General features: G+C 65.8%; 109 protein-coding genes and 4 tRNA genes (2 of these 113 only partly in view). 49 read left to right on the top strand and 64 right to left on the bottom strand.

Features of this window, described 5'->3' with window-relative positions:
• The 5 genes from plsX to EGY25_RS15910 all read left to right on the top strand — a co-directional run.
• Positions 1 to 434: the 3' portion of a phosphate acyltransferase PlsX gene (plsX, locus tag EGY25_RS15930; protein WP_135195980.1), read on the top strand. Its footprint begins 643 nt before the window's first position; 434 of the gene's 1,077 nt are visible here — the last part of the coding sequence; its start codon lies beyond the left edge, outside the window; it ends in the stop codon at positions 432 to 434.
• Positions 431 to 1,408, top strand: a complete 978-nt coding sequence (locus EGY25_RS15925) for a beta-ketoacyl-ACP synthase III (protein ID WP_135195979.1) — start codon at positions 431 to 433, stop codon at positions 1,406 to 1,408. The genes plsX and EGY25_RS15925 overlap by 4 nt, the downstream gene beginning before the upstream one ends.
• A gap of 89 nt (positions 1,409 to 1,497) precedes the next feature.
• On the top strand, positions 1,498 to 1,806 hold the full coding sequence (locus tag EGY25_RS15920; RefSeq protein ID WP_135196090.1) for an integration host factor subunit alpha: 309 nt from the start codon (positions 1,498 to 1,500) through the stop codon (positions 1,804 to 1,806).
• A gap of 5 nt (positions 1,807 to 1,811) precedes the next feature.
• Positions 1,812 to 2,219 (top strand): MerR family transcriptional regulator, encoded by a 408-nt coding sequence (locus EGY25_RS15915; protein ID WP_135195978.1) that lies wholly within the window; start codon positions 1,812 to 1,814, stop codon positions 2,217 to 2,219.
• A 59-nt stretch (positions 2,220 to 2,278) separates the two neighbouring features.
• Positions 2,279 to 2,355, top strand: a tRNA-Pro gene (locus EGY25_RS15910).
• 76 nt (positions 2,356 to 2,431) lie between these two features.
• On the opposite strand, the gene EGY25_RS15905 is transcribed toward EGY25_RS15910, so the two are convergent.
• Together EGY25_RS15905 and EGY25_RS15900 are read right to left on the bottom strand one after the other, a co-directional pair.
• On the bottom strand, positions 2,432 to 2,626 hold the full coding sequence (locus EGY25_RS15905; protein WP_135195977.1) for a DUF2842 domain-containing protein: 195 nt from the start codon (positions 2,624 to 2,626) through the stop codon (positions 2,432 to 2,434).
• On the bottom strand, positions 2,626 to 2,877 hold the full coding sequence (locus tag EGY25_RS15900) for a transglycosylase (protein ID WP_135195976.1): 252 nt from the start codon (positions 2,875 to 2,877) through the stop codon (positions 2,626 to 2,628). The genes EGY25_RS15905 and EGY25_RS15900 overlap by 1 nt, the downstream gene beginning before the upstream one ends.
• Before the next feature lie 135 nt (positions 2,878 to 3,012).
• Here EGY25_RS15900 and EGY25_RS15895 point away from each other — a divergent pair, with 135 nt between their 5' ends.
• Complete coding sequence (locus EGY25_RS15895) at positions 3,013 to 4,113, top strand: COX15/CtaA family protein (RefSeq protein ID WP_135195975.1); 1,101 nt, start codon at positions 3,013 to 3,015, stop codon at positions 4,111 to 4,113.
• Here EGY25_RS15895 and EGY25_RS15890 read toward each other — a convergent pair.
• Positions 4,082 to 5,467 (bottom strand): alkaline phosphatase PhoX, encoded by a 1,386-nt coding sequence (locus EGY25_RS15890; RefSeq protein ID WP_135195974.1) that lies wholly within the window; start codon positions 5,465 to 5,467, stop codon positions 4,082 to 4,084. The genes EGY25_RS15895 and EGY25_RS15890 overlap by 32 nt on opposite strands.
• A 267-nt stretch (positions 5,468 to 5,734) precedes the next feature.
• Here EGY25_RS15890 and rplM point away from each other — a divergent pair, with 267 nt between their 5' ends.
• From rplM to msrB, 4 genes are all read left to right on the top strand, one after another.
• Positions 5,735 to 6,208, top strand: coding sequence for a 50S ribosomal protein L13 (rplM, locus tag EGY25_RS15885; RefSeq protein ID WP_135196089.1), 474 nt, complete (start codon positions 5,735 to 5,737; stop codon positions 6,206 to 6,208).
• A 2-nt stretch (positions 6,209 to 6,210) separates the two neighbouring features.
• Entirely contained in the window at positions 6,211 to 6,705 is a 495-nt protein-coding gene (gene rpsI / locus EGY25_RS15880) for a 30S ribosomal protein S9 (protein WP_135195973.1), read from the top strand.
• 101 nt (positions 6,706 to 6,806) lie between these two features.
• A complete protein-coding gene (gene argC, locus EGY25_RS15875; RefSeq protein WP_135195972.1) occupies positions 6,807 to 7,742 on the top strand; it encodes an N-acetyl-gamma-glutamyl-phosphate reductase in 936 nt (311 codons plus the stop codon).
• Between the two features lie 40 nt (positions 7,743 to 7,782).
• Entirely contained in the window at positions 7,783 to 8,286 is a 504-nt protein-coding gene (gene msrB / locus EGY25_RS15870) for a peptide-methionine (R)-S-oxide reductase MsrB (protein WP_135195971.1), read from the top strand.
• Here msrB and EGY25_RS15865 read toward each other — a convergent pair.
• Positions 8,283 to 8,660 (bottom strand): hypothetical protein, encoded by a 378-nt coding sequence (locus EGY25_RS15865; RefSeq protein WP_135195970.1) that lies wholly within the window; start codon positions 8,658 to 8,660, stop codon positions 8,283 to 8,285. The two genes, msrB and EGY25_RS15865, sit on opposite strands and share 4 nt — an antisense overlap.
• Positions 8,657 to 10,597 (bottom strand): class I poly(R)-hydroxyalkanoic acid synthase, encoded by a 1,941-nt coding sequence (phaC, locus tag EGY25_RS15860; protein WP_135195969.1) that lies wholly within the window; start codon positions 10,595 to 10,597, stop codon positions 8,657 to 8,659. The genes EGY25_RS15865 and phaC overlap by 4 nt, the downstream gene beginning before the upstream one ends.
• Positions 10,598 to 10,681: 84 nt before the next feature.
• On the opposite strand from phaC, the gene EGY25_RS15855 reads away from it, so the two are divergent.
• The 9 genes from EGY25_RS15855 (at position 10,682) to EGY25_RS15815 (ending at position 15,982) form a co-directional block, all read left to right on the top strand.
• Positions 10,682 to 11,131, top strand: coding sequence for a hypothetical protein (locus EGY25_RS15855; RefSeq protein ID WP_135195968.1), 450 nt, complete (start codon positions 10,682 to 10,684; stop codon positions 11,129 to 11,131).
• Between the two features lie 39 nt (positions 11,132 to 11,170).
• Positions 11,171 to 12,982: a single-stranded-DNA-specific exonuclease RecJ gene (recJ, locus tag EGY25_RS15850; protein WP_135195967.1), complete on the top strand. Its 1,812-nt coding sequence runs from the start codon at positions 11,171 to 11,173 to the stop codon at positions 12,980 to 12,982.
• 77 nt (positions 12,983 to 13,059) lie between these two features.
• Positions 13,060 to 13,134, top strand: a tRNA-Glu gene (locus EGY25_RS15845).
• A gap of 221 nt (positions 13,135 to 13,355) precedes the next feature.
• The gene (locus EGY25_RS15840) at positions 13,356 to 13,895 is read left to right on the top strand and encodes a cold-shock protein (protein ID WP_167762595.1); all 540 of its coding nucleotides are present in this window, start codon (positions 13,356 to 13,358) and stop codon (positions 13,893 to 13,895) included.
• A 21-nt stretch (positions 13,896 to 13,916) separates the two neighbouring features.
• Positions 13,917 to 14,396 (top strand): DUF192 domain-containing protein, encoded by a 480-nt coding sequence (locus EGY25_RS15835; protein ID WP_167762594.1) that lies wholly within the window; start codon positions 13,917 to 13,919, stop codon positions 14,394 to 14,396.
• 45 nt (positions 14,397 to 14,441) lie between these two features.
• Positions 14,442 to 14,518 (top strand) — tRNA-Pro (locus tag EGY25_RS15830).
• Between the two features lie 77 nt (positions 14,519 to 14,595).
• Positions 14,596 to 14,901 carry an ETC complex I subunit gene (locus EGY25_RS15825; protein WP_135195966.1) on the top strand — a complete coding sequence of 102 codons (306 nt, stop codon included), beginning with the start codon at positions 14,596 to 14,598 and terminating at the stop codon, positions 14,899 to 14,901.
• 19 nt (positions 14,902 to 14,920) lie between these two features.
• Positions 14,921 to 14,997: transfer RNA gene (locus EGY25_RS15820), tRNA-Arg, on the top strand.
• Between the two features lie 28 nt (positions 14,998 to 15,025).
• The gene (locus EGY25_RS15815) at positions 15,026 to 15,982 is read left to right on the top strand and encodes a rhodanese-related sulfurtransferase (protein ID WP_135195965.1); all 957 of its coding nucleotides are present in this window, start codon (positions 15,026 to 15,028) and stop codon (positions 15,980 to 15,982) included.
• 7 nt (positions 15,983 to 15,989) lie between these two features.
• Here EGY25_RS15815 and EGY25_RS15810 read toward each other — a convergent pair whose 3' ends face one another.
• From EGY25_RS15810 to EGY25_RS15800, 3 genes are read right to left on the bottom strand one after another with little or no spacing between them, the layout of a single operon-like run.
• Positions 15,990 to 16,793 carry a DUF1295 domain-containing protein gene (locus EGY25_RS15810; protein ID WP_432417384.1) on the bottom strand — a complete coding sequence of 268 codons (804 nt, stop codon included), beginning with the start codon at positions 16,791 to 16,793 and terminating at the stop codon, positions 15,990 to 15,992.
• On the bottom strand, positions 16,790 to 17,428 hold the full coding sequence (locus EGY25_RS15805) for a ChrR family anti-sigma-E factor (protein WP_135195964.1): 639 nt from the start codon (positions 17,426 to 17,428) through the stop codon (positions 16,790 to 16,792). Before EGY25_RS15805 ends, EGY25_RS15810 begins: the two co-directional genes overlap by 4 nt.
• Complete coding sequence (locus tag EGY25_RS15800) at positions 17,425 to 18,003, bottom strand: sigma-70 family RNA polymerase sigma factor (RefSeq protein ID WP_135195963.1); 579 nt, start codon at positions 18,001 to 18,003, stop codon at positions 17,425 to 17,427. Before EGY25_RS15800 ends, EGY25_RS15805 begins: the two co-directional genes overlap by 4 nt.
• Before the next feature lie 165 nt (positions 18,004 to 18,168).
• Here EGY25_RS15800 and EGY25_RS15795 point away from each other — a divergent pair, with 165 nt between their 5' ends.
• Together EGY25_RS15795 and EGY25_RS15790 are read left to right on the top strand one after the other, a co-directional pair.
• Positions 18,169 to 19,506, top strand: a complete 1,338-nt coding sequence (locus tag EGY25_RS15795; protein ID WP_135195962.1) for an NAD(P)/FAD-dependent oxidoreductase — start codon at positions 18,169 to 18,171, stop codon at positions 19,504 to 19,506.
• On the top strand, positions 19,503 to 20,303 hold the full coding sequence (locus EGY25_RS15790) for a DUF1365 domain-containing protein (protein ID WP_135195961.1): 801 nt from the start codon (positions 19,503 to 19,505) through the stop codon (positions 20,301 to 20,303). The genes EGY25_RS15795 and EGY25_RS15790 overlap by 4 nt, the downstream gene beginning before the upstream one ends.
• 399 nt (positions 20,304 to 20,702) lie before the next feature.
• Here EGY25_RS15790 and EGY25_RS15785 read toward each other — a convergent pair whose 3' ends face one another.
• A complete protein-coding gene (locus EGY25_RS15785) occupies positions 20,703 to 22,499 on the bottom strand; it encodes a hypothetical protein (protein WP_135195960.1) in 1,797 nt (598 codons plus the stop codon).
• 629 nt (positions 22,500 to 23,128) lie between these two features.
• Here EGY25_RS15785 and EGY25_RS15780 point away from each other — a divergent pair.
• Positions 23,129 to 23,800: a TIGR02391 family protein gene (locus EGY25_RS15780; RefSeq protein WP_209308109.1), complete on the top strand. Its 672-nt coding sequence runs from the start codon at positions 23,129 to 23,131 to the stop codon at positions 23,798 to 23,800.
• A gap of 264 nt (positions 23,801 to 24,064) precedes the next feature.
• Here EGY25_RS15780 and EGY25_RS15775 read toward each other — a convergent pair whose 3' ends face one another.
• Positions 24,065 to 24,889, bottom strand: coding sequence for an NAD(P)H-hydrate dehydratase (locus EGY25_RS15775; protein ID WP_135196085.1), 825 nt, complete (start codon positions 24,887 to 24,889; stop codon positions 24,065 to 24,067).
• A 114-nt stretch (positions 24,890 to 25,003) separates the two neighbouring features.
• Here EGY25_RS15775 and EGY25_RS15770 point away from each other — a divergent pair, with 114 nt between their 5' ends.
• Positions 25,004 to 25,342, top strand: a complete 339-nt coding sequence (locus EGY25_RS15770; protein ID WP_008261682.1) for a P-II family nitrogen regulator — start codon at positions 25,004 to 25,006, stop codon at positions 25,340 to 25,342.
• An 84-nt stretch (positions 25,343 to 25,426) separates the two neighbouring features.
• Positions 25,427 to 26,833, top strand: coding sequence for a type I glutamate--ammonia ligase (glnA, locus tag EGY25_RS15765; RefSeq protein WP_135195958.1), 1,407 nt, complete (start codon positions 25,427 to 25,429; stop codon positions 26,831 to 26,833).
• Here the strand turns inward: glnA and EGY25_RS15760 are convergent.
• From EGY25_RS15760 to EGY25_RS15745, 4 genes are all read right to left on the bottom strand, one after another.
• The gene (locus EGY25_RS15760; protein WP_135195957.1) at positions 26,739 to 27,941 is read right to left on the bottom strand and encodes a serine hydrolase domain-containing protein; all 1,203 of its coding nucleotides are present in this window, start codon (positions 27,939 to 27,941) and stop codon (positions 26,739 to 26,741) included. The genes glnA and EGY25_RS15760 overlap by 95 nt on opposite strands.
• A gap of 66 nt (positions 27,942 to 28,007) precedes the next feature.
• Complete coding sequence (tatC, locus tag EGY25_RS15755; RefSeq protein ID WP_135195956.1) at positions 28,008 to 28,898, bottom strand: twin-arginine translocase subunit TatC; 891 nt, start codon at positions 28,896 to 28,898, stop codon at positions 28,008 to 28,010.
• The gene (tatB, locus tag EGY25_RS15750; RefSeq protein WP_135195955.1) at positions 28,895 to 29,470 is read right to left on the bottom strand and encodes a Sec-independent protein translocase protein TatB; all 576 of its coding nucleotides are present in this window, start codon (positions 29,468 to 29,470) and stop codon (positions 28,895 to 28,897) included. Before tatB ends, tatC begins: the two co-directional genes overlap by 4 nt.
• 23 nt (positions 29,471 to 29,493) lie before the next feature.
• Positions 29,494 to 29,712, bottom strand: a complete 219-nt coding sequence (locus EGY25_RS15745; protein ID WP_135195954.1) for a twin-arginine translocase TatA/TatE family subunit — start codon at positions 29,710 to 29,712, stop codon at positions 29,494 to 29,496.
• Between the two features lie 110 nt (positions 29,713 to 29,822).
• Here EGY25_RS15745 and rnhA point away from each other — a divergent pair, with 110 nt between their 5' ends.
• On the top strand, positions 29,823 to 30,275 hold the full coding sequence (gene rnhA, locus EGY25_RS15740) for a ribonuclease HI (RefSeq protein ID WP_135195953.1): 453 nt from the start codon (positions 29,823 to 29,825) through the stop codon (positions 30,273 to 30,275).
• Here the strand turns inward: rnhA and EGY25_RS15735 are convergent.
• The 7 genes from EGY25_RS15735 to kdsA all read right to left on the bottom strand — a co-directional run bounded on the left by EGY25_RS15735 (position 30,272) and on the right by kdsA (position 37,692).
• The gene (locus EGY25_RS15735) at positions 30,272 to 31,669 is read right to left on the bottom strand and encodes an MFS transporter (RefSeq protein ID WP_135195952.1); all 1,398 of its coding nucleotides are present in this window, start codon (positions 31,667 to 31,669) and stop codon (positions 30,272 to 30,274) included. The two genes, rnhA and EGY25_RS15735, sit on opposite strands and share 4 nt — an antisense overlap.
• A gap of 31 nt (positions 31,670 to 31,700) precedes the next feature.
• Positions 31,701 to 32,159, bottom strand: coding sequence for an NfeD family protein (locus EGY25_RS15730; protein WP_135195951.1), 459 nt, complete (start codon positions 32,157 to 32,159; stop codon positions 31,701 to 31,703).
• 17 nt (positions 32,160 to 32,176) lie between these two features.
• The gene (locus tag EGY25_RS15725) at positions 32,177 to 33,172 is read right to left on the bottom strand and encodes an SPFH domain-containing protein (RefSeq protein ID WP_135195950.1); all 996 of its coding nucleotides are present in this window, start codon (positions 33,170 to 33,172) and stop codon (positions 32,177 to 32,179) included.
• A gap of 76 nt (positions 33,173 to 33,248) precedes the next feature.
• On the bottom strand, positions 33,249 to 34,340 hold the full coding sequence (locus EGY25_RS15720; protein WP_135195949.1) for a DUF3089 domain-containing protein: 1,092 nt from the start codon (positions 34,338 to 34,340) through the stop codon (positions 33,249 to 33,251).
• Positions 34,340 to 35,341 (bottom strand): ADP-glyceromanno-heptose 6-epimerase, encoded by a 1,002-nt coding sequence (gene rfaD / locus EGY25_RS15715; RefSeq protein WP_245159499.1) that lies wholly within the window; start codon positions 35,339 to 35,341, stop codon positions 34,340 to 34,342. Before rfaD ends, EGY25_RS15720 begins: the two co-directional genes overlap by 1 nt.
• Positions 35,338 to 36,795: a D-glycero-beta-D-manno-heptose 1-phosphate adenylyltransferase gene (gene rfaE2 / locus EGY25_RS15710; RefSeq protein ID WP_135195948.1), complete on the bottom strand. Its 1,458-nt coding sequence runs from the start codon at positions 36,793 to 36,795 to the stop codon at positions 35,338 to 35,340. The genes rfaD and rfaE2 overlap by 4 nt, the downstream gene beginning before the upstream one ends.
• Before the next feature lie 18 nt (positions 36,796 to 36,813).
• Complete coding sequence (gene kdsA / locus EGY25_RS15705) at positions 36,814 to 37,692, bottom strand: 3-deoxy-8-phosphooctulonate synthase (protein WP_432417383.1); 879 nt, start codon at positions 37,690 to 37,692, stop codon at positions 36,814 to 36,816.
• Positions 37,693 to 37,804: 112 nt separating this feature from the next.
• Here kdsA and EGY25_RS15700 point away from each other — a divergent pair, with 112 nt between their 5' ends.
• Genes EGY25_RS15700 through sseA form a run of 3 tightly spaced genes read left to right on the top strand, consistent with a single transcriptional unit; the run spans position 37,805 to position 41,319 of the window.
• Entirely contained in the window at positions 37,805 to 39,259 is a 1,455-nt protein-coding gene (locus EGY25_RS15700) for a cryptochrome/photolyase family protein (protein WP_135195947.1), read from the top strand.
• Positions 39,260 to 39,277: 18 nt separating this feature from the next.
• On the top strand, positions 39,278 to 40,498 hold the full coding sequence (locus EGY25_RS15695) for an SAM-dependent methyltransferase (RefSeq protein ID WP_135195946.1): 1,221 nt from the start codon (positions 39,278 to 39,280) through the stop codon (positions 40,496 to 40,498).
• Complete coding sequence (gene sseA, locus EGY25_RS15690; RefSeq protein WP_135195945.1) at positions 40,495 to 41,319, top strand: 3-mercaptopyruvate sulfurtransferase; 825 nt, start codon at positions 40,495 to 40,497, stop codon at positions 41,317 to 41,319. Before EGY25_RS15695 ends, sseA begins: the two co-directional genes overlap by 4 nt.
• 3 nt (positions 41,320 to 41,322) lie before the next feature.
• Here the strand turns inward: sseA and EGY25_RS15685 are convergent, their stop codons facing one another.
• A complete protein-coding gene (locus EGY25_RS15685) occupies positions 41,323 to 42,645 on the bottom strand; it encodes a dicarboxylate/amino acid:cation symporter (protein ID WP_135195944.1) in 1,323 nt (440 codons plus the stop codon).
• A gap of 33 nt (positions 42,646 to 42,678) precedes the next feature.
• Positions 42,679 to 43,770 (bottom strand): amino acid ABC transporter substrate-binding protein, encoded by a 1,092-nt coding sequence (locus EGY25_RS15680; protein ID WP_245159498.1) that lies wholly within the window; start codon positions 43,768 to 43,770, stop codon positions 42,679 to 42,681.
• An 80-nt stretch (positions 43,771 to 43,850) separates the two neighbouring features.
• Between EGY25_RS15680 and metC the strand changes: the two genes are divergently transcribed.
• The 7 genes from metC to EGY25_RS15645 all read left to right on the top strand — a co-directional run bounded on the left by metC (position 43,851) and on the right by EGY25_RS15645 (position 53,416).
• A complete protein-coding gene (gene metC / locus EGY25_RS15675) occupies positions 43,851 to 45,029 on the top strand; it encodes a cystathionine beta-lyase (RefSeq protein WP_135195943.1) in 1,179 nt (392 codons plus the stop codon).
• 23 nt (positions 45,030 to 45,052) lie between these two features.
• On the top strand, positions 45,053 to 46,399 hold the full coding sequence (locus EGY25_RS15670) for an O-antigen ligase family protein (RefSeq protein WP_135195942.1): 1,347 nt from the start codon (positions 45,053 to 45,055) through the stop codon (positions 46,397 to 46,399).
• On the top strand, positions 46,374 to 48,455 hold the full coding sequence (locus tag EGY25_RS15665) for a DNA topoisomerase IV subunit B (protein ID WP_135195941.1): 2,082 nt from the start codon (positions 46,374 to 46,376) through the stop codon (positions 48,453 to 48,455). Before EGY25_RS15670 ends, EGY25_RS15665 begins: the two co-directional genes overlap by 26 nt.
• A gap of 49 nt (positions 48,456 to 48,504) precedes the next feature.
• Positions 48,505 to 49,917: an FAD-binding oxidoreductase gene (locus tag EGY25_RS15660; RefSeq protein ID WP_135195940.1), complete on the top strand. Its 1,413-nt coding sequence runs from the start codon at positions 48,505 to 48,507 to the stop codon at positions 49,915 to 49,917.
• 741 nt (positions 49,918 to 50,658) lie between these two features.
• Positions 50,659 to 51,429, top strand: a complete 771-nt coding sequence (gene yaaA, locus EGY25_RS15655; protein WP_135195939.1) for a peroxide stress protein YaaA — start codon at positions 50,659 to 50,661, stop codon at positions 51,427 to 51,429.
• Positions 51,430 to 51,538: 109 nt separating this feature from the next.
• A complete protein-coding gene (locus EGY25_RS15650; RefSeq protein WP_209308128.1) occupies positions 51,539 to 52,330 on the top strand; it encodes a 3-hydroxybutyrate dehydrogenase in 792 nt (263 codons plus the stop codon).
• 18 nt (positions 52,331 to 52,348) lie between these two features.
• Entirely contained in the window at positions 52,349 to 53,416 is a 1,068-nt protein-coding gene (locus EGY25_RS15645) for a patatin-like phospholipase family protein (RefSeq protein ID WP_135195938.1), read from the top strand.
• Here EGY25_RS15645 and EGY25_RS15640 read toward each other — a convergent pair.
• Entirely contained in the window at positions 53,413 to 54,330 is a 918-nt protein-coding gene (locus tag EGY25_RS15640; protein WP_135195937.1) for an L-threonylcarbamoyladenylate synthase, read from the bottom strand. The genes EGY25_RS15645 and EGY25_RS15640 overlap by 4 nt on opposite strands.
• Positions 54,327 to 54,878 (bottom strand): cytochrome b, encoded by a 552-nt coding sequence (locus tag EGY25_RS15635; protein WP_135195936.1) that lies wholly within the window; start codon positions 54,876 to 54,878, stop codon positions 54,327 to 54,329. The genes EGY25_RS15640 and EGY25_RS15635 overlap by 4 nt, the downstream gene beginning before the upstream one ends.
• Positions 54,879 to 54,997: 119 nt before the next feature.
• Here EGY25_RS15635 and EGY25_RS15630 point away from each other — a divergent pair, with 119 nt between their 5' ends.
• The 5 genes from EGY25_RS15630 to EGY25_RS15610 all read left to right on the top strand — a co-directional run bounded on the left by EGY25_RS15630 (position 54,998) and on the right by EGY25_RS15610 (position 61,432).
• Positions 54,998 to 56,782, top strand: a complete 1,785-nt coding sequence (locus EGY25_RS15630; protein ID WP_135195935.1) for an acyl-CoA dehydrogenase — start codon at positions 54,998 to 55,000, stop codon at positions 56,780 to 56,782.
• Between the two features lie 80 nt (positions 56,783 to 56,862).
• Entirely contained in the window at positions 56,863 to 59,082 is a 2,220-nt protein-coding gene (locus tag EGY25_RS15625) for a S9 family peptidase (RefSeq protein ID WP_135195934.1), read from the top strand.
• On the top strand, positions 59,079 to 59,645 hold the full coding sequence (locus tag EGY25_RS15620; protein ID WP_135195933.1) for a GNAT family N-acetyltransferase: 567 nt from the start codon (positions 59,079 to 59,081) through the stop codon (positions 59,643 to 59,645). Before EGY25_RS15625 ends, EGY25_RS15620 begins: the two co-directional genes overlap by 4 nt.
• Positions 59,646 to 59,684: 39 nt before the next feature.
• Positions 59,685 to 60,011: a hypothetical protein gene (locus EGY25_RS15615; protein WP_135195932.1), complete on the top strand. Its 327-nt coding sequence runs from the start codon at positions 59,685 to 59,687 to the stop codon at positions 60,009 to 60,011.
• A gap of 56 nt (positions 60,012 to 60,067) precedes the next feature.
• Complete coding sequence (locus tag EGY25_RS15610; RefSeq protein WP_135195931.1) at positions 60,068 to 61,432, top strand: hypothetical protein; 1,365 nt, start codon at positions 60,068 to 60,070, stop codon at positions 61,430 to 61,432.
• A gap of 4 nt (positions 61,433 to 61,436) precedes the next feature.
• Here the strand turns inward: EGY25_RS15610 and EGY25_RS16620 are convergent, their stop codons facing one another.
• The 4 genes from EGY25_RS16620 to tpiA all read right to left on the bottom strand — a co-directional run bounded on the left by EGY25_RS16620 (position 61,437) and on the right by tpiA (position 64,711).
• Positions 61,437 to 61,595 carry a hypothetical protein gene (locus tag EGY25_RS16620; RefSeq protein WP_167762592.1) on the bottom strand — a complete coding sequence of 53 codons (159 nt, stop codon included), beginning with the start codon at positions 61,593 to 61,595 and terminating at the stop codon, positions 61,437 to 61,439.
• A 97-nt stretch (positions 61,596 to 61,692) separates the two neighbouring features.
• Positions 61,693 to 63,345, bottom strand: a complete 1,653-nt coding sequence (locus tag EGY25_RS15605; RefSeq protein WP_135195930.1) for a CTP synthase — start codon at positions 63,343 to 63,345, stop codon at positions 61,693 to 61,695.
• 123 nt (positions 63,346 to 63,468) lie between these two features.
• A complete protein-coding gene (gene secG / locus EGY25_RS15600) occupies positions 63,469 to 63,894 on the bottom strand; it encodes a preprotein translocase subunit SecG (protein WP_135195929.1) in 426 nt (141 codons plus the stop codon).
• Between the two features lie 64 nt (positions 63,895 to 63,958).
• Complete coding sequence (gene tpiA / locus EGY25_RS15595) at positions 63,959 to 64,711, bottom strand: triose-phosphate isomerase (RefSeq protein WP_135195928.1); 753 nt, start codon at positions 64,709 to 64,711, stop codon at positions 63,959 to 63,961.
• 152 nt (positions 64,712 to 64,863) lie between these two features.
• Here tpiA and EGY25_RS15590 point away from each other — a divergent pair, with 152 nt between their 5' ends.
• A complete protein-coding gene (locus EGY25_RS15590) occupies positions 64,864 to 66,771 on the top strand; it encodes a peptidylprolyl isomerase (protein ID WP_135195927.1) in 1,908 nt (635 codons plus the stop codon).
• Positions 66,768 to 68,285 carry an anthranilate synthase component I gene (trpE, locus tag EGY25_RS15585; protein WP_135195926.1) on the top strand — a complete coding sequence of 506 codons (1,518 nt, stop codon included), beginning with the start codon at positions 66,768 to 66,770 and terminating at the stop codon, positions 68,283 to 68,285. The genes EGY25_RS15590 and trpE overlap by 4 nt, the downstream gene beginning before the upstream one ends.
• Here the strand turns inward: trpE and EGY25_RS15580 are convergent.
• The gene (locus EGY25_RS15580) at positions 68,282 to 68,485 is read right to left on the bottom strand and encodes a peptidoglycan-binding protein (RefSeq protein ID WP_245159497.1); all 204 of its coding nucleotides are present in this window, start codon (positions 68,483 to 68,485) and stop codon (positions 68,282 to 68,284) included. The two genes, trpE and EGY25_RS15580, sit on opposite strands and share 4 nt — an antisense overlap.
• An 88-nt stretch (positions 68,486 to 68,573) precedes the next feature.
• On the opposite strand from EGY25_RS15580, the gene EGY25_RS15575 reads away from it, so the two are divergent.
• The 4 genes from EGY25_RS15575 (at position 68,574) to lexA (ending at position 71,820) form a co-directional block, all read left to right on the top strand.
• Positions 68,574 to 69,164, top strand: coding sequence for an anthranilate synthase component II (locus EGY25_RS15575; RefSeq protein WP_135195925.1), 591 nt, complete (start codon positions 68,574 to 68,576; stop codon positions 69,162 to 69,164).
• 2 nt (positions 69,165 to 69,166) lie between these two features.
• On the top strand, positions 69,167 to 70,204 hold the full coding sequence (trpD, locus tag EGY25_RS15570; RefSeq protein WP_135195924.1) for an anthranilate phosphoribosyltransferase: 1,038 nt from the start codon (positions 69,167 to 69,169) through the stop codon (positions 70,202 to 70,204).
• A complete protein-coding gene (gene trpC, locus EGY25_RS15565; protein WP_135195923.1) occupies positions 70,201 to 70,995 on the top strand; it encodes an indole-3-glycerol phosphate synthase TrpC in 795 nt (264 codons plus the stop codon). Before trpD ends, trpC begins: the two co-directional genes overlap by 4 nt.
• 129 nt (positions 70,996 to 71,124) lie before the next feature.
• A complete protein-coding gene (lexA, locus tag EGY25_RS15560) occupies positions 71,125 to 71,820 on the top strand; it encodes a transcriptional repressor LexA (RefSeq protein ID WP_135195922.1) in 696 nt (231 codons plus the stop codon).
• Here lexA and EGY25_RS15555 read toward each other — a convergent pair.
• Positions 71,801 to 73,906: a ComEC/Rec2 family competence protein gene (locus tag EGY25_RS15555; protein ID WP_209308108.1), complete on the bottom strand. Its 2,106-nt coding sequence runs from the start codon at positions 73,904 to 73,906 to the stop codon at positions 71,801 to 71,803. The genes lexA and EGY25_RS15555 overlap by 20 nt on opposite strands.
• A gap of 79 nt (positions 73,907 to 73,985) precedes the next feature.
• On the opposite strand from EGY25_RS15555, the gene gltX reads away from it, so the two are divergent.
• Together gltX and gltA are read left to right on the top strand one after the other, a co-directional pair.
• Entirely contained in the window at positions 73,986 to 75,401 is a 1,416-nt protein-coding gene (gltX, locus tag EGY25_RS15550) for a glutamate--tRNA ligase (RefSeq protein WP_135195920.1), read from the top strand.
• A 67-nt stretch (positions 75,402 to 75,468) separates the two neighbouring features.
• Entirely contained in the window at positions 75,469 to 76,770 is a 1,302-nt protein-coding gene (gene gltA, locus EGY25_RS15545) for a citrate synthase (protein WP_135195919.1), read from the top strand.
• 64 nt (positions 76,771 to 76,834) lie between these two features.
• Here the strand turns inward: gltA and EGY25_RS15540 are convergent, their stop codons facing one another.
• The 18 genes from EGY25_RS15540 to dnaE all read right to left on the bottom strand — a co-directional run bounded on the left by EGY25_RS15540 (position 76,835) and on the right by dnaE (position 97,099).
• A complete protein-coding gene (locus EGY25_RS15540; RefSeq protein WP_135195918.1) occupies positions 76,835 to 77,827 on the bottom strand; it encodes an FUSC family protein in 993 nt (330 codons plus the stop codon).
• Positions 77,828 to 77,829: 2 nt separating this feature from the next.
• Positions 77,830 to 78,999, bottom strand: coding sequence for a lipid-A-disaccharide synthase (gene lpxB, locus EGY25_RS15535; protein WP_135195917.1), 1,170 nt, complete (start codon positions 78,997 to 78,999; stop codon positions 77,830 to 77,832).
• A complete protein-coding gene (gene lpxI / locus EGY25_RS15530; protein ID WP_135195916.1) occupies positions 78,996 to 79,835 on the bottom strand; it encodes a UDP-2,3-diacylglucosamine diphosphatase in 840 nt (279 codons plus the stop codon). Before lpxI ends, lpxB begins: the two co-directional genes overlap by 4 nt.
• Positions 79,832 to 80,620 carry an acyl-ACP--UDP-N-acetylglucosamine O-acyltransferase gene (gene lpxA, locus EGY25_RS15525; RefSeq protein ID WP_135195915.1) on the bottom strand — a complete coding sequence of 263 codons (789 nt, stop codon included), beginning with the start codon at positions 80,618 to 80,620 and terminating at the stop codon, positions 79,832 to 79,834. The genes lpxI and lpxA overlap by 4 nt, the downstream gene beginning before the upstream one ends.
• Positions 80,620 to 81,096, bottom strand: a complete 477-nt coding sequence (fabZ, locus tag EGY25_RS15520; RefSeq protein WP_135195914.1) for a 3-hydroxyacyl-ACP dehydratase FabZ — start codon at positions 81,094 to 81,096, stop codon at positions 80,620 to 80,622. Before fabZ ends, lpxA begins: the two co-directional genes overlap by 1 nt.
• 2 nt (positions 81,097 to 81,098) lie before the next feature.
• Positions 81,099 to 82,112 carry a UDP-3-O-(3-hydroxymyristoyl)glucosamine N-acyltransferase gene (gene lpxD, locus EGY25_RS15515; RefSeq protein WP_135195913.1) on the bottom strand — a complete coding sequence of 338 codons (1,014 nt, stop codon included), beginning with the start codon at positions 82,110 to 82,112 and terminating at the stop codon, positions 81,099 to 81,101.
• A 7-nt stretch (positions 82,113 to 82,119) separates the two neighbouring features.
• Positions 82,120 to 82,719, bottom strand: coding sequence for an OmpH family outer membrane protein (locus EGY25_RS15510; protein WP_135195912.1), 600 nt, complete (start codon positions 82,717 to 82,719; stop codon positions 82,120 to 82,122).
• A gap of 32 nt (positions 82,720 to 82,751) precedes the next feature.
• Positions 82,752 to 85,205: an outer membrane protein assembly factor BamA gene (bamA, locus tag EGY25_RS15505; RefSeq protein ID WP_135195911.1), complete on the bottom strand. Its 2,454-nt coding sequence runs from the start codon at positions 85,203 to 85,205 to the stop codon at positions 82,752 to 82,754.
• A gap of 29 nt (positions 85,206 to 85,234) precedes the next feature.
• Positions 85,235 to 86,452, bottom strand: a complete 1,218-nt coding sequence (locus tag EGY25_RS15500) for a M50 family metallopeptidase (protein WP_135195910.1) — start codon at positions 86,450 to 86,452, stop codon at positions 85,235 to 85,237.
• 27 nt (positions 86,453 to 86,479) lie between these two features.
• Positions 86,480 to 87,676, bottom strand: a complete 1,197-nt coding sequence (gene dxr, locus EGY25_RS15495; RefSeq protein ID WP_135195909.1) for a 1-deoxy-D-xylulose-5-phosphate reductoisomerase — start codon at positions 87,674 to 87,676, stop codon at positions 86,480 to 86,482.
• Positions 87,673 to 88,491 carry a phosphatidate cytidylyltransferase gene (locus EGY25_RS15490; RefSeq protein WP_135195908.1) on the bottom strand — a complete coding sequence of 273 codons (819 nt, stop codon included), beginning with the start codon at positions 88,489 to 88,491 and terminating at the stop codon, positions 87,673 to 87,675. Before EGY25_RS15490 ends, dxr begins: the two co-directional genes overlap by 4 nt.
• On the bottom strand, positions 88,491 to 89,264 hold the full coding sequence (gene uppS / locus EGY25_RS15485; RefSeq protein WP_135195907.1) for a polyprenyl diphosphate synthase: 774 nt from the start codon (positions 89,262 to 89,264) through the stop codon (positions 88,491 to 88,493). Before uppS ends, EGY25_RS15490 begins: the two co-directional genes overlap by 1 nt.
• 36 nt (positions 89,265 to 89,300) lie before the next feature.
• The gene (gene frr, locus EGY25_RS15480; protein WP_135195906.1) at positions 89,301 to 89,858 is read right to left on the bottom strand and encodes a ribosome recycling factor; all 558 of its coding nucleotides are present in this window, start codon (positions 89,856 to 89,858) and stop codon (positions 89,301 to 89,303) included.
• Between the two features lie 39 nt (positions 89,859 to 89,897).
• Complete coding sequence (pyrH, locus tag EGY25_RS15475) at positions 89,898 to 90,632, bottom strand: UMP kinase (protein WP_135195905.1); 735 nt, start codon at positions 90,630 to 90,632, stop codon at positions 89,898 to 89,900.
• A gap of 127 nt (positions 90,633 to 90,759) precedes the next feature.
• On the bottom strand, positions 90,760 to 91,701 hold the full coding sequence (gene tsf, locus EGY25_RS15470) for a translation elongation factor Ts (protein ID WP_135195904.1): 942 nt from the start codon (positions 91,699 to 91,701) through the stop codon (positions 90,760 to 90,762).
• Positions 91,702 to 91,814: 113 nt separating this feature from the next.
• Positions 91,815 to 92,723, bottom strand: coding sequence for a 30S ribosomal protein S2 (rpsB, locus tag EGY25_RS15465; RefSeq protein WP_135195903.1), 909 nt, complete (start codon positions 92,721 to 92,723; stop codon positions 91,815 to 91,817).
• A 227-nt stretch (positions 92,724 to 92,950) separates the two neighbouring features.
• Complete coding sequence (locus EGY25_RS15460; RefSeq protein ID WP_135195902.1) at positions 92,951 to 93,544, bottom strand: DUF4142 domain-containing protein; 594 nt, start codon at positions 93,542 to 93,544, stop codon at positions 92,951 to 92,953.
• 93 nt (positions 93,545 to 93,637) lie between these two features.
• Entirely contained in the window at positions 93,638 to 97,099 is a 3,462-nt protein-coding gene (dnaE, locus tag EGY25_RS15455; RefSeq protein ID WP_135195901.1) for a DNA polymerase III subunit alpha, read from the bottom strand.
• A gap of 392 nt (positions 97,100 to 97,491) precedes the next feature.
• Between dnaE and msrA the strand changes: the two genes are divergently transcribed.
• Complete coding sequence (gene msrA / locus EGY25_RS15450) at positions 97,492 to 98,118, top strand: peptide-methionine (S)-S-oxide reductase MsrA (RefSeq protein ID WP_135195900.1); 627 nt, start codon at positions 97,492 to 97,494, stop codon at positions 98,116 to 98,118.
• Positions 98,119 to 98,134: 16 nt separating this feature from the next.
• Here the strand turns inward: msrA and EGY25_RS15445 are convergent, their stop codons facing one another.
• The 15 genes from EGY25_RS15445 to nuoI all read right to left on the bottom strand — a co-directional run.
• On the bottom strand, positions 98,135 to 98,839 hold the full coding sequence (locus tag EGY25_RS15445) for an ABC transporter ATP-binding protein (protein WP_135195899.1): 705 nt from the start codon (positions 98,837 to 98,839) through the stop codon (positions 98,135 to 98,137).
• Entirely contained in the window at positions 98,832 to 100,118 is a 1,287-nt protein-coding gene (locus tag EGY25_RS15440) for a lipoprotein-releasing ABC transporter permease subunit (RefSeq protein ID WP_135195898.1), read from the bottom strand. The genes EGY25_RS15445 and EGY25_RS15440 overlap by 8 nt, the downstream gene beginning before the upstream one ends.
• Positions 100,115 to 101,431, bottom strand: a complete 1,317-nt coding sequence (gene proS / locus EGY25_RS15435) for a proline--tRNA ligase (protein ID WP_135195897.1) — start codon at positions 101,429 to 101,431, stop codon at positions 100,115 to 100,117. Before proS ends, EGY25_RS15440 begins: the two co-directional genes overlap by 4 nt.
• 77 nt (positions 101,432 to 101,508) lie before the next feature.
• The gene (locus tag EGY25_RS15430) at positions 101,509 to 101,775 is read right to left on the bottom strand and encodes a DUF1467 family protein (RefSeq protein ID WP_135195896.1); all 267 of its coding nucleotides are present in this window, start codon (positions 101,773 to 101,775) and stop codon (positions 101,509 to 101,511) included.
• Between the two features lie 9 nt (positions 101,776 to 101,784).
• Positions 101,785 to 102,123 (bottom strand): DUF3088 family protein, encoded by a 339-nt coding sequence (locus tag EGY25_RS15425; protein WP_135195895.1) that lies wholly within the window; start codon positions 102,121 to 102,123, stop codon positions 101,785 to 101,787.
• 40 nt (positions 102,124 to 102,163) lie between these two features.
• A complete protein-coding gene (locus tag EGY25_RS15420; RefSeq protein WP_135195894.1) occupies positions 102,164 to 103,072 on the bottom strand; it encodes a hypothetical protein in 909 nt (302 codons plus the stop codon).
• Between the two features lie 54 nt (positions 103,073 to 103,126).
• A complete protein-coding gene (locus EGY25_RS15415; protein WP_135195893.1) occupies positions 103,127 to 104,800 on the bottom strand; it encodes a ribonuclease J in 1,674 nt (557 codons plus the stop codon).
• Entirely contained in the window at positions 104,801 to 105,580 is a 780-nt protein-coding gene (locus EGY25_RS15410) for a type III pantothenate kinase (protein WP_135195892.1), read from the bottom strand.
• Positions 105,577 to 106,326 (bottom strand): biotin--[acetyl-CoA-carboxylase] ligase, encoded by a 750-nt coding sequence (locus EGY25_RS15405; protein ID WP_135195891.1) that lies wholly within the window; start codon positions 106,324 to 106,326, stop codon positions 105,577 to 105,579. The genes EGY25_RS15410 and EGY25_RS15405 overlap by 4 nt, the downstream gene beginning before the upstream one ends.
• Before the next feature lie 4 nt (positions 106,327 to 106,330).
• The gene (gene nuoN, locus EGY25_RS15400; RefSeq protein WP_135195890.1) at positions 106,331 to 107,773 is read right to left on the bottom strand and encodes an NADH-quinone oxidoreductase subunit NuoN; all 1,443 of its coding nucleotides are present in this window, start codon (positions 107,771 to 107,773) and stop codon (positions 106,331 to 106,333) included.
• 7 nt (positions 107,774 to 107,780) lie between these two features.
• Positions 107,781 to 109,265 carry an NADH-quinone oxidoreductase subunit M gene (locus EGY25_RS15395; protein ID WP_135195889.1) on the bottom strand — a complete coding sequence of 495 codons (1,485 nt, stop codon included), beginning with the start codon at positions 109,263 to 109,265 and terminating at the stop codon, positions 107,781 to 107,783.
• Positions 109,266 to 109,269: 4 nt separating this feature from the next.
• Positions 109,270 to 111,381, bottom strand: a complete 2,112-nt coding sequence (gene nuoL / locus EGY25_RS15390; protein WP_135195888.1) for an NADH-quinone oxidoreductase subunit L — start codon at positions 111,379 to 111,381, stop codon at positions 109,270 to 109,272.
• A gap of 2 nt (positions 111,382 to 111,383) precedes the next feature.
• Positions 111,384 to 111,692, bottom strand: coding sequence for an NADH-quinone oxidoreductase subunit NuoK (nuoK, locus tag EGY25_RS15385; protein WP_135195887.1), 309 nt, complete (start codon positions 111,690 to 111,692; stop codon positions 111,384 to 111,386).
• Positions 111,692 to 112,318: an NADH-quinone oxidoreductase subunit J gene (locus tag EGY25_RS15380; protein WP_135195886.1), complete on the bottom strand. Its 627-nt coding sequence runs from the start codon at positions 112,316 to 112,318 to the stop codon at positions 111,692 to 111,694. Before EGY25_RS15380 ends, nuoK begins: the two co-directional genes overlap by 1 nt.
• Positions 112,319 to 112,390: 72 nt before the next feature.
• A protein-coding gene (nuoI, locus tag EGY25_RS15375; protein WP_017503987.1) for an NADH-quinone oxidoreductase subunit NuoI crosses the window boundary here: on the bottom strand, positions 112,391 to 112,770 show its 3' portion. It continues 112 nt past the right edge of the window; the window shows 380 of its 492 coding nt (coding positions 113-492); the start codon falls outside the window, past its right edge; it ends in the stop codon at positions 112,391 to 112,393.

Here is a 112,770-nt window from a genome sequence, read left to right as displayed (position 1 = left end):
ACGGCTTCGTCGAGGGCGACGACATCGCCAAGGGCACGGTGGACGTGGTCGTCACCGACGGCTTCACCGGCAATATCGCGCTGAAGACCGCCGAAGGCACGGCGCGCTATATCTCTGCCTTGCTGAAAGAGGCCCTGACCTCGAACCTGCAATCCAAGCTGGGCGCCGTGATCGCCATGCCGGCGCTGAAGAAAATGCGCCAGAAGATCGACCCCAGCACCATCAACGGCGGGCCTCTGCTGGGTCTGAACGGCATCGTCGTGAAGAGCCACGGCGGCGCTGACGCCAAGGGCTTTGGCAATGCGATCCGCATCGCTGTCGATCTGGCCCGCAGTGACTATATGAGCAAGGTGGGGGACAACCTGGGCAAGCTGGACGCGGTGTTCGATCATGCCGCCAAGCCCGCCGCATCCGTGGGAGAACCCCTCCAGTGAGCGTCACTCGCAGCGCCGTGACCGGCATCGGCTCCTATCTGCCGGAGCAGATCGTCACCAACGCCGACCTGGCCAAGTTCGTCGACACGTCCGACGAATGGATCCAGGAGCGCACCGGCATCAAACAGCGCCACAAGGCGCGCGACGACCAGCCGACCAGCGACCTGGCGGTCGAAGCCGCAAAGAAGGCGCTGGCCGATGCAGGCAAGACGGTGACGGATGTCGATCTGATCATCGTCGCAACCACCACGCCCGACATGACCTTCCCGGCCGTCGCCTCGATCGTTCAGGCCAAGCTGGGCGCCGGCGTCGGCATCGCCTTCGATGTTCAGGCTGTCTGTTCCGGCTTCGTCTATGCCTTGAGCGTCGCGGACGGTTTCGTGGCGCGCGGCCTGTCGAAATGCGCCTTGGTGATTGGGGCCGAAGAAATGACGAAACTTATGGACTGGACCGACCGCACCACCTGCGTCCTGTTCGGCGACGGCGCCGGCGCCGTGGTGCTGGAACCACGCGAAGGGCAGGGGACGTCCGACGATCAGGGCATGCTGGGCTTCGCCTTGCGCGCCGACGGCTCCAAGACCGATCTGCTGTATGTTGATGGCGGCCCGTCGACGACCGGAACCGTCGGTCATCTGCGCATGGCCGGCAACCAGGTCTTCCGCCACGCTGTGGTGAACATCGCCGAGGGCATCACCGCCGCCTGCGCCGCCGCGAACATCGAGATCGCGGACGTGGACTGGTTCGTGCCCCACCAGGCCAATCAGCGCATCATCAAGGGCGTCGGCGACCGGCTGGGTCTGGACGAGAACAAGGTCATCTCGACCGTGGCGACCCATGCCAACACCTCGGCCGCCTCCATCCCCTTGGCGCTGGACGCCGCGATCCAGGACGGACGGATCAAGAAGGGCGACATGATCCTGTTGGAAGCCATGGGCGGCGGCCTGACCTGGGGCGCATGCGCCCTACGGCTTTGAGGTGCCGACTTTAAATCGGCCATAGGCATTGATTTTTCGGGGCCTTTGCGGCCCTATGAATGCGAGCGGATCGCATGAGCGGGGATATGATGGCAGGCCAACAGACCGTGACGCGCGCTGACCTGTGCGAAGCCGTACATAATGAGGTCGGCCTGTCGCGTCAGGAGTGCTCCAGCCTGGTCGAGCGCACCCTGGAGCTGATCGTCGAATCGCTGGAACGCGGCGAGACGGTGAAGCTGTCCGGCTTCGGCGTCTTTCAGGTTCGCGAGAAACGCGCCCGGATGGGCCGCAATCCCAAGACCGGCGAACCGGCGGCGATCAATCCGCGCCGGGTCATCAGCTTCCGCGCCTCGCAGATCATGAAGAGCCGTGTTCACGACGCCGTCGTCGAGGACTGACGCGCGTGGCCAAGAGCGCCGACGCCTTCCGCACCATCTCCGAAGCGGCCGAAGAGGTCGGCGCGCCCCAGCATGTGCTGCGCTTCTGGGAGACGAAGTTCGCCTTTGTGACGCCTGTGAAACGGGCAGGCGGACGGCGATTCTATCGTCCTCAGGACATCGCTGTCCTCAAGGCGGTCAAGCGGCTGCTGCACGATGACGGCCTGACGATTCGCGGCGTCCAGCGTCTGCATACGGAACAGGGGCTGAAAAAGCTGATCGGGGCCGAAGCCGCCGCCTTGATCGAGGATGGCGACATTGCGATCAGTTCCGCCAGATCCGGCACGGGGCGGCTCGAAACCTCGAATTTGCAGCAGGTTCTCGCCGATCTGGAGCAGGCGAAGGCCCGTCTGGACGCCGTTCTTTCACGGTAGGTGGAAAAGTCGTTTTAGCGTTTGCGGACGACGATCCCCCCGTCTATAGGGAGCGCCTTCGGAGCGTGGCGCAGCCTGGTAGCGCACTTGACTGGGGGTCAAGGGGTCGCAGGTTCGAATCCTGTCGCTCCGACCATTCTTGCAAAAGAATGATGATGGTGGGGTCGTCCTTACGGGCGGCCCCATCGCCGTTTCTGGGCCTAAGTTGGCCTTCAGCCGCGCTCGGCCCACTTCAGCAGCGGAATGAGCGGCAGGCCCCAGGCGGTGCCGCCGATGCCGAAGAACAGGAAATCGATCCACTGCGACGCAGGCAGCATGCCGCGCAGGGCGATCAGGCCCCAGACCCAGAAGATCAGGAAGGCCAGCACGCCGATCGCGGCGACGAAGCGACGCAGTCGCGGGTGCATCAGCGCTTGTTCCTGAACAGGAAGAAGGCGACCAGGCAGAAACCCGATCCGACCAGGGCCCACGGCACCCAGACCCAGCTGTCCATGGTGCTGATGGCGAATACGCGCACGGCCAGGAACCAGCCACAGGCCAGGCCGACGCCGGACACCAGGCTGGTGCCGCCGAAGCCGCGACGGCCCGTCAGAAGGTCCGCGATCCAAGCCAGCAGCAAGCCGCCTGCAACGGCGGCGGCGATATCGGCGTATTGCAACCCTGATCTCCTGCGGCGTCAGCGCCGTTAACTCAATCCGACTCGATCTTGTCGCTCCGGGCGGGCATACCGCACCGGTCGCGATTTGGTCATCGTCGAGCGCGACACCATATCCGGGTCAGTGTCGGGCGTCGAATGAACCGTTTCGGAAATCCAGATCGCAATCGCGCCGTCGCCGTGTGGCTGTTCGCCACGGCGGCTATCGTCTTCCTGATGGTGGTTGTCGGCGGCATCACCCGCCTGACGGGCTCGGGCCTGTCGATCACGGAATGGCAGCCCATCATGGGCGCGATCCCGCCGCTGAACGACGCCCAGTGGGCCGAGGCCTTCGACAAATACAAGCAGATCCCCCAATACGCCCAGATCAACGCGGGCATGAGCCTGGGCGAATTTCAGGGCATATTCTGGTGGGAATGGCTGCACCGGCTGATCGGGCGTGTGATCGGCTTGGTGTTCGTCCTGCCGCTGATCTTCTTCCTGCTGTGCCGTGTGGCGCCGTCGCGTTCGCTGTTCCGCCAATGGGCCATGCCGGATCGGCTGATCTGGCGCTGCGTCGTGCTGCTGGCGCTGGGCGGGCTGCAGGGTCTGATCGGTTGGTGGATGGTGTCCAGCGGCCTGTCCGAGCGGGTCAGCGTCGCGCCAGAGCGGTTGGCGACGCACCTGGGCCTGGCCTTCATCCTGTTTGCCGCCCTAATCTGGACAGCGCTGGAGGCGTGGCACGGCGAGGATCACGGGCGGCCGCCGTCTGGTTGGGCGCGGGGCGCCGGTTTCCTGTTGGGCGCGGTCTTCGTGCAGTGCCTGCTGGGCGCTTTGGTCGCGGGCGGGCACGCAGGGCTTGTCTATACCGACTGGCCGCTGATGAACGGGGCGGTGTTGCCCCCCGCGGACTGGAGCCTGGGGGCGAGCGCCTTCCTGCATGACCAGGCCCTGACGCAGTTCAATCACCGGCTGGTGGCCTATGGCCTGCTGATCGCGGTCAGCATCTACGCCTTCCAGGCCTGGCGCTGGCGCGTGGCCGAGGGAATGGGCCTGGCCGCGTTCGTCCTGGCGGGCGTTGTCTGGTTCCAGGCCCTGCTGGGGATCGTCACCCTGATGCACGCCGTGCCGGTGTGGCTGGGTGTCCTGCATCAGGGCGGGGCCGCCGTCGTCCTGGCCGTGGCGACGGCGAACCTGTGGCTGGTGCTGCGGGCTCAGCCCCGGATCTTCATGTCCGGACCGAGGACCATGGGCCTCTGATCGCCAGGGTCATGCCCGGATACATGATGTTGACGAATAGCACCTCGCCATCGGGCGAGAAGCAGGCGCCGGCGAACTCCGAGTTGCCGGTGAAAACATTGCGTCCGATCGTATAGACCTTGCCGTCCGGGGTGACGCCCTTCAGGTGGTTGCGGACGTCAGTGGAATAGTTGTCCTCGCACAGGATCAGGTGGCCCCACGGCGCGATGGTGATGTTGTCGGCCATGTTCATGGTCTTCAGGTCGGTGCTTTCCACGAACAGCTGAAGCCGGTCGGCCGCGCCGTTCAGGCCGGGAACCAGCCGCATGACCTGGCCGCGCCGTATCGGCCCGCCCGAGGTGGCGGTGAAATACATCTCGTCGTCGCCCCACCAGACGCCTTCGCCGCGCGCCACCAGGGCCGCGCCCGCCGCATGGCCGCGTTTGGCCAGGTCGCCGTTGGGGGATTCGACGTCGTCCATGTCGATCCACTCGATCTCGCGCCAGTCGCCGACGGCCCAGGTGCGGGCGTCCTGGTTGCGGGTGTCGGCGGCGGGCGCGCCCTTCCACGCCATGGCCTGAAGCCGCCCGCCCTCGGCCAGCTTGCCCGGGACATTGGGGATGAAGCGGTAGAACAGGCCGGTGTTGTCGTCTTCGGTCTGATAGACCATGCCGGTGCGGGGATCGACGCAGACGGCCTCGTGGTCGAAACGACCCATGGCCTTCAGCGGCACGGGATCGACGAGGCCGGTCGCCGTCGCCGGCACCTCGAACACCCAGCCGTGGCTCTTGGTCACGTCGGCGTCGGCGGGCGTCTCCAGCGTTTCCTCGCAGGTCAACCAGCTGCCCCAGGGCGTCGGGCCGCCGCAGCAGTTGGTCGAGGTGCCGGCCAGGGTCAAATGCTGGCTGACCATCTGACGCGTCGCCAGATCGTAGATGATGGTGGAGCAGCCGCCGGGCAGGGGGCGGCCGTCCTTGTAGGTGTCATAGGCCTTGGCCGCGTCCAACAGGCCGAGCCGCTCCTCTCGAAGACCGCCGGGGCCGAGGTTGCGGTGCAGGCCGGACGAGCCTTTGAGCTCGTGATTTATCACCAGGGCGACCCGCGAGCCCTCCAGCGGGAAACAGGCCATGCCGTCGGGTTGCCCCGGCGCGAACAGGCCGTCGGCCATGGTATCCCCGCTCTGGGCCACGACCTGGTAGGAAAAGCCCTCGGGCAGGTCGAGCAGCCGGTTCGTGTCGCGCACCAGCGGGCCGTAGCCCTGGACCTCGTTGACGTAGGTTTCTTCGCCGGTGGCCTGGGCGGAGGCGTGGCGCGCCAGACCGGCGAAGGCGGCGGCGGCGCTGGAGGCGATCAGGCCGCGACGGTGAAGGATCATGAGAAGGCTCCCGAAGGTGTCGGCACCCCGATGCCTCGGAATGATCATGGTTTGATGACGATTTTTGTTATTTCATAACGTCAAACAGCCGTGAAAGATCGGGTATTTTAATACCGTGTTTATAAAGATATATAAAAACAACGGTGTAGGTCGAATACGCTGCGTTTGCGTGCGTTGACGCGACCAATCGTCTCCTGTATCAGCGCGCCTTCATTCGGTTCCTTCAGGGGCCGGACCCGATTTTCGTCTCCAGGAACCCTCTCAATGCTGAAGAGCACTACGGCTTCGTTGAAGCCGGCCGAGGTCGAGAAGAAGTGGATCCACATCGACGCCGAAGGCGTCGTGGTGGGCCGCCTCGCGACCTTCATCGCCAACCGCCTGCGCGGCAAGCACCGCGGCGACTACACCCCGCACGTCGATTGCGGCGACTATGTCGTCGTCACCAACGTCGACAAGGTCGTGTTCACCGGCAAGAAGTCGACCGACAAGGTCTACTATCGCCACACCGGCCACCCGGGCGGCGTCAAGTCGACGACCCCGGAGAAGGTTCTGGGCGGTCGCTTCCCCGAGCGCGTGCTTGAGAAGGCCGTCGAGCGCATGCTGCCGAAAGAAAGCCCGCTGGCCCGCAAGCAGATGACGCACCTGCGCCTGTTCGCCGGCGGCGCACACGAACACGAAGCCCAGCAACCGGAAACGATCGACTTCAAGTCGGCGTCGCCCAAGAACACCCGGAGCGCCTGAGCATGACTGACGCGACGCAAGACACCGCCGCCACCGGCTTCGACGCCCTGAAGGGCCTGAGCTCCTCGGTCGAGAACGACGCCCCCGTCTATGTCCAGAAGCTGGACGCCCAGGGCCGCGCCTATTCGACCGGCAAGCGCAAGAACGCGATCGCTCGCGTTTGGGTCAAGCCCGGCACCGGCAAGATCACCGTCAACGGCAAGGATCAGGAGCAATACTTCGCTCGTCCCGTGCTGCGCATGATGATCGCCCAGCCGCTGACCGTTTCGGACCGCGCTACCCAATATGACGTGATCTGCACCGTCGAAGGTTCCGGTCTGTCGGGTCAAGCCGGCGCCATCCGCCACGGCCTGTCGCACGCCCTGACGCACTTCGAACCGGAACTGCGCAAGGTCCTGAAGCCGCACGGCTTCCTGACCCGCGACAGCCGCGTCGTCGAGCGCAAGAAGTACGGCCGCGCCAAGGCACGCCGTTCCTTCCAGTTCTCGAAGCGCTAATCGCGTTCACGCGGTTTGGATTTGGGGCGCTTCGGGGAGACCCGGAGCGCCCTTTTTCTTGTCTATCTTCTACCGCAAGGCAGAACGGTCAGGAGCAGCCTATGACCCACACCATCTTCATCGACGGCGAGGCCGGCACCACGGGGCTGGAGATCCGCGAGCGACTGGAGGCGCGCCCGGATCTGGAACTGGTCCTGCTGGGCGAGCGTCGTCGCGATGTGGAGGCGAGGCGCGAGGCGCTGAACGGCGCCGACGCGGTGATCCTGTGCCTGCCGGATGATGCGGCGCGGGAAGCCGTGGCGATGATCGAGAACCCGTCGGTCAAGGTGATCGACGCCTCGACCGCCTATCGGGTCGCGCCGGGCTGGGCCTATGGCTTCCCGGAAATGGATGCGGGACAGCGTGATCTGATCGCGCGGTCGTCGTTCGTGTCGAACCCCGGCTGCTATCCTACAGGCTTCATCGGGCTGATGCGGCCGCTGGTGAGGGCGGGGCTGGTTCCGGCGACCTATTCGGTCACGGTCAATGCGGTGTCGGGCTATTCCGGGGGTGGCAAGGCCATGATCGCCGAGTTCGAGGCGCCTGGCGCCGCGACCGCTTATCGGGCCTACGGTCTGTCGCTGAAGCACAAACATGTGCCGGAGATGACGAAACATACGGGGCTAAGCCGCGACGTCCTGTTCGCGCCTGCGGTCGGAAACTATCGGCAGGGCATGCTGGTGGAGGTTCCGCTGCATCTGGCCGCCTTGCCGGAGACGCCGTCCGTCGAACGCCTTCACGGCGCACTGGTCGAAGCCTATGACGGACAGCATTTCGTCGAGGTCGCCGATCTGGAAGAAACCGAGGCCCTGTCGGGTCTGGAACCCGAAGGCCTGAACGGCACCAACCGCCTGCGTCTGCACGTCTTCGGCGACCGCAATGGCGAGCAGGCGCGACTGGTGGCCCTGCTCGACAATCTGGGCAAGGGCGCGTCAGGCGCGGCGGTGCAGAATGTGAACATCATGCTGGGGCTGGACGAGACGACCGGCCTGATCTGAGCGGCTGAAACCATTTCACTGCGTCCTTCGTATGAAGGGCATGACCCAGTCCCTGATCGTGCATCGCCGGGGCCTTCTGATGGGCGCCAGCGCGCTCGCTCTGTCCGCCTGTTCTCCCGAACCCTCCGAGGCGGGGGAGGGGCAGTATGCGACCTCGCCCTATCGCCACATCTCCGATGCCGATTGGAGACGGCGACTGGGTGACGCCTCATGGCGCGTCATGCGGCACGAGGGGACGGAGCGGCCCTATTCCAGCCCGCTGAACGACCAGCACGGGCGCGGAACCTTCGTCTGCAAGGGCTGCGACCTGCCGCTGTTTCGGTCGCAGTGGAAGTTCGATTCCCACACCGGCTGGCCCAGCTTCTATGACGTGATCGCCGCCAACATCGGTCGAAAAGGCGACCTGGCCATCGGCATTCCGCGCACCGAATATCACTGCGCCCGCTGCCTGGGGCATCAGGGACATGTGTTCGACGACGGCCCTCGTCCGACCGGCCTGCGCTACTGCAACAACGGCGTGGCGCTGAAGTTCGTCGCGGCCTAACCACGCCGCGCCCGAATGGCGGAATCGACGGTCAGGCCAAAGATGACCGAGGCGATGATCACCAGCAGCCCATAATCGTGGCCCGCAAAGAAGACCGGCGCGCACGCCATGCCGATGACGATCAGAGGAAACAGGCCGGCCCAGACCGCCGTGCCGGGCGTGTCGGGGTGGATCATCGGTTGAACCGCCGGGCGCTTCATAGCCTTGGCCATACGTCCGTTCAGCAGGACGAAGGCGGCCGAGCAGATCACGGCCGAGATGATGTATTTCACCGTATTGCCGGTCTCGCCGAAGACGCTGGCCGTCATGATCAGCAGGATCAGCGCCACCCCCGTGCTGATCGCGAGCAGGGCGTTGGGTTCGATACGGTTCAAGACTTCACTTTCACATAGCTGCCGGGGGCCGGCTCGATGGGCTTTAGCGGCCCCTTTTCAGGATCGCGGGCGGGGATTTCCTTTCCGGCACGCTTGGCCAACCATGCAGACCAATGCTCCCACCAGCTGCCGGAATGCTCTACCGCGTCGGCCTGCCATTCGGCCAGGGTCGCGGGCAGGGCGGCATTGGTCCAGTGCTGGTATTTCTTGGCCGCTGGGGCGTTGATGACGCCGGCGATATGGCCCGATCCCGCCAGGGTGAAGGTGACGTCCTTGCCCCCGAACAGTTTGGCGGAGCGATAGACCGAGTTCATCGGCGCGATGTGATCCTCGCGGCTGGCTTGGAAATAGAGCGGGATCGTCACCTTCGACAGGTCCGCCGTCAGCCCGCCGATCTGGAAGGCGCCCTGGGCCAGGACGTTGGCCCCATACATCTGGCGCAGATAGTCCAGATGCAGCGTCTTGGGCATCCGCGTCTGGTCGGCGTTCCAGAACAGCAGGTCGAAGGCGGGCGGATCCTTGCCCAGCAGATAGTTGCTGATGAAGAAGGACCAGATCAGGTCATTGGAGCGCAGGGCGTTGAAGGTCTCGGCCATGGCTGCGCCGGGCAGGACGCCGCCCGCCGCATCCATCTGACGCTCGATCTCGGCGATCCAGTGCTCGTCCGTGAACAGCAGCAGGTCGCCGGCCTCGGCGAAGTCGTGCTGGGCGGCGAAGAAGGTGGCGGCGGCGACCCGCTTGTCGCCGTTGGCCGCCATGTGCGCGAGGCCGGCGCCCAGCAGGGTGCCCCCGATGCAGTAGCCGACGGCGTTCAACTGCTTGGTCCCGGCCTGTTTCAGCGTTTTCTCGACCGCGCGATAGATGCCTTTTTCCAGATACTGGTCGAAGCCGAAATCGGCCTTGTCCTTGTCCGGATTGACCCAGGAACAGACGAAGACCGTAAAGCCCTGGGCCGACAGCCAGCGGATCAGCGAGTTCGCCGGCTGCAGGTCCATGATGTAGAATTTGTTGATCCAGGGCGGGAAGATCAGCAGCGGAATTTCATGCTGGGTCTCGGTCGTCGGCGCATACTGGATCAGTTCGAACAGCTCATCGCGCCAGACGACCTGGCCCGGCGCGGTGGCGACGTTCTCGCCGACGACGAACTTGCCATAGTCGGCCTGGCTGATGCGCAGCGACCCGCCGCCGCGCTCCAAATCGGCGGCGAAATTCTGCATCCCCTTCACCAGCGATTCGCCGCTCGTTTCGGCCAACGCTTTCAGAGCGACGGGATTGGACGCCAAGAAGTTCGACGGGGAGAAGGCGTCCGTCAGCAGACGCGTGAAGAATTGGGCGCGGCGTTTCAGTGTCGGATCGACATCCTCCACGCCCGCGATCAGGCCGTTCATCCAGTCCGAGGTCAGCAGATAGGATCGACGCATCATATCGAACATCGGGTTTTCGGACCAGGCCGGGTCCTTGAACCGTTTGTCGGTCGGGGCGGGGTCGGGCGCCTCACCGGCCGCCTGGCGCGCTGTGGACGACCAGAGCTGCATATAGCGACCGAACAGGTCGGCCTGCGCCTGCATCATCTTGTCGGGTTGTGCGGCCAGGCTGGTCATGACCGAAGTCATCGCGGGGGCGACATTGAACGGATCGGGAGAAAGGGCAGCGGGGCGGTCCGCCTGGGTCAGGGCGGCTTCTGCAATGGCGCTCTGAGCCATCATGGCCGCCTTGGCCAGGTTCATCGACAGGGTCTCGATCATCTCGGCCTGCGCGGCGCCTGGGAAGGTCGGTTCGGGCGCGGCCTCGGCGACGATTTCAGCCGGCGCCTCCTGCGGTTCGGCCGGCTTTGGCTTGGGCTGGCGCGGGGGGCGGGGCTTGGCGGAGGTCGGGCGTCCGGCCTTGCGCGCCGGGCGTTCGGCGGCGTCTGTCGGCGTCTTCGGGAGCTTGGCCATGATCGTCCTTCGCGCTTCCTGCATCGGAGGCCGGTTCATCCGCCCTTCCGCGCGTGGCGATGATGGCATAAGACCAGCCAGGAAATGAACGCGCTGAATTCGAAAAAGCTGATCCTGATCGCCGCAGTCGCGATCTCAGCGCCGCTGGCCGGCTGCATCGGCGGTTCTGCGTCCAAGACCGAGCCCGTCTCGCCGTTGGCGCCGCGTGTTCAGGAACTGGTCGACGCCAATAGCCACTATCCCCGCTGGGAGGATTTCCCGGCCGCGCCAACCGACCTGCCGCCCGTCGCCCAGGTCGCCGCCAATGCTCAGCGCCTGCAAAACGACAGCGCGACGCTGAACAGCGAGATCGCGCGGATCGACTGGACCCTGACCGATCCCGAGGCTCTCGCCGCCGAGACGGCGGCTGCGGTCCAGTCCGTGCCGGTTTCGCCCGATGCCGCCCGCACCCAGGCGGACATCGAAGCCTTCGCCCAGAGTCTGCGCGATCGCGCCAAGGCGCCGCCGCCGCTCGATCGCCGCCCGACGCAATGACCGGTCGCCGGGGATGCAGAATCCCGCGATGATGTGCTGATGGCGGATGACGGCGGCGCAAAGACACTGAATGCATTTCTGGGCGTGTCCCGGTCTCTCTCAGGGCGCGCCTGGCGTCAGCGACCTGCGGATGCGGCGACGACCCGTGCCCACATGCAGGGCCTCGGGCTGGACGAGCTTCTGTCCCGCGCCCTGGCGTCGCGTGGCGTATCGGCGGATCAAGGGGCCGATTTCCTGAACCCGACGCTGCGCGCTCTATTTCCCGATCCGTCCAGTTTCATGGACATGGATGCGGCGGCCGATGCAATCCTGAACGCCCTGCAGGCCAAGGCCAACATCCACGTCTTCGCCGACTATGATGTGGATGGGGCATCCAGCGCGGCTCTGCTGGTGCGCTGGTTCCGAGCGATGGGTCACGAGCTGTCGATCTATGTCCCCGACCGGCTGACCGAAGGCTATGGCCCCAGCGCCAAGGCGTTCGACACTCTAAAGGCCTCGGGCGCAGATCTGGTCATCACGGTGGACTGCGGCGCGGCGGCGAACGAGGCGCTGGCTCATGCCGCCTTCATTGCCCTGAATGTCGTCGTCATCGACCACCACCTGATGCGCAGCGAGCCGCCGACGGCCCTGGCGGTCGTCAACCCGAACAGGCCGGGTTGCACCTCCGGTCAAGGCAATCTGGCGGCGGCGGGGGTGGTTTTCGTGCTTTTGGCGGCCCTGAACCGCGAGGGACGGCGGCGCGGCCTTTTCACCGATAGGCCGGAGCCGGACATTCGCCAGTGGCTGGACCTCGCGGCCTTGGGGGCCATCTGTGACGTGACGGGCTTGACCGGGTTCAACCGCGCTCTGACCGGCTTGGGTCTCAAGGTCATGAGCGAGTGGCGCAATCCGGGTCTGCGCGCCCTGCTGGCGGCAGCGGGCGCGGAGCCTGGTCCGGCAAAGAGCAATCACGCGGGCTTCATCCTGGGGCCCCGGATCAACGCCGGAGGTCGGATCGGACGGTCAGACCTGGGCGCGCGGCTGTTGTCCACCGATAATCCGGCAGAGGCCGAGGCGCTGGCGATGGAACTGGATGCGCTGAATCTGTCGCGGCGCGATGTCGAGCGGTCCGTCACCGACGCCGCCGTCCGCCGTGTCGAGGCGACCGGCGTCCATGCCGACGACACCGCAGTCGTCGTGGTCGCGGGCGAGGACTGGCACCCCGGCGTCGTCGGCATCGTCGCGGGCCGCCTGCGCGAACGCTGGCGCAAGCCGGTCATCGTCATCGGCGTCGATCCCGTGACGGGACTGGGCAAGGGCTCGGGACGATCCCAGCCCGGCATGAACCTGGGCCGCGCGATCCAGGCGGCGTGGGAGAGGGGCATCCTGATGGCGGGGGGCGGTCACGCCATGGCCGCAGGCCTGACGATGGACAGCGCGCGTGTCGCGGAGTTGACTGCATTCCTGAACGAGCGGCTGGCCTCCGAACGGGTCGAGGCTGTGTCGCAGGACGTGCTGGAGATCGACGCCTTGATCGATCCCGGAGCGGCGACGCGCGAGCTGTTCGAATCCTTCGAACAGTTGGCGCCCTTCGGTCCCGCCAACCCCGAGCCGAGCTTTGCCCTGACCGGCGTTCAGGCGCGCGAACCCGTCGCGATGAACGGCGGTCATGTCCGTTGTCGCCTGGTCGGCGCGGACGGCGCCTCGGTGAAGGCCATCGCCTGGCGGTGCGCCGATCTGCCGTCTGGCCAGGCCTTGCTGTCGGGGCAGGGCGGGCTGAACATCGTCGGCCGGCTGAAGGCCGATGACTGGAACGGCCGCAGGGGCGTGCAGTTCGAGATCGAGGATGTCGCTGACCCTCGAATGATCTGACGGCGGCCCAAAAAACTCGAAATCCAAGCTTGCACCGTCCCGAGGGCGCGGCTATATCGCCGGCTCTCCCGCGCAGCGGTCCCTTCGTCTATCGGTTAGGACGTCAGGTTTTCAACCTGAAAAGAGGGGTTCGACTCCCCTAGGGACTGCCACGCGGGCAGGTCCACGGTAGAGCCCCAAAGCTCCCGGCAACAGAAACGCCTTACATTTCAGACGATGTAGAAGAGCAGTCGCTTATCGTTGCGTGCCTGCATCTCTATTCCTTCAAGGCCCACACTTCGCCCCTCACGTGCATTTTCCGCTTTTCAAACTTTCGCGGAACAGTGTTAAACATAAAGACGAGTCCGCTGGAGGCGCGGGCGGGGGTTCTTAAGTGTCTGATTATAGCGAGACGGAAACGGCGCAGACCGTTCGCGTCACTGGGCGCGTGAAGTGGTTCGATGCGACGAAGGGCTATGGCTTCATCGTGCCGGACGACCCGACGCTGACCGAGATGCGAGACGTCCTGCTGCACATCAGCAGCCTGCGCGACCTTGGCCGCGACGCCGCCGACGAGGGCGCGCCCATTACCTGCGACTGCGTCAAACGCTCGAAGGGCTGGCAGACGTTCGAAATTCACGACCTGGGGGAGGGCGAAGCGGTCCAGGTCGCGCGTCGTCCGGCCGCCGCGACAGCTCCGAGACCGCCGGTGGAAACTGATGAGGAGTTGGAGACGGCCCTGGTCAAATGGTTCAATCGCACCAAGGGCTACGGATTCGTCGTGCGTGATCGCGAACCCGGCGATATCTTCGTCCATATCGAGACCCTGCGGCGCTGCGGCCTGGAAGATCTGATTCCCGGCGATACGGTGCGGGTGCGATTCGCCAATGGCCCGAAGGGCCTGGTGGTCGCGGACATCAGAACGGGCGACTGATTCGGCGCCCAGGAGAGGCGTATGATCGAGGCGACAAGACGTTTTCTGATGGCGGGACTACTGATGCTCGCCGTCGCCGGTTGCGCCGCCAAGGCGCCGCTCGGCCCCAATGGCGAACCGCTTCAAAAGCTGGCCGTCGTCACCACATCCGGCGAACATCCGTTTTGGGTCGAGATCGCCGACGAAGAGCCCGAGCGGCAGCGCGGCCTGATGTTCCGCCCGCCGCTGGAGGCGGATCGCGGCATGCTGTTCCAGTGGCCGGGCGAAGCGCCGCGCGAGCAGAGCTTCTGGATGCGCAACACGCCCAGTTCCCTGGACATCCTCTACATCGACCCCCAGGGACGAATCGTCTCCATCGCATCGCACGCCACGCCCTTCTCGGAGGCGCCGATTGCCTCGAACGGGGCGGCGAACGGGGTGCTGGAACTGCGCGCAGGGCGGGCCGCCGAGATCAATGCGAAGCCGGGTGACAAAGTTTTACATCCTTATTTCAAGCCTTGATTGCGGATCGCGTCGTGAAGTGCCAATAGAGCGCTCCGTTCGGTCCGGGGTGTAGCGCAGCCTGGTAGCGCATCTGGTTTGGGACCAGAGGGTCGGAGGTTCGAATCCTCTCGCCCCGACCAACGGAAGGCCGCTGGATCATACGTCCAGCGCGCGTTATGGCAGGGCCAGAGGCTCCGCCGTCACTGAGGATTTCGCCATGCTGGCTCGCATTTACCGCCCGGCCAAAACCGCGATGCAGTCGGGCAAGGCCAAGAGCCGCGACTGGCGTCTGGAATTCGAGCCGGCCTCCGCGCGCACCATCGACCCGCTGATGGGCTGGACCAGCTCCAGCGACATGAACGGTCAGGTCCGCCTGACCTTCGAGTCGAAAGAAGAGGCTGTCGAATACGCCGAACGCCACGGCATCGCCTTCCGCCTGCACGAGCCGAACGATCCGCCGATGATCATCAAGGCCTATGCCGACAACTTCGCCACCAATCGCAAGCAGTCCTGGACGCACTGACGCCTGACGTCTTGCCAGAGCGCCCATAGCTCAACCGGATAGAGCACCCGCCTTCTAAGCGGGATGTTGCAGGTTCGAGTCCTGCTGGGCGCGCCATCCCCGGCGCCTGCGAGGGGCCTGATCCGTGACCGAACTCCAGACCTCGCCAGACCAAGCCGTCCGGGTCGCGGCGCTTTATCGTTTCGCGCCCGTCGCCGATCCCGCCGCTGTCCGGGATGCGCTTCAGGCCCGTTGCGACGCCGGGGAGGTGAGGGGGACGCTGTTGGTCGCGCCCGAGGGGCTGAACGGCACCATCGCCGGGTCGGAGCCGGCCGTCGAGGCGGTGCTGTCGACGATCCACGCCATGCCCGGGTTCGAGACGCTGGAACTCAAATACGCCTGGACGGACGCCGTGCCTTTTCACCGCATGAAGGTGCGCGTCAAACGCGAGATCGTCACCATGGGCCAGCCCGATCTGGACCCGGCGCGACAGGCGGGCGTCTATGTGTCCCCGACGGACTGGAACGCGCTGATCGCCGATCCCGAGACCTTGGTCATCGACACGCGCAACGATTACGAGGGCGAGGTCGGCGCTTTCGAGGGGGCGATCCAGCCTAATACCAGCAGCTTCCGCGACTTTCCCGACTGGTTCCGCACCGAAGGCCGCGCCGTGCTGGAGCAGACCGGCGCAAAGCGGGTGGCCATGTACTGCACTGGCGGTATCCGCTGCGAAAAATCGACGGCCTTCCTAAAGGCGGAGGGCGTCGAAAATGTTCACCATCTGGAAGGGGGTATACTGCGCTACCTTGAGACGGTGGATGAGGATGAGAGCCTATGGCGAGGCGAATGCTTCGTCTTCGACGAACGGGTCTCGGTCGGGCACGGGCTGAGCCAGGGGCCGCATACGCTTTGCAGGGGTTGTCGTTTGCCGGTGGACGAGGCCGGTCGCGCCTCGCCCCACTACGTCGAGGGCGTCTGCTGCGAGCGTTGCCACGACACGCGCGACGACGCTCAGCGAGAACGCTATGCCGAGCGCCACAGGCAGATGGAAATCGCGCGCAAACGCGGCGACATTCACCTTGGGACCACTCGCAAGGACTGACGTCTATTCAGTGACGCGGCGGGCGAGGGAAGAAGGCGCTGGTGCGGGCGGCATAGGCCTCGAACGCCTTGGGTCGCGAGCGCCGCATATGCTCTTCCAGCAAGGGCACGCCGGAGACCTGGGTCAGCAGCCAATACATATAGGCCGGCCCCGTCAGCGCCAGCCAGCCCCACGGCCATTCACCGCTCAGGTTGATGGCGAACAGAGGCCAGGCGCACCAGCCCAGCCATTCGAAGAAATAATTCGGATGACGCGACCAGGCCCACAGGCCGACATCGCAAACCCCGCCTTTGTTGGCGGGATTTCGCTTGAAAGCCGACAGTTGCCGATCCGAGATGGCCTCGCCGAAAAGCGCGCCCACGAAGACCAGCGTCGCGAAACCGTCCTGCAGGGTCAGTCCGGGCGTCGGATTGCGCGCGGCCGCCATGACGCTGAGCGCCAAGAAGGCGGCTGCCCCTGCCTGCAGCATCAGAAAGCCGAACATCTTGATCTGAAAACCGTCGCCCCAGTCCTGGCGCAGCCGGGCATAGCGGGCGTCTTCGCCCTCATGGGCGGCGCGGGCGGCGATGTGCGAGCCCAAACGAAGCCCCCACAAACCGATCAAGAGGGCAGCCAGATATTGCCGCAGAGACGGCGCTGCGCCGTCGATCGGAAACAGCGCGACACCAACGCCTGCCGCGCCTAGGCCCAGCGACCAGAAGGCGTCGGCCCAGCCGCCTTGGCCTGTGCGTTTCTGCACCAGCCAGGCCGCCGACATCACGATGACGAGAAACGGGGCCGCAACGCCCCACAGCGCCGCCAAGCCGGTCACAGGCGAACGAACGGCTGAATCAGCTTGCCTATCCAGCCGTCCAGCTGGATCTGGCCATCCAGCGCCACGACGCAAAGGCAGGCTTCGTCCGACACGACGCGCGGCTGGTGCAGCACTTCCGTATCGGCCTCCTCGAAGTCGCCCACGTCGAATCGCTCGGTTTCCGTCGCATAGGCGCCGGAGATGACGCAGGTCAGTTCGATGCCGCCGTGCGTGTGTTTGGGCGTCTCACGGCCCGATTCGATCTTCAGCAGGATCACGCGACAATCGCCGTCGCGTGGCGCATGCACATCGCGCACCCGCATGCCCGGCCCGATCCAACGCCAGGGGCTGAGCGCATAGCGCCGCAGCGGCTCGGGCAGTTCGGGCATGTCGTTCAGCGGAGCCAGAGCCTTCACCTCGCCTGCATCCGTCTCGATCCGCGCCATCGCCAGGGCGAGCGCATCGTGCGACAGGGCCGACGGCGTCGCCTCGTCGAGAAATTCGCCGCCTACGGCCTGGAGATCGCGAACCCAGGCGTCGTTCGCCGGCCGCATCGCCAGATGCGCGGCCATCACGACGGCCTCAGGCGGGCTAAGCGTCCCTGCGGCATAGGCCAGCAGCCGTTCTTCGGAAGGATTGCGTTGCGGCTTCATCGCGCGGCCTCCTCTGACGGCGCGAGGATCAGGCGGAGCTTGGTCATGGCGTTACGAATACGGGATTTGACGGTGCCGAGCGGCAGGTCGAGGTGTTTGGCGATTTCGGAATGGGAGCTGTCCATGAAGAAGGCGAGGCGCAGGACCTCGACATGATCGGGGCTTAATCGAGACAGGGCGTCACGAACCCGGTCTGCGTCCTGCGACATCGACAGCAGTTCGTCGGGGCGGCGCACATCCTCGCCTGCCAGTTCGATCTCCGGCGTCGGCAGGGGACGCGCGTCGCGGCGCAACATGTCGAGGCGGCGATTGCGGGCGATGGTGAAGATCCAGGTCGCGGCGCGGGCCTTTGACGAGTCGAACAGGTCGGCCTTGCGCCATACGGTCAGCATTGCGTCCTGGGCGAAATCTTCGGCGGCGCCGGGCGTCGCCCCCGACTTGATCAGCCAGGCTTTCAGGCGGGGCGCGAAATAGGCGAACAGGGCCGCAAAGGCCTCCCGGTCCCGACGCAGCGCAATCGCCTCGATCAGCCGATCATGCAGGAGCGGGTCTGATGGATTGTCGAGTGTCTTCATGCGCGGGGACCGGCATGGATTCGACGTGAAGGGCAGTGTCTCGACATGCATGAACCCTAATACGCTTGGCGGAAATGTCTGGATCAATCGCGATCCGATCATGACGGCGACCCGTAATCCGTTCATGCCTAGGCTTGCGCCAGCGGGCGTGTATTCGGAGTTTCCATGTCCCTGTCGCCCGCGAATCCTTCTGCCGATCGTCTGAAGATCGCCGTCATCGGCTCCGGCGTCGCGGCGCTGTCATCGGCCTGGCTGCTGTCACAGCGGCATCAGGTGACGATCTACGAGAAGGCCGACCGGCTGGGCGGGCATTCCAACACCGTGACGGCGGGGGTGCCGTCAGGCGACATCGCCGTCGATACCGGTTTCATCTGCTTCAACGACGCGACCTATCCCAATCTGATCGCCCTGTTTGAACACCTTGGCGTCTCGACCCGCGCCACTGACATGTCGTTCGCCGTCTCGCTGGACGACGGCCGTTTCGAATACGCGGCGCCCGGCCTGTTCGCCCAGCGTCGCAATGCCCTTCGGCCCCGGTTCTGGGCGATGCTGAGCGAGATCCTGCGCTTCTATCGCGATGCGCCCAAGGATCTGGCCGGCATGTCCGATTCGTCTTTGACCCTGGGCGACTATCTGAAGCGCGAGGGTTTCAGCGAGGCGTTCCGCGACGACCACCTGCTGCCCATGGCCGCGGCCATCTGGTCGTCTCCCGCGCATACGCTGATGGACTATCCGGCCGAGTCCTTCATTCGCTTCTGCGGCAATCACGGCCTGCTGAAACTGGTTGGCCGTCCCATGTGGCGCACCGTCGGGGGCGGCAGCCGGGTCTATGTCGAACATCTGGCGCGCGCCATCGACGACGTTCGACTTGATCGCGGCGTGACGGCGGTGCGGCGCACGGAGGAGGGCGTCTTCGTTCATGACAGCCAGGGGGGCGTCGAGCGCTTCGACCAGGTGGTGATCGGCGCCCACGCCGATCAGGCCCTGGCCATGCTGGCCGAACCCACGGCCGAGGAAAAAGCCCTGCTGGGCGCCTTCCGCTACAGCCGCAATTTGACCGTCCTGCATACGGACGCCAGTCTGATGCCGCGCCGCCGTCGCGCCTGGGCCAGCTGGAACTATATCGGCGCCGACGACGGGCTGTGCGTCACCTATTGGATGAACAAGCTTCAGGGCCTGCCAGGCGACGACCTGTTCGTGACCTTGAACCCGCCGCGCCCGCCGCGTTCGGGCACCCTGTTGCGCAGCGAACTTTACGAACACCCCGTCTTCGATCCCGCCGCCATCCAGGCCCAGAAAGCGCTGTGGAGCCTGCAAGGGCAGGGCGGCGTCTGGTTCTGCGGCGCCCACTTCGGCGCCGGCTTCCATGAGGACGGCCTGCAGTCCGGTCTGGCGGTCGCCGAACAACTCGGCGGCGTCCGTCGCCCGTGGTCGGTCCAGAACGAGAGCGGCCGCATCCATCTGTCGCCGCTGCCGACCCCGGTATTCGAGCAGGCCGCGTGACCCAAGCCTCGGCCCTCTATCGTGGCCGGGTCATGCACCGACGCCTGCGTCCCAAGACGCACCAGCTGAATTATCGCGTCTTCTGGCTGCTGCTTGACCTGGCCGAGATCGACGATCTGGATAAAGGCCTGCGGTTGTTTTCTCGCAATCGTTTCAACCTGCTTTCCTTCCACGACGCCGACTATGGCGATGGCTCTGGCGCCTTGCGGCCTCAGGTCGAGGCGTGGATGCGCCTCGCAGGCATCGACCTCGACGGCGGCCCCATCCGTCTGCTGACCATGCCGCGCGTCCTCGGCTACGTCTTCAATCCGATCAGCCTCTACTATTGCCACCACACCGACGGCCGACTGGCGGCGATGGTGTACGAGGTGACCAGCACTTTCGGCATCCGCCACGCCTACGTCATTCCCGTCCCGGCCGAAGACCAGAGGCACGGCCTGATCCGACAGGGCTCCGCCAAGGCGCTGTACGTCTCGCCCTTCATGGGAATGGAGATGGACTATCGGTTCCGAGGCCATGCGCCAGGCGAACGGCTCGACATGACCATCGATGGCCTTGACGCGGCCGGCGTGCTGATCACGGCGTCCATGGCGGCCGAACGCCAGAAACTCGACGACCGCCAGATCGCCGCAGCCACATCGGCGATCCCGCTAATGACCTTCAAGGTGGTCGCCGCCATCCACTACGAGGCGCTCAACCTCTGGCTGAAGGGCGTCAGACTGACGCGACAGCCGCCGCGCGCGAAGACGCCGGTGACGATCCAGAAGCAGGCGCAGGACAGCCGACTGGGGCGCTAAGCCTGTCGTTTCCCTTTAAAGCTGAGAATTTAAACCACTGAAAATAAGGCGCGATGCCGCGCTAGTTTTCCTTGGTTGCCGTCGCGCAGCCGCTGCATGTTCCCCACACCGCGCAACGCGTACCCAAACGCCGATGTAAAAAAACTCAAATGCCCAGCATTGGCGCTTTGCTCATGAATTCCTGTGATCAAGCAGACGCTTGGACCAATTCAGATTATCAGTTAAAACTGATAATGCAACGCGAATAGGCGTGACGTCTTTCTCCGCCCAATTTGAGTAGTTGATTGTTTTGATTTGAAACGGAATCCTTCGTCCGCAATCTGCGACGACGAGGAGCATTCATGCCTGAAGGATAGCTAACAAGACGAAGGCCGGAAGCTGCTTGCAACAGCCCGGCCCTCAAAACACCGTCTCGGCGGTCTTGTCCAGGGCGGCGATGGGATCGATCAACTCTCCGAGCGCTTCGCTGACGTCGCCTCCACGATCGGCGCGTTGCAAGGCCTTCACAAGCGAGAACCCAAGAGCCAAGGACATTCCGTCCTCTGCGAGGGTGTATAACGTTGGGTCCTCCGGAAGCGGACGGAAGAAATGTTCGGCCGTCACCGCCGCGAGCGCCGGGGTGAGGGCGAAACCGCCGGATCCTGCCGGGACCTGGTCAAAAACCAGCCTGTCCTCGGTTCGCTGGCTGCGGATCCGCTCGATCACCTCTTGGGCGTGGAGCGACAGCCTTTTCACAAACTGTTCGACAGGCTCGGGCGCAACTCCGTCCCGGGCACCGGCACGAATATGCTCGAACAGCAGGCGGTCAACACTGAGTTCGGTGAAGGTGGCGATGCCGCCAGCACCCAGGAGATCAAAGGCGATGCCGAGAAGCCGGGGATTGCGCAAGCGCTCGAACACGGCAGGGGAGAGGGCGCTTCGATCCACGCGCCGCTCGTCGAGGATCGTGGTCAGTTCGGCCTCCGACCATTCCGGAACCTGGACCGATGTCACAGCCGGCGCGAGTTCGCGGTAAACATGATCGTAGAAGAAAGCCTGGCGGGAGGAGATGGCGAGCACGCCGCCGTGCTCTGCGGCGAACCCTGACACCTTCCCGAGCCACCGGGGCCATTCTAGCTCGGACTGCTCGTTTAGGCCGTCGATAAAAATGATAAAGCGCGGCGGCTCGCCTTCCGTTCTCGGTCCCCAGGTCTCGATCCGGCGGCGCCATCGCGCTCTGAGGCCCTCGGTGTCCTGGTCTCCCGTCTGCTCGATCAAACGCCCGATCAGGAACGGCAGGACCTGGCCGTGTGGCGTGGCGAGCCCGAGCGACTTGGCGGGGACAACCACGGTCAACGGCGCGGCCTCAATGCCAAGCCAGGCTTGGGCGAAGAGCCAGGATTTTCCATGGCCCTCGCGGCCGAGTAGTGCGACGATCTCCCCGTTCTGGGCGGACAGAAGGCTCGCGCGCACGGTCTCTTCGAGCTGCCGCCGTTCTCGGGTAGGAAGCGCGGCTTCAGCCTCAGGAGCGAGACCTTGGCCGAAGAGGTTTCGGGCCTGGCGGCGATCGCAGAAAGCAGCCCGGAGTATCCGGTTGTTGGCTTCCATGGCATTGGGAAGCGCAAGGGCAGGCGCCCGGAGTCTGCCGGTAAAGGCGTCGGCAGCGGCGTCGAAACCCTCCTCACGCCGAAGCGCAACGAGCACGGCACCGACTTCGGCGACGGTGCCTTCAACAACATCACGCTCGCGCAGGAACTCGACGACATCAGCGGCCGCCATCGCACAGACCAGAGCAAGAGGCGGCAATGGTGAGGCAGTGGGCCAGTCCAGGATCAACACGCCTACGCCCAGCCGATCGGCCCCTGCTGTCAGGGTCTGTAGTGCCTGCGTACCGACCTCCACCGTCGCACCGAGAATCCACAGATGGGGCGGTGCCACCCCGGCTCCGACTTGGAAAACTTTGCTGAAGATCTGATCATTGGGGATCTTCTCGTCATAGCGTTTCGCTTCGAAAACGACCCCGGTCAACGCGGCACCGTCGAGCCCGCCCTGTCCCCCCGATCGGGCCAGCCGGAAATCCTGGCCGCTGATGCGAGACAGAACACGCGCCAACAAGCCCTCGAAGCCGTCGGCGCCGGAGGGCGGCAAGGCTTTCAGCGCTGCCACGAGCGCATCAAGTCGGGGCCGAGAGAAGCAAGGAGTGCCAGCGATGGTCATGGCGGAACTGTAAGCGACAATTCGGCCAAGCCGTCAGCAAATACCGTGCAATCCATGGCGCGCTTCAGCCGCACGCCGGACTGCCTTCGTGCTCGAAACTTTGGAGGCGGCCGGGCAACGCGTCAGGATCAACCTGGGGCGCGGGCACTCCGCAAGGTCCGCCGGCCATATGTCGCCTCTGAGATTGGCTGCAAACGTCTACTCTGGCGCTGACCTGATGTTGATTGGGGAAGGGGCCTTAGAATACCGTGGCCCTCCCTCGTTCTGGTGGACAGGCGCGGCGAGACCTGTTTTGCCCTGAAGGTCCGCTTGCAGGCGATCTACTAAGCGGGGGGCGGGCTCTAGTTTAGACGTGGATATCGGCTTCCCACTGGGGCGCATCGTTCGGGGCGCGAAAGTCGCCCCAACAGGGGAGAGCCAGGGAACAAGAGGATCAGACGATGTCATCTGTCGGACCTGGGCGCCTAGGACGGCCTGCGGGGATCGCCTATCATGGCGTGGCGGGCGTATCTCAAGACTGTCTGGATGCAGTACTTAATCTGCTAATGGGGCGCTCAGCGATCCGCCAAGTTCGCCTGCTATCGGCGGCGGGGAGCCATGCACTTCTTCTCTCGACAGAGTTCGACGACATGATCGCGATAAAATCTGGCTTCTCGTCCGGATACAGCGGGGAGGGGCCCAACGCCTTGTCGAAGGTACTGTGTGCCCTAGTTGCTCACGGCGCAACGATCAGCGAGCACGCCGTCGAGCCCACCTATATCAGCCGGATCGACGATTCCGCCCTGACCCTAGGCGATCTCGACGCCCTGAGTGTCGCGCAAGAGGTGCGGCCCGCACGATGGCAAGACTACATCCAAGAGCGCCATCATCGCTGGGTGGTCGAGGGGCATTGGGTCGCGATGATGCCCCAGGTGATGCCCTTTGCGATCCTGGATCGGCGGCTCGCGGCGTCAGCTTTGAAATTTTGGGCCAATCCGGATCAGGTACTCATCGATGGCTACCGGCTGCTGGAGGATACGATCAGGAGACGGTCGGGCCTCGATCAACACGGTGCCAAACTTTTCCGAGAGGCTTTCAAGAGCCGCCTCGGTTGGCGCGTCATGCATGAGGCCGAAAGAGGCGGACGAGCAGAGCTCTTCGCCAACACCTTCATGGCGTTTCGAAATCCCCGCATGCACCGTCCGGCCGGCACTGATCCCGGCGCACTAGCCGAGTTTCTGCTGCTGAATCAGCTGTTCAGATTAGAGGCCGAGGCGGTGGAAATAGCGGCCGATGCCGGCGTAGGCCAGCGTAACAACTAGCCCGGCTTTTTGCCGATTTTCCAGATGACCCAAGCGTCACCATGACGCTGAGGGGTCAGATAGTATCGGTCAAGGTTGGCTTTGAGTCTCAGATCTAGGGACACATCAGATAGTTTTCTGCGCGGTTTCCCTCATGCGAATCGCATTCGCACGAAACTCGCAGCGCGAAGGGAAACCGACAAAGCCGCAAGCATCAGATTGTCGCCTAAGATATATTATACGAAATATTGATTAGGGCGTCGGATGGATCAGCATCACGGCGGCTCAGCCTTTCCATAAAGACGCCAGCACCTTGGGCAGAACATCGCTCAGGTCGTCAGAGGTTAATCCCGGTCCAAAACGTTCCCCAGCATCGGAATGGATCCAGACCGCCGCGCATGCCGAATCGAAACTGTCCATCCGCTGAGCCGCCAATCCGCCGATCATGCCGGCCAGGACATCGCCGGTTCCAGCCGTCGCCAGCCAAGCCGAGCCGTTCTCATTGCGGCGAATGCGGCCGTCTGGCGATGCGATGATGGTCCGGGCGCCCTTCAGGACGATGGTCGCCTGGGCCATGCGCGCGGCTTCGATGGCGGCGGTCTCGCGGCCTTGGGCCAGCAGGCCTGGGAATAGCCGTTCGAACTCGCCCTCGTGCGGCGTCAGAATGTCGTCGCGGTCCAGAACGGCGAACAGTTCGGCGGTTCGGCCCTTGAAGACCGACAGACCATCGGCGTCGATTACCAGAACAGCCCCGCTCAACGCCAAGGCCTGGATATTGGCGATCGTCGCGTCCTCCAGTCCGGCGGCCGGTCCGATCACGATGGCGTCGCTTCCTGCGGCCTCTCGGCCTAAGACTTCAGGTGAAGAGAACGGCGTCAGCATGATCGCCTGGACGGCGGGCGCGATAACGGCGACGGCGTCTGGCGGACACAGGATTCGCACCACGCCGGCGCCTATTCGTAGTCCTGCGTGCGCCGCAAGCCGTGCAGCGCCCGTCTGATGGGCTTTTCCCGACACGACTGCCAATCGGCCCCGCGTATGCTTGTGCGTTTCCGCGCTCGGCCACGGTAGAAAATTGCGCCAGATCGCCGGGTCGTTGGTTTCTATCATCCGCGTTCCGATTATCCGTGGCTTATCTGCGAAAATCGCTTGCTTTGAACGCCCTTGCTGTGTCCCATTTGGGCCCGAGCGCCGCTGCATTCCGTGCGCCGCTCAGGGGTCGCCATGAAGAAAATCGAAGCCATCATCAAGCCTTTCAAGCTGGATGACGTCAAAGAGGCGCTCCAGGACGTGGGCGTGCAAGGCATGACTGTGCTGGAGGCCAAGGGATATGGCCGCCAGAAGGGTCATTCCGAACTGTATCGCGGTGCCGAATACGTCATCGACTTCCTGCCCAAGATCAAGATCGAGGTGGTCGTCGCCGACGACCTCGCGCCCGCCGTCGTCGAGGCCATTCAGACCTCGGCCCGCACGGGCAAGATCGGCGACGGCAAGATCTTCGTGTCCGACGTCGCCGAGGTGATCCGTATCCGCACCGGCGAGACCGGAGCCCAGGCCGTCTAATCTCGACCACCCCTCCCCGGCCCTCGGCCCCTCGGGTCGCTGACCGGTTTCCTCCCCAAACGCCAAGAAACAGGACTTCCGACAATGAGCGCCAGCAAGATCCTCAAAGAGATCAAGGATGAGGAGGTCCAGTATGTGGATGTCCGCTTCACCGACACGCGCGGCCGTCTGCAGCACGTCACCTTCGACGTCGACCTGGTCGACGAGGATTTCCTGAACGAAGGCACGATGTTCGACGGCTCGTCGATCGCGGGCTGGAAGGCCATCAACGAGTCCGACATGCTGCTGAAGCCGGACCTGACCACGGCCTATATCGACCCGTTCTATCAGCAGAAGACGATGTTCCTGTTCTGCGACGTGCTGAACCCCGACACCAACGAACCGTACAACCGCGACAGCCGCTCGATGGCCAAGAAGGCGCTGTCCTACGTGCAATCGTCGGGCGTGGGCGACGTGGTCTATTTCGGCCCGGAAGCCGAGTTCTTCATCTTCGACGACGTGCGCTGGTCGACCCAGCCGCACAACACATCGTATTCGTATGACTCGACCGAACTGCCGGCCAACACCAACGCCGAATACACCGAAGGCAATATGGGCCACCGCCCCGGCGCCAAGGGCGGCTATTTCCCGGTCAACCCGGTCGATTCGGGCCAGGACCTGCGCGGCGAAATGCTGGGCGTCATGCGCGACCTGGGCCTTCAGCCCGAGAAGCACCACCACGAGGTGGCTCCGGCTCAGCACGAACTGGGCCTGAAGTTCTCGGACCTGCTGACCATGGCCGACCGGCTGCAGCTGTATAAGTACGTGATCCACAACGTCGCCGCCGCCTATGGCAAGTCGGCGACCTTCATGGCCAAGCCAATGTTCGCGGACAACGGCTCGGGCATGCACGTCCACATGTCGATCTGGAAGGACGGCAAGCCCCAGTTCGCCGGCGACCAGTACGCCGGCCTGTCGCAGGAATGCCTGTGGTATATCGGCGGCATCATCAAACACGCCAAGGCCATCAACGCCTTCGCCAACTCGACCACCAACAGCTACAAGCGTCTGGTCCCCGGCTATGAAGCCCCGGTGAAACTGGCCTATTCGGCCCGCAACCGTTCGGCCTCGATCCGTATCCCGCACGTCTCGTCGCCGAAGGCCAAGCGTCTGGAAGCCCGTTTCCCCGACCCGATGGGCAACCCCTATCTGACCTTCGTGGCCCTGCTGATGGCCGGTCTGGACGGGATCGAGAACCGCATCGATCCGGGCGCGCCCGCCGACAAGAACCTCTACGACCTGCCGCCGGAAGAGCGCGGCTCGATCCCCGAGGTTTGCGGCTCGCTGCGTGAAGCCCTCGAAAACCTCGACAAGGACCGCGCCTTCCTCAAGAAGGGCGGCGTCATGGATGACGACTTCATCGACAGCTACATCGAGCTGAAGATGGAAGAGGTGATGCGTCTGCAACTCCACCCGCACCCGGTCGAGTTCGACATGTACTATAGCTGCTGATCGTCAGATCGGCCGCAGATTTGGGCGTCGGCGGGAAACCGTCGGCGCCCTTGTCAATTGAGGCGGCGGCGCCCTGTTCCGCAGCGGGGATCAGGCTTTGGTCCAGCAGGGCGTGCAGCGCGTCGACATGGCCGTCTCGGGTCGCTGTCGGCGTCGGATCCGACGTCATCACGACCGTAAGCCTCAGGTCCGGCACGACGAACACCATCTGGCCGCCGTAACCCCAGGCGAAGAAGACCTCATGGCGGCTGGAGCGCCGAATCCACCAGCCGTAACCATAGGGATTGCCGCTCCAGCGCGACGTGCCCCTGCCCCGCCACGACTGCTGGACCCAGCCCTCCGGCAAGATGCGCAGCCCATCGTGGACACCGTCGTTGCGGTACAACTCCCCGAACTTCAGCAGCGCCAGCGGCGACAGCCGCATATCATTGCCGCCGAAATAGATACCTTGCGGATCGGCGGGCCAGGTCGGCACCTCGATCTCCATGGGGTCGCCCAGCCATTCCCGCGTCAAGGCCAGGGTCGAACGCCCGCTGGCCCGCGTCAGACAGGCAGACGTCAGGTGGGACGTGCCGGTCGAATAGACCATTCGTCCGCCGGGATCGGCCTCGAACGGCCGGGCCAAGGCATGGCGCACCCAGTTTCGGCTCGACACCCAGGCGCCATAGTCCGCGCCGGACGTGGACCCCAGCCCCGCCTGCATCGACAGCAGGTCGCCGATGGTCACCCGGCTAAGGCGCGGATCGGGATCGCTCGGGAAACTGTCGGACAGGAAGGTCGAGATCGGCTGATCGACGCCGGAGAAGAGGCCCTGGCCGATGGCGATGCCGCCCAGGGCGGCGATCACGGACTTGGACGCGGACTTGACGTTGACCGACGTTTCCAGCGACGGCCCTCGAAACACCTGTTCGAAAAGACGTTGGCCGTCGCGGGCCACGATCATCGCCTGGAGTTTGGGCAGGGCCGCGCCAGCAGTCTCGGCCTGGGCCATCAGTCCGGCAGCCAGGCCTTGGGTGCGAGCAGCGGGCGACGGGATCTCGGCGGCTTCGCTGCAGCCATAGCTGAAAGGCAAGGCCAGTCCGGCGGCGATCAGGTTTCGACGGTTCATCGCCGATCTAAGCGATCAAAGGGCCGCTGGTTTCCCCCTGCGACGACGCGACGCCTATGGCGAACGTCAGGCCGCCTCGGCTTCCAGATCGTCGGCCTTCTTGCGACGCAGTTCGATCAGCCGCACGCACCAGATCGACACCTCGTAAAGAATCACGAGCGGGATCGCCAACATCAGCTGGCTGATCGGATCCGGCGGGGTGACCACGGCGGCGACCACCACCACGGCGACGATGGCGTAGCGGCGGCCCGCGGCCATGACCTTGGAATTGATCAGCCCGGCCAGGCCCAGCAGGGTCGTGACGACCGGCAACTGGAAGCACAGGCCGAACGCCAGCAACAGCGAGGTCACCAGGCTTAGATAGTCGGAAATCTTGGTCGTCTGGGCCACGGAAATGCCGTCGCTGGCCACCTGCTGGCTCAAGGAAAAGAGCATCACGAACGGCAGCATGACGTAATAGACGAGCGCGCCGCCCAGGCAGAACATGACTGGCGCCGCGATTAGGAACGGCAGGAAGGCGCCGCGTTCGTTGCGATACAGGCCCGGCGCCACGAAGCGATACATCTGCCAAGCCATGACGGGGAAGGTCAGGACGGCGGCGCCGAAGGCTGCGATCTTCATCTTGGTGAACAGCTGCTCCAGCGGCGCAGTCGCGATCAGTTGAACGACGGCCGCGCTGCCGGGCGGATAGGGCTTCAACCCCGTCATCACCGCGATCAGTTCGATGGGGTTGGCATGACCGCCGCTGGCCATGGCCGCCGCATGGACCGCGACCGCCGCCTGATAGGGTTTGATCAGGGCGATCTGAATCTGATTCGCAAAGGCGAAGCACAGGATGAACGCCAGGAAGAAGGCCACGACGCAGATCAGCAGCCGCCCGCGCAGCTCGATCAGGTGATCCATCAAGGGCGCGCGCGACGCCTCGATCTCGGCCTCGTCACGATCGGGAGACGTCACAGGTCAGCGGCCTTCTTGCGCGGAGTCTTGGGCTTGGCGGTCGCCGACTTTGTCTTGGCGGCCGGAGGGGCCGCCTTGGGCTTGGCCGGTGCGCGCGGCTTGATCGTCGAGGGCTTGGCCGTCGTCACAGGCTTCGCCTTCGCAACTGCCCGCTTGGGCTTCGTCTCCACGACGGGATCGACGGGCGCCGGCGTGTCCGGCCATTCGTCGGCGGCCGGCGTCATGACCGGAACCTCCGGCTCGGGCGCAGGCAAGGCTGCCGTGGGCGTCGGCGCCGTCAGTCCCGCGTTGATGTCCTTGAAGGCGGCGTCCGCCTCGGCCCCCAGGGGATACATGGCCCCCTGCCCCGTCCGCAGCGCTTCGACCTCCTTGCGCAGGTCGTCCAGCTCGGACTGACGCGCCATCTCGTCGAAACTGCTGCGGAACTCGTTGGCCATGGCGCGCGCCTTGGCGACCATCTGGCCGACGCGACGCATCAGAACAGGCAAGTCCTTTGGCCCCACTACAAGCAGGGCCACCAGACCGATCACCACTAATTCGAAGCCCCCGATACCGGGGCCGAGCCCGCCCATGCGTCAGCCCTTACAGACGACGACTAGCGCTTCAGCTCTTCCTTTTCCGCCTCGGTGCGCGGCAGCGAGCTGACACCCTCGTGCGGGCCCTCTTTCTTGTCGTCGTCCTTCAGGCCATCCTTGAAGGCGCGGATGCCCTTGGCGGCGTCGCCCATGATGCCCGACAGCTTGCCCCGGCCGCCGAACAGCAGCGCGATGACGACAATGACGATGGCCCAATGCCAGATGCTCATGGAGCCCATGGCTAATCTCCTCGCGAGGACCGGTGATCCGATCCCATCCACTATTCTTCGATGCGCATATAGGCGCAGTGATGGCCCCACGCCAAGGGACGCTGTAGGTCTGCGCGACCATGAGTCCCTCCGATCACGTCATCATCCACACCGACGGCGCCTGCAAGGGCAATCCCGGCCCCGGCGGCTGGGGCGCCCTGCTCCAGACAGGCGGCGGTCACGAAAAGGAATTGTGGGGCGGCGAAGCCAACACAACCAACAACCGCATGGAGCTGATGGCCGCCATCATGGCGCTGGAGGCGCTGAAACGACCCTGCAAGGTCGAACTGCATACCGACAGCAAATACGTCATGCAGGGAATCACCGAGTGGATGCGTGGCTGGAAGGCGCGCGGCTGGCTGACCGCCGACAAGAAGCCGGTCAAGAACGCCGACCTGTGGCAGCGTCTGGACGCCGCCCGTCTACGCCACGATGTCAAATGGCGCTGGGTGAAGGGGCATGCGGGCCATGAACTGAACGAGCGCGCGGACCAGTTGGCGAATCGCGGCGTCGCCGATCTGAAGCGGCGCTAGACCGCCTCGACTTCCTTTTCCGGCTCGGCCGGACGGCGTCGGACGCGAGATCCGCTCATGACCGCGCCGAACAGGGCCGTGACTGCGGCGATCTGGAAGCCATGCGCGACACCATTGATCGGCGTGGTCGACAGTAGGAAGGCGACGACCACCGCGCCCAACGACTGGCCAACCACGCGCGCCATCCCCAATGTGCCGCCCGCCGCCCCAGCCCGTTCTTTCGGCGCTTCAGACAGCATGGCGCGGTTGTTGGGTGACTGGAAGAAGCCGAATCCTGCGCCGCAGACCGCCATTCGCCACACGATGTCGAAATGGGTCGAATCGGCGTTCAGGAAGCTCAAGGCCATCAAGCCGCAGGCGAAGACGCTCAGCCCGATGGCGCCCAATACACCGGCCGAATATCGATCCGACAGATAGCCGGCCAGGGGCGCCGCGATCATCGTCGCCAACGGCCAGGGCGTCATCAACAGACCCGTCTCGACCGGCGTCAGTCGCAACGATCCCTGAAGAAAGAAGGGCAAGGCCACGAAGGCCATCATCTGCGCCGTGAAGGAAATGATCGAGGTCGCCACCGACAGGCTGAACATCGGCCGCGCCAAGAGGTCCAGCGGGATCAGAGGCGAAGCGCGCGACCGCTCGTGGCGAATCAGCAGGACGCCCGCCGCCAGACCTGCGCCCGTCAGGCCAAAGCCCAGCACCGCCGCCTCGCCATGCGCCAAGGACTGCAAGCCCGTGATGACCAAGCCGAACGCCGCCGCATTCAGCGCAGCCCCGGTCCAGTTCAGCTTGCGCTTGTGCAGCGGATTGTGCGGCAGGGTGAACCCCGCGAGCGACACGGCCAGCAGCCCAATGGGTACGTTCAGCGCAAACAACCAGCGCCAGTGCCCCACGGACAGGATCGCGCTGGCGATGGTCGGCCCTGCAGCCGCGGCCAGGGACACGATCACGGCGTTGATGCCGACGGCGCGTCCCAGCAGGCTCTGTGGATAGGTGAAGCGCACCAGGGCGCCGTTGACGCTCATGATGCCCGCCGCCCCAAATCCCTGGATGACGCGGGCCAGGCTCAACGCCTCGATGGAGTTGGCGAAGACGCAGGCGATGGACGCCAAGGTGAAGACGGCCAGCCCCGCCTGCGACACCCGGCGATAGCCGACGATCTCGCCCAGCGACGCGAGCGGCAACAGGGCGACGACGATGGCGATCTGATAGGCGTTGACGATCCAGATCGACGCCGCCGACGACGCCTGCAGATCCTGCGCAATCGACGGCAGTGCGACGTTGGCGATGGCCCCGTCCAGAACGGCCAGGGTGATCCCGAGGCCGATGGACGCAATGGCCCAATATCGCCGGGGCGTGGGTAGACCGTCCAAGGCGGCGTGCTGGCTGGCTGTCATTCCTGACGAACGCCTCTCGGCCCGCGTCGTTTCAGACCGGCGACTGAACCGTCAGCAAAGATCCCGTGATCCGCATCACCACCACATCTTGCCCTTCCACCGGCGGTTCCCCCTCGATCTCGGCCGGCCATTCGGCGCCCGAGATGAAGACGCGGCCGCGCCCAGACACGAAGGCTTCGACCACCCGCGCCCTTTGGCCGATCAGGCGGCTGTCGCGGTCGTTGATGTCGGGACCGGCAGGGTTGGCCTTGGAGATCAGTCGACGAGACAGAAGCGTAGCGATAACCGTCAGAACGGCGAAGACGGCGACTTCGCCCGGCAAACCTAGCCGCACGCCCGCCGCCGTCATCACCGCGACGACGCCGGCCGAAACGGCGGGCCACAGCAGCCATTCGGTCGAGAACATCGCCTCGACCGCCAACAGCAGAACCCCGACGGCCAGCCAGATCCAGAACGGCTGGGCGACATAGAGATCAGCGAGCGACAGCATCGTTCAGCCTCCTACGATCAGGCCGAGGGTGGGACTGCGCCGCCCGCAGGGCGACGCGGCGGTGCGGGACGGACGGGCGGGGTTGGCGCCGTGCCGGAGCTTTGGTTCTTGGCCAAGCCGACCATCTCGCCGATACCGGCGATGGTGCCGACCAGGGCGCCCATTTCGGCGGGCACGATGACGGTCCTCTGCTGCGGGCTGCGCGCCAGTTCGGCGAAGGCTTCGACATACTTCTGGGCGATAAAGTAGTTGATGGCGTTCACATCGCCGCGTGCGATGGCTTCCGACACCATGGCGGTGGCTTTCGCCTCCGCCTGGGCTTCGCGTTCGCGAGCCTCTGCGTCGCGGAAAGCGGCTTCCTTGCGGCCTTCGGCCTGAAGAATGGCGGCCTGTTTGGCACCTTCGGCGCGCGCGATGGCGGACTGTTTTTCGCCCTCGGCTTCAGTGATGATTGCGCGCTTTTCACGCTCTGCCTTCATCTGGCGAGCCATGGCGTTCGTGATGTCTACGGGCGGAGTAAGGTCCTTGATCTCGATCCTGTTGACCTTGACGCCCCACGGTTCAGTCGCTGCGTCGATGACCGTCAACAACCGCGTGTTGATCGAGTCGCGTTGAAAAAGAACTTCGTCCAATTCCATCGAACCGACGACCGTTCGCAGGTTGGTCATGCAGAGCTGGGTGATGGCATAGGGAAGGTTTTCGACCCGGTAAGCGCCCGCCGAGGCGTTCATCACCTGGATGAACACGATCGCATCGACCTTCACCATGGCGTTGTCCTTGGTGATGACCTCCTGGGTCGGGACGTCCAGCACCTGCTCCATCATGTTCATGCGGCGGCCGACCCGCTCCACGAACGGGGTCAGGAAGCCGATGCCGGGGCTCAGCGTCTTGGTGTATTTGCCGAAACGTTCGACTGTGTATTCACGGCCTTGCGGTACGATCTTGATGACACTGATCAAGAGCACGATAGCCAGCAGCAGCACTACGCCTGCGAATATGGTGGTGACGTCCATTCAGATCCTCCCTGAGGCGATCAGCCTACGCGCTGGACGCGAGCGGCGCCATAGAAACCGGACGAACTGATCGATGCTAAAGGCCGCGCTTGGCCCGCCATGCCGCCAAGCGGACGCTGACGTCACGCTCGATGTCGCCGTAGAACAGGTTGTAAGGCACGATCTTGCGTCGATCCGCCCAGCTTCCGCCGGCCGTCAGGAAGTCGGCGTCGGGCGCGCTGTGCCACAGCAGGCCGCCGCGACATTCGGTCGAAATCAGACGCCCGGTCAGGGCCGGACGCGCGCCCCATTCCAGCCCCGTCGCATTGGTCGCCCCGCTGTGCTGGCGAGCCTCGGCGCGCGGTTGAGCTGTTGCTCCGGTCACCGGATTGACGCACATCGGCGCGGTCGTCAGCCCCACCAGCTCGCCCCGGTCATTCCAGTCCAGCGCCCGCCGCAGCTTGCGCCGCGCCGCCGGTTCGTCGCCGTCCTCGACCGATGACCAGGCGACGATACAGCCTGTCTCGTCCGACGCGTCGCAGGGCGTGACCCTCTGCTGGAACATCTCGCGACTGACCAAGGTCTCGATCAGATAGGCCGCCACCAACCGGTCCTTGAGCTTCGGATCGGCGGTAAGCGCGTCGCGCACCAGCAGCGCCGACAGTTCGCCGCCCTGCTCCACCCCCGCGATCACGATCGGTCCGGTCGGATGATTGCGAAGCCACAGGGCGAAGGCCGCCTTCACATCCTCATAGGCGAAGGCCCGCGCCTCACGCGCATCATCGCGCAGGGTCAGACGGGTATAGAGGCTGGCCTGGCGATAGAGCGGCGCGCTGACCTTGCCTTCCCTGGCGAAGGGCGAGGCATAGTTCGGCAAGACGACGCGGCGCAGATAGGCATTCGCCCGCGCATCGTCGATCGGCCCGTTCCACTCTGCGCCACCGTCGAACGTTGTCGGCATGACGAAGAAGACCGACGCGCGGTCCGGCGCGCCTTCGTCCATCAACGCCCAGGACGACGCCGACCGATAATCCGGCGCGGGCGGCGGCTTGTAGGTCTGGAACGGCACCTGAGGGTCCAACCCGGCCCGCAGGATATCTCCGCTCCAGACCGCCACGGCGGCGGTCAGGATCAGGACGGCGGCGAAGCCCGCATAGCCGACCCACTGCCTGAAGGTCAGCCGGCGCATCAGCGATACGGATCAGCGGTGGACAGGAAGTCCTGTACGTAACGCCGCACGCCCTCTTCCAGCGGCGTGGACTGGCCCTCGAAACCGGCGGCCCGAATCCGCTCCATCCGGGCTTCGGTGAAATACTGGTACCGGTCGCGGATCACCTCGGGCATGTCGACATACTGGATGGAGGCTTCCTTCCCGGCGGCGGCGAAGGTGGCCTTGGCCAGATCTTCGAACGACCGCGCCTGACCGGACCCGGCGTTGAAGATGCCGGACACCTCCGGCGACTGCAGCAGGAACTCGATGATGTCGACCACGTCGTCCACATAGACGAAGTCGCGCAGCTGGCCGCCATCGCGATAGTTCGGATTGTGCGACCGAAACAGGCTGACGGTCTCGCCCGCCTCGACCTTGGGCCAGATCTGGGCGACGACCGACTTCATCCCGCCCTTGTGGCCCTCGTTCGGCCCATAGACGTTGAAGAATTTCAACCCTGCCCACTGGCGCGGCGCCTGGCCGCGATCCGCCTGGCGCACGGCATGCTGATCGAACAACATCTTCGAATAACCATAGGCGTTTAGCGGCCGAAGCTTCGACAAAGAATCCGCATCGTCATCGTCGTTGAAGCCCCCCTCACCGTCGCCATAAGTGGCTGCCGAGGACGCGTAGATCATCCTGACGTCGCGGATCGTGCACCAGTCCCACAGGTCGCGCGACAGGGTGAAGTTGGTGCGCAGGATCAGGTCGGCGTCCGGCTCGGTCGTGGAGGAGATGGCGCCCATATGCACCACGGCCTCGATCCGTTCGGCATGACGCTCCAGCTGCTCGAACAGTTCCTCGGGCGACCAGAAGTCGGCGATGGCGTGCTTGGCGACATTCTTCCACTTGGCCAGATCGGCGGTCTCCAGCCGATCGCAGACCACGAGGTCATAGGCCGTCTCGGCCGTCAGCCGCGCCACGATGTTGGAGCCGATGAAGCCGGCGCCGCCGGTGACGACGATCATGCGAGGCGTCATTGCTGGGATCCTGTGGTCATCTTCTCGATCGTCCGCGTGGTCGAATACCCGTCCTTGAAATCCGCCAGCCTGACCTCGCCGCCCCAGCTCTCGACCAGATCGCCGCCGACCACGCCCTCGCGCGTGTAGTCCGAGCCCTTGATCAGCACATCGGGTCTCAGCCGTTCGATCAAGGCGACCGGCGTCGGATCGTCGAAACTGGTCACGCGGTCCACACTGGCCAAGCCGCCGATGACGACCGCCCGACTGTCCAGATCGTTGACGGGCCGTCCCTCGCCCTTCAGCCGCTTGACCGAGGCGTCGGTGTTCAACGCCACCACCAGTCGGTCGCACCAACTGCGCGCCTGGGCCAGATAGGCGACATGGCCCCGGTGCAGGATGTCGAAACAGCCGTTGGTGAAACCGACCTTCAGCCCCTGACGCCGCCAGGCCTCGACCTCGGCCGACAGTTCGTCCAGCGGCGTCACCTTGGCGACGGCAGCCGTGGCATGCTGGCTCAGCTCGGCCTCGATCAGTTCGGCGGGCGTGACCACGGCCGTCCCGGCCTTTCCGACCACCACGCCCGAGGCCAGGATGGCGAACTCGACCGCCGTCTCCAGCGACGCTCCGGCGCCCAGGGCCAGGCCGATGGCCGCCAGACAGGTGTCGCCGGCGCCCGAAACGTCGAACACCTCGCGCGCCCGGCCTGGGAAATGCTTTACCGGTTCCCCGCGCCGCGCCAGGCTCATCCCCTTGCCCGCGCGCGTCACGATCACGGCCTTTGCGGTCGTGGCGGCCAGCAGCGCCTCCAGCGCCGCCTCGACCTCGGCGTCTGTTCCGACCGGCAAGCCCGTCGCCCCGGCCAATTCAGAGGCGTTGGGCTTGATCACATCGACCGCCCCATAGCGTGCGAAGTCGCGTCCCTTGGGATCGACCACGACTGGCGCGCCGGACTTCTTAGCCGCCGCCAAAGCCGATGCGATCAACGCGTCACCGACGACACCCTTGGCATAGTCGGACAGAAGATAAACGGAAGTGCCCGTAAAGGCGTCAGAAGTGTCGATGCCCATCGGCGCCGCTTCGTCGTCCAGCCGCAACAGCTGTTGCCCCCCCGAAACGAACCGCGTCTTGACGATGGTGGCGGCCTCGGCGGCGCGGGCCAAAGCGTCCTCGATCCGTGGCTCGGCGGCGATCAGAGCGGTCAACTCGGCGCCCGCCGCATCGTCCCCGACGACGGCGCCCAGGCGGGCCACACCGCCCAGCGCCGCGATATTGCGCGCCACATTGCCGACGCCGCCAGGCATGGCGACCGTGCGGGCGGCGCGCAGCACCGGGATCGGCGCCTCGGGCGAGATGCGGCTGACCTCGCCATAGACGTAGCGGTCCAGCATCAGGTCGCCGACGCAAGCGATCTTCAGGCCGCGCACGCGCTCCAGCAGGCTTTGCAGGGCGCCCAGGTCCAAGGTGTCAGACATGGGTCCGACCTAGAGGATTCAGGCGGCCTGCGCCACTGGCGCCTTGGCCCCGATCTTGATGGCCAAGTCGTCGAAGGCGATCAGTTGCGCCGCCAGGGCCTCGAACTGGTCCAGCGGCACCATGTTGGGGCCATCCGACGGCGCATTGTCCGGATCAGGGTGCGTCTCCACGAAGACCGCATCCACCCCGACCGAGACGGCGGCGCGCGCCAGGACCGGCACGAACTCGCGCTGACCGCCCGAGGACGTGCCCTGGCCGCCCGGCTGCTGGACGCTGTGGGTCGCGTCGAACACGACTGGGCAACCGATCTCGCGCAGCACCGGCAGGGCGCGCATATCGCTGACCAGGGTGTTGTAGCCGAAGCTGGCGCCCCGCTCGCAGGCCATGACGTTGGGATTGCCGGCGCCGACCACCTTGGCGATGACGTTCTTCATGTCCCAGGGCGCCAGGAACTGGCCCTTCTTGATGTTGATCGCCTTGCCGGTCGCGGCGGCGGCCAGCAGCAGATCGGTCTGACGGCTGAGGAAGGCCGGGATCTGCAGCACATCGACGACCTCGCCCACCGGGCCGCACTGGGCCTCGGAGTGGACGTCGGTCAGGGTCGGCAGGCCTGTGACCTCGCGGATTTCGGCGAAGATCGGCATGGCGTCCTTCAGGCCGATGCCGCGGGCGGCGCTGGCGCTGGTGCGGTTCGCCTTGTCGAAACTGGTCTTGTAGATGATGCCGACGTTCAACCGTTCGCCGATTTCCTTAAGCGCATGGGCCGTCTCCAGCGCGTGCTGACGGCTTTCCATCTGGCAGGGACCGGCGATAAAGGCGATTCTGGCGCCGCCGCCAATGACGACAGGCGTCCGAAGACCTTCGGACAACGTAATGACAGCGTTGGGTCGGCTCACGAGGCGGCTCTTTCGAAGTTCGAGTGTTGTAGAGGCGGCGTTTGCCGCAGCTATTGGGCCATCAGGTGGCGCTCTGAACGGTTGAGCGCAAGTTATCACGGAGTTCGCCCGCGTGGCCACCAAGCCTGTCATCCTCTGGTTCCGCCGCGACCTGCGCCTGCACGACAACCCCGCCCTGAACCATGCCGCCGAGACGGGACGGCCGATCCTTCCGGTCTTCATCCTGGATCGAAATCCGGATCGCCAGACCGGCGCGGCGTCGCTGTGGTGGCTCGACAAGTCGCTCCGGGCGCTCGACGCGTCGCTTCAAACCCGGGGTTCGCGGTTGATTTTGCGAAGCGGCGATTCGCTGTCGCAACTTCAGAAGCTGATCCAGGAGACCAATGCCGACGCCGTCTTCATGAACCGGCTGTTCGAACCGCAGGCGTTCGAACGCGATGCCGAGATCGCCCATGCGCTGAAAGCCGACGCCGTCGATTGCCGCGGCTTCAACGGATCGCTGCTTTGCCGTCCCGGCGCGGTACTGAACGGCACGGGCGGCCCCTATAAGGTCTTCACGCCGTTCCTGAAGGCGCTGCTGGCCCAGGCCGAACCGCCCGCCCACACGACCGGCCCGCGCGAAATCGACACCCCGACCGCCGTCGAGAGCGAGTCGATCGACGACTGGAAACTGCATCCGACCGGACCGGACTGGTCCAAAGGCTTCGACTGGACGCCGGGCGAAGACGGCGGCTCTGCCGCCCTTTCCGACTTCCTCGCCCACGGGCTGAAGGCTTACTCCGTCGGCCGCGACCATCCCGACCGCCCGGCGACCAGCCGCCTGTCGCCGCACCTGCATTGGGGCGAGATTAGTCCGTGGCGCGCCGTCGAACGTGCGCGTGACGCGGCTGCAGCAGGCAAGGTCCCCGCCGCCGAGGCGGAAAAGTTCGTCGCCGAGATCGGCTGGCGCGATTTCTCCGCCCACCTGCTCCACCATTTCCCGACCATGCCCGAGCGCGCCTTCCGGCCCGAATACGACGCCATGCCCTGGCGCGACGATCCCAAGGGGCTGGAGGCCTGGAAGCGCGGCCGAACGGGCTATCCCCTGGTCGATGCCGGGATGCGACAACTGTGGGCGACCGGCTGGATGCACAATCGCGTGCGGATGGTCGTCGCCTCCTTCTTGGTCAAACACCTGCTGATCGACTGGCGCGAGGGCGAGGCCTGGTTCTGGGACACGCTGGTCGACGCCGATCTGGCCAGCAATGTGCAGAACTGGCAGTGGGTCGCCGGATCCGGGGCCGACGCCGCCCCGTATTTCCGCATCTTCAATCCCATCGCCCAAGGCGAGAAGTTCGACGCCAAGGGCGGCTATGTCCGCCGCTGGGTTCCCGAACTGCGCGCCCTGTCCGACCGTTGGCTTCAGGCGCCCTGGACCGCCCCAGCCGAGGTGCTGCGCGACGCCGGCCTCAGGCTTGGCAAAGACTATCCCCACCCCATCTTGGATCATGGCCAAGCTCGTGCTCGCGCCCTCGACGCCCTCAAGACGGTGTCGGGACGCGGCGACGACACGACCGACCGTGATTGACGCGCAGAAAGGTTCATCATGAGTCTCGCCACGACCGACCTGGCCGCCGCCTCCGCCCGGACGCCCCGCGTCTTTGCGATGCTGCTGCGCCTGCTCGCCTCCAACTGGACCTACGGACGTCTGACGGTGCATCTACCGAATGGCGAAGCGCATGTGCTGGAAGGCGAACAGCCCGGCCCCAGTGGCGTGATGCACGTCAAGGACTACGGCTTCGCGCGCCGTGTCCTGGCCGCCGGCGACATCGGGTTCGCCGAGGGCTACATGGCCGGCGAATGGGACAGCCCGCATCTGGCCGCCCTGCTGGAAACCCTGGTCGACAACTACGACCATATCCGACGCCTGTTCGACGGCAACTGGCTGATGATGGCCGTCAACTGGCTGGCGCATCGCAGCAACCGCAACAGCCGGACGGGCTCCAGGAAGAACATCCACGCCCACTATGACCTGGGCAACGCCTTCTATCTGAACTGGCTGGACACCTCGATGACCTATTCGTCGGCGCGTTTCAGTCGCGAGGACGAGACGCTGGAAGCAGGCCAGCGCGAGAAATACGCCAGCCTGGCCCGTATGATGGACATTAAACCCGGCATGTCGGTCCTGGAAATCGGCTGCGGCTGGGGCGGTTTCGCTGAGTTCGCGGCGCGTGAGATCGGCGCGAACGTCACCGGCATCACCATCTCCAAGGAGCAGCACGACTTCGCGCAGCAAAGGCTGTTCAATGCGGGGCTGACCGAAAAAGCCAGGATCGAACTGATCGACTATCGCGACGTCCAGGGTCAGTTCGACCGCGTCGCCTCCATCGAAATGTTCGAGGCGGTCGGCAAGGAATACTGGCCCGCCTATTTCGACAAGGTCCACGATGTCCTCAAGCCGGGCGGCGTCGCGGGGCTGCAGATCATCACCATCCAGGACGCCCTGTTCGAAGAGTACAACGCCCGCACCGACTTCATTCAGAAGTACGTCTTCCCCGGCGGCATGCTGCCGTCAGAGGAGCGATTGGCGCCCGTCACCTCGACGGCCGGCCTGTCATGGCAGGCCGTCGAGCGGTTCGGCCTCGACTACGCCTCCACCCTGAAAAGGTGGGACGAGCGCTTCCAGGCGAGTTGGTCCGAGATCAGCAGGATTCCCGGTTTCGACGAGCGTTTCCGCCGCCTTTGGCGCTTCTATCTCGCCTATTGCGAGGCCGGCTTCCGCTCCGGCCGCACCGACGTCATGCAACTGGCCCTGTCCCGACCATGAGCTTTCTGATCTCCACCGAAAACCTCGCCGCCCGCCTCGGCGAACCCGGTCTGCGCATCGTGGACGGCAGCTGGCATCTGGACGGCCGTGACGCCCGCTCTGATTTCGAACAGGCCCATATCCCCGGCGCCGTCTTCTTCGATCTGGACGCCGTGTCGGACCGCAACAGCCCCCTGCCCCACATGATGCCGTCGCCGCAATCGTTCGCGGCATCCGTCGGCGCCCTCGGCCTCGGGAACGACCACCGGATCGTCGTTTATGACACGGCCGGCCTGTTCTCGGCGGCCCGCGTGTGGTGGATGCTGAAGACCATGGGCGCCAAGCACTTTCAGGTGCTGGATGGCGGCCTCCCGCGTTGGCTGGCGCAGGGCCGCCCTGTGCAGAGTGGCGAGTCGGAAGCCGTTGCGACCCACTTCGAAGCCGCAGATTCCGGCGAGTCTGTCGCCTCGCTCGATGACGTCCGCGACGCGTTTGCCAAAGGCGTTCAGGTCGTCGATGCGCGTGGCGCTCCTCGGTTCAGCGGTCAGGTTGCCGAACCCCGCCCCGGCGTGCGCAGCGGTCATATGCCGGGCGCGCTCAACCTGCCCTACGGCCGGCTGCTGAACGAGGACGGCACGATGAAGCGAGGTTCGGCGCTGGAGCAGGCCTTCGTCGATGCCGGCGTCAATATAGACCGGCCCATGGTCACCACCTGCGGCTCCGGCGTCACCGCCGCCATCCTGACCCTGGGCCTGGCCGAGCTTGGTCGCTCGTCACACCTCTACGATGGCTCCTGGTCCGAATGGGGCGCCCGGTCGGACACCCCGGTCGAGACCGGCTGAACTTCAGGCTGGAGGCGCGACAGGGACGACATCGTCGGCTTCGACAGCGTCGTCCTCTTCGCCACGTGACACCACGGTCGCCAGCACCAGGTCGCCGGTGACGTTCAGCGTCGTGCGGCACATGTCCAGGAAGCGATCCACGCCCAGGATCAGGCCGATTCCTTCGGGCGGCACCTTCACCATCACCAAGATCATCGCCACGACCGGCAGCGAACCGGCCGGCACGCCCGCCGTGCCGATCCCGCCCAGTATGCAGACCAGCATGACGATGACCTGCTGGGTGATCGTCAGATCGACGCCGAAGAACTGGGCCAGGAACAGGACCGTCACCCCCTCGAACAGGGCCGTGCCGTTCTGGTTGGCGGTGGCGCCGACCGTCAGCACGAAACGCGCGATCTTGCGCGGCAGCTTCAGCTCTTCCTCGGCCGCCTTCAGCGACACCGGCAGCGACGCATTGGACGAGGCGGTCGAGAAGGCCACCACCATCGGCTCGCGCACGCCCTTGAAGAAGGCGATGGGTGAACGGCCGCCCAGGATCCAGATCACCAGCGGATAGACCACGAACATATGGATCGCCATGGCGCCCACGGCGACGCCCACATAGGCCGCCAGCCGCACCAGCAGGTCCCATCCGAACAGGGCCGCCAGGTTGAACATCAGGCAGGCGATGGCGATGGGGGCCAGTTTGATGAACAGGTTGATCAGCTTCATCGTGACTTCGAACAGGCCCTCGATGACCTGCTGCAGCCGGTCGGTCGCGGGCGACTTGGCCATCACCAGGCCGATGCCGAAGAACAGGGCGAACACCATCACCGGCAGGATCTGGTTCTCGGCTGCGGCCGTGAAGACGTTCGACGGGATCAGCTCAAGGAAGAAGTCGCCCAGCTGGATGGTCTCGGGCGCCCCGCGCACGATTCCGGCCGCGCCGTCGCGACCTTGTTCCAGCAGCTGTTGCGCCAGCACGGGATCGACGCCCCGTCCGGGCTGGAACACATTGACCATGACCAGGCCGATCACCACGGCGATGCTGGACACCAGTATGGTCAGCACCAGGGTCTTGATCCCCGCGCGTCCCAACGAGCTGAGGTCGCCCATCTCGGCCACCCCCACCACCAGGGCCGAGAACAGCAGGGGGATGACCATCATGAACAGCAGGCGCAGGAAGATCTGACCCAGCGGCCCTGTGACGTTGTCCGTCAGCCAGACGACCCAGCCCGTGTCGGCGCCCAGCGTCAGATTGACGATCAGACCGCCGCCCAGACCCACGGCGAAACCGATCAGCATCAGCCAGTGCAGCGCGAGGCCGCCACGTTTCGTCTCGGTCATCTATCCCCCAGGAAGCGATACAAACGTCGGCGCTTATCGGATCGGCAGACCATAGATCAAGCCGGCCGGGCGCGCGTTCCATTGTGCGTTCAAACCGCGCGCCAGGTCGAGCGCCGATTGCGACCCCAGATTCCGCTCGAAGATCTCGCCATAGTTACCGACCGCCCCGACGGCGTCCCTGGCCCAGGTCTTGGACAAGCCCAGCATGGGTCCGAACTCGCCCTCGGCGCCCAGCAGACGCCGGACGCGCGGGTCCGTCGCAGTCTTGGACTGCGCCTCCACGCTGGCTTTGGTCACCCTTAGCTCCTCGGCAAGCATCAGGGCGTTCAGGGTCCAGCGCACGGTCGAGGCCCAACGTTCGTCGCCCGCCTTGACGACCGGCCCCAGCGGCTCCTTGGACGCCACGTCCGACAGGATCACATGTTCGTTGGGGTTGGTCAGAACGGTCCGCGCGGCGGCTAAAGCGGAGATGTCGGCGCTGAAGGCGTCGCAGTCCTCGCGGCCATAGGCGTCGCGCGCCGCCTCTTCGGTTTCGAAGACGACAGGCCGATATTCGATGCCACGCGACCGGAAATAATCGGCGGCGTTGATTTGCGAGGTCGAGCCGGACTGAACGCAGACCCGCGCCCCATTCAGCTCAGTCGCGCTGTTCAGGTTCAGCGATCGCCGCACCAAGAAGCCCTGGCCGTCGTAATAGTTGATGCCGGCGAAGACGAACCCCTCGCCCGCGTCACGGCTCATGGTCCAAGACGAGTTGCGCCACAGCACGTCGATCCGACCGTCGTTCAGCGCCGCAAACCGATCCGACGCCGACAAGGGTACGAACCGCACGGCGTTTGCATCACCCAGCACCGCCGCCGCCGTCGCGCGACAGAAGTCGACGTCGAACCCGCGCCACTGACCCCGATTGTCGGTATAGGCGAAGCCAACCAGTCCCTGATGCACGCCGCAGTTCAGGCGGCCGCGTCGCTTGATCGCCGCCAGCGTCGGGCTTTCGGGAACGGCGCTGGGCGTTGTTGCGGTCGGCGCGACATCGGTCGTCTCCGGCGTCGGATCGGCGTCCTGCCGTCCGCACGCGGCCGTCAGCAGCACCGCCGCCATCGCTCCGATCATCCAGCACCGCATCGCGTTCCAATCCCTCGCCGCTTGCGCCCCGCTGGCTTTAGAGGCCTTTAGGGCTCGATCCGCAACCCATCGGAAACGCCATGTCGCCGCATTCGGACCGCACCCGCCTGATCGCCGCCGCCACACGTCGGGGTCAGGGTCGTCGCGGCGTCAACCCGCCCATCGAGCGCGCCTCGACCATGCTCAGCGACACGGCCGGCGTCATGCGCGACGAGACGGACGGCCCGACCTACGGCCTCAGCGGAACCAGCGCCGCCCGCGACCTTCGCCGCGCCCTGGCTGATCTGGAGGGCGCCACGGACGCCTTTCTGGTCCCGTCCGGCCTCGCGGCCGTCACCGTGCCGCTTCTGGCCCTGCTGCGACCGGGCGACGAGGTGATCACCACGGACGCCGTCTATGGTCCGACGCGGCGCTTTCTCAGCCGTTATCAGGCCGCGCGCGGCGTCACGACCCGCTTCCTCCCCGCCGACGCCGATGCGTCGGCCATCGTCGCCGCCTTGGGCGACCGGACGCGACTGGTGCTGATGGAGTCGCCGTCGTCATTGACGTTCGAAATGGTCGATGTCGCCGCCGTGACCCAGGCCTGCCGTGCGCGAGGCGTCCTGACGGTGGTCGACAATACCTGGGCCGCCGGCCTTGCCTATCGCCCGTTGGCCCATGACGTGGATGTCAGCGTCCAGGCAGTCACCAAATACGTCGGCGGACACTCTGATGTGCTGATGGGCAGCATCGCCTCGAATGACCCCGCTTGCCTGCGCACCATCGGCGACACCATCGAGGATCTAGGGTGGCATGTTTCGCCCGACGACGCCTGGCTGGCGCTGCGCGGTTTGCGGACCCTGCCGCTGCGCTATGCGGAACAGGCCAGGTCTGGCCTGATCGTCGCGGAATGGCTGCAAGCGCGGCCCGAGGTTTCCCGCGTTCTCTATCCGCCCCTGCCTGGCTCGACTGGCCACGACCTGTGGCGGCGGGACTTCACCGGCGCGGCGTCCCTGATGGGCGTGGTCATGAAGGGCGGCGACAAGGCGGCGGGCGAGGCCTTCCTGAACGCCCTCAGCCTGTTCGGTCTCGGCTATTCCTGGGGCGGGTTCGAAAGCCTAATCACCCACGAGACCCATCAAATGGCCTATCGCGACCATCCGCCCGCGCTGGAGGGCGAACTGATCCGCATCCATATCGGTCTGGAAGACCCCGCCGACCTGATCGCCGATCTGGAACGGGGCCTCGCCGCCTTCACCGCCGCACTCACTGTTCTTTAAGCGACGCAAAGGACTGTGCGCCCGTGCGCGAACCGCCCGTTCAGACCCCGGATGATTCGCCGCCGCTGTGGGAACAGTGGGCGGCCGGTTTCGTCGTCTTCATGCTGACCGGCGCCCTGATCGCCCCCGTCATCGCGCCGACCCAGGTCGAGACGCCGATCCTGCGGTTCATCTGGTTGCCCGTCTATGCCGTCATCGCCGGCCTGATCGTGTTTCGCTTCGACAAGGTCATTCGGGCCTGGCCGGCCTGGTTGATGATGTTTGGCCTGGTCGCCCTGTGTTTCGTGTCGAAGTACTGGTCCATCGATCCCGGCGTGACCGAGCGTCGGGTGATCGCCATGGCCATCAACAGCGCCTTCGCCATCTATCTGGGCGCCCGCTTCCGCGACGACACCCTGCCGCGCGTCCTGATGTACACCGGTCTGGTGATGGCCGTCGGCAGCCTTCTCATGGTGTTCGGCTATCCCAAGGTGGGCGTGCACCAGTTCGACAACGCCGGCCTTTGGCGCGGTCTCTGGTACGAGAAGAACCAGATGGGGCTGGTCATGGTGGTCGGCGCCGTTTCGGCCGCAGCGACCCTGGCCGCAGATCATATCGCCGGACGCAGCAACCGTTTCTGGGTCTGCCTGCTGACCCTGGGCCTCACCACGCTCCTGGTGCTCGCCACCCAGTCCAAGACATCGCTTCTGTGCTGGGGCCTGGGCCTGGGCATGGTGGGGGGCTGGTGGGCGTTGAAACAGGGCGGCGCCGTGATCACGGTCGCCGGAATCTGGCTGGGCGTCATCACGGCGGCGGCGGCCACCTGGCTGTGGAACTCCGATTCCGCCGCCATACTGGAAGCCCTGGGGAAGGACCCGTCCCTGACCGGCCGCACCCTGATCTGGGACGCCTTGATGCGAAAGGTCGCCGAGCGTCCCTGGACCGGCTACGGCTTCAGCGCCTTCTGGGGCGTGGACTCCATTCCCGCTCGCGAAATCCGCATCGAGACCCAGTGGCCCGTACCGTCTGCGCACAACGGCTGGATCGACCTGCTGGTCCAGCTGGGCTGGCCCGGCGCGGTGGCGGTCGGCGCCGTCATGGCGATCTCGGCGATCCTGATCGTCGCGCGGCTGAATGGGCTGGGCGCGCGCGAAGGCTACTGGAGCATCGCCTATCTGACCGTCTTCACAGCCTTGAGCCTGTCAGAGAGCGTCCTGCTGACCCACGCCAACCTGCCGTGGATCCTGATGCTGGCGATCATGGCCCGCGCCGTCACCTTCGATCCGGCCCCAGTTCGCGCGCCGCTTGCTCGACCGGCCTCACGGGCCTACCAGACCCGCTCCCGAATCGCCTCAGACTATGTGAATGGCCGCCGACCTCTTCGCTTTTGACGACGAACCCGAAGCTCGCAAACCCGAGCCTCCCAAACCTGTGTCGGTGAAACCGCCCGAGGCGCCGCCCGCGCCTGCGCCATCCCCAGCTCCGACCGCAGCCGCTGCGCCTACGGCCGGCAGCACCAACGCCTATTCCGCGTCATCGATCGAGGTGCTCGAAGGGCTGGAACCCGTCCGCAAACGCCCCGGCATGTATATCGGCGGCACCGACGAGCGCGCGCTGCACCACCTGTTCGCCGAAGTCCTGGACAACGCCATGGACGAGGCTGTGGCCAAACACGCCAAGCTGATCACCGTGGATCTGGACGCCGAGGGCTATCTGTCGGTCCGCGACGACGGGCGCGGCATCCCGGTCGATCCCCACCCCAAACACCCCGGCAAGTCGGCGCTGGAAGTGGTCATGACCGTCCTACACTCGGGCGGCAAGTTTTCCGGCAAAGCCTATGAAACCTCAGGCGGTTTGCACGGCGTCGGCGTCTCGGTCGTCAATGCGCTCAGCGAAAGTGTCGAGGTCACGGTCTGGCGCGACGGCTTCGAATGGAAACAGGCGTTCAGCCGCGGCGCCGTCCTGGCTCCCATCCAGCAGATCGGCCCGTCCAAGAAGCGCGGCACCCTGATCCGCTTCAAGCCCGACGACGAAATCTTCGGCATGGGGGCGGCCTTCAAGCCCGCCCGCCTGTTCCGCATGGCCCGCTCCAAGGCCTATCTGTTCCGCGGCGTGGAAATCCGGTGGACCTGCGCGCCCGAGCGCATCACCGACGCCACCCCGACCCAGGCCAGCCTGCACTTCCCCGGCGGCTTGGCCGACGCCTTGATCGACCGGATCGGCGAACTGGACACCGTCACCCCCACCTTCGCCGGCCGCGCCGAGCGCCAGGGCGAGGCGGGGGCCTTCGAATGGGCCGTGACCTGGTCGCCCATCGGTTTCGGCGAATCCGACGGCTTCATCCAGTCCTACTGCAACACCGTCTCCACCCCCGACGGCGGCACGCACGAGGCCGGCTTCCGCGCCGCCCTGGTCAAGGGTCTGAAATCCTACGGCGAACTCACGAACGAGAAGCGCGCCGCCATCATCACGGCCGAGGACGTCATCGCCAACGCCGGCGCCCTGATCAGCGTCTTCATCCGCAATCCCGAGTTCCAGGGCCAGACAAAGGACCGCCTGTCCTCGCCCGAGGGCACGCGCATCGTGGAGCAGCTGCTCCGCGACCCGCTGGACCACTGGCTGACCGAGAGCCCCAAACAGGCCAACGCCCTGCTCGGCTTCGTCGTGGATCGCGCCGAGGATCGTCTGCGCCGTCGCAAGGACAAGGAAGTCCAGCGCGCCGCCGCCACCCGCAAGCTGCGCCTGCCGGGCAAGCTGTCGGACTGCAGCCGCCAATCGGCCCAGGGCACCGAACTCTTCATCGTCGAAGGCGATTCGGCCGGCGGCTCGGCCAAACAGGCGCGCGATCGCACCACCCAGGCCATCCTGCCCCTGCGCGGCAAGATTTTGAACGTGGCCTCGGCCACAGCGGACAAGCTGCGCCAAAATATCGAACTGTCCGACTTGGCCCTGGCCATGGGCGTTCAGCCCGGCAACCGCTTCAACATTGACGACCTGCGCTACGAGCGGATCGTGATCATGACCGACGCCGACGTGGACGGCGCCCACATCGCGGCCCTGCTGATCACCTTCTTCTATCGCGTCATGCCCGAGACCATCCGTCAGGGCCGGGTCTTCATGGCCCTGCCGCCGCTCTACCGAATCTCGGCGGGCCCCCTGAGCGAATACGCCCGCGACGACGCCCACCGCGACGAACTGCTGGCCACCGTCTTCAAGGGCAAGAAGACCGAGATCGGCCGGTTCAAGGGCCTGGGCGAAATGATGGCCTCGCAGCTCAAAGAGACCACCATGGACCCCAAGAAGCGGACTCTGGCGCGGATCACCGTTCCCGATGCCGAGACCGACATCGAGGACCTGGTCGAACGCCTGATGGGCAAGCGCGCCGACGCCCGCTTCCAGTTCATTCAGGAAAATGCGCAGTTCGTGAAAGAAGACCTGGACGTCTGATCGCGTTCGCGGCCCTTCCACCGAACGACGACGCCTGACAAAAGGGGGCATGCAGACGCCCGCTCCCTCCTCCGCCGTGCTCGACGAACTGAAGGCCGCCCTGGGTCCGGGCGGCTGGACCCAGGATCCCGAGGTCATCGCCCCGTCCCTGACCGAATGGCGCAATCGCTGGACGGGCCATACGCCGATCCTGCTGACCCCGCGCTCGGTCGAGGAGACGGCCAAGGCTGTGACCCTCTGCGCCCGCGAAGGCGTGGCGATCACCCCGCATGGCGGTGGCACCGGCCTGGTCGGCGGCCAGATCCCCTTCGGCGAGGTTCTGCTGTCGACCCGCAAGATGCGCGCCGTCCGCGACGTCACCCCGCTGGACGACGCCATGACGGTCGAGGCCGGCCTGACCCTGCTGGAGGCCCAACAGGCGGCGACGGCGGCCGGTCGCTATTTCCCGCTCAGCCTCGCGGCCGAGGGGTCAGCCACCATCGGCGGCGTCATCTCCACCAACGCCGGCGGCACCCAGGTGCTCCGTTACGGCATGATGCGCGACCTGGTGTTGGGCCTTGAGGCGGTCATGCCCAACGGCGAGATCTTCCGGGGCCTGAAGCGCCTGCGCAAGGACAACACCGGCTACGACCTGAAACAGCTGCTGATCGGCGCCGAGGGCACCCTGGGCGTGGTCACCGCCGCCACCCTGAAACTGTTCCCCATCATGCGTTCGCGCGCCGTCGCCGTCGTCGGCCTGGAGACGGCCGCCGCCTCGGTCGAACTGCTCGCCCGCGCCAAGGCCGAGACCGGCGGCGGCGTCGAGGCCTTCGAGCTGATGAAGCGGCTGGGCATGGAACTGGTGCTCAAGAACATCCCCGACACCCGCGAACCGCTGGACTCCACGCCCGACTGGTACGTCCTGATCGAGATCGCCTCGGGCACCCCCGGCGGCGCCGAGGCCCAGATGGAGGCCCTGCTGGAAGTGGCCTTCGAGCAAGGCCTGATCACCGACGCCGCCATCGCCCAGAATGACGCCCAGCGCGCCGCCTTCTGGCGTCTGCGCGAAGAACATTCGGCGGCCCTCAAGCCCGAGGGCGGCGGCTGGAAACACGACGTCTCCGTCCCCATCAGCCGCATCGCCGAATTCATCCACGAAGCCTCGGCCGCCGTCGAACGCTTCCACCCCGGCGCCCGCATCTCGGTCTTCGGCCACGTCGGCGACGGCAATCTGCACTACGACATCCTGCCGGGCGTGGGTCAGGACATCCCCGCCTTCATCGGTCGCTGGAAGGAAGGCTCGCAAGTGGTTCACGACGTTGTCGGAACCTACGACGGCTCCATCTCCGCCGAACACGGCCTGGGCCGCCTGAAGACCGAAGAGGTCAAACGCTACAAATCCCCTCTCGAAATCGAAACCATGGCCGCAATCCGACGCGCCATCGACCCCGGACGGATCATGAACCCGGCGGTTTTGTTCTAACCTCCACCTTTTCCTCGCCGCGTTGCAGGGAGTGGGACCGCGTAGCGGCGAAGGGGCCTCAAAGTCCCACAGGAGGCGCCTCGCCCACTTCAACAAATCCGTCATCCTCGGCCTTGTGCCGAGGATGACGGATATTGAGGGGCGTGAGTTGCGCTCCAGCCATCACAATCCCGCTGGTTCATTCCCAGCGAATCCAATCGCTTGCCGATTTATGTCCCGCTTCTCCCATCCCCCCTCCGAAACCGGCGTATTCTGCACCCGTCCCGTCGCCCGGAGGGCTCGCTTGGCCTGCGACCTTGCGGCGGCGGGAGCGGATGGAACGGGAGCGGGTCTGGAACGGCCCGCGCTGACAGCGACTCATGGAGCGGTGTCGGAGGGTCGAGGAGGATACTCGATCGCACTCGGGACGGGGTTTCGCAGACCCCGCCGACCCGTCGCAGGCTTATGGAGTTAGGCGATAAGACCGCCACCGCTCGACGCCCCGAGCTTGCAGACCAACCAACCGCGCGGAGCGTCAACCCTTCGTCGAAACGGTAACAACACAAACTCCACTCCGGGCGAAGGCCCGGCGCTCCGCCCAGCCCTCCAACACCTTCGCAGCGAAGGCGCGAGGCCGATTATGCCTGTCTATTTAATGGCGTTCTTCTTGATCCACAGCCGCCGGCGCCGCGCCTTAGCCTTGCCCGGTTCAAATCTTGACTGAAGCGGCCTATGTGAGCGGCGCTGCAACGGAGCCGCCAATTGCTGATCGTTCTTTCTCCCGCCAAAAGGCTCGACTTCACCGAGGCCGATCCGGCGATTCCCGGCACCGAACGTCGCTTCATCGACGACACCGCCAGCCTGGCGACGACCGCGCGGCGTCAGACCAAGGCCGATCTGCGCCGCCTGATGGGGATTTCCGACGACCTGGCGACCCTGAACGTCGCGCGCTTCAAGGCTTTCGATGCCGAATCAATGGATGGCGTCCAAGCCGCTTTCGCCTTCGCTGGCGACGTCTATGAGGGGCTGAAAGCGCGCGAACTCGACGCCAAGGCGCTGGAATACGCCCAGCACCATCTTCGCATCCTGTCTGGCTTCTATGGCCTGCTGCGTCCGCTGGACCGGATTCAGCCCTATCGCCTGGAAATGGGCACGCGGCTGAAGACCCGGCGCGGGACCAGCCTGTACGACTTCTGGGGCGAGCGGATTTCCAAACAACTAAACGAAGACGCAGAAGGCCAGACCGATCCCACCCTGGTCAACCTGGCCAGCCAGGAATATTTCGGCGCCGTGGACGCCAAGGCGCTGAAGCTGCAGGTCGTGACGCCGCAGTTTCGCGAAGAGAAAAACGGCGAGAGCCGCATCGTCTCCTTTTTCGCCAAGAAGGCGCGCGGCGCCATGACCCGCTTCGCCATCGACGAGCGCGTGGAACGGGTGGCGGACCTGAAGGCTTTCGACCGCGACGGCTACACGTTCGACAAGGCCGCCTCGACCGAAAGCGAATGGATATTCATCAGATCGGGAAATTCTTGATCCCTGCCCTGTCCTGCCGTTAGTCTCCCGCAAAAGAACCCAAGGCGGATCCATGTCGCAACGGCCCGAAACATCCTCTGACGTCCAAGGCGACACGCCCGCGCTGCGCATGATCGGCGATTTGAAGGGCCAGGTTGCGATCGTGACGGGATCGACCTCCGGCATCGGTCTGGCCCTGGCGCGGGCCGTGGCGGCGGGCGGCGGCGACGTCGTCCTGAACGGCCTGGGCGATCCAGCCGAGATCGAGCGCACGCGCGCCGACCTGGAAGCCTCGTCCGGGGTTCGCGTCCGATACCACCCCGCCGACATGACGCGCGGCGAAGAGATCGCGGACATGGTCGCCTTCGCCCAAGGCGAACTCGGCCGCCTGGACATTCTGGTCAACAACGCCGGCATTCAGCACGTCGAATCGGTCGAGAAATTCCCCACCGACCAGTGGGAAAAGATCATCGCCATCAACCTGTCCTCGGCCTTCTACGCCACCCGCGCCGCGATCCCGATCATGAAGGCGCAAGGGCGCGGCCGGATCGTCAACATGGCCTCGGCCCACGGGCTGGTCGCCAGTCCGTTCAAGTCGGCTTACGTTGCGGCCAAGCACGGCGTCATCGGTTTCACCAAGACGGTGGCGCTGGAAGTGGCGCGAGACGGCATCACCTGCAACGCCATCTGCCCCGGCTTCGTCGAGACGCCGATCGTGACGAAACAGATTGCGGACCAGGCCCGCACCCGCAACATGACCGAGGAGCAGGTGCTGACCGACGTCATTTTGGCCGCCCAGCCGACCAAGCGATTCGTGACCACGGACGAACTGACCGGGATCTTCCTGTATCTGGTCAGCGATCTCGGCGCCTCGGCGAACGGCGCCAGCTTCTCCATCGACGGCGGTTGGACCGCGCAATAAATTCAGACCGGAGCGACCATGGCGATCTTCAAACGCAAGACCGCCCAACCGGCGGAAGATCTGCCCGCTCCCACGGGCCGTCGTCCCGTCTGTCTCGCGCTTCAGGGCGGCGGCGCGCACGGCGCCTTTCAGTGGGGCGTGATCGACCGGCTGCTGGAAGACGACCGGCTGGATGTCCGCGCGGTGTCCGGCGTCTCGGCCGGGGCCATGAACGGCGCGGCCCTGGTGTCCGGCCTCGCGACCGGCGACGCCCGTGCGGCGCTGGACAAGCTGTGGCGCGAGGTGAACCAGTCCGGTGGTCGAAACGTCTTTGGCGACAGCGCCATGTGGAACGCCGCCCAGCCGCCCGACTGGATCAAGGACAACCCCTTCTGGCGCGCCGGCGAGACGCTGGCCATGTCCATGAGCCCCTATGAATTCAACCCACTGAACCACAATCCTCTCAAACGAGTTTTGAAGGCGGCGGTCGATTTCGGCGCGGTTCAAGCCTCGGACATCAAGCTCTTCGTCGCTGCAACCGCCGTCCGTCAGGGCAAGACGCGGCTCTTCGAGACGCACGAGATCAACGCCGATGTCCTGATGGCCTCCGCCTGCCTGCCCCACCTGTTCCAGGCGGTCGAGATCGACGGCGAGCCCTATTGGGACGGCGGCTATCTGACCAATCCGCCGCTCTGGCCGCTGACCGGCGAGGATACACCGGATGACGTGCTGCTGGTGACGCTGAACCCCCTGGCGCGCGACGAGACGCCCCGCAGCGCGGGCGACATCGTGGATCGGCTGAACGAGATCGTCTTCAATGCGCCCCTAGTCGCCGAACTGCGCGCCATCGCCCTCGCCGGCGAGCTGATCGCTCACGGTCAGCTGAAGGGCGGCGGATCAGGCCCCTATCGCCACGTCCGCCTGCACGCCATCGAGGCGGACGGCTGGCTGTCGGATCTGTCGTTGCGGTCAAAGTTCAATACCGAATGGACCTTCCTCAACGACCTGAAAGCGCGCGGTCGCGCCGCCGCGGACGACTGGCTCACGACCTGCTTGCCCAGCGTCGGCCGCCAGTCCAGCGTCGATCTCCAGGCCCGGTTCGGCTAACCGACGAAGCCTGCGGCTCGTCTCAACCGATCATTGATGGCCTCGCCCAATCCGGTCATCGGGATCGGCGAAACGGCGATTCCGACCGGATGCGTCCGGTCCGCCTCGCGCAACAGCCGAAACAGATTGGCCGCCGCTTCCCGCAGATCGCCACACGGACTCAAACTCCAACGCGGATCACCGACGCCGCGACCGAACCCCAGCAGGACTTCGCCGCTCTTCGCCTCATCCGCCTCGATCCTGACCGGAGCGTCCGGCGCATAGTGCAGAGCCAAGCGTCCAGGCGACCGATGCCCTTCTCCGCTGTCCGCCAGCGCCCCGACGAGCGCCTCGATCTCTGACCGGGTGACGGCGCCCGGCCGCAGCAGGGCGACACGTCCGTCCAGCACCGACACGACCGTGCTCTCCAGCCCGACCTGGCAAGAACCGCCATCGACGGCGGCGGCGGCCGCAAAGCCGGTCTCGTCCGCCGCATCGGCGAACGTCGTGGGGCTGGGCCGGCCGGAACGATTGGCCGACGGCGCCACGACGGGACCGCCGAACGCCGCCAACACCGCTCTCGCCATCGGATGGGCGGGCACGCGTATCGCCACGGTGTCCAATCCGGCGCGGGCCAGATCGCAGACCCTCGTGGTATCTCGAACCGGCGTGACCAGCGTCAACGGCCCCGGCCAGAAGGCCTCGGCCAGGGCGCAGGCCGCCGGACCGAATGCTCCGATGGCCGCCGCCGCTTTCGCATCGACGACGTGAGAAATCAGCGGGTTGAACCTAGGTCTTCCTTTGGCGGCGAAGATAGCCGCCACCGCCTGGGCATTGCCCGCATCGGCGCCCAGCCCATAGACCGTCTCGGTCGGCAGCAGGATCAGATCGCCGTTCGCCAGCGCCTGTGCCGCCTGATCCGGGGTCTGGCTCACGGCCGACGGGGGATGATCGGGATCATCCGGTGCAGCACATTGTCCCGGTCGATGAACTGATGCTTCAGCGCCGCCAGGACATGCAGGGCGATCAGGACGTAAAGGCCCTTCACCGCCAGCTCATGCAGACCCATCAGGCTGCGCGCCGTCTCTCGTCCTCCACCAATGGGCAGCAGCGGCCAGGAGAACAGGCCGAACCATTCGATCGCGCGCCCGCCGGCGGACGACGCCAGCCAGCCTGTCATGGGGATGACGATCAGCGCCAGATAGAACAACACATGACTGACGCGCGCCGCGATCCGCTGCCACCGCGGCAGACTGGACGGCAAGGGAATGGCCGGATGGGCCAGCCGCCAGCCGATCCGCGCCAGGGTCAGCGTCAGGATCGTCAGGCCCAGCGACTTGTGCAGCATGACGAACTGGCCCGAAATCGGCCCTTCCGTATTCTCATGCGCCGTGATCAGCAGCACCTGGACCAGGACGGCCAGGGCGATGCCCCAGTGAAACAGCAGGGAAACCGTCGAATATCGATTGCGGGGCTCGCCCATGTCTTCCCTTCCGTGACGGCACTACGTCACCTTGCACTTAGATGGGGCGCGTCGCCAAGACGCTTGCAGCGACCGGCCCCGACGCGGCACTTAGGCCGCAACGACGATTGAGGAAACCCATGACCTACCGCGCCCCCGTTCGAGACCTGGCCTTCACCCTGGAGGCGGTGGCCGGCATGGCCGATGTGGCGGCGACCGGCGCCTTCCCCGACTATGACGCCGATGTCGCCTCGGCCGTGCTGGAAGCGGCGGGCCAGTTCTCGGAAGAGGTGCTGGCGCCGTTGAACCGGATCGGCGACCAGAAGGGTTCGACCTACGCCAACGGCTCGGTCACCGCCGCGCCGGGCTTCGCCGACGCCTATCGCCAGTTTGCGGCCGGGGGATGGACCGGCCTGTCCGCCCCGACAGAGGCCGGCGGTCAGGCCCTGCCCAAGGCGCTTGAACTCGCGGCTTACGAGACCGTCCATGCCGCAAACATGGCCTTCGGCCTTTGCCCCATGCTGTCCTTGGCCTCCATCGAGGCGTTGGAGCAGGTCGGAACGCAAGAGCAGAAAACCAAATATCTGACAAAGCTGGTCAGCGGCGAATGGACCGGGGCCATGGTGCTGACGGAGCCGGGCGCAGGCTCCGATCTGGGCTCTCTGATCACCACGGCGACGCCGAACGGCGACGGCACCTACGCCCTGAACGGCCAGAAAATCTACATCACCTGGGGCGATCACGACGCCACCGACAACATCATTCACCTGGTGCTGGCCCGTCTGCCCGATGCGCCCAAGGGCCCCAAGGGCATCAGCCTGTTCCTGACGCCCAAATTCGCGGTCAATGATGACGGGACCCTGGGCGACCGCAACGCCTTCCGCCCAGTGGGGGTCGAGCACAAGCTGGGCATTCACGCCTCCCCCACCTGCGTCATGAGCTATGAAGGCGCGACCGCCGAACTGGTCGGTCAGCCGAACCAGGGCCTGGCCCATATGTTCGTGATGATGAACGCCGCCCGCCTGGCGGTCGGCGTCGAGGGCGTCGGCATCGCCGAACGCGCCTACCAGCACGCCCTCGCCTATGCGCTGGACCGCCGCCAGGGCCGTTCGGTCTGGACCGGCGAAGCCAACGCCCCGATCTTCGACCATCCCGACGTGCGCCGGATGTTGAGCGTGATGAAGGCCAAGATTTCGGCGGCGCGCGGCATCTGCCTGGCCACAGGCGTCGCCGCCGACCTGGCCAAGCACGCCGGGACCGAAGAGGAGCGTCGTCGCTGGAAGGGTCGCGAGGATCTGTTCACCCCCATCGCCAAGGCCTGGTCCACAGATGTCGGCTGCGAGGTCGCCTCGATGGGGATCCAGATTCACGGCGGCATGGGCTTCATCGAGGAAACCGGGGCGGCCCAATACTATCGCGACGCGCGCATCGCCCCGATCTACGAAGGCACCAACGGCATCCAGGCGATGGATCTGGTCGGGCGCAAGCTTTCGATGGACGGCGGCGAATCGGCCCGCGCTCTGATCGCGGACATGAAGGCCACCCTGATCGATCTCGGCGCCCTTTACAGCGGCAAGCCGGTCGAACGGTTCGCGACGGCGATCGAGGCGGTTCAGGACGCCACGCTGTGGCTGCTGGATCAGAAGGCCGATCCGAATGCAGCGGCAGACGTCCTGGCAGCGGCCGACGCCTATTTGAAACTGCTGGGCGACGTCGTCGGCGGCTGGATGCTAGCCAAGGGCGCGCTGGCGGCCAAGGCGAAGCTGGATGCGCAGGACGGCGATCCGGCCTGGCTGCAAGGCAAGCTGGACCTCTACGAAGTCTATGCCGCCAATGTGCTGGGCCATGTCTCCAGCCGACTGGCGGCCATCGGCCAGGGCGGCGAACTGCTGCAACGGATGACGGTGGAAGCCTTGGCGGGCTGACGCGCCGCAGCTTTTCTTCATTTGACGTTCGACGCCCGCCGCGCCCAAACTTCGCCTTCGGCTATCAAGGGGAGCGACCGATGAATCGTCGGCAACTGATCATGTCCACCGCTGCGACGGCGCTTGCCGCCTCGGCCTCCCCCGCGCTCGCCCGCCAGTCCACCGGATCTCCCATGCCTCAACCGCCCGTCGCCAAGAAGATTCCCGTCGTCATCGAGCAACTGGGCCGCACCCGGACCGACGACTATCAGTGGATGAAGGACGACAACTGGCAGGCCGTGCTGCGCGACCCGACCCTGATCAAGGCCGAGGTCAAGGAGCATCTGACGGCCGAGAACGCCTATCGCGAGGCCATGATGGCCTCCACCCTCCCCCTGCAGCAGACGATGTTTGCGGAGATGCGCGGTCGCATCAAGGAGGACGATAGCTCCGTCCCCGCGCCGGACGGCGGCTGGAACTACTATGTCGAATACCAGACGGGCGATCAGCATCCGCGCTACATGCGGGTCGAGCGCCAGGGCACGTGGATGGTGGACGGTCAGCCGGTGACGAAGAATTTCGTCATGGCCCCCACGCCCCAACTGCTGCTGGACGCCAACGAACTGGCCAAGGGCAAGGCCTATTCCGAAGTCTCGGCCGCGAGCCACAGCCCGGACCACACCCTGTTCGCCTATGCCGAGGATGCGCAGGGCTCCGAGGTCCACAAGATCTACGTCAAGGATCTGGCGACCGGCGAGATCCTGCCCGACGTGATCGACAGCGCCACCGGCGACTTCGTCTTCTCGCCCGACAGCCAGTGGATCTTCTGGACCAATCGCGACGACAACGGTCGCCCCGACAAGATCTTCCGTCGTGCGGCGCGCGGCGGCGAAACTGCGCTGGTCTATCAAGAGGCCGACGACGGTATGTTCATCGGCGTCGGGCGCACGGCGGACGATCAGTTCATCGTCATCGGCATCCAGAACCAGGAAACGTCGGAGGCGCGTTACATCCCTGCCACCACGCCGACGGCCGAGCCCGTTGTCCTGGAACCGCGCGTGGTCGCCATTCGCTATGACGCCGATCACTGGGGCGACCGCTGGGTGATCCGCACCAACGCCGACGACGCCATCGATTTCAAGATCGTCCAGGCCCCGACGGCGACGCCGTCGAAGGCGAACTGGACCGACCTGGTCCCCCACACGCCCGGTCGCTTCGTCGAAGGTCTGGACCTGACGAACGACCATCTGGCGCGCCAGGAACGCGCTGACGCCAACACCCGCATCATCATTCGCGACCGCGCCGGCGAGGAGCACGAGATCGCCGTCGATGAACCCGCCTTCGCCCTGTCGCTGGCAGGCGCGTCCGAGTTCGAGACGACGACCACCCGATATGCCTACAACTCGCCGTCCACCCCGACCCAGACCTTCGACTACGACATGGCGACGCGCGAGCGGACCCTGCGCAAGACGCAGGAGATTCCGTCGGGACACAATATCGCGGACTATGTGGTCGAGCGGCTGAACGCCCCCGCTTCGGACGGACAGCTGGTGCCGGTAACGGTGCTACGCCGCAAATCCACCCCGGTGGATGGCTCCGCGCCCCTGCTGCTCTACGGCTACGGCTCCTACGGCATCCCCATGCCCGCCAGCTTCTCGACCAACCGGCTGTCGCTGGTGGATCGCGGATGGATCTACGCCATCGCCCATATTCGGGGCGGGTCCGACAATGGCTGGGGCTGGTTCCTCGACGCGAGGAAGATGACGAAGAAGAACACCTTCACCGACTTCATCGCCGCCGCCGAACATCTGATCGGTCGCAAATACGCCGCGGCCGGAAACATCGTGGCCCAAGGCGGATCGGCCGGCGGCCTGCTGATGGGCGCGGTCAACAACATGCGTCCCGACCTGTGGGCCGGCATCATTGGCCAGGTGCCGTTCGTCGATGTGATCAACACCATGAGCGATACCTCCCTGCCGCTGACGCCGCCGGAATGGCCCGAGTGGGGCAACCCTATCGAAGACCCGGCCGCCTACGATTACATGATGAGCTACAGCCCCTACGATCAGGTCGAGCCCAAGGCCTATCCGGCGGTGCTGGCCACCGGCGGTCTGTCGGATCCGCGCGTCACCTATTGGGAGCCGGAGAAGTGGGTCGCCAAGCTGCGGCCCGCCACGACCTCAGGCAAGCCGGTGCTGCTGAAGATCAATATGGAGGCCGGACACGGCGGCGCCGCCGGCCGGTTCGACTATCTGAAGGAAGTCGCCCACGACTACGCCTTCGCGGTCTGGGCCATCGACAAGGGCTGGGAGAAGGCGTGAGCGCACCGACGGTTCGCGACGCCCGTCCCGACGACATCGCTGCGATAACGGCCATCTATGCCGAGAGCGTCGCCAATGGTCGCGGGACTTTCGAGCTGGAGGCGCCTGACAAAATCGAAATGGCATCCCGGCTGGCCGGGGTCGAAGCTCTCGGCCTGCCGCGACTTGTGGTCGAGATTGAGGGCGTGGTCGCCGGCTATGCCTATGCCGGGCCTTTCCGCACCCGTCAGGCCTATCGCTACATGGTCGAGGACTCGATCTATGTCGCGCCCTGGGCCAGGGGACGCGGCGTCGCCGGCGCCCTGCTCGATGCGCTGATCGCCCGCTGCGAGGCGATGGGGCTTCGTCAGATGGTGGCGGTGATCGGCGATTCCGAGAACACAGGGTCCATCGCCCTGCATCGCACGCGCGGCTTCACCGACGCGGGCGTATTCAAGGCGGCAGGATGGAAGCATGACGACTGGCGCGATGTCGTCTTTATGCAGCGGGCGCTGGGCCAAGGGGGTTCCGTCGCACCCGACGCCACCGGCCTGCCGCTGGTGGACAAGAAGCCGACCCGTTGACGCATTGCGACGCATCGCCCTGACGCCTATCCTGACGCGGTGAAGATCCTTCAATCCCTGTTGCTGCTGATCGGCGCCCTGGCGGTGCTGGCGCTCGGCACGGTCGGCGCGTCCGCGTCGCCTGCTGCGGCAGCGCCCTGTCATGAAACAGGCCAGCCCATGCAGGGCGAGGCCCCCAGTCACGCCCCCAAGGCCATGAAGGCGATGATCTGCTGCGTCGCCTGCGTGGCGACGCCGACACTGGATCCCCCGCCCCTGTCCGGCTTGAAGGTCTCGCCCGCGCGTCTCGCCGCCGGACTGATCGACATGCCTGCCGGTCGGCTTCTGTCGCCCGAACCCGGCCCGCCTCGCCTCCTGGTCGTCTGACACCGCTCGCGCCTCACGAGGGCGCATTCCGTCACGATCATCAGAGGAGGCCTTGAATGGCTATCCGCATTCTCGTCGGCGCCTGCGCCGGCGTCTCCCTGCTCGCCCTGGCTCAAGCCGCAGCGGCGCAGGATCATTCCCAACACGCTCAACCAACCACGACCGCACCGTCGGCGGACCCGCACGCCGGCCACGACATGCCCATGCCGATGTCAGATGCGACGCCAGTCGATCACGCCAGCATGGGTCATGCGATGACCAGCCCCTATGGCCCATGGCCCATGAGCCGCGACGCCTCGGGCACCGGCTGGCAACCCGACGCCGGCGAACATGGCGGCATTCACACCGTCCGAGGCGACTGGATGGTGATGACCCACGCCATGCTCAACCTGGTCTATGACACCCAGTCCGGCCCGCGCGGGGGCGACAAGACCTTCGTCGCCGGGATGTTGATGACCTCGGCGCGGCGCGACTTCAACGACGGTTCGACGCTGAACCTGCGCGCCATGCTCAGCCCCGACCCGTTGATGGGCAAGTCCGGCTATCCGCTGCTGCTGGCGGCGGGCGAGACGGCGGACGGGGTCAGTCCCCTGGTCGATCGCCAGCATCCGCACGACCTCTTCATGGAGCTGTCGGCCAGCTATTCGAAGCGCCTGTCGGACAAGGACAGCGTCTATGGCTACATCGGCCTGCCGGGCGAGCCTGCCTTCGGTCCGCCCGCCTTCATGCACCGCATGAGCGCGATGGACAGTCCCGAGGCGCCCATCACCCACCACTGGCTGGACTCGACCCATATCGTCTTCGGCGTGACGACCCTGGGCTGGGCGCATGATCGGTTCAAGATCGAGACCTCGGCCTTCAAGGGACGCGAACCGGACGAGGAACGTTGGGGCATCGATTCGCCGCGGCTGGACAGCTGGTCCGTGCGGGCCGCCTGGAATCCGACCGACGAATGGTCGCTTCAGGCCTCCTACGCCGATGTCTCCGCACCGGAACAGTTGGAGCCAGACGAGGACGAGACCAAATGGTCGGCCAGCGCCATCCACACCCGCCGCCTGGGCGAAACCGGCTGGTGGTCCTCGACCCTGGCCTGGGGCCGCAAGACCAACGATCACGACGAGTCGAAAGACGGCTGGCTGCTGGAGTCCGCCGTCCACCCCAACGACCGCTGGACGGTCTTCGCTCGTGCGGAGCGGATCGAAACGGACGAACTGGTTCCCGGCGTCGGCGGCGGCCACGGTCCGCTCTACACGGTCGGCAAGGCGTCGGTCGGCGTGGTGCGTGACTGGCGGATCGCCGAACACGTCCGGTTCGGTCTAGGCGGTCTCTATGCGATGAACCGTGTGCCGACAGCGCTGGAGCCGCTTTACGGCGGCGATCCTGACGGAGCGATGATCTTCATGCGGCTGAAGATCGACTGACGGCTCAGGCCTGCCCGGCTTCGGCCGGGCGGGCCGGCGGCTCGCCCCTATGCCGCACGGCCTCATAGCCGAGCAGGGCCACACCTAGGACGAGCATGAGCCCGCCGGCGATCAGCACCAGGCGAACATGCCGGTGCAGGTGATAAAGCAACTCGCCGATCATCGACGGTCCCGCCACATCTCGGATCGTGTCAAATCGATCCGCTCTGGGCATCATACTGCAAAACGCGGACCTGACCGAGTCCGTGAACGGCGTTCTGTCAGACGAGGCGGCTTTGCACCACGGCCGCGCCGATGAAGCTGGCGAACAGAGGGTGAGGCGCGAACGGCCGGCTCTTCAGCTCAGGGTGATACTGGACGCCGATGAACCAGGGATGGTCCGGGCGCTCGACCGTCTCAGGCAGGACGCCGTCGGGCGACAGGCCGGCGAAGACCAGGCCGGCCTTCTGCTCGATCGCCTCGCGATAGTTGATGTTGACCTCGTAGCGGTGGCGGTGACGCTCGCTGATGGCAGTCGAGCCGTAGATTTCGGCGATCTTGGACCCGGCCGTCAGGGTCGAATCATAGGCGCCCAGACGCATGGTGCCGCCCAGGTCGCCGCCCTGCTGGCGCAGGACCCGCTGATTGCCTTGCGTCCATTCGGTCATCAGGCCCACGACCGGCTCGGCGGTCGGGCCGAACTCGGTGGACGAGGCCTTGGGATAGCCGGCCAGGTTTCGCGCCGCCTCGATAACCGCCATCTGCATGCCGAAGCAGATCCCGAAATAGGGAATTTTGCGTTCGCGGGCGAACCGCGCCGCCTCGATCTTGCCTTCCGAGCCGCGCTCGCCGAATCCGCCCGGCACCAGAACGGCGTGGGCGCCCTGCAGCCGCTGTTCGCAGGCCTCGGGGTCGCCTTCGAAGGTGTCGGCCTCGACCCAGTCGATGTTGACCTTGACGTTGTTGGCCACCCCGCCGTGATGCAGGGCCTCGATCAGGGACTTATAGGCGTCCTTGAGCACAGTATATTTGCCGACGACGGCGATGGTGACCTCGCCATCCGGCTGCAGGCGGCGGCGCGCGATCTCCTGCCACATCGTCAGGTCGGGCTCGGGCGCGTCGTCGATGCCGAAATGGGCCAGGACTTCGCGGTCCAGCCCCTCGCGATGATAGTCCAACGGCACGGCGTAGATGTCGGCTGAGTCCATCGCCTGGATCACGCCGCTTTCGCGCACGTTGCAGAACAGACCGATCTTGCGCTTCTCTTCCGCCGGGATCGGGAACTCGCAGCGGCACAACAGGATGTCCGGCTGAATGCCGATCGAGCGCAATTCCTTGACCGAGTGCTGCGTCGGCTTGGTCTTCATCTCGCCGGCGGTCTTGATGAAGGGCAGCAGCGTCAGGTGGACGAAGCACGACTGACCGCGCGGCAAATCCTGGCCAAGCTGACGGATGGCTTCGAAGAAGGGCAGGCCCTCGATGTCGCCGACCGTGCCGCCGATCTCGACCAGGACGAAATCGACCTCTTCACCGTCATCGGTCAGGGCCTTGGTCAGGCAGAAGGATTTGATCTGGTCGGTGACGTGGGGAATGACCTGAACGGTCGCGCCCAGATAGTCGCCGCGCCGTTCCTTCTCCAGGATGGTCGAATAGATCCGGCCCGTGGTGATATTGTCGGACTTGGCCGCCGACACGCCGGTGAAACGCTCGTAATGGCCCAGATCCAGGTCGGTCTCGGCGCCGTCATCGGTCACGAAGACCTCGCCGTGCTGGTACGGGCTCATCGTGCCCGGATCGACGTTCAGATAGGGGTCCAGCTTGCGCAAACGGACCTTATAACCCCGCGCCTGCAGAAGAGCGCCGAGAGCGGCGGAGGCGAGGCCTTTTCCTAGCGAGGAAACCACGCCGCCGGTGATGAACACATAGCGAGCCATGGGCGGACACCTTACTCCATGATTCGCGGACGGCGCATCGCCCGCCGCGAATCGAACTGTTGATCAAAAGAAGAAAGCGCGCCCTGCGGCGCGCTTTCGGGAAGTCGGGTCGTTGGCTGACCGTTACTGGGCGGGCTCTTGGGCCGGCGCCGTCGTCGCCGACGGCAGGCTGGCTTCCAGATCGTCCAGCGACGGAGCCGTCGGCTGGGCCGGAGCGGCAGGCTGTTGCTGGGCGGGCGCCTGCTGTTGCGTTTGCGGCGTGGTGGCCAGAGAGCCGACGGCGTCGGCGTCGATCACCGAGACCGAAGCGCGGTCCATGTTGCCGACGACAGTCAGGACGATGGTCAGGCCGAACAGCAGGAAGGCCAGAATCCAGGTCACCTTCGTCAGAAGGTTGCCTGCGCCGCGCGCCGTCATGAAGCCCGACGGTCCGCCGCCCATCCCCAGGGCGCCGCCCTCGGAACGTTGAAGCAGCACCACGCCCGTCAGGGACACGGCGATGATGATGATGGCGACGAGCAGGATGGTCTGGAGCATGGCGTCATTCATGTGGGCGCGGATCTGCGCCGATCAAGCGGCGGCCTCTATCATCGAAGCCGGCCCGGAGCAAACGTCAGGCGGCGGCTTTGACGATGGGCATGAAATCTTCGGCCTTCAGAGACGCCCCGCCGACCAGGGCGCCGCCGACTTCCGGCGTGGCCAAAATGTCCCGGGCGTTTTCGGGCTTCACCGAGCCGCCGTACAGGATTGGCGCGGTTCGCGCGCTGTCGCCTAGCCGCTTGATCATGGCCGCGCGGATGGCGGCATGGACTTCGGCGATCTGTTCCAGCGTCGGCGTCAGACCGGTCCCGATGGCCCATACCGGCTCATAGGCTACCGCGAAGTCGCGTTCTGACAGACCCATCGGCAAGGAGCCCTCGACCTGTGCGGACACCACGGCGATGGCCTCGCCCGCCTCGCGTTGCTCAAGCGTCTCACCGACGCAGACGATGGGCTCCAGCCCCGCAGCGATGGCGGCCTCGACCTTGGCGGCGACATCCGCATCGGTCTCGCCAAAGGCGGCGCGGCGTTCCGAATGCCCAAGAATCACGACGGTCGCGCCCGCATCGGCCAGCATTTCCGCCGATACCGAGCCGGTGAAGGCGCCGACCGGTTTCTCATGGCAGTCCTGACCGCCCACGGCGACGCCGCTGTCGGCCAGCGCCGCACTTATCCGATCGATCAGCGTGGCCGGCGGGCACAGGACGACCCTAGGCCCCTGCCCCGCGGCGCTGACGGCGTCTCTTATCGCTTCAGCCTGCGCCAGGGCCGCCGACAGGCCGTTCATCTTCCAATTGCCGACGATCAACTTCACGGATTGTTTCATGGCCGCCTGTCTAGAAGGAGCAAACCGCGAAGCCAAGGGGCCCCGCCGCAATCCGAACACGATGCCGTCCTTGCAGCAGCGTGCCTGGCCCGACTATACGCGACCACTGACGCCAACATCGGCCCCAATCTCGGCCAGTCTCGGGTTTTCGAATGCTCACCGCCTTCCGCGCCTTCTCTCGATCCAAATGGGCGGCCGCCCTCCTTGTCCTGATCGCGATCAGCTTCGTGATCGTCGGCGCGCGGATGGACGTGTTCTCGAACCTGGGTCCCAAGCACGTCATCGATGCGGGCGACCGCTCGATGAACGAGTTGGAGTTCCGCACGGCCTTCGATCAGGTGCGCGAACGCCTGCAGCAGCAGGTCGGCCGTCCTCTGACCAACGAGGAATTGGTCGCGGAGAACATCCACACCCGGTTCCTGACCGAGCAGACCCAGCAGCTGGGCTTCCTGAACTGGGCCTGGAAGGCGGGCATCCGCCCCGGCAAGGAACTGATCGTCAAGCAGATCCGCCAGATCCCGGCCTTCTTCAACTCGGTCACTGGCCAGTTCGACCAACAGGCCTATGAGGCCGCCCTGGCCCAGCAGAACCTGACCCCGGCCATGCTGGAACAGGACCTGCGCGACCAATACGTCACCGAACATTTCGGCGCCGCCGTCTTCGCCGGCGCCCGCGTGCCGCGCATCTATGGCGCGCTGCTGGCCGGCTCTGCCTTCGAAAGCCGCGACGGTCGCTGGTTCGAGGTCACGTCTGCGATGGCAGGCCAGGTCCCCGCCCCGACCGACGCCCAGCTGAACGCCTTCATCCAGGAAAACGCCGAGCGCCTGCGTGCGCCGGAGTTCCGCATGGTTTCCGTCGTCCTGTTCACGCCTGAAGCCTCGGCCGCGACGCCGATTTCGGACGACCGCATCCGCGAGCGTTTCGAGTTCAAGAAGGACACTCTGGGCAAGCCCGAGACCCGCACCTTCGTCACCCTGACAGCGCCCAACCGCGAAACGGCCCAGAAGATCGCCGCCGCCCTGCGCGCCGGCCAGACGCCGGCCGACGCCGGTCGCGCCAACAACGTCACGCCCGCGACCTTCGACGCCACGCCCCGCTCCGCCATCGGCGACGCCGCGACGGCCGGCGCCGTCTTCGGCCTGCAAGCCAACCAGGTCTCCGACCCGGTCCAGGCCGGCGTCGGCTTCGCCGTGGCCAAGGTCACCGCCATCCAGTCCGCTGCGCCTGCGACGCTGGAAAGCGCGCGTGAAGAACTGATCCAGGAACTGCGCGCCGAAGACGTGAAGACCCAGACCTACGCCAAGGTCGAGAAGTACGAAGCCGCCCGCACGGCCGGCAAGAACCTGGCCGACGCCGCCCGCGAAGCCGGCGGCCGCGTGGTCGATCTGCCGCCCTTCACCCGCGACGGCAAGCTGCCGAACGGCCAGGCGCTGAACGCCCCGCCGCAAATCTTCGAGACGGCCTGGGGTCTGACCAAGGGCGGCGAAAGCGACGTGATCGACGCCGGCCAGGGCCAATATTTCGCCGTGCGCGTCAACGACATCCGTCCGGCCTCGCTGCCGACCCTGACCGAGGTGCGCGAGCCCCTGACGGCCCAATGGATCCAGCGCGAGACGATGCGTCGTCTTTCGACCAAGGCGGAAGAACTGACCACCCGCGTCCGCAACGGCGAGGACATCGCCGCCGTCGCCCGCTCGGTCAATGCGCCCCTGACGGTCCGCACCGGCGTCGTTCGCAACCAGGCCACGCAGGACTCGCTGGGTCAGGGCGTGCTTCAGGGTCTGTTCGGCCAGTCCAAGGGCCAGGCCTTCTCGCAACCCGCGTCGCAGACCGCCTATGTCGTTGGTCGCGTCGATAACGTCCTTGCCGCTAATCCCGCCGTGGCAGGCCCTCTGGCCGAGCAGGTTCGTCCGCGCCTGACGCAGGAACTGGTCCAGGCCATGGTCGAGACGTCCTTCGCCGCCGGCGCCCAGCGCTCCAAGGCCAAGAACGACCCGGCTCAGGCGCGCTCGGCCCTGGGCCTGTCGGCCGACGCGACGCCCGCAGCCCCGGCGCAATGACCGAGGCCGTATCGGGGCAAGCCGACTTCGACGCCTTCGCCTCCGGCCTCTCGGCCGGCAGGCCGCAGGTGGTGGTGCGCCGGATCATCGACGACCTGGAAACGCCGGTCTCGGCCTATCTGAAGCTCGGTCGCCACCGCCCCTACGCCTGTCTGCTGGAATCGGTCGAAGGTGGTGCGGTCAAGGGTCGCTATTCGATCCTGACGCTGGACCCGGACGTCGTCTGGCGCTGTCGTTCGAACGCGGCGGAACTGTCGCGCGGGCCGGCCATCGCCGAGGGTCGGTTCACGCCCGAAGCCCTGCCCACGCTGCAATCGCTGCGCGCCCTTATCGCGGCGTCGAAGTTCGACCTGCCCGATGGCCTGCCGCCCATGGCCGCCGGCCTGTTCGGTGTCTTCGGCTATGACATGGTTCGCCTGCTGGAGCCGCTGGGCGCGCCCAATCCCGATCCGTTGGATCTGCCGGACGCGGTCCTGACCCGTCCGTCGCTGGTCGCCATCTTCGATTCCGTGCGCCACGAGATCGTTCTGGTCTCCGCCGCCTATCCCGACGCCGGCATCGCCGTGCGCGAGGCCTTCGACGCCGCCGTGGCGCGACTGGACGCCTTCGATACCGCGCTGCGCGAGCCCCTGCCCGTCCGCGCCGCGCCGCAGGAAACGCCGGCGCCGACCTTCACCTCAGCCGTGGACGAAGCCGCGTTCGGCGAAATGGTCGCCAAGGCCAAGGACTACATTGGCGCGGGCGACATCTTCCAGGTCGTGCTCAGTCACCGATTCTCGGCACCCTGGACCGAGGATCCGTTCGCCTTCTATCGGTCCCTGCGTCGCCAGAACCCGTCGCCCTATCTGTTCTATCTGAACTTCGAGGGCTTCCAGCTGGCCGGTTCCAGCCCCGAGATTCTGGTGCGTCTGAAGGACGGCGAGGTCACCATCCGACCGCTTGCCGGCACCCGCATGCGCGGTGCGACGCCCGAGGCGGACAAGGCGCTGGAAGTCGAACTGCTGGCCGATCCCAAGGAACGAGCCGAGCATCTGATGCTGCTGGACCTGGGCCGCAACGATGTCGGTCGGGTCGCTGCACCCGGCACGGTCGAGGTGACCGAGAGCTTCGTCGTCGAACGCTACAGCCAGGTCATGCACATCGTCTCCAACGTGCGCGGCAAGGCCGACCCGAAGCTGGACGCCGTCGACACCCTGCTGGCGGCCCTTCCCGCCGGCACTCTGTCGGGTGCGCCCAAGGTGAGGGCGATGGAGGTCATCGACGAGTTGGAAAGCGAGAAGCGCGGCGTCGGCTACGGTGGCGGCGTCGGCTATATCTCGGCCGGCGGCGAGGCGGACATCTGCATCACCCTGCGCACCGCCCTGTTCGCCGACGACCGGATTTTCGTCCAGGCCGGCGCCGGCGTGGTCGCCGACAGCGACCCTGCGGCCGAATACGCCGAAACCCAGCACAAGGCGCGCGCGCCGATGCGGGCGGCCGACGACGCCTGGCGCTTCCGCACCGGCAATCGTTAGCGCGTAACGGTCATCGTCGGATCGTCGAATTGAACGCCGGGGCCGACGATGACGACGCCCGCCATCAGCACGGCCGCGGTCGCTGCGAATGCAGCGGCGCCGAGGGCGGCGACCGGGTTCGGTTTCGTCTCGACCACGACCAGCTTCGCCTTGGCGGCGGCGATCTTGGCGGCGATATCTTTTTCAGTGGCGAGTTTCACAGCCGCATTTATCTCCGGGTCGGGTTAAAATGCGCTTTACCGCCGCGCCCGCTTGGCGCGGACGCCCGTCGAGCCTAGAAGCCAAGCCATGATCCTCGTCGTCGATAACTACGACAGCTTCACCTACAATCTCGTCCACTACCTCGCGGAGTTGGGCGCGCCGACGCATGTCGTGCGCAACGACGACCTGACGGTGGACGAGGCGTGGGCGCTGAACCCCGCCGCCGTGCTGTTGTCGCCCGGCCCCTGTGCGCCGGACCAGGCCGGCATCTGCCTGCCGCTGATCGACACCGCTCCGGCGTCGATGCCGATCCTGGGCGTCTGCCTGGGCCATCAGGCGATCGGCCAGGCCTTCGGCGGCGACGTGATCCGCGCCAAGACCCTGATGCACGGCAAGACCTCGCCGATCCTGCACGAGGGCAGGAGCGTCTTCGCCGGCCTGCCGTCGCCCTTCATCGCCACCCGCTATCATTCGCTGGCTGTGAAGCGCGAGACCCTGCCCGACTGTCTGGAGGTCACGTCCTGGACCGCCGATGGCGAGATCATGGGCCTGCAGCACCGCACCCGCCCGATCCACGGCGTGCAGTTCCACCCGGAATCCATCGCCACCGAACACGGTCACGACATGCTGGCCAACTTCCTGGAGATCGCCGGCGTGAAGCGCCTCGCGGCCGCCTGACGGTGGGGGACGGATTCAAGCCGATCCTCGCCCGGCTGGTCGAGGGCCATCCCCTGACATCGCAACAGGCGCACGACTTCTTCGCCGCCTGCCTGCGTGGCGAGCCGACCCCGTCGCAAGTCGCCGCCGCCGTCACCGCCATACGGATGCGCGGCGAGACGGTGGATGAGATCGCCGCCTTCGCCGGCGCCATGCGCGAGGCCGCTCTCACGCTGGATCATCCCTACGAAGTGATCGACACCTGCGGCACCGGCGGCGACGGTCAGCACACCTACAATATCTCGACCGGCGCCGCCCTCGTTCTGGCCGGCGCGGGCCTGAAGGTGGCCAAGCACGGCAATCGCGCTATGTCTTCTAAATCAGGGTCTTCCGACGTTCTGTCGATCCTGGGCGTGAACCTGATGGCGGATAAGGCTCAGCAGAGGAAGGCGCTGGACGAGGCCGGCATCTGCTTCCTGTTCGCCCCCGCCTACCACGGGGCCATGCGCCATGTCGGCCCCGTGCGGGCCGAGATCGGTTTCCGCACCGTTTTCAATCTTTTGGGCCCACTTTCAAACCCGGCATCTGCGAAACGCCAGGTCATGGGCGTCTATGATCCTCGCCTGCTGGAGCCCCTGGCCGAGGTGCTGGGTCGGCTCGGCGCGACGCGAGCCTGGACGGTCCATGGCCAGGGCCTGGACGAACTGGCGACCTCCGGATCGACGGAAGTGGCTGAATGGAGGGACGGCGCGGTTCGCCGTTTCCAGGTCACGCCCGAGGACGCCGGCCTGCCCCGCGCCTCCATCGAAGACATCCGTGGCGGCGACGCCGAGGAGAACGCCCTCGCCCTGCGCGCGCTGCTCGCGGGAGCCGCCGGCCCCTACCGCGACATCGTGCTGCTGAACGCCGCCGCCGCCCTCGTGGTATCGGACCGGGCGGCCGACCTTGCCGAAGGCGCTGTCCTCGCCGCCGCCGCCATTGACGACGGCCGGGCTGCCGAGGCTTTGGAGCGTCTGGCCCGCATCACCTCCACGCCGCTGGAAAGCCAAGAGCCCGCATGACCGACGTTCTGGACCGTATCGCCGCCTACAAACGCGAAGACGTCGCCGCCCGCAAGGCCGCGACCTCGCAGGACGCGATCGAGGCGCTGGCCCGCACCGCTTCGGCTCCGCGTGGTTTCCGCGCCGCCCTTGAGCGCGTGGAAGAAGAGACCGGCCGTCCTGCCCTGATCGCCGAGATCAAGAAGGCTAGTCCGTCCAAGGGGCTGATCCGGCCCGACTTCGACCCGCCGGCCCTGGCGCGGGCTTACCAGGCGGGCGGCGCGGCGTGCCTCTCGGTCCTGACCGACGGCCCCAGTTTCCAGGGCGATGACGCCTACTTGGGCCAGGCCCGCGACGCGGTCGCCCTGCCCTGTCTGCGCAAGGACTTCCTGGTCGATCCCTGGCAGGTCGCCGAGAGCCGCGCTTTGGGCGCCGACTGCATCCTGATCATCCTGGCCATGGTCGATGATCGGCTGGCTGCAGAACTGCTGTCCGAGGCCGAAAGCTTCGGCATGGACGCCCTCATCGAGACCCATGACGAGGAGGAGATGGCTCGCGCCTGTGCGCTCGGGGGCGATCTGGTCGGGGTCAATAATCGGTCGCTGCGCACCTTCGAGGTCGATCTGGAAGTGACCGAGCGCCTGTCGATGCTCAGCCCCGTCCGCGCCCTGCTGGTCGCCGAAAGCGGCATCTTCACGCCCGAGGACGTCGAGCGCGTCTCGGCCGCCCATGCCCAGGCCATTCTGGTCGGAGAGAGCCTGATGCGTCAGGCGGATGTCGAGGCGGCGACACGGCAATTGCTGGCGGCCTGATCGTCTTCCTCGCTTCACGCGTCGTCCCAAGGGCGCTGTTAAGTTGACATTAGGAAGGAACACTTACAGAACATCGACAAATGTTCACGGCCCGTTCCGATTCGTCGGCGGGCGCATGAGGGCCTGGCGATGCTCACGCGCAAGCAGCACGAACTGCTGATGTTCATCCACGAACGGATTCAGGAGACGGGCGTCTCTCCCTCGTTCGACGAGATGAAGGAGGCGCTGGACCTGGCGTCCAAGTCGGGCATCCACCGGCTGATCACGGCGCTGGAGGAGCGTGGCTTCATCCGCCGCCTCGCCCACCGCGCCCGCGCCCTGGAAGTCACCAAACTGCCCGAACAGGCCACGGCCGGCGCGCCTCGCGGTCGGGCCGGATTCAAGCCTGACGTGATCGAAGGCGGCGGCGGCCGCGGCCTGGCGCCGCTTGCGGCCAATGACACCCGCGAGCTGCCGCTGATGGGCAAGATCGCCGCCGGCACGCCGATCGACGCCATAGAACACGAGACGGCGCGCTATCCCGTTCCCGAATCCATGCTGGGCTCGGGCGAACACTACCTGCTTGAGATCGAAGGCGATTCGATGATCGAGGCGGGGATTCTGAACGGCGACATGGTGGTCATCAAATCGACCGACAACGCCTCCTCGGGCGAGATCGTCGTGGCGCTGGTCGAAGGCGAACATGCGACGCTGAAGCGGCTTCGCAAGAAGGGCGCCTCCATCGCGCTGGAGCCCGCCAACCGCAACTACGAAACCAAGATCTACGGATCGGATCAGGTCGCCGTTCAGGGCAAGCTGGTCGGCCTCATGCGCCGCTATCACTGACGTCCGGGTTCGGCTGGCGCGCCCAAGGGCGGTCGCCCCTCACGTCGGCCGTCCAGACGGCGCGCCATCGGCCCGTTTCAGACGGACTGACACGCCATAACTCGACCGCGCCGCCTCTGGCGAAATCGACGCCGTCGAGCACCAGGCGATCCTGACAAGCGCTTGGGATCGATGTGAGAACCGCGCGCACGCTGACGACGGGCGCCGCGCGGCATAAGGCCTCCATCTGGTCCGGACCGGGAGTCTTACGTCCCCACCAGATTGCGACAGGACCAGCCTGCTCAGCCTCAGGCCGACAAGAAAAGCGCTCGCAGGCCCAGCCCGTCTCCGGCCGATCCGTCATGGTCAGGCCGCGCCGCCTCGACCACAGATCGACGGCGAACTCTCGGACGCCGGGCCTGACGACAACCGCCTCCTTCTCGTTATGAAATGCGGCGTTTGTCCCCCCGTCTCCGATCCACAGATCCGGCGTCGGCGCGCGCGGCCAGACCAGAACGGCCGCCGCCAACGGCAGGCCCAGCCACCTCAGTCGTCCCTGCCACAGACAGACGAACAGCACCCCCAGGAAGGCGATCGGCAGGACATAGTCCGGCGCACTGGCCACCGTCCGCACCGCCCCCGGCAACCTCGCCGTCCAGGTTCCGATCGCCAGCATCAGATCGACGCCCCATCCCGCAATCGCCAAGAACGGCCCGCCCAGCCCCAGCGGCTCCAGCGCCGCGCCAATCGCCAGCGCCGGCATCAGGATGAAGTCCGCGACGGGCGACGTGCCCAGGTTCGCCAACAGCCCGTACATGGCCGTGCGATTGAAATGCTGCATGGCGAACGGCCCCGTCGCCAGCCCCGCCACGACGCTGGCCGCGACGGCCGCCGTCAGCCAGCCGCCGAACCGCTGGACCGCCAGAATCGGCCACGGGGCGGAAATCTCTCGCGTTCGCTTGGGCCAGGCCTCGACCAGGGCGACCAAGGCGGCGGTCGCCGCGAACGACATCTGGAAGCCCGGGGTGACGATGGCTTCCGGCTGGATGGCCAGGACGATGAAGGCGGCGACGGCCAGGCCGTGCATCGTCACCGCCTGCCGATCCAGCAGGATGGCCAGGAAGGCGATGGAGGCAGTGATGGCCGCGCGCTCGGCCGGAGGGGGCGCACCCGACACCACCAGATAGACGCCCACCGCCGTCAGCCCCGCTATGGCCGCGACCTTCTTGCCGTGAACCCGCAGGGCCAGCCAAGGCCAAGCCGCCACGGCCAGCCGCACGGCGAAGAAGACGAAACCGCCGACAATGGCCATGTGCAGCCCGGACACCGACAGGATGTGCGCCAGGCCGGAATTCCGCATGACGTCCATGTCCTCCTGACTGATCCAGGTTTCATGGCTGGTGGTCATGGCGGCGGCGATTCCGCCCGTCCGCTCGCCCAGGCGCGCCACGATCCGCTCCGCCAGCGCGTAGCGCGCGCTATTTACGGCCATCACCAACCGAAGCCGCCATGGCGGCGGCGCGAGATCGGCCGGCCGTGTCTCACCCAGGGCGAAGGCCACACCGCCCATCCCCTGGAAGAAGGCGTTGCGGCCGAAATCATAGGCGCCGGGGCTGGCCGGCGCCGGTGGCGGATTGAGGATGCCGAAGAGACGGATCGCCTCGCCTGGTTTGGGCGGTTCGCCCCGCACCGTCGCCCGCAAACGCACGGGCGTCTGTTCGGACGTCAGCCCGCGTATCCAGACCGGCGCGATCACGATCCGCGCGCCCCTCTGGCCAGGACTGTCGACGTCCACAACCCAGGCCTCGATCACGGTCGGCTCGCTCATTGCGGGCGCGATGGGCGCGGCGACCATTTCGGTGCGGACCTTGGCGGCCGCCAACCCGCCGGCGACACAGGCCAGCATCAACAGCGGCCAAGTCAGACGCCGCGCCCATCCCCGCCGCCTCGCCGAGATCCAGGCTGAAAAAGCGACGACTACGCCCAGCAACAGAAGCCACAACGGCGGCTCGGCACGCAGGGCGAAATAGACCGCGGCGCCGGAGCCGAATGCGACCGGCGCCCACAACCGCCATCGCAGCGTCTGCGCCGCGACCTCCTCGCCCAACCACGCGCGCAATCGCGCGGCGGGGGTAGGCTTTGCCGCGTCGGGGCGTATAAGGGCCTCGCTTACGGACCCATCGCCTATGACCTCACCCTCCTCGACTGTCGTCACCCGCTTCGCCCCCTCGCCGACAGGCTATCTGCATATCGGCGGAGCGAGAACCGCTTTGTTCAACTGGCTGTACGCCAAGAGACACGCTGGGCGTTTCCTGATCCGGGTTGAGGACACCGACCGCGAACGCTCCACAGACGAGGCCGTCAAGGCCATCTTCGACGGCCTGAGCTGGCTGGAGCTGTTCGCCGACGAAGAGCCGGTTTTTCAGTTCAGCCGTGCCGATCGCCACCGCGAGGTGGTCGATCAACTGCTCGAAACGGGCCACGCCTACCGCGACTTCACCTCTGCCGAGGACACCGGCCGTCTGCGCGACGAAGCCAAGGCCGAAAAACGCACCTTCGAATCGCCCTGGCGCGACCGCGAACCCACGGTCGATGACCTAGCCCTGCCCCACGTCGTGCGCTTCCGCCGCCCCAAGGCGACGACCGTCACCGTCGCCGACGAGGTTCAGGGTTCGGTCAGCTGGTCCACCGAAGATCTCGACGACCTGGTGCTGCTGCGCTCGGACGGCGCGCCGACCTATAACCTCGCCGTCGTCGTGGACGACCACGACATGGGCGTGACCCACGTCATTCGCGGCGATGACCATCTGAACAACGCCGCGCGTCAGAGCCTGATCTACGACGCCCTGGGCTGGACCCGGCCGACCTTCGCCCACATCCCTCTGATCCACGGTCCCGACGGCGCCAAACTGTCGAAACGCCACGGGGCCCAGGCGGTGCATGAATATGCCGAGATGGGCTATCTGCCCGAGGCCATGCGCAACTATCTGGCCCGGCTAGGCTGGGCCCACGGTGACGACGAACTGTTCAGCGACGCCCAGGCCGTGGAATGGTTCGACCTCGCGGGCATCGGCAAGGCGCCGGCCCGGCTGGATTTCGACAAACTGGCCCACGTCAACGCCCACTGGCTGCGCCTTGCGGACGATGAGCGGTTGTCCAAGCTGACGCTGGACGCGCACCTGCAGCGCGGACACAGCCTCGCCGAGGCGGACGAGGCCCGGCTTCAACGCGCCATGCCCTTCGTCAAGGATCGCGCCAAGACGGTGCTGGACCTGGCCGAACAAACGGCTTTCGTTTTGAAGGCCCGCCCTCTGGCCATCGACGAAAAAGGCCAGCCCCTGCTGAGCGGCGACACGCTTGAGCGCCTGGGCCGCCTGCGCGACCGGCTGGCCCTATTCCAGTCGTGGGACGTGTTCGCGCTGGAAGCCGAACTCAAGGCTTTCGCCGAATCCGAGGGTGTGGGCTTCGGCAAGATCGGTCCGCCGATGCGTGCGGCCCTTACCGCTGGGTCAACATCACCTGATATTGCACGAACTTTGTCGGCTCTTGGGCGCGACGAAAGTCTCGGGCGCTTGGATGATGCGCTGCAACAGACTAAGTGATCACCCACAAACCAAAAAAGCGGCCGACGCCTCCCCGCGCCTGGACGTGTGATGCAAAGGGGCATTCATGACTGAACAAGCCAAACCCGCCAGCTCGGCGACCCTGTCCTTCGAGGACAAGACCGTCGAGTTGCCGGTCCTTTCGGGCTCCACCGGCCCGGACGTCATCGACATCCGCAAGCTCTATGCGGGAACGGGCGCCTTCACCTTCGATCCGGGCTTCACCTCCACCGCTGCGTGCGAATCGGCCCTGACCTACATCGACGGCGACGCCGGCGTGCTGCTGCACCGTGGCTATCCCATCGACCAGCTGGCGTCGAAGTCGAACTTCGTCGAGGTCTGCCACCTGCTTCTGCACGGCGAGCTGCCGACGGCCGAGCAGTTCGAGAAGTTCGAAGACAGCATCACGATGCACACAATGCTGCACAGCCAGTTCGACCGCTTCTTCGAGGGTTTCCGCCGCGACGCCCACCCGATGGCCATCATGGTCGGCACCGTCGGCGCCCTGTCAGCCTTCTATCACGACAGCCTGGACATCCATGATCCGGTCCAGCGCGACATCTCGGCCATCCGCCTAATCGCCAAGATGCCGACCATCGCGGCCCGCGCCTACAAATATCACATCGGCCAGCCGTTCGTGTCGCCGCGCAACGACCTGTCCTATGCCGAGAACTTCCTGCGCATGTGCTTCGCCGTGCCGGCCGAGGACTATCACGTCGATCCGGCCCTGGTTCGCGCCATGGACCGCATCTTCACTCTGCACGCCGACCACGAACAGAACGCCTCGACCTCGACCGTGCGTCTGGCGGGTTCGTCGGGCGCCAATCCGTTCGCCTGTATCGCCGCCGGCATCGCCTGCCTGTGGGGCCCGTCGCACGGCGGCGCCAACGAAGAGGCGCTGACCATGCTCAAACAGATCGGCACCCCGGACAACATCCCGGAGTTCATCCAGGGCGTGAAGGATCGCAAGTACAAGCTGATGGGCTTCGGCCACCGCGTGTACAAGAACTACGATCCACGCGCCAAGGTCATGCAACAGTCGGCCTATGAAGTCCTGGCCGCCACGGGCCGCGAGAACGACCCGCTTTTCCTGGTCGCCAAGGAGCTGGAGAAGGTCGCCCTGTCGGACGAATACTTCACCTCGCGCAAGCTGTTCCCGAACGTCGACTTCTATTCGGGCATCACCCTGTCGGCGATGGGCTTCCCGACCAGCATGTTCACCGTCCTGTTCGCCCTGGCCCGCACAGTGGGCTGGATCGCCCAGTGGCAGGAAATGATGGCCGATCCCTCGCAGAAGATCGGCCGCCCGCGTCAGCTCTACACCGGCCCAACCGAGCGCGATTACGTGCCGATCGAACAACGCGGCTGATCGACGGCCTCACGTCTGAAATTGCAGAACGCCGGGGAGCCATCCCCGGCGTTTTTCTTTGCCGTCAGACCAGCTGCAGATCGGCGAACCGCGCGCCCAGATCGTCCAGGTCGCGATGCATGTGCGCCACCCCGATGGCGGCCGCGCCCAGGGCCATGTCGTCACCCTCTACGGCCATGGACAAGGCCAGGCTCTGGTCGATCGGTCCCATCGGCGCGGCGGCCTTTCCCTGCGAAAGGGCTTGCAGCCGCTCCACCGCACGCGCCGCGTCCTGTGACCAGGGATCCAGCCGCGCGCCTGCGCCTTCGGCCTGAAAACCACGCCCCAGAATCACGATGTCGCTACGCACCCGCCAGAAGGCGCGCGCCAGGGCGGCGCGGTCGGCGGTTTCGCGCTGGGCCCCCGGCAGGTCAATCACGTTCTTCGCCGCCTGACCCAGAGCGTCCAGCCGTCGTTTCAGATCGGCATGGCGTCGGGTGATCTCGGACGCGTCCGCCGGATCGCCTTGGGATATCAGGGCCAACAGCGCCGCCGCCTCCCCCGCCGCCTCGCGCGCCTGAAGCTTGAACGACTGGCGGGCGTGCCGGGGAAACAGCGCCAGGATCGCCATCACACCGACGCCGCTGCCGACCAGGATTTCCATCACCCGATCCAGAGCCAGCGACGCCGGCCCTTCCGCCCCGGTCCCGCCGGCGATAACGATGGTCGCCGTCACGGGTGCGATCTTCAGCCAGGGGCGGCCGGTTCCGAAAAACGCCAGCAAGGCCGTGGATGCGGCGATGCTCAGGGCCATGCTTTCCATGCCGGGCGGCCGCAGGAAGGCGAAGACCGCACCGAACAACGCGCCCGTCACCGTGCCTATGGCTCGGTCCCGTGCGACGGTCAGCACCCCGCCCCCGACGCTGGCCTGGATGACGACGATGGCGGAGATCACGCTCCAGTAGGGATGCGGCAGGTTCAGCCATGTGGCGAGATAGAGGGCGGCCATGGCGCCGACCGCCATCTGCAACGCGGCCCGCACCTCGGCGGCGCGCCGAGGACTGAGGGCCCGCCCCATCGTCAGGCCTTCCGTTTGGCGGCGATGACCTTCAACACGGCGTCCGCCGCCAACTCCGACGGGTCCGCTCCGCCGCGCCCCATCAAGTCCAGGGCCGCTGTCTGACGTTGCGCCTGTTCGGCCGCCATGGCCGGATCGGACAGCAACCGACCGACCGCCGCCGCCAGGATGGCGGGCGTCGCCTCGTGCTGGATGAACTCCGGTGCGATCCTCTCGTCGGCGGCGACGTTGAACAGGGTGACGTGTTTCGCCGTCACCATCCGCTTCATCAGCTGATAGCTCAGCCCGTCGATCCTGTAGGCGATGACCATCGGCGCGCCGGCCAGGGCCAGCTCTGTCGAAACCGTGCCGCTTGTGGCCAGGGCGACCGTCGCGGCGCGCATGGCGTCGTACTTCTCGGCCTCGTCCACCAGATGCGCCCGGAACGGCCAGGCGGCGACCCGTCCCGCGACATCCCTTGCCACGGTCCCGGCGGCGACGACGGCGATTTCCAGCGCCGGATCGATGGCCTTCAACTTGCCGATCGCCGCTTCATAGACCGGCGTCATTCGCGTAATTTCACTGGGGCGGCTGCCCGGAAGCACCAGCAGCAGCTTGGCGTCGGCGGCGATGCCGCGTCGCGCACGGAAGGCTGCGCCGTCGGCGCCGGCCATGTCCACATGCAGGGCGGACGAGCCGACCACGGTCGTCGGCAGACCTTCCCGCTCGAACCAGGGGGCGTCGAAGCTGTAGAGCGCCAGCAGATGATCCACTGCCGCCGCCAGCGTCCTGGCCCGGCCCGGCCGGGACGCCCACACCTGCGGGCCGACGTATTTGATCAGAGGCAAATCCGGCCGCGCGGCGCGGATGGCCTTGGCCACACGAATGGTGAAGCCCCAGCTGTCGATCAGGACCACGGCGTCGGGCTTTTCTCGCTCGGCCAGCGCCGCCGTCTCCTCGACGCGGCGCTTGACCTTGCCATAGGCGCGCAGGCCCTCGATCCAGCCCAGGATCGACAGTTCAGCGATATCGAACGGGCTGACGATACCCTCGGCCGCCATCTGGGGACCGCCGACGCCGACAAAAGTGACGTCCGCACCCAACCGCGCCTTCAGCGCCCTGGCCAGACCGGCGCCGAGCGCATCGCCCGAGGCCTCGGCCGCCACCAGCATGATCTTCAAGGGGCGGCTCATCGCGCTTCGCCCCACACGAACAGGCCCAGCCGGTCCGCCGCCGCGATTATGGCCGCGCGGTCGATCAGGATCAGCCGTCCCGCCACTCCGCCGATGCCGGCCAGATCCGCCGCCGCCGCCATCTCGACGGTGCGCGGCCCGATCACCGGCATGTCCACCCTCAGGTCCTGGATCGGCTTGGGCGCCTTGCCCAGCGCGCCCTTGCGATCACCGGCCGAGCCGCGCAGATCGGCCGGCAGCCCGGCGACCCGGCTCAGCATGGCGTCGGTCCCCTCCTGCGCCTCGACCGCCAGAACAAGGCCGTCACAGACGACCGCGCCCTGACCGATATCCAGTTCGCCCGATTTTTCAGCGACGTGCAGCGCCTTCTTCAGGTCGGCCAGCTGCTCCGGCGTCGGCGAAACGGCGCCCAGGGCTCCAGCCGCCAGCATTGCCCCGCCCAGGATGTCGTCGGCGCCCTCGACGGCGAAGCCTTCGGCCTCGAACACCGACAAAATCTTGCGCAACAGGGCGTCGTCGCCCTTGGACGCCGCCGCCACGATGCCGGGCAGTAGAGTCGCGCCCTTGAAATCGGGCTTCAACGTCTTGAAATCGGGTCGGTTGACGATGCCCGCCAGACAGACGGTCGTGCAGCCCTCGGCCTTCAGGGCCTTCAGGATCGCCCCGATCTGGGCCATGCCGAACTCGGCGCCGGGCCAGCGCGCCAGATGGGGATCGGCGAACCCGGCCAGGCGGATCAGGAAGACCGGCCGACCCTCGGCGTCGCACCGCGCCGCCACCGCCCCCGGCAGGTCGCCGCCGCCCGCGATCAGGCCCAGCTTGCCGAACCCAGTCATTCCGCGTTCGGCAAGCACAGCGGACGCCGCCCGCCGTCGCGGATGAAGGCGATGATCTCCATGATCTCGGGCAGGTCGGCATAGGTCTCGGCCACCCCGTCGATCCGGCCCGCGAACTCGCCCTGGCCCTCGAACAGGTCGCGATAGGCGGCCAGCAACCGTCGCACCTGATCCTTGCCGTATCCCTTGCGCTTAAGCCCGATCAGGTTCAGCCCGCGCAGCCGCGCATGATTGCCCCAGGCAGAGCCGTAAGGGATGACGTCGCGCGTCACGGCCGCCAGACCGCCGATGATCGCCCCCTGCCCCACACGGCCGTTCTGGTGGACGGCGCACAGGCCGCCCAGGAAGACCTTGTCGCCCACCTGGGCATGGCCGCCCAGGGTCGCGTTGTTGGCCATGACGACATTATTTCCAACCACGCAGTCGTGACCGATGTGCGCGCCCGTCATGAACAGGTTGTTGGCGCCGACCACGGTCACGCCCGTCCCCTGCGGCGTGCCCCGGTTGAAGGTGCAGTGTTCGCGGATCAGGTTGTTCTCGCCGATCTCCAGCCGCACCGGCTCGCCCTTGTAGCCATTGTGCTGCGGGTCGCCGCCGATGACGGCGAACGGATGGATCACCGTTCCCGCCCCCACCATCGTATCCTGCTGAACCACCACATGGCTGACCAGACGCACGCCCTCGGCCAGCACCACGTTCGGACCCAAGACGCACCAGGGCCCAACCTGAACCCCGTCGGCCAGGGACGCCGTGACGTCGATCAGGGCGGTCGGGTGGATGGTCATCAAGCGGCAGGCTCTGTCGCTGGGGTGGGCACGGTCACGACCATGGCCATGAACTCGGCCTCGGCCGCCAGCTTGCCGTCGATGAAGGTCTCGCCGCGGAACTTGTAGGCGTCGCCGCGCGCCTTGATCACCTTGACCTCCATACGCAGCTGGTCGCCCGGCCGCGCAGGCTTCCTGAACCGCACCCCGTCGATGGACATGAACATGATGACCTTGTCGGCCACGGCCACATCCAGGGTCTTGGACATCAGCAGGGCCCCCGTCTGGGCCATGGCCTCGACGATCAGCACGCCCGGCATGACGGGGTCGATCGGGAAGTGGCCCGGGAAGAAGGGCTCGTTGTGAGTGACGTTCTTGATGCCGACGATTGAGGTGCGAGGCACGAAGGCCTCGGCCTTGTCCACCAGCAGGAAGGGATAGCGGTGCGGCAGCCGCCGCATCACCTCGGCGTAATCGATCTTGCCGTCTTCGCTCATCCCTATGATTCCTTCGGGGCCTTCTTTGAAGAGGCCTGTTTGGCGAGCCAGATGGTTTCGCGCAAGAACTGTCGGATCGGACGCGCCGGATAACCGGACCAGGTCTCGCCGGCAGGAATGTTCGCCAGCACCCCCGCCCCGGCCGCAACCCGCGCGCCCTCGCCGATGTTGATATGGTCGCCGATCCCCGCCTTGCCGCCGAAGATGACGTTGTCGCCGCTGGTGACCGACCCGGAGATCCCCGTGTTGGCGGCCATCAGATTGTTGCGGCCGATGACGCAGTTGTGGCCCACCATGACCAGATTATCGATCTTGGTGTTCTCGCCGATGACCGTGTCGTCATAGGCGCCGCGGTCGATGCAAGAGTTGGCGCCGACGGTCCCCCCGTCCTGCAGGATGACGCGGCCAAGCTGCGGAATACCCAGGGCGCCCGCGGCCGTACCGGTGGCGCCAAAACCCGCCTCGCCGATCCGCGCGCCGGCGTACAGCTTCACCCGATCACCGATCAGGGCGAAGCCGACGGTGACGTTCGAACCGATGACGCACTCCCGGCCGATCTGCACGCCCGGCGCAATGACGCTGTTGGCGCCGATGCGGGACCCGCGACCGATACGGACGCCCTTGCCCAGAACCGCGCCCGGTTCGACCACGACGCTATCGTCCTCGGCCGCTTCGTCAGTCGTGATCGCCACGTCGAGCGTGACAGCGCGGTGCAGCAGAAGCGACGCCTTGGCCCAGGCGGCCTGAGGCGTTCGCGAGACGATCACGGCGGCGTCTAAAGGCGCCGCATCTTTGGCCTCGGCCGGCACGATCACGCAGCCGGCCTTCGTCGTCGCCAGGGCGGAGGCGAACTTGCGGTCGCCCAGAAACGCGATCGCGCCCCGGTCCGCAGAGGACAGGGGCGCGACGGAGGCGATAATGCGATCCCCGCCCCGCTCGACCTCGCCGCCAATCTGCGCAGCCAGGTCGGCGACGCTGAAAGGCGACAGGGTTTCGAAGAAGCGAGGATCCGGCATCGGCGGCTTAGTTGGCGGCCGCCGGTTGTGCTTGCGTCTGAGCCGGCACCGGCATGCGGTTGAAGCTCAGGGTCGGCAGGGCGGTGTTCAGGCGCTGGATGGCCAGGTCCGTCACGTCCATGGCGGGGTTCATCATGAAGACGCTCTCGCGGTCGAGCAGCAGGCCGCAGCCCTTCTCTTGGTACAGCGCGGTCAGGATCGGCGAGACGGCTTCGGTGATGGCCTGGCGCTGCATGCCCAGGGTGTAGCGCAGCTCGTTCTCACGGGTGGATTCCAGCTGCTGGGCTTCCTGAGCACGCTGTTGCAGAGCCTGACGGCGCTGTTGCAGCTGGTCGGCCGGCAGGCTGGAACCCGACGTCTGAAGCTGCTGCGCTTCGGTCTGGATCTGCGTGGCGTAGGGTTGCAGTTCGCCTTGAACTTCCTGAGCCAACTGCTGCATGCGGGCTTCGACAGCCTGGCCGGCCGACGATTGGGCGAGCAGACGCGCGTTGTAATAGACGCAGACGCCCGGGATGACCGGGCCGGGGTTGGCGGGCGCCTGTTGCGCCGAAGCGGCCGTGGCGAGAAGCGAAGCGGCGGCGGTCGCCGCGATGATCAGAGTTTTCATAGGGTTTCCTCGTGCGGTCGAAAAAGCCGCGATTAAAACTGGGTGGAGGTCGAGAAGCGGAAGGATTCCGTCTTGTCGTAGTCTTCCTTGGACAGAACCTTGGAGATGTCGAAGCGGATCGGCCCCATCGGCGACCTCCAGTGAATGCTGATGCCCGCCGAAGCACGCAGCGACAGCTCGTCGGCGATATTGGTGTTCACCGTGCCTGTCGATGTCAGCTTGTAGCGGTCATCCAGCACGCCCAGCGTGCCCACATCGGCGAACAGCGAAGTCTTGATCCCGTACTGCTCGGGCAGATAGTTCGGCAGGGTCAGCTCGACCGTGCCGATGGCGTAGAAGTTTCCACCCAGAGCGTCGGTCGTGGTCAGGTCGCGCGGCCCCATACCGGCCGTCTCGAAACCACGGAAGCTATTGCCGCCCTTGAAGAAGCGGTCGTTGATGCGGATTGGGTCGCCGTTCCAGCCGCTGACATAACCGGTCGAGCCCTGAACGCTGACGATCCAGGCTGGGGTGAAGCCATAGTACCAGCTGGCGTCGGCCTCGGTCTTCACATAGTTCACGTCGCCGCCCAGACCCGCCAGATCCTGACGCAGCGAGCCCGCCCAGCCGCGCGTCGGGCGGACCGGGTCGTTGGTGTAGTTAACCTGCAGCGTGTAGCCGGCCGACGAGTTGATGTAGCTGCCGACCTGATCGCACAGCGCCGACGACCCTTGGCCTGCACCAGCGCAATAGCCGGTCGGCACGATGATCTCGTCAGACTTCAGGAAGTAGCGGGTGCTGAGCAGCATGTTGCCATTCAGCGGATAGGACAGACGCAGGCCCGCACCGGTCGAACGATAGTCGTACGACGAATATTCGCTGAGGTCGTAACGCGAGTGGAAGACGTCGAAGCCGGCCCGCAGGTCACGGCCAAGGAACTTGGGCTCGGTGAAGCGGAAGTCCACCTGCTGGCGCAGCGAACCCCATTCCAGACGCGCGACGACGTTCTGGCCGCGTCCGCGGAAGTTCCGCTCGGAAATGCCCAGGTTGACGGTGAAGCTGTCGACCGAGCTGAAGCCGGCGCCGACGGACAGTTCGCCGGTCGGCTGTTCCTGGACGTTGACGTTGATGACGGAACGGTCCGGCGCGCTGCCGCGCGTTTCCTCGACCGTCACGTCCTTGAAGAAGCCCAGCGCGCGCAGATTGTTGCGCGACCGCTCCATCAAGGCGCGGTTGAAGGCGTCGCCCTCGGTCAGCAGCAGTTCTCGACGGATGACCGGGTCGATGGTGCGGGTGTTGCCCACCACATTGATGCGGTCGATGTAGACTCGCTGGCCTTCCGACACGTTGAAGGTCACGTCCACCGTGTCCGTGTCTGGATTGGCCTTGTAGGTCGGGTTGATCTCGACGAAGGCGTAACCGGCCGAACCCGCAGCGAACGTCAGGGCGTCGACCGCCTGCTCGATCTTGTCGCTTTCGTACAGATCGCCCGAGCGGATCGGGATCAGACGTTGCAGGAAGTCGGCGTTCAGTCGGTCGTTCTGGGTGACGACCTTGACCTCGCCGAAGTTGTACTTGTCGCCTTCATTCAACGTCAGCGTAAGCTGGAACGCCTGATCGTCCGGCTGCAGCTCGGCGACCGACGAGACGACACGGAAATCATAGAAGCCGCGGTTGGTGTAGAACTTCCGCAGCTGCTCCTGATCGTATTCCAGGCGGTTGGGGTCGTAGTTGTCGTTGTTGGAGAAAAACTTCCACCACGTGGACTTCTCGGTGACCATCACGCCGCGCACGTCGCGATCAGAAAAAGCGTCGTTGCCCAGGACGTTGATCGCGCTGATGCCGGTCTGCGGGCCTTCGTTGATCTCGAAGATCACATCGACGCGGTTCTGCTCCAGCTGAACCAGCTTGGGCGTCACGGTCGCGGAAATCCGTCCCTGCAGGCGGTACAGCTCGACGATGGCGCCGACGTCTTCCTGCACCTTGGCGCGGGTATAGATGCCGCGCGGCGCCAGCGTCACTTCCTTGGTCAGCTTGTCCTGGGAAAGCGCCTTGTTCCCCTCGAACACCACCTGGTTGATGATCGGGTTCTCGACGATCTGAACGATCAGGTCGCCGTTCTGGATGCCCAGTTGAACGTCGGCGAACAGGCCGGTGCGCGACAGGGTGCGCACGGCGACGTCCAGCACCGAGGCGTCCACCGCGTCGCCGGGCCGGATCGGCAGATACGACAGGACCGTCGTCTGATCGATCCGCTGGGCGCCCTGCACGATGATGCGGTTGATCGTGATCGTCTGCGGCGCAGCGATCTCGACGCGTGGCTCGGCGCCGGCGGCAGGCGCTTGGGGCGTCGCGGTCTGAGCCGGCGCAGGGGCCGGCGTGGCGGGCGCCGTCGCGGGTGCGGTCTGGGCCAGCGCAGGCGCGCCGAGGCCGGCGGCGACGGCCAGAGCCAGCAGGCTGGAACGGGCGCTGAGTCGGACGGCGGCGCGAGAGGTCATGTCATTCATTCGGGAAACCATCGGGGGCTGGCGTCGGCTCACGAGACGAGCCCGCCGAGGAATTGGAAGAGGTTGAGCTTCTGTAGGTCGTTCCACGTCGCGAACAACATAAATCCCGCCAAAAGCGCAAGGCCTGCACGATAGCCCATCTCCTGGAACCGCGCCGACACAGGCTGCCTGGCCACGGCTTCGTAGCCGTAGAAAAGCAGATGCCCGCCGTCGAGGATCGGGATGGGAAGAAGGTTTAGAAAGCCGATTCCGATCGAAAGTATGGCGGCCAAGGTTGTCAGGGTCAGGATCAGGTTGATCGCGATGGCGCCGGGGGCCGGATTGGCCTCGACCGCGGCGGTCGTCAGAGACCCCGTCGCCTTGGCGATGCCGAGCGGTCCGCTGAACTGATCGCCCGACTCGCGACCGGTCACCAGACGCCCGAGATAGGTCAGGGTCGAGCCGATCACGTCGCCGGTCTGGCGCACGCCCTCGACCACGGCGCCGACCGGGCCATAGCGGACATGGCGCACATCGCCGGCCGACGACCCAAGGCCCAGACCGATGCGGCCGACCTTGACGCGTCCCGCGATAGGATCGTTCTCTTCGCGGCGTTCGGGCGTCGCGACCAGTTCGACGGGCCGTCCAGCGCGCTCGACGGTGAAGCGGACGGGATCGCCGGTGGACAGCATGACGGTGCGCGTCACCGCGCTACCGTCCTTGATGGGCTTGCCGTTCACGTCGGTGATCAAATCGCCGACCTGGAAGCCGGCGGCGGCGGCGGGCGATCCCGCCTGAACCTGAGCCACGCGGGCAGGGCGCAACGACACGCCCACGGCCATGAAGACGACCGCAAAGATGGTGATGGCCAGGATGAAGTTGGCGATGGGCCCGGCGGCGACGATCAACGCGCGCTGCCACACGGGCTTGAAGTGGAAATAGTCGCGCTCGGCGCCCGGCCCGCGCTCGGCGACCACACGCTGGCGCAGTTCGTCCAGCCCTGCCCTATCCGGCACGCTGGACGCGTCCAGGTCGCCGGAGAACTTCACATATCCGCCAAGCGGCAGCCAACCCAGCCGCCATTCGATGCCGTGGCGATCGGTGCGGCTGAACAAGGCCTTGCCGAAGCCGACCGCGAAACGATCCACCTTCACGCCAAAGGCGCGCGCGACGAGGAAGTGACCCAGTTCATGGATGGTGACGATGAACGTCAGCACCAGCAGGAACGAGGCGATTGAGATCAGGACCTGACCCAGGACGCCCAGCATTCGAAAATCGTCTCCCCTGGCCTGCTATCAGGCCGCGTTCGCAAGACCGGCGATAACGGTTTCGGCCATTCGACGCGTTTCGGCATCGACCGACAGGGCCGCGCCGCAGGCGTCTCCAGAACCGAAAGCCATCCCCGCTTTCGTCGCACGCTCAAGGGTTTCGGCGACGACTGCGGCAATATTGAGAAAGGCCAGCTTGCGGTCAAGAAATGCGAAGGCCGCGACCTCATTCGCCGCATTGAACACGGCGGGCGTCGCGCCCCCCGCCTTCAACGCCTGACGGGCCAGATCCAGAGCCGGGAAGCGCGCCAGATCGGGCGCCTCGAAGGTCAGCCGCCCCAGGGCCGCAAGGTCCAGCCTGGGCGCCGGCCAGGCGATCCGGTCAGGCCAGGCCAGGGCGCAGGCGATGGGCGTACGCATGTCCGGCGGCCCCATCTGGGCCAGCGTCGAACCATCCACATATTCCACAAGGCTGTGGATGATCGATTCGGGGTGCACCACCACGTCGATTCGCTCCTGCGGCATATCGAACAGATAGGCCGCCTCGATCATCTCCAGGCCCTTGTTGGCCATGGTGGCGCTATCGACCGAAATCTTGGCTCCCATGCTCCAGTTCGGATGCGCCACCGCCTGTTCGGGCGTGATGCCGGTCATCTGGTCGCGCGGGGTCTGTCGGAAAGGCCCGCCCGATGCGGTCAGGATCAGCCTGGACACCTGCTCGGGCGCGTCGGCGGGAAAGACCTGGAAGATGGCCGAATGCTCGGAATCGACCGGAATCAGCCGCCCCCCTGCCCGCTTGACCCGCTCGATCAGCGCCGGGCCGCAGCAGACCAGGCTTTCCTTGTTGGCCAGCGCCAGGGTCGCGCCGGTGGCCGCCGCCGCCCAGGCCGACTTCAGTCCCGCCGCACCCACGATGGCGGCCATGATCCAATCGACCGGCCGCGTCGCAGCCTCGACGATGGCGGCGTCGCCGGCGGCGACCGCGATGTCCGTTCCTGCCAAGGCGTCTCGCAACGCGTCCAGTCGCGCCGGATCGGCCGTGACCGCCAGTTTCGGACGCCAGCGCCGCGCCTGTTCGGCCAATTTGGCGATGTTCGCCCCGCCGGTCAGCGCCTCGACCTCGAAAACGCCTGTGCCCGTTGCTTCGGCCTGAGCCATCAGGTCCAGCGTCGAGGCGCCGACCGATCCAGTCGAGCCCAGGACCGTGACGCGACGCCGGATCACGCGCCGCGCTCCAGCAACAGGACGATCAACCGTCCGGCCGCGACCACGACGACGGCGAACATCAGGCCATCAACTCGGTCCAACAGCCCGCCATGGCCGGGAATGGTATTGCCCGCGTCCTTGACCCCAAACCGACGCTTCAGGCCCGATTCCCACAGGTCGCCGGCCATGGTCGCCAGCGCCGCCGCCAGCCCCAGAATCGCACCCCAGAATATGGTAAGCCGGCCCATGTCGAACCACGCAGTCATGGCGGCGCCGGCCACCGCCCCCGCCAGGATACCGCCTATGAAGCCCGACCAAGTCTTGTTGGGCGAATAGCGCGGCCAAAGCTTGGGACCGCCGAACGTAGACCCTGCCAGATAGGCCAGAATATCCGCCGACCAGGTCACGGCGAAGACCAGCGCCGTCCAATGGAGACCCACCGGGCTCTCGCCGTCCCGTAGCCAGATCAGCAGGATTGAAGGCCAGCCGAGATAAAGCACGCCGTAGGCGGCATCGACCGCCTGTTGTCCGCGCTTGCGGGCGAGCAGGCCTGCAGCCGCGGCGCCGAATACCAGGGTGACAAAAGCCACCGACATGACGCCGAAGTAGGCGCTGACGACGGAGGCTACGACTGCAAGAGCGACGGCCAAGCCGATCGGGCGCGGCGCTCTTGGCGCGCTCATTGCGCCCCATTCGAAAGCGAGAACGACGGCGGCGACGACGACCAGCGCCAGGAACCAAACGCCTCCAAACCAGGTCGCAGCGACAGCAGCCGGCGCCAGCACGGCGGCGGAAGCGGCCCTCAACGCAATGTCACGCCCCTTGACCGCCATCAGGCCGTCGCGCGCTCAGGCGCGACCACACGGCCGCCATAGCGACGATCACGTTGACCGAAGGTCGAGATCGCCTCGGCCAGCGCCTTGGGTCCATAGTCGGGCCACAGAATGTCCTGGAACACCAGTTCCGCATACGCGGCTTCCCACAGCAGGAAGTTCGACAGGCGCTGCTCGCCGGACGTGCGGACGATCAGGTCCAGCGGCGGCGAACCCGCCGTCGCCAGCCCCGAGGTCAGGACCGCCTCGGTGATCGGCTCGACCGTTTCGCCAGCCAGCACCCGCTCCATGTGGCGACGGGCGGCGTCCACCAGATCGGCCCGTCCGCCATAGTTGAAGGCGACCTGCAGCAGAAAGCGGTCGTTATGCGCCGTCTGGGCCTCGGCTCTTTCGATGATGGCGGCGATGTCTGCAGGCAGGCCTTCGCGACGGCCCAGGATCTTCAGGCGCACACCCGCCTTGGTCAGGCGCGCCAGATCGCTGGCGACATAGGTCCGCACCAGCCCCATCAGGTCCGACACCTCGTCTTCCGGTCGGCTCCAGTTCTCGGTCGAGAAGCCGAACACGGTCAGACAGTCGATGCCCAGGTCCGGCGCCGCCTGGATCGTGCGCTTCAAGGCCTGCACGCCCTCGCGATGGCCCAGCGCCCGCGGCAGGCCGCGTGCCTGCGCCCAGCGCCCGTTGCCGTCCATGATGATGGCGACATGGCGAGGCCCATCCGGGCCCCGTTCCTTTGGGCTTTGGCCTGAAGGCGCGGCGCTGTCTGCCGTCATCTGTGGTGTGATCCCTTTAGGGCCAAGCCGTTTCGACTAGACCTGCATGATCTCTTGTTCCTTGGTCTTCAAGGCCTCGTCGATGCGCTTGATGGCCGCGTCGGTTTCCTTCTGAACCTCGGTCTCCATCTTCTTCTGTTCGTCCTGGCTGATCTCGCCGGCCTTCTCGGCCTTCTTCAGGTCGTCGTTGGCGTCGCGACGGACGTTGCGGACCGAAATCTTCTGCTGCTCGGTGTATTTGCCGGCCAGCTTGACCAGATCCTTGCGGCGTTCCTCGGTCAGGGGCGGCACAGGGATGCGCAGCGTCTGGCCGTCGACGATGGGGTTCAGGCCCAGGTTGGCGTTGCGGATCGCCTTTTCGACCGCGACGACCATGCCCTTGTCCCAGACATTGACGCTGATCATGCGCGGCTCGGGCACGCTGATGGCGGCGACGGCGCTCAGCGGCGACGCCGAGCCATAGGCCTCGACCCGCACAGGCTCCAGAAGGCCCGCATTGGCGCGTCCGGTGCGCAGGCCGCTGAACTCTTCCTTCAGGGCGGTGACCGACCGCTCCATGCGGTCTCGATAGGTCTTCAGTTCAGGCTTTGCCATGGTCTTGGTCTCTCTTGTCTTTCCTGGTCACGCAGACGTTCAAGCGACGTCCTGAATGACCGTGAACGTGCCTTCGCCGGTCAGGGTCCGGCGCAGCGAGTTTTCTTCCCGAATGGAGAAGACCACGATCGGTATGCCCGTGTCGCGCATCATGGCGATGGCCGAGGCATCCATGACCCGCAGGTCCTTGGCCAGGACGTCCTGATAGGTCAGGGTTTCATAGCGGGTGGCGGTCGGGTCTTTCTTGGGGTCGGCGGTATAGACGCCGTCCACGCTGGTGCCCTTCAGCAAGGCGTCGCAGCCCATTTCGGCGGCGCGCAGGGCCGCGCCCGAGTCTGTCGTGAAGAAGGGCGCGCCGACGCCGGCGGCGAAGATCACGACACGGCCCTTTTCCAGATGACGCAGGGCGCGACGGCGGATGTACGGTTCGGCGATGGCGGCCATGGGAATGGCGCTCTGTACCCGGGTCGAGACGCCGATCTTCTCCAGCGCTGACTGCATCGCCAGGGCGTTCATGATGGTCGCCAGCATGCCCATATAGTCGGCCTGTGAGCGCTCCATACCCGCCGCGGCCTTGGACAGGCCGCGGAAGATGTTGCCGCCGCCGATCACCAGGCAGATCTCGACACCTTCCGCCGCCACGTCCGCGACGGCCTTGGCGACCGCATCCACCGTCTTCATATCGACGCCGAACGACTGATCGCCCATCAGCACCTCGCCGGAAACCTTCAGCAGGACGCGTTTGTAGCGGAAGGTCGAGGTGGCGTCGGGCATGCGGGAAGGTCCGTTTGACTGCGGCGCCATTGAATCAGGCGACTTCTTATAGACGAAAGGCGCGCCGGCCATCAAAGCCGAACGCGCCCTTCTGATACAAAACCCTCACGAATGAGGGGAAGATTTCTTAGTTGCCGCCCATCATGGAGGCGACTTCCGACGCGAAGTCGGGACCTTCGACCTTCTCGACGCCTTCACCCAGCGCCAGGCGGACGAAGCCGGCCAGGTGCAGGTTGGAGGAGCCCAGTTCCTTGGCCGAGTTGGCGACCAGTTGTTCGATGGTCACGTCCGGATCCATGACGAACGGCTGCTTGGACAGCACCACGTCCTTCTGGAACTTGTTGATCTGACCTTCCACGATCTTGGCGATCATGGCTTCCGGGCGACCTTCTTCCTTGGCCTTTTCGGTCAGAACGGTGCGTTCCTTCTCGATGGCGGCCGGGTCCAGGTCGTCGGTGTTCAGCGACAGCGGAGCGGTCGCTGCAACGTGCATGGCGATCTTGCGGCCCAGTTCGCGAAGCGCAGTCTTGTCGCCCTCGCCTTCCAGAGCCACCAGCACGCCGATACGGCCCACGCCCGGCGAAACCGCGTTGTGGACGTAGGTCGAGACGACGCCTTCCGAAACCGACAGGCGGGCGGCGCGGCGCAGTTGCATGTTCTCGCCGATGGTGGCGATCATGTTGGTCACTTCGTCCTGGACCGTCTTGCCGGCTTCCAGTTCGGCGCCGTGCAGGGCTTCGACCGAGTGGTGGTCCAGACCCAGTTGGGCGAACGACTTGGCGGCGTTCTGGAACAGTTCGTTGCGGGCGACGAAGTCGGTTTCCGCGTTGAACTCGATGGCGGCGGCGACTTCGCCCTTGCCGTCTTCCTTGGACGCGACGGCAACCAGGCCTTCAGCGGCGACGCGGTCGGCCTTCTTGGCGGCTTTGGACAGGCCCTTGGCGCGCAGCCAGTCGATCGATGCTTCGATGTTGCCGTCGTTTTCGACCAGCGCCTTCTTGCAGTCCATCATGCCGACGCCCGAACGCTCGCGAAGTTCCTTCACGAGGGCGGCAGTGATCTCGGCCATGTTCTTCTCCTTGGGGGATTTCGTATGTGGGAACGGCCGGGCTGATTTAGCCCGGCCGTGTGTCAGTTCAACGCACGGCCTTCACCTTAACGCGGGAAGGCCAAGGGACAGTCTCAGACTGCGGCCTTCTCGGTTTCGACGGCGTCGTTCGCTTCCGAAGTGGCGGCTTGCGCAGCTTCGTCGGCGACAGCCGGTTCAGCAGCGTCTTCCAGCTCGGCGGCGACCGATTCCGTGCCGGCCGGAGCGGCGTCGGCTTCGACAGGGGTCGAGGCTTCACGCAGCATGGGCTCTTCCGGATTGATCGCAGCACCCAGGTCCACGCCCGAGGCGGAGGCGCCGGCGGCCAGGCCGTCCAGGACGGCGTCGGCGATCAGGTCGCAGTAGGTCTGGATGGCGCGGGCGGCGTCGTCGTTGCCGGGGACCGGATAGGTGATGCCGTCCGGATCCGAGTTGGTGTCCAGGATGGCGATGATCGGGATGTTCAGCTTGCGGGCTTCCTGGATCGCGATCGCTTCCTTATTGGTGTCGATCACGAACATGATGTCCGGAATCGAACCCATATCCTTGATGCCGCCCAGCGACAATTCCAGCTTGTCCTTCTCGCGCTCCAGGTTCAGCAGCTCCTTCTTGACGCGGCCTTCGCCGCCGTTCTCAAGGATGCCTTCCAGTTCGCGCAGACGGGCGATCGAGCCCGAGACGGTGCGCCAGTTGGTCAGCGTGCCGCCGAGCCAACGGTTGTTCATGTAGTACTGGGCGCAGCGCTTGGCGGCTTCGGCGACCGGCTCTGCGGCTTGGCGCTTGGTGCCGACGAACAGGACGCGGCCGCCCTTAGCGGCGACTTCGCGCACGGCCACCAGCGCCTGGTGGAACAGGGGCATCGTCTGCGACAGGTCGATGATGTGGATGTTCGAGCGCGAGCCGAAGATGTAGCGGTCCATCTTCGGGTTCCAGCGGTGCGTCTGGTGGCCGAAGTGAGCGCCTGCTTCAAGCAGGGTGCGCATCGAGAATTCTGGCAAAGCCATGATCGTTCAGTCCTTTTTCCGATCAAACGTGGCGCGGGGGATTAAAGGTCCGACGACCCTCGGAATGGTGCGTCTCAGGATTTCTCCCAGAGACGCGCCTCACCCGCGTTGCGAAATGCGGGGGCCGTGTAGGCCGGATGGGCCGCAATAGCAAGCGTCGCCTCGCCAAACGCAAGAAAGGCGGCCCCTTTCGGGACCGCCTTTCCAAGATCGATAGACGGCTTTCGCTAGTTCATCGCATCAAGCAGCGCTTGGGCGCGGTCACGATGGGCCGTGACAGGCGCGATCAGTTCGCGAGCCAGGGTCGCGAGCGCGGGCGCGTCTGTATTGTCGTCAAAGCCGTTGAGCAGCGTCAGGGTCTCATTATGAGCGGCGACCTGCTGGTCCAGATAGACCTTGTCGAAATCGCCCGGCGTGGCGGCGTTCAGATTGTCGATCAGACCCTTGCGACGCTCGTCCAGAGCGGTCGGGATAGCGACGTTGGGCGCAGCGGCCGCCGCCGTTCCAAGCTTCTCACCCGCAGCCGTGTGATCCTTGGTGATCATGGCGGCCAGCGCCTTGACGTCGGCGTTGGTGGATTTGGCGGCGGCGATCTTGGCGGCTTCCAGCTCATACATGTTGCCGGTGCCCAGGCCGGTGACGAAGCCGTCGACCGTGTTGGCGCCCATGGTCATGGCGGAGGTCTGGCCGACGACGCCGGAGGTGGCGTCCTGGGTCGCGTTGACGGCTTCGCTGGTGTTCTGGGCGGCGCTGTCGCCACCCTGGTTGCAGGCGGCGAGAAGGGCCAGCGAGGCGACGCTGGCGATGGCGAGATATTTCATTGGAACAGTCTCCCTATGGACTGACCAAACCCATCACGCACCCGTGAGGTTCCGAAATATCAATAGCTTGACCATACCCAAGCCTGTGGCGATCTAGGCGTCCTCCAGCATCACCACGCCCGGCGCGGACTTCAGCGCGCCACGCAGGGCGCCGTCCAGACGGTAGCGGCCGGGAAGCTTGACCTCGACCTCCTGGCGGCCTTCCAACGAGGCGACCAGGGAGATTTCGCCACCCTTGCCGATGGCGCCGGAGCGGGCGCGCTCCAGCCGGGCCTTCAGCGCTTCGGCGTCCGCGCTGCGCGCCGAAACGTGGATGCGCAGGCCGATGTTGGCGTCGTCCAGAAGGTTGTCCATGCGCGAGGCGTCATCGCCAAAGAAACGCACCTCCCCTTCCGACGACTTGGCGCGCACCCGCACCATGACCGATGCGCCGGGCTCCAGCACTTCGCGGCATTTGCGCAGTTGTTCGGGCGGGAACAGGCATTCGAACTCGCCCGTGGGGTCCGAGAAGGTGACGAAGGCGAACTTCTCGCCCGTGCGCGCGCTGGCCCGCTCCTGTTTGCGACGCACGACCCCGGCCATCTGGAAGGCCTCGTGGCCGGCCTCGGCCAGAGAAATAGCCTCGGCGACGAAGGTGACGCGCTTGCGCTTCAGGGCCGAAGTCATCTCGTCCAGCGGGTGACCGGACAGATAGAAACCGACGGCCGACAGTTCGTGATCCAGCCGTTCCGGCCCGACCCAAGGTTCGACCGTCTTCAGGCGCGGGCGGCCGGCGTGGGCCTGATCGCCGCCGAACAGGCTGACCTGGGACGAGGCGCGCTCGGCGGCCACGCTCTGGCAATAGGCCATCAGCACATCGGCCTGTTCCAGCAACTGACGCCGGTTGGGGTGGATGCTGTCGAAGGCGCCGGCCTTAGCGAGACCTTCCAGCGCACGCTTGTTGACGCTGCGCGGATCGACGCGTTCCAGGAAGTCGAAGATGTCGGCGAAACGTCCGCCGCTCTCGCGCACCTCAATGACGTGTTTCATCGCCTCCAGGCCGACGTTGCGGATCGCGCCCAGGGCGTAAAGCACCGCCCCCTTGTCGTCGTCGAAGGCCACGTCGAAGTCGGCCGACGACCGGTTGATGTCGGGCGAAAGCACCGGCACCTCGAACCGTCGCGCGTCCTGATAGAAGACCGCCAGCTTGTCGGTGTTCGACAGGTCCAGGCTCATCGAGGCGGCGAAGAACTCCACCGGCTGGTTGGCCTTCAGCCACCCCGTCTGGAAGGAGATCAGCGCATAGGCGGCGGCGTGCGACTTGTTGAAGCCGTAGCCGGCGAATTTGGCCACCAGATCGAAGATGGAGCCGGACTGAGCCTCGGGCACAATCTTTTCCAGCGCGCCTGCGATGAAGCGCGCCCGCTGGAAGTCCATCTCCTCCTTCTTCTTCTTGCCCATGGCGCGCCGCAACAGGTCGGCCTCGCCCAGGCTGTAGCCCGCCAGGATCTGGGCGATCTTCATCACCTGTTCCTGGTAGATGATGACCCCATAGGTCTCGGTCAGCACCTCCTTCAGGCTGGGGTGCAGATAGTCGACCTCGGCTCGGCCGAACTTGCGGTCGATGTAGGTGTCGATCATCTCCATCGGCCCCGGCCGATATAGCGAGATCAGGGCGGTGATCTCTTCGATGGAGCCGCAACGCATCTTGCGCAGGGTGTCGCGCATGCCCTGGGATTCCAGCTGGAACACCCCGACCGTCTGGCCCGAGGCCATCAGCTCATAGGTGCGCGCGTCGTCCAATGGCAGCGTATTCCAGTCCCGCGCGGCGCCGCGCCGTTCCAGATAGGCGCGCGCCCGGTCCAGCACGGTCAGGGTCTTCAGGCCCAGGAAGTCGAACTTCACCAGACCCGCCGGCTCGACCCATTTCATGTTGAACTGGGACGCCGGGATGGTGGAGCGCGGATCCTGATAGAGCGGCACCAGTTCCGTCAGCGGCCGGTCGCCGATGACGATGCCGGCGGCGTGGGTCGAGGCGTTGCGGTAAAGCCCCTCCAGCTCCAGCGCCGTTTCCAGCAGGGTGCGAACCGCCGGCTCGGCGTCCCTCGCCTCTTTCAGACGCGGCTCAAGCTCGATGGCCTGGGCCAGGGTGACGGGCGCGGCCGGGTTGTTCGGCACCATCTTGCAGAGCCGGTCCACCTGACCCAGCGGCATCTGCAGCACCCGGCCCACGTCGCGCAGCACGGCCCGCGCCTGCAGGGTGCCGAAGGTGATGATCTGGGCCACCCGGTCCTTGCCGTAACGGTCCTGGACGTAGTCGATCACCTCCTCGCGCCGCTCCTGGCAGAAGTCGATGTCGAAGTCGGGCATGGAGACCCGCTCGGGATTCAGGAACCGTTCGAAAAGCAGGCCGAACCGCAGGGGGTCCAGATCGGTGATGGTCAGGGACCAGGCGACCAAGGACCCGGCGCCCGAGCCCCGCCCAGGCCCCACGGGGATGCCATGGGTCTTGGCCCATTTGATGAAGTCCGCCACGATCAGGAAGTAGCCCGGGAACCCCATCTGCTGGATGATCCCGACCTCCCATTCCAGACGGCTCCAGTATTCCGCCTCGGGAAAGGCCGGAGCGACCTCGGTCAGGCGGACCTTCAGCCCTTCGCGCGCCTGATGCGCCAGTTCGTCGGCTTCGGACCGCCCTGCCCCGGTGTCGAACCGCGGCAGGATGGGAGCGTGGGTGTTGACCAGGAAGGCGCAACGGCGCGCGATGTCGATGGTGTTCTCGCAGGCCTCGGGCAGGTCGGCGAACAGTTCGCGCATGATGGCGGCCGGCTTGAACCAATGCTCGCCGGTGATCCGGCGACGATCCTCCTGGCCGGTGAAAGCGCCGTCGGCAATGCACAGCAGGGCGTCGTGCGACTTCGCCTGCGCCGCCTTGGCGTAATAGACGTCGTTCGTGGCGACCATTGGCGTATCGTTGGCGTATGCCCATTCGACCAGACCCGGCTCGGCCCGCTTCTCGTCATCCAGCCCGTGGCGTTGAAGCTCGACATAGAAGCGGTCGCCGAAGGCCGCCTTCATGGCCGCCAGGGTCGCGGCGCCTTCGGCCTTGTTGCCTTGGGCGAACAGCGGATCGACCGGGCCGTCCGGGCCACCGGACAGCAGGATCAATCCTTCGGAACGCGCGACGACCTGTTCCCAGGACACACCCGGCTCGGCCATCTCGCCCGCATCCAGATAGGCTGACGACGACAGCGCACACAGGTTCAGCCACCCGGCGGTATTCTGAGCCAGCACCACCACTGTCGGAACCTTGGCCCAGCGGGCCTTGATCTGGCCGCCGATGCCGAACACCGGCAGGGCGCAGGCCACGAGAGGCTGGACGCCCGCCTCCTTGGCCGTCTGGCTGAACTCCAGCGCGCCAAACAGATTGGCCCGATCCGCGACCCCGACCGCCGGCATGCCCGCATCGGCGGCCAGCTTGCCGACCTTGGCGGCCTTGATCGCGCCCTCCAGCAGCGAATAGGCCGAGCGGACCCGCAGATGGACGAAACCCTGACTGTTCACCGGCTCGCTCAATGCCTTCTCCGACCGCCGGCCCGCTCATTCGCGGCCTAGTCCGCCCTGACTCTCATATCGGGCGGCGATCAACCATCGCAAACCCGCTCTCGGGCGGATGGGCTGTGGATCACTGACTTCAGACGGTCATCGGCAAAAACACCGTCTAATCCGTCTAATTCGTCTGACCTCAGGCGCCGGTGACGTTGATCGCTACGGTCCAGACCATCAGCACGAAGCCCCCGCACGACGCCAGCGACAGCATATCTCTCATCAAACGCGGCATGACATTGTCTCCCACCAATCCGATATGTTCCGCTAATGTTCTATGTTGGCTTTTTGTTCTCGTCAACCATCGTGTTTGAAACCATTCGACCGACGCCGTCGTAGTGAGTGGAAAGGGAGATCGACCGATGTCTAATCGCACCACGCTCGCCGCGCTCGCATCCCTGACCATCGGGGTGCTGGCGCTCGGCGCACCCCTGCCCCGCCCGGCCGAGGCCCAGACGACGCCGGCGCTTCAAACAGCCATCTTCGCGGGCGGCTGTTTCTGGTCCGAGGAAAAGGCGTTCGACGACCTGCCCGGCGTGCGTTCAGCGGTGTCCGGCTTCGTCGGCGGCCATACCGCCAATCCGACCTACGAACAGGTGGTGCGAGGCCGCACGGGTCATATGGAAGCCGTGCAGGTCACGTTCGATCCGCAGGTCGTCAGCTATCGCGCCCTGGTCGATCGCTACTGGCGCACCATCGATCCGACCGATCCCAACGGTCAGTTCTGCGATCAGGGGCCGTCCTATCGGGCCGCCGTTTTCGCCACGGGCGCCCAGCGCGCAGACGCCGTCGCCTCACGCGATGCGGCCATGCGTATCTTGAGAACGAGCTTCACCACGCCGGTCGTCGGCGTTCAGCGCTTCTGGCCGGCGGGGGCGGAGCATCAGGACTACGCCAAGCGACACGCCGCCAGCTATCAGGCCTATCGGGTCGGTTGCCGCCGCCCCGAACGCCTGAGGGCGATCTGGGGCGACGCCGCCGTCAGCTGATTTCAGTACGCCTGGCTCAATATGCGTGGCTTTGGGCCGCGCGCTCTTCCAGATGACCGTCCTTCAGGGCGAAGACGCGGTCCATATGGCCGGCCAGCTCCATATTGTGGGTGGCGATCAGGGCGGCGACGCCTGTGTTCTTGGCCAGGTCGCGCAGGGCTTCGAACACGGACTGGCTGGTGGTCGGATCCAGATTGCCGGTCGGTTCGTCGGCCAGCAGCAGACGCGGCCCATTGGCCAGAGCCCGGCCTATGGCGACCCGCTGCTGTTCCCCGCCTGACAACTGAGCCGGCTGGTGCGTCAGGCGCTCGCCCAGGCCCAGGGCCTTCAGGGTGACCTCGGCGCGTTTTCGGGCTTCGTCCTGTGGCAGCCCCGCGATCCGCATCGGCAGGGCGACGTTGTCGCGCGCATCGAACTCGGGCAGCAGATGGTGGAACTGATAGACGAAGCCGATCCGGCCCAGCCGCAGGCGCGTGCGGGCGCGCTCGTCCAGATTTCCCACCTGTTCGCCGTCGATGGCGACCGTGCCGCTGGTCGGCTTTTCCAACAGGCCTGCGGCGTGCAGCAGGGACGACTTGCCCGAACCCGACGGACCGATCAGCCCGACCAGTTCGCCCGGAAACACGTCCAGATCGACGCCTTTCAGCACGGTCAGACCGCCCTGGGCGGTGTCATAGGTGCGGGTCAGGCCGCGCACCGACAGGATCGGAGCCTTACTCATAGCGGAGCGCCTCCACGGGATCGATGCGAGACGCGTTCCAGGACGGCGGCAGGCTGGCGATACAGCTCATCAACAGCGACCAGAAGGTCACCCAGGCGACGTCGGCCGGATCGACCAGGGCCGGAATGGCGTCCAGCATATAGACGTCGGAATCGAACAGTTTGGTCTGAAGCACGAACTCCAGGAAGTGCTGGATCGAGCCGATGTTCCAGCAGAACAGCAGCCCCAGCACCAACCCCGCGATGGTGCCCGCCACGCCGATCATGGCGCCGGCCATGAAGAAGACGCGCAGGATGGACGACGGACTGGCCCCGATCGTGCGCAGGATGGCTATGTCGCGGCCCTTGTTCTTCACAAGCATGACGATGCCGGAGATGATGTTCATGGCGGCGATGGCGACGACCAGGCCCAGGATGATGCTCATGGCAACCCGCTCGACCTTCAGCGCGCCATAGAAGGCGGCGAGGCGTTCGCGCCAGTCGCTGACGACCGCGCCGGGGCCGGCCGCATCTCGGATGGCGGCGGTCAGGGCGCCGACCTGATCGGGGTCATCGACCTTGATCTCGATGGCGTCCCAGACGCCTTCCTTGCCGAAGAAGAGCTGCTGTTGCTCCAGCGGCATGAAGATGAAGGCGCGGTCGTAGTCGGCGGCGCCCGAGCGGAACAAGCCGCCGACGAAATAGGTCTTCTCCAGCCCGCCCAGATTGCCAAAGGCGCTGTCGGCGCCGGTAGGCGAATACAGGGTGACCGGATCACCGACGCGCAGTCCCATCGAGGTCGCCAGGGCAGCGCCGACCAGGATGCGGTCGCCGCCGTATGGGCCCTTGCCGAAGCCGGCGCGCTCCTGCGGCGTCAGGCTGTCGAACACATACTGGGTCTTGGCCAGGTCTTCGGGACGGATGCCCTTGGCGATGGCGCCGGTCGTATAGCCGCCGACGCGGATCAGGCTCTGCGCCTCGTTCAGCGGACTGGCGCTGGCGACGCCCGGCACGGCCTGAATCCGCTTCAGCGCGGCTTCGCGATCCGGCGAGGTCAGGACCGCGCCCTGCACATACATGTGCCCGTTGAAGGCCAGCATCCGGCCCAGCAGCTCGCTGCGGAAGCCGGACATGATGCTCATGACGCTGATCAGCACGGCGACGGCCAGCATGATGCCGATGAAGCTGATCACGGCGATGGTGGCGACGCCGCCCTCCTTGCGCTTGGCGCGGAGATAACGGAGGGCCAGGCCGATCTCCCACGAGGAGAAGGCGCCGGAAGGACGGGACGGCAGGCTCAAGTGGTCAGCCTTTCGATGGCTTCGGCGAGCGGCACGGAGACCTTCTCACCGGTGGCGCGGCGCTTCAGCTCGACCACGCCGTCGGCCAGGCCCTTGGGACCGATGGTCAGCTGCCACGGCACGCCGATCAGGTCGGCGGTGGCGAACTTGCCGCCCGGCCGTTCGTCGGTGTCGTCGTACAGCACGTCCTTGCCGACCTTTTCGAGCTGGGCGACCGCGTCCTCGCAGGCGGCCGAGACGGCGGCGTCATTGGCGCGCAGATTGATGACGACCACGTCGAACGGGGCCACGGCGTCGGGCCAGATGATGCCACCCTCGTCATGGCTGGCCTCGATGATGGCGCCCAGCAGGCGCGACACGCCGACGCCATAGCTGCCCATATGGACCTCGGCGTCCTGGCCGTCAGGTCCTGCGACCTTGGCCTTCATCGGGGCGGAGTATTTCGTGCCGAAATAGAAGATGTGGCCGACCTCGATGCCGCGCGCCGACAGGCGGTCGCCCTCGGCGGTCTGAGCCTCGAATTGGGCCGCGTCGTGCATTTCCTCGGTCGCGGCGTAAAGCGCTGTGCGCTCATCGACGATGGCTTGAAGATCGTCCCAGTCCACATCCGCGCCGGGCGCGGGCATTTCGACCAGGGCCTTGTCGCAGAAGACCGCGCTCTCGCCCGTCTCGGCCAGAACGATGAACTCGTGGCTCAGGTCGCCGCCGATGGGGCCGGTGTCGGCGCGCATCGGCACGGCCTTCAGACCCATGCGGGCGAAGGTGTTCAGATAGGCGACGAACATGCGGTTGTAGGCCTTGCGGGCCGAGGCCTCGTCCACGTCGAAGGAATAGGCGTCCTTCATCAGGAACTCGCGACCGCGCATGACGCCGAAGCGGGGCCGGCGCTCGTCGCGGAACTTCCACTGGATATGAAACAGGTTCAGCGGCAGCGACTTGTAGGACTTCACATAGGCGCGGAAGATGTCGGTGATCATCTCCTCGTTGGTCGGCCCATACAGAAGTTCGCGCTCGTGCCGGTCGGTGATGCGCAGCATCTCGGGGCCATAGGCGTCATAGCGGCCGCTCTCGCGCCACAGGTCGGCCAGTTGCAGGGTCGGCATCAGCAGTTCGACCGCCCCGGCCCGCTGCTGCTCCTCGCGCACGATCTGCTCGACCTTGCGCAGCACCCGCAGGCCCAGCGGCAGCCAAGCATAGATGCCGGCGGCCTCCTGCTTGATCATGCCGGCGCGCAGCATCAGCTGGTGCGAGACGATCTGGGCGTCCGAAGGGGCTTCCTTCAGCGTGGGCAGGAAAAAGCGCGACAGGCGCATGATGGGAAATCCTAGGCGTAGAGACGGAACAAGGCTTTAGCCGCTGGACCGGGGCGAAAGCTAGGCCGGGTTGCGGTTTAGACGGCCGGGCCGTTGGCGAAGTTCGGCAAGGGCAGCCAACCGGTGAAGATCAGCACCATGACGAAGATCCAGACCAGGGCTGAGACCCAGGTGGTGGTCACGAACTTCTTCTTCAGGTTCGGGGTCGTGGGCGCCCCCCATTGCGTGCCGTCGGTCGGCGGCTCGTGCGTCTCACGCGACGTGCCCAACGGCAGCACGGCGAACAGCACCGTCCACCAGGCGATGATGTAGATGCCGACCATGGTGAAGACGCCGATGGGCATGACGGACCTCTAGGGATGGGGCCGGCCGACGCCGTAGCGGGCCGCCAGATAGGGAGCGATGGCGTGATCCTGGAGGAACCGACGGCCGGTCGTTTCGCTGACCTCGGCCTCGGGCCAATCCAGTTCGCCGTCCAGGATCAAGATGGGGCAGCTCTGATGCGCCTCGCCGACCTGGTCGATGACCGGCTGGCGTGGGCGCGGATGGTCCAGATAGACCACCTCCAGCGCGTCGCGAAGCTGAGGATAGAAGGCCAGCACCCCCTCGATATAGGCGCCGGGCGGGCAGAACCACGGTCCACCCTGATCGTCGTGCCAGTCGGGGTTCAACAGGAAGAGTCGCTCGGCCATTTGCGTGGATATATCCGAGTTGAGCCGATTGTCGCGACCGCTATTCGCATTCCGCCCCGAACCCCGGCGCACGAAGGGCCAACAGGATGGACGATCGCGCCTGCTGGGTGATCGCCCCCGCCCCCTGCAGCACGCAGCCGACAGCGGTGTTAGAGTTCGGCGCCAGGAGACCATAGGTCAGCCCCTCGGTCGCAAGTCGCGCCTGCGCGCCCTTCAGCATTTCGACGGCGGTGGCGACACGGGCGGGGTCGTTGGTGATGCGGGTCATCTCGTGCAGCGCCTCGCCCGAACTGGGGAAGTCGTAAGCGTTCGGGTCGAACGGCGCGATCTCGGCGGACAGGCGTTCGGGGTGGGTGTCGATGCCGAACTTGGCGTTCTGGCTGGCGGAAAAGGCGATGGCCGGCCCGCTTTCCGGCACGACCAGAATATAGGCGTGACGGGGAAACAACAGATATTGCGCCATGAACTTGGTCACCGGCACCAAAGGCATATCGTCCGGCCCCAGGGCGTGGGCGCCGACATAGACGCCTGACGGCACGCTGCGCGCATCGATCCGGCCATTCAGCTTCAGGATCCGATCCACCATCACATGGTCGAGCAGGAAGACGCCGTCCTCGGCCTCGCGCTCCAGGAAGGCGTGGATGGCGACGGTGTCGGGCGCCGGCCCAAGGTCGCGCCCATAGACGGTGGGAAAGGCGGTCGGCGACATGGGCGCCCCGTCCGGCGGACTGAACCACAGGACGCGCAGTTCATGGACCGTGCGGGACAACGGATCTTCGCCCCGGAACGTCGACAGGCTGAGCACCAGATTGACGGCGGCGAACAGGGCGACGAAGCCGACCATCCCCTGCCCCACGATAACCACCCAGCGCCGCCAGCCGTGCAGCGGATGCCGGGCATGACGCACCCGTTCCAGCAGGCGGCGCACGCGGGTGGGTTTGTCAGACATGGGTTCCCCCGACCATTCAGGCGCAGGGAATGCGCCCGAACGGTCAAGGTTGCATCAGACCCGGAGGACCACGGTCTCGACGATGGGACGGCGATCCCAGATCTGCTGGCTGGCCTTCTTCAGCACACGAGCCACAGCCTGTTCGATGACCATCTCGTCGTCCAGAGCGTCGCCCTTCAGACCTTTGATCACCTGCTCGACCCGCTCGGCCAGCTTGTCCAGCGCGTCGCCCAGGGGCGTGCCGGTGTCGCCGGGCAAGCCGACGCTGCGGATGTCGATGTCACTGGCGATGCGACCGCGCTTGTCCAGGGCGAAGCTGACGATCAGAACGCCGTTGGTCGAGGCGTGACGACGCTCCTTCAGGGCCTCGCCCTGTTCGGTCACCAGCATGCCGCCATCGACGTACAGGCGGCCGCTAGGCACCTCGTCGATGATCTTGGCCGGGCCAGGCGCCAGGCGGACCATGTCGCCGTTGCGCGGCGTGACGGTCTCCTTGATGCCGATGTCCTTGGCCAGGTTGGCGTGTTCCAGGAGGAAGCGGCGCACGCCGTGGGTCGGGACGGCGATCTGCGGCCGGACCCAGTCGTACATCTGCTTCAGTTCGTCCCGGCACGGGTGGCCCGAGACGTGGATGCCGGGGTGATCCTTCTCGGTGTAGAGGCGCACGCCCCGGTCCGCGAGACGGTCCTGCAGATTGCCGATAGCCAGTTCGTTGCCGGGGATCTGGCGCGACGAGAAGATGCAGTGGTCGCCCAGGCCCAGCTTCACGACCGGGTGGGTGCCGTCGGCGACGCGCGACAGGGCCGCACGGGCCTCGCCCTGGCTGCCGGTGCACAGATACAGGATCTGGTCGGCGGGCCAGACGCGGGCCTCTTCGTCCGACAGGAAGGGCTTCACGTCCTGCAACATGCCAACGTGTTTGGCGGCCGCCGTGATCTTGTGCATCGAGCGGCCGGCCAGCGACACGCGACGACCGCAGGCCTCGGCGGCGCGGATGACGCTGTCCATCCGGGCGACGTTGGAGGCGAAACAGCCCACAGCGACCCGGCCCTTTAGGCTGCCGATCAGTTTGGCGATCGCCACGGCCACATCGCCTTCGGACCCGGCGACGCCCGGCACGAAGACATTGGTCGAATCGCAGACCATGGCCAGCACGCCTTCGTCGCCCAGGGCGCGGATGGCGGGGGCGTCGGTCTTTTCACCGATGATCGGCTGGTCGTCGATCTTCCAGTCGCCGGTGTGGAACACCATGCCCAGAGGGGTGTCGATGGCCAGGCCGCTCGGCTCGGCGATCGAATGGCTCATGTTGACGAAGGTCACGCCGAACGAACCCACGTCCACAGTCCCGCCCAGCGGCACCTCGATCACCTGGACCTCATCAAAGATGCCCCGCTCGCGCAGCTTGTCCTTGATCAGATAGGCGGTGAAGGGGGTGGCGTAGACCGGCGCCTTGATGCGCGGCCACAGCCAGCCGAGAGCGCCGATGTGATCCTCGTGCGCGTGGGTCAGCATGATGCCCTTGATGTTCTCGCCTTCCAGGAAGGCGGGATCGGGCACGATCACGTCCACGCCGGGCGTGGACAGGTCGCCGAAGGTGACGCCGACATCGACGATCAGCCATTCACGATTGTCCGCCGGGCCGAAGCCGTAGGCGTTCAGGTTCATACCGACTTCGTCGGAGCCGCCCAGAGGCAGGAAAACGAGTTCGTCTTGGTTTTGCTTTTTCATTCAATCAGTCAAATGGGCGTTACGACGCCAGATTTCGAGGAGGCCGCGAATAGTAAGGTCGGGATCGAAGTGATCGATGCTGTCGGTCGCGCCTTCGAACAGGCTGGCGACGCCGCCGGTGCCGATGACGGTCATGGGCTGCGCCCATTCCGTCTTGATGCGCTGGACCAGGCCTTCGATCAACGAAATATACCCCCAGAAGACGCCGGACTGCATGGCCTCGACCGTGCCCTTGCCGATGACGTGTTCGGGTTTCTGGATGGCGATGCGGGGTAGTTTGGCCGCCGCCTCGTGCAGCGCCTGCAGCGACAGATTGATGCCGGGCGCGATCAGACCGCCTTCGAACGCGCCGTCAGCGGACACGATGTCGAATGTCGTCGCCGTGCCGCTGTCGATCAGCAGCAGGTCGCCGGGATACATCAGCGACGCCCCGACAGCGTTGACCAGCCGGTCGGCGCCGGCCTCGCTGGGCTTGGCGATCCGCACCTCTATGCCCAGTTCGGCGTTCTCGCCGATGACTAGGGGTTCGATGTTCAGGTAACGCCGCGCCAGATTGCGCAGGTTGAAGATCGACTGCGGCACGACGCTGGAAATGATGCAGCCGGTGAGGGCGGCGAACTCCAGCCCCTTCATGACCATCAGCTGGTTCAGCCAGACGGCGTATTCGTCGGCCGTGCGACTGGCCTCGGTCGCGGCGCGCCATTGGGCGATCCAGTCCGAGCCGTCGTGAACCGCGAACAGCGTATTGGTATTGCCCTGTTCGATCGCCAGAAGCATCAGGCGGCCTTGCCGAAAAACACGTCGCCCGCAGAGATGAGGCGCACCGAACCATCGGCCAAACGCAGGCGCAGCGCACCGTCAGGCTCCACACCCTCGGCCAGGCCTTCCAGCGTCTCGTTGTCCAGACGCGCGGTGCACGGCCCGTTCAGCCCGGTCAGCCGGCTGGTCCAGGCGTCCAGAACCGGCTCGAAGCCCAACGTCTGCCAGCGCCCCCACCAGACGGCGAAGGTCTCGGCCAGAATCTCGGCGGCGGCCTCGATGGGCGGGACATAGGCCAGATCGGCGCGCAGGCGAGCGGCGATGGAGGTTGCGCCACGTTCGGTGCCTTCGGGCGCATGGGCCAGGTTCACGCCGATGCCGACCGCCAGCCACAGATCACCGTTCGCATGAGCGCCGGACTCGACCAGGATTCCGGAGACCTTGACCCCGTCCAGCAGGACGTCATTGGGCCATTTGATCGACACCAGGGCCGGCGAGACGAACACGTCCAGCAGGTCGGCGACGGCCAGCGCCGCGACGAAGGTGGCCTGAGCCGCCTCGGCCGCCGACTTGGGTGTGGTGACCAGCAGGGTTGCGGCCAGATTGCCCTGATCGCTTTCCCATTTCCGCCCGCGACGCCCGCGACCGGCGGTCTGGCGGCGAGCCACGATCCAGCGCGGGCCTGCCTCACCGGCCTCGGCGAGGCGGCGCGCCTCGGCGTTGGTCGAGTCGATCTCGTCGAGAATAACCAGCGGGACGGGCGTCAACGCCCTACCCGTTCCCGAAGCCGGCGCTCGCAACCTTGGTCAGCGGCTCCAGCCAGGTCAGGCCGACAATCACCAGCGGGAAGGCGAAGGCGGCGCAGGCCCAGCCGATCCACTTGGCCTCGACCGGCGCGGCGTCCGTCGCAATGTCGTCTAGCGGCGGATCGAACCACATCAGCTTGAGGATGCGCAGATAGTAGAAGGCGGCGACGACCGAGGCGACCAGACCCGCAGCTGCGACAGGCCACAGACCCGCATCCGCGGCGGCGCCGAACACATAGTACTTGCCCCAGAAGCCCGAGAACGGCGGCATGCCCAGAACCGACAGCGACAGGACGGTCAGGGCGACAGCCGTCAAAGGACGATCCTTCTTCAGACCGGCGAGATCGGCGATGCGACGGATCGGACGACCCGACTTGGACAGGCTGAGCAGGATGGCGAAGAAGCCCAGTTGATCGATGACATACAGGGTCATGAACATCAGCATGGCCTGCAAGCCCTCGGCCGTGCCCGCCGCGATGCCGAGAAGCGCATAGCCGATGTTGGCGATCGAAGAATAGGCGAGCAGGCGCTGGATGTCCTTCTGAGCCAGACCGCCGAAGGCGCCGACGACGAAGCTGATCAGGGAGATGGCGATCAGGACCTGCGACCATTGGGCGTGGGCGTCGCCGAAGCCATGCTCCAGCGCGCGAGCGATCAGGACCATGGCGGCGACCTTGGGGGCCGTGGCGAACAGGGCCACAACCGGCGTCGGCGCGCCCTCATAGACGTCAGGCGTCCACATGTGGAACGGCGCGGCCGAAACCTTGAACGCCAGACCGCAGATCAGGAAGACCAGGCCGAAGACCAGGCCAGGACCGGGGTTGTCCTGGGCGAAGGCGGCGATGTCCTCGAACCGCATCGAACCGGCGAAGCCGTAGATCAGGCTGGAGCCGTAGAGCAGCAGGCCCGACGACAGGGCGCCCAGGACGAAATACTTCAGGCCCGCTTCCGACGCCTTGACGTCGTTGCGGTGGAAGGCGGCCAGCACATAGAGGGCCAGCGAATGCAGCTCGATGCCCACATACATGGAAATCAGGTCGCCCGAGGACGCCATCATTCCCATGCCGACCGAGGCCAGCACGATCAGGACCGGATATTCGAACTTGGCGATGCGCGTGCGCTTCATCCAGCCGTCGCCCAGGACGACCGCCACGGCAGCCGACAGATAGATCAGGCTCTTGGCGTAGATGGCCAGCGGATCAGCGACATAGGCGCCGTTGAAGGCGACGCCCCACGGGCCGACGATGGCGATGACCGACGCGGCGATCAGCAGCAGGACCGACAGGATCGAGACCAGACGGGCGCTCTTGTCGCCGATGAAGGCGCCGACCATCAGCAGGACCAGGGCGCCGACCGCGAGGGTGACTTCCGAGGCGGCGAGATGCAGGGCGGAGGACAAATCAGGCATTATGGTCTCACCCGCCGATCGCGGCGCGATAGGCGCTGGTCAGGGCCTCGACGGCAGGCCCGGTGTAATCGAGGACGGAGGCCGGATGGACCCCCAGCCAGATGGTTCCGACGATCAAGGGCACGAACAGCAGCAGTTCGCGCTTGTCGATGTCGGTGATGGTCTCAAGCTTCGGATTGGTGATCTCTCCGAACATGACCGCGCGGTACAGCGTCAGGGCATAGACCGCCGAGAAGATCACGCCCGAGGCCGCCACCAGAGCCGCCCAGGTCGAGGCCTGATAGGCGCCCGTCATGGTCAGCACTTCGCCGACGAAGCCAGAAGTGCCCGGCAGGCCGACGTTGGCCATGGTGAACATCAGGAAGATGGCCGCATACCAGGGCATGCGCGACGTCAGACCGCCGTAGAAGGCGATCTCGCGGGTATGCATCCGGTCGTAGACGACGCCGACGCAGAGGAAGAGCGCGCCCGAGATCAGACCGTGGCTGATCATCTGGAAGATGGCGCCCTGCATGCCGACGTCATTGCCCGAGAAGATGCCCAGGGTGACGAAGCCCATGTGGGCGACGGACGAATAGGCGATCAGCTTCTTGATGTCCGTCTGACGCCAGGCGACCAGCGAGGTGTAGACGATGGCGATCACCGACAGGGTGAAGACCAGCGGACGGAACATCTCGGACGCGACCGGGAACATCGGCACGTTGAACAGGATGAAGCCGTAGCCGCCCAGCTTCAGCAGGATGCCGGCCAGGATGACCGACCCCGCCGTCGGCGCCTGGACGTGGGCGTCGGGCAGCCAAGTATGGACCGGCCACATCGGCATCTTGACAGCAAACGAGGCGAAGAAGGCCAGCCAGAGCAGCGGCTGAACCGCCGGGTCGAAGGCGTATTGCTTCAGCTCGGGGATGCTGGTGGTGCCGGCCTCATGGGCCATCCACAGCATGGCCAGCAGCATCAGGACGGACCCCAGCAGGGTGTAGAGGAAGAACTTGTAGGCCGCGTAAATCCGGTTCGCCCCGCCCCAGATGCCGATGATCAGGAACATCGGCACCAGCGTGCCTTCGAAGAAGATGTAGAACAGGAACAGGTCCAGCGACGTGAACACGCCGATGACCAGCGTCTCCAGCACCAGGAAGGCGATCATATATTCGACGACGCGCGTCTCGATCGACTTCCAGCTGGCCAGGATGCAGATCGGCATCAGGAAGGCGGTCAGCAGCACGAACAGGATCGAGATCCCGTCCACGCCCAGGTGATAGCTGGCGCCCGCGAACCACGGGACGAACTCCACGAACTGATAGCCGGTATCAGCCGGATCGAAGCCGGCGACCAGCACGACCGAAACGGCCAGGGTGACCAGCGTCGTGACCAAGGCGATCCAGCGCGCGGCCGGAGCGGCGGCGTCGGCCGACTTGAAGGTCAGCCGGGCGACGAAGAGCGCCAGGGCCCCAATCAGGGGCAGGAATGTAACGAGGCTCAGGATGTAGGGCACGAGATCAGGCTCCCCACGCGAGGATGGCGAAGGTGAGCAGACCGGCGACCCCCAGCAGCATCACGAAGGCATAATGATAGACATAGCCGGACTGGATCTTGGCCAGTCGAGCGGCGGATTTCAGCGACACCCAGGCAGCGCCGTTCGGACCGAGACCATCGATGATCTTCACGTCGAAGATCTTCCAGAAGACATCGCCGATGGCCTTGAAGCCGCGCACGAAGACGAAGTCGTACAGCTCGTCGAAATACCACTTGTTGTAGAGGAAGCGGTAGATGACGCCGTTCCGCTCAGCCATGCGTCGGCCCATGCCTTCGCGAGCGACATAGATCCAGTAAGCGAAGGCCGTACCGATCAGGGTCAGGATCAGCGGCGACCACTTCACCCAGGTCGGGACGTCGTGGCTCTCGTGCAGGACGTGGTTGTTTTCTCCGGTGAAGATCGCCCCGCGCCAGAACTCGCCCTCGTGGTGGCCTATGAAGTGCGGCGCGAAGACGAAACCGGCGGCGACGGCGCCGACCGACAGCAGGATCAGCGGAACGAGCATCACCCACGGGCTCTCGTGCGGCTTCAGCGGGCCGTGATGACCGTGGTCGTCGTGGGCATGATCGTCATGGGCGGCATGCGCGACGGCATGACCGTGATCGTCGGGCAGCGGCTCGGAGTGCGTCTCCAGCTGAGCATCCGTGGCGTGATCGTCGGCGTGATGCGCGCCCTCTTCCCTCCACACAGGCTTGTTGTGGAAGGTCATGAAGACCAGACGCCACGAATAGTAGGCCGTCAGACCGGCAGCGATGATGCCGACGAAGAAGGCGAACAGGCCGATGGCCGAATGGCCCGAGGCCGCCGAGGCGTAGGCGCTCTCGATGATCGAGTCCTTGGAGTAGAAGCCGGCGAAGCCGCCGACGCCGGGAATGCCCAGGCCGGTGATGGCGATGGTGCCGATGGTCATCACCGCATAGGTGACGGGCAGCAGCTTCCACAGTCCGCCCATCTTTCGCATGTCCTGCTCGTGATGCATGCCGTGGATCACAGAACCGGCGCCCAGGAACAGCAGCGCCTTGAAGAAGGCGTGCGTGAACAGGTGGAACATGGCGGCCTGATAGGCGCCCACGCCCGCTGCGAAGAACATGTAGCCCAGCTGCGAACAGGTCGAATAGGCGATGACCCGCTTGATGTCGTTCTGGGTCAGGCCGACCGTCGCGGCGAACAGGGCCGTGATCGCGCCGATGATGGCGATGATCTGCGACGCGCCCGGCGCATACTCATAGATCGGCGACAGCAGGCAGACCATGTAGACGCCGGCGGTCACCATGGTGGCGGCGTGGATCAGGGCCGACACGGGCGTCGGGCCTTCCATCGCGTCCGGCAGCCAGGTGTGCAGGAAGAACTGGGCCGACTTGCCCATGGCGCCGATGAACAGCAGGAAGCCGGCCAGATCCAGGGCGGACCATTGGACGCCCAGGAACTCCCACGTCGTGTTCGCCTTGGTGGCGATCATCGGGAACAGTTCGGCGAACTCAATCGTGCCGTACATCCAGAAGATCGTCATGATCCCCAGGACGAAGCCGAAATCGCCGACGCGGTTGACGACGAAAGCCTTGATGGCGGCGGCGCTGGCCGTCGGCTTCTTGAACCAGAAACCGATCAGCAGATAGGACGCCAGGCCCACGCCTTCCCAGCCGAAGAAAATCTGCATGAAGTCGGCGGCCGTCACCAGCGCCAGCATCATGAAGGTGAACAGCGACAGATAGGAGAAGAAGCGCGGCCGGCTGTCGTCCTCGGCCATATAGCCCCAGGAATACAGGTGGACCAGCGACGAGACGCTGGTGACCACGATCAGCATGGTCGCCGACAGGGCGTCGATGCGGATCGACCAGGCCGACTGGAAGTCGCCCACATTGATGAAGGGCGCCAGGCGAATGGTGAAGGGCTCCATATGGCCCCAGGTCCATTGCCCGAACACCGTCCAGGCGACGGCGCACGAGAAGAACAGCAGGCCCGTCGTGACGGCCTGCGACGGGATGTTGCCGATCCGGCGTCCGAAGAAACCGGCGACGGCCGCGCCCAGCAGCGGGGCGAAGATCCCGAGAATGACGAGGGTATGGAAAGTCACGCTCAACCCTTCATCACGGAGGCGTCGTCGACGGCGATGTCGCCGCGGTTACGGAAGAAGGTCACCAGGATGGCCAGGCCGACGGCGGCCTCGGCCGCGGCGACGGTCAGGACGAACATCGCCATGATCTGCCCGCTGATGTCGTTCAGATAGGTCGAGAAGGCGACGAAGTTGATGTTCACCGCCAGCAGGATCAGCTCGATCGACATCAGGATGATGATGACGTTCTTGCGGTTCACGAAGATGCCGAACACCCCGATGGTGAACAGGATCGCGGCGACCGTCAGATAGTGGGTCAGACCGATGTCCATCAGAGAAGCTCCTCGGCGCTGACGCCCTCGCCCGTGGCGGCAGGCTTGATCTCGACCGACTTGCGGCGGTCGCGGTTCACCTGATCGCCGGGGTTCTGGCGTTTGATATTCGGCTTGTGGCGCAGCGTCAGGGTGATGGCGCCGATCATCGCGATCAGCAGCACGATCCCGGCCGCCTGGAAGAAGTAGACGTAGTCCGTGTAGAGCACGCGACCGATGGCCTCGACATTGGTGACGCTGGCGTCCGGCGCGCCCGGCGCCGGCAGGCCCGCCGCCGCCCCGCCCTGGACCACGGCGACCGAGACGATAATCATTTCCACCAGCAGCACGGCGGCGATGATCGCCCCCAGCGGCAGATAGCGCGCGTAACCTTCGCGCAGCTTCAGGAAGTCCACGTCCAGCATCATGACGACGAACAGGAACAGCACCGCGACCGCGCCGACATAGACGACGACCAGCAGCATCGCCAGGAACTCGGCGCCCAGCAGAACGAACAGACCGGCCGACGAGAAGAAGGCCAGGATCAACCACAGCACGCTGTGCACGGGGTTGCGCGCGGTCACGACCAGAAGGCCGGAAACCGTGGCGACCGCCGCCAGCAGATAGAAGGCTATGCCTTGCAGCATGTCGGGACGAAGCCCCTTTCGTATCGGCCGCGACTCCGTTTTTGGAATCGTCGGCCCGTTAGCGTGAGCGCCTTAGCGGTAAGGCGCGTCGAGTTCCAGATTCTTGGCGATCTGCCGTTCCCAGCGGTCGCCATTATCGAGCAGACGTTGCTTGTCGTAGAGCAGCTCCTCGCGCGTCTCGACGGCGAATTCGGAGTTGGGCCCCTCCACGATGGCGTCCACCGGGCAGGCCTCCTGGCACAGGCCGCAGTAGATGCATTTGACCATGTCGATGTCGTAGCGCGTCGTGCGGCGGCTGCCGTCGGCGCGCGGTTCGGCCTCGATGGTGATGGCCTGGGCCGGGCAGATGGCTTCGCACAGCTTGCAGGCGATGCAGCGTTCCTCGCCGTTCGCATAGCGACGCAAAGCGTGCTCGCCGCGGAAGCGTGGCGACTGCGGGTTCCGCTCGAACG

Source organism: Brevundimonas intermedia (assembly GCF_004614235.1).
GTDB lineage: Bacteria > Pseudomonadota > Alphaproteobacteria > Caulobacterales > Caulobacteraceae > Brevundimonas > Brevundimonas intermedia_A.
Note: the sequence above shows the minus strand (reverse complement) of the source record. Positions and strands in the feature narration are given on the sequence as shown.

Excerpts from the sequence above, each read along its gene's own strand:
- EGY25_RS15725 (WP_135195950.1), bottom strand. The coding sequence starts at position 33,172 with ATGGACGTCACCACCATATTCGCAGGCGTAGTGCTGCTGCTGGCTATC.
- pyrH (WP_135195905.1), bottom strand. The coding sequence starts at position 90,632 with ATGCCCGACGCCACCTCGACCTTCCGCTACAAACGCGTCCTGCTGAAG.
- gltA (WP_135195919.1), top strand. The coding sequence starts at position 75,469 with ATGACTGAACAAGCCAAACCCGCCAGCTCGGCGACCCTGTCCTTCGAG.
- EGY25_RS15665 (WP_135195941.1), top strand. The coding sequence starts at position 46,374 with ATGGCCGCCGACCTCTTCGCTTTTGACGACGAACCCGAAGCTCGCAAA.
- lexA (WP_135195922.1), top strand. The coding sequence starts at position 71,125 with ATGCTCACGCGCAAGCAGCACGAACTGCTGATGTTCATCCACGAACGG.
- EGY25_RS15780 (WP_209308109.1), top strand. The coding sequence starts at position 23,129 with ATGATCGCGATAAAATCTGGCTTCTCGTCCGGATACAGCGGGGAGGGG.
- tatB (WP_135195955.1), bottom strand. The coding sequence starts at position 29,470 with ATGGGCGGGCTCGGCCCCGGTATCGGGGGCTTCGAATTAGTGGTGATC.
- EGY25_RS15660 (WP_135195940.1), top strand. The coding sequence starts at position 48,505 with ATGCAGACGCCCGCTCCCTCCTCCGCCGTGCTCGACGAACTGAAGGCC.
- EGY25_RS15695 (WP_135195946.1), top strand. The coding sequence starts at position 39,278 with ATGAGTCTCGCCACGACCGACCTGGCCGCCGCCTCCGCCCGGACGCCC.
- bamA (WP_135195911.1), bottom strand. The coding sequence starts at position 85,205 with ATGAATGACATGACCTCTCGCGCCGCCGTCCGACTCAGCGCCCGTTCC.
- argC (WP_135195972.1), top strand. The coding sequence starts at position 6,807 with ATGACCCACACCATCTTCATCGACGGCGAGGCCGGCACCACGGGGCTG.
- EGY25_RS15500 (WP_135195910.1), bottom strand. The coding sequence starts at position 86,452 with ATGCTGGGCGTCCTGGGTCAGGTCCTGATCTCAATCGCCTCGTTCCTG.
- rpsB (WP_135195903.1), bottom strand. The coding sequence starts at position 92,723 with ATGGCTTTGCCAGAATTCTCGATGCGCACCCTGCTTGAAGCAGGCGCT.
- EGY25_RS15430 (WP_135195896.1), bottom strand. The coding sequence starts at position 101,775 with ATGCCCATCGGCGTCTTCACCATGGTCGGCATCTACATCATCGCCTGG.
- EGY25_RS15895 (WP_135195975.1), top strand. The coding sequence starts at position 3,013 with ATGAACCGTTTCGGAAATCCAGATCGCAATCGCGCCGTCGCCGTGTGG.
- EGY25_RS15795 (WP_135195962.1), top strand. The coding sequence starts at position 18,169 with ATGTCCCTGTCGCCCGCGAATCCTTCTGCCGATCGTCTGAAGATCGCC.
- nuoK (WP_135195887.1), bottom strand. The coding sequence starts at position 111,692 with ATGGACATCGGTCTGACCCACTATCTGACGGTCGCCGCGATCCTGTTC.
- EGY25_RS15745 (WP_135195954.1), bottom strand. The coding sequence starts at position 29,712 with ATGGGCTCCATGAGCATCTGGCATTGGGCCATCGTCATTGTCGTCATC.
- gltX (WP_135195920.1), top strand. The coding sequence starts at position 73,986 with ATGACCTCACCCTCCTCGACTGTCGTCACCCGCTTCGCCCCCTCGCCG.
- EGY25_RS15590 (WP_135195927.1), top strand. The coding sequence starts at position 64,864 with ATGCTCACCGCCTTCCGCGCCTTCTCTCGATCCAAATGGGCGGCCGCC.
- fabZ (WP_135195914.1), bottom strand. The coding sequence starts at position 81,096 with ATGAGCGAAGACGGCAAGATCGATTACGCCGAGGTGATGCGGCGGCTG.
- EGY25_RS15835 (WP_167762594.1), top strand. The coding sequence starts at position 13,917 with ATGATCGAGGCGACAAGACGTTTTCTGATGGCGGGACTACTGATGCTC.
- EGY25_RS15610 (WP_135195931.1), top strand. The coding sequence starts at position 60,068 with ATGGCTATCCGCATTCTCGTCGGCGCCTGCGCCGGCGTCTCCCTGCTC.
- frr (WP_135195906.1), bottom strand. The coding sequence starts at position 89,858 with ATGGCAAAGCCTGAACTGAAGACCTATCGAGACCGCATGGAGCGGTCG.
- rpsI (WP_135195973.1), top strand. The coding sequence starts at position 6,211 with ATGACTGACGCGACGCAAGACACCGCCGCCACCGGCTTCGACGCCCTG.
- EGY25_RS15630 (WP_135195935.1), top strand. The coding sequence starts at position 54,998 with ATGACCTACCGCGCCCCCGTTCGAGACCTGGCCTTCACCCTGGAGGCG.
- EGY25_RS15460 (WP_135195902.1), bottom strand. The coding sequence starts at position 93,544 with ATGAAATATCTCGCCATCGCCAGCGTCGCCTCGCTGGCCCTTCTCGCC.
- EGY25_RS15490 (WP_135195908.1), bottom strand. The coding sequence starts at position 88,491 with ATGGCGGTCAAGGGGCGTGACATTGCGTTGAGGGCCGCTTCCGCCGCC.
- EGY25_RS15445 (WP_135195899.1), bottom strand. The coding sequence starts at position 98,839 with ATGAGTAAGGCTCCGATCCTGTCGGTGCGCGGCCTGACCCGCACCTAT.
- EGY25_RS15785 (WP_135195960.1), bottom strand. The coding sequence starts at position 22,499 with ATGACCATCGCTGGCACTCCTTGCTTCTCTCGGCCCCGACTTGATGCG.
- EGY25_RS15420 (WP_135195894.1), bottom strand. The coding sequence starts at position 103,072 with ATGTCTGACAAACCCACCCGCGTGCGCCGCCTGCTGGAACGGGTGCGT.
- EGY25_RS15800 (WP_135195963.1), bottom strand. The coding sequence starts at position 18,003 with ATGAAGACACTCGACAATCCATCAGACCCGCTCCTGCATGATCGGCTG.
- EGY25_RS15645 (WP_135195938.1), top strand. The coding sequence starts at position 52,349 with ATGGCGATCTTCAAACGCAAGACCGCCCAACCGGCGGAAGATCTGCCC.
- EGY25_RS15650 (WP_209308128.1), top strand. The coding sequence starts at position 51,539 with ATGATCGGCGATTTGAAGGGCCAGGTTGCGATCGTGACGGGATCGACC.
- tsf (WP_135195904.1), bottom strand. The coding sequence starts at position 91,701 with ATGGCCGAGATCACTGCCGCCCTCGTGAAGGAACTTCGCGAGCGTTCG.
- trpC (WP_135195923.1), top strand. The coding sequence starts at position 70,201 with ATGACCGACGTTCTGGACCGTATCGCCGCCTACAAACGCGAAGACGTC.
- msrA (WP_135195900.1), top strand. The coding sequence starts at position 97,492 with ATGTCTAATCGCACCACGCTCGCCGCGCTCGCATCCCTGACCATCGGG.
- EGY25_RS15825 (WP_135195966.1), top strand. The coding sequence starts at position 14,596 with ATGCTGGCTCGCATTTACCGCCCGGCCAAAACCGCGATGCAGTCGGGC.
- EGY25_RS16620 (WP_167762592.1), bottom strand. The coding sequence starts at position 61,595 with ATGATCGGCGAGTTGCTTTATCACCTGCACCGGCATGTTCGCCTGGTG.
- trpE (WP_135195926.1), top strand. The coding sequence starts at position 66,768 with ATGACCGAGGCCGTATCGGGGCAAGCCGACTTCGACGCCTTCGCCTCC.
- phaC (WP_135195969.1), bottom strand. The coding sequence starts at position 10,597 with ATGGCCAAGCTCCCGAAGACGCCGACAGACGCCGCCGAACGCCCGGCG.
- metC (WP_135195943.1), top strand. The coding sequence starts at position 43,851 with ATGTCGCCGCATTCGGACCGCACCCGCCTGATCGCCGCCGCCACACGT.
- EGY25_RS15605 (WP_135195930.1), bottom strand. The coding sequence starts at position 63,345 with ATGGCTCGCTATGTGTTCATCACCGGCGGCGTGGTTTCCTCGCTAGGA.
- msrB (WP_135195971.1), top strand. The coding sequence starts at position 7,783 with ATGACCCAGTCCCTGATCGTGCATCGCCGGGGCCTTCTGATGGGCGCC.
- lpxA (WP_135195915.1), bottom strand. The coding sequence starts at position 80,620 with ATGACCATCCACCCGACCGCCCTGATCGACGTCACGGCGTCCCTGGCC.
- EGY25_RS15680 (WP_245159498.1), bottom strand. The coding sequence starts at position 43,770 with ATGCGGTGCTGGATGATCGGAGCGATGGCGGCGGTGCTGCTGACGGCC.
- EGY25_RS15730 (WP_135195951.1), bottom strand. The coding sequence starts at position 32,159 with ATGCTGTCGCTCGCTGATCTCTATGTCGCCCAGCCGTTCTGGATCTGG.
- EGY25_RS15540 (WP_135195918.1), bottom strand. The coding sequence starts at position 77,827 with ATGGGGCGGGCCCTCAGTCCTCGGCGCGCCGCCGAGGTGCGGGCCGCG.
- EGY25_RS15720 (WP_135195949.1), bottom strand. The coding sequence starts at position 34,340 with ATGCGCCGGCTGACCTTCAGGCAGTGGGTCGGCTATGCGGGCTTCGCC.
- EGY25_RS15510 (WP_135195912.1), bottom strand. The coding sequence starts at position 82,719 with ATGAAAACTCTGATCATCGCGGCGACCGCCGCCGCTTCGCTTCTCGCC.
- secG (WP_135195929.1), bottom strand. The coding sequence starts at position 63,894 with ATGAATGACGCCATGCTCCAGACCATCCTGCTCGTCGCCATCATCATC.
- EGY25_RS15775 (WP_135196085.1), bottom strand. The coding sequence starts at position 24,889 with ATGATAGAAACCAACGACCCGGCGATCTGGCGCAATTTTCTACCGTGG.
- EGY25_RS15635 (WP_135195936.1), bottom strand. The coding sequence starts at position 54,878 with ATGGGCGAGCCCCGCAATCGATATTCGACGGTTTCCCTGCTGTTTCAC.
- lpxD (WP_135195913.1), bottom strand. The coding sequence starts at position 82,112 with ATGCCGGATCCTCGCTTCTTCGAAACCCTGTCGCCTTTCAGCGTCGCC.
- glnA (WP_135195958.1), top strand. The coding sequence starts at position 25,427 with ATGAGCGCCAGCAAGATCCTCAAAGAGATCAAGGATGAGGAGGTCCAG.
- rfaD (WP_245159499.1), bottom strand. The coding sequence starts at position 35,341 with ATGACGCCTCGCATGATCGTCGTCACCGGCGGCGCCGGCTTCATCGGC.
- tpiA (WP_135195928.1), bottom strand. The coding sequence starts at position 64,711 with ATGAAACAATCCGTGAAGTTGATCGTCGGCAATTGGAAGATGAACGGC.
- uppS (WP_135195907.1), bottom strand. The coding sequence starts at position 89,264 with ATGACGGCAGACAGCGCCGCGCCTTCAGGCCAAAGCCCAAAGGAACGG.
- EGY25_RS15805 (WP_135195964.1), bottom strand. The coding sequence starts at position 17,428 with ATGAAGCCGCAACGCAATCCTTCCGAAGAACGGCTGCTGGCCTATGCC.
- EGY25_RS15905 (WP_135195977.1), bottom strand. The coding sequence starts at position 2,626 with ATGCACCCGCGACTGCGTCGCTTCGTCGCCGCGATCGGCGTGCTGGCC.
- sseA (WP_135195945.1), top strand. The coding sequence starts at position 40,495 with ATGAGCTTTCTGATCTCCACCGAAAACCTCGCCGCCCGCCTCGGCGAA.
- EGY25_RS15770 (WP_008261682.1), top strand. The coding sequence starts at position 25,004 with ATGAAGAAAATCGAAGCCATCATCAAGCCTTTCAAGCTGGATGACGTC.
- proS (WP_135195897.1), bottom strand. The coding sequence starts at position 101,431 with ATGCGCCTGTCGCGCTTTTTCCTGCCCACGCTGAAGGAAGCCCCTTCG.
- EGY25_RS15735 (WP_135195952.1), bottom strand. The coding sequence starts at position 31,669 with ATGACAGCCAGCCAGCACGCCGCCTTGGACGGTCTACCCACGCCCCGG.
- EGY25_RS15890 (WP_135195974.1), bottom strand. The coding sequence starts at position 5,467 with ATGATCCTTCACCGTCGCGGCCTGATCGCCTCCAGCGCCGCCGCCGCC.
- EGY25_RS15685 (WP_135195944.1), bottom strand. The coding sequence starts at position 42,645 with ATGACCGAGACGAAACGTGGCGGCCTCGCGCTGCACTGGCTGATGCTG.
- EGY25_RS15920 (WP_135196090.1), top strand. The coding sequence starts at position 1,498 with ATGGCAGGCCAACAGACCGTGACGCGCGCTGACCTGTGCGAAGCCGTA.
- rnhA (WP_135195953.1), top strand. The coding sequence starts at position 29,823 with ATGAGTCCCTCCGATCACGTCATCATCCACACCGACGGCGCCTGCAAG.
- EGY25_RS15625 (WP_135195934.1), top strand. The coding sequence starts at position 56,863 with ATGAATCGTCGGCAACTGATCATGTCCACCGCTGCGACGGCGCTTGCC.
- EGY25_RS15415 (WP_135195893.1), bottom strand. The coding sequence starts at position 104,800 with ATGAAAAAGCAAAACCAAGACGAACTCGTTTTCCTGCCTCTGGGCGGC.
- lpxB (WP_135195917.1), bottom strand. The coding sequence starts at position 78,999 with ATGAGCCGCCCCTTGAAGATCATGCTGGTGGCGGCCGAGGCCTCGGGC.
- EGY25_RS15760 (WP_135195957.1), bottom strand. The coding sequence starts at position 27,941 with ATGAACCGTCGAAACCTGATCGCCGCCGGACTGGCCTTGCCTTTCAGC.
- EGY25_RS15380 (WP_135195886.1), bottom strand. The coding sequence starts at position 112,318 with ATGCTGCAAGGCATAGCCTTCTATCTGCTGGCGGCGGTCGCCACGGTT.
- rfaE2 (WP_135195948.1), bottom strand. The coding sequence starts at position 36,795 with ATGTCTGACACCTTGGACCTGGGCGCCCTGCAAAGCCTGCTGGAGCGC.
- EGY25_RS15855 (WP_135195968.1), top strand. The coding sequence starts at position 10,682 with ATGAACGCGCTGAATTCGAAAAAGCTGATCCTGATCGCCGCAGTCGCG.
- lpxI (WP_135195916.1), bottom strand. The coding sequence starts at position 79,835 with ATGACTGGGTTCGGCAAGCTGGGCCTGATCGCGGGCGGCGGCGACCTG.
- EGY25_RS15575 (WP_135195925.1), top strand. The coding sequence starts at position 68,574 with ATGATCCTCGTCGTCGATAACTACGACAGCTTCACCTACAATCTCGTC.
- EGY25_RS15425 (WP_135195895.1), bottom strand. The coding sequence starts at position 102,123 with ATGGCCGAGCGACTCTTCCTGTTGAACCCCGACTGGCACGACGATCAG.
- nuoN (WP_135195890.1), bottom strand. The coding sequence starts at position 107,773 with ATGCCTGATTTGTCCTCCGCCCTGCATCTCGCCGCCTCGGAAGTCACC.
- recJ (WP_135195967.1), top strand. The coding sequence starts at position 11,171 with ATGGCGGATGACGGCGGCGCAAAGACACTGAATGCATTTCTGGGCGTG.